Source organism: Kordiimonas gwangyangensis DSM 19435 = JCM 12864, assembly GCF_000375545.1.
Lineage (GTDB): Bacteria > Pseudomonadota > Alphaproteobacteria > Sphingomonadales > Kordiimonadaceae > Kordiimonas > Kordiimonas gwangyangensis.
Genome location: NZ_AQXF01000005.1, coordinates 287398 through 402740, shown reverse-complemented (window position 1 = coordinate 402740; position 115343 = coordinate 287398). Strand labels below are relative to the sequence as shown.

96 protein-coding genes, 1 tRNA gene and 2 riboswitches (2 of these 99 only partly in view) are annotated in these 115343 nt (G+C 58.7%); of the genes, 51 read left to right on the top strand and 46 right to left on the bottom strand.

Annotation, left to right across the window (positions count from 1 at the left end; genetic code table 11):
• Window positions 1-92 carry the 3' end of an Lrp/AsnC family transcriptional regulator gene (locus tag B150_RS0115870; protein ID WP_020400932.1) on the top strand. 385 nt of this gene lie to the left of the window's left edge, so the window shows 92 of its 477 coding nt (coding positions 386-477); its start codon lies beyond the left edge, outside the window; the stop codon is at window positions 90-92.
• Between the two features lie 29 nt (window positions 93-121).
• On the opposite strand, the gene B150_RS0115865 is transcribed toward B150_RS0115870, so the two are convergent.
• Window positions 122-742 (bottom strand): TetR/AcrR family transcriptional regulator, encoded by a 621-nt coding sequence (locus B150_RS0115865; protein ID WP_020400931.1) that lies wholly within the window; start codon window positions 740-742, stop codon window positions 122-124.
• A gap of 259 nt (window positions 743-1001) precedes the next feature.
• Between B150_RS0115865 and B150_RS0115860 the strand changes: the two genes are divergently transcribed.
• From B150_RS0115860 to B150_RS21485, 12 genes are all read left to right on the top strand, one after another.
• On the top strand, window positions 1002-1724 hold the full coding sequence (locus B150_RS0115860) for a sterol desaturase family protein (protein WP_020400930.1): 723 nt from the start codon (window positions 1002-1004) through the stop codon (window positions 1722-1724).
• A 71-nt stretch (window positions 1725-1795) separates the two neighbouring features.
• Window positions 1796-2683 (top strand): alpha/beta fold hydrolase, encoded by an 888-nt coding sequence (locus B150_RS21490; protein ID WP_020400929.1) that lies wholly within the window; start codon window positions 1796-1798, stop codon window positions 2681-2683.
• Between the two features lie 17 nt (window positions 2684-2700).
• Complete coding sequence (locus B150_RS0115850; RefSeq protein WP_020400928.1) at window positions 2701-3660, top strand: homocysteine S-methyltransferase family protein; 960 nt, start codon at window positions 2701-2703, stop codon at window positions 3658-3660.
• Window positions 3661-3817: 157 nt separating this feature from the next.
• A riboswitch (cobalamin riboswitch) is annotated at window positions 3818-4020 on the top strand.
• A 130-nt stretch (window positions 4021-4150) separates the two neighbouring features.
• On the top strand, window positions 4151-5011 hold the full coding sequence (locus B150_RS0115845; RefSeq protein ID WP_020400927.1) for an ABC transporter substrate-binding protein: 861 nt from the start codon (window positions 4151-4153) through the stop codon (window positions 5009-5011).
• Window positions 5008-6015: a FecCD family ABC transporter permease gene (locus B150_RS0115840; RefSeq protein WP_020400926.1), complete on the top strand. Its 1008-nt coding sequence runs from the start codon at window positions 5008-5010 to the stop codon at window positions 6013-6015. The genes B150_RS0115845 and B150_RS0115840 overlap by 4 nt, the downstream gene beginning before the upstream one ends.
• Window positions 6012-6809 carry an ABC transporter ATP-binding protein gene (locus B150_RS0115835; protein ID WP_020400925.1) on the top strand — a complete coding sequence of 266 codons (798 nt, stop codon included), beginning with the start codon at window positions 6012-6014 and terminating at the stop codon, window positions 6807-6809. Before B150_RS0115840 ends, B150_RS0115835 begins: the two co-directional genes overlap by 4 nt.
• The gene (locus B150_RS0115830) at window positions 6806-8248 is read left to right on the top strand and encodes a cobyric acid synthase (RefSeq protein WP_020400924.1); all 1443 of its coding nucleotides are present in this window, start codon (window positions 6806-6808) and stop codon (window positions 8246-8248) included. The genes B150_RS0115835 and B150_RS0115830 overlap by 4 nt, the downstream gene beginning before the upstream one ends.
• A 25-nt stretch (window positions 8249-8273) precedes the next feature.
• Window positions 8274-8885 (top strand): trimeric intracellular cation channel family protein, encoded by a 612-nt coding sequence (locus B150_RS0115825; protein WP_020400923.1) that lies wholly within the window; start codon window positions 8274-8276, stop codon window positions 8883-8885.
• A gap of 80 nt (window positions 8886-8965) precedes the next feature.
• Window positions 8966-9796 (top strand): mechanosensitive ion channel family protein, encoded by an 831-nt coding sequence (locus tag B150_RS0115820; RefSeq protein WP_020400922.1) that lies wholly within the window; start codon window positions 8966-8968, stop codon window positions 9794-9796.
• A gap of 179 nt (window positions 9797-9975) precedes the next feature.
• Entirely contained in the window at window positions 9976-12069 is a 2094-nt protein-coding gene (locus B150_RS0115815) for a M13 family metallopeptidase (protein ID WP_020400921.1), read from the top strand.
• A gap of 155 nt (window positions 12070-12224) precedes the next feature.
• Complete coding sequence (locus B150_RS0115810; protein ID WP_020400920.1) at window positions 12225-13052, top strand: MBL fold metallo-hydrolase; 828 nt, start codon at window positions 12225-12227, stop codon at window positions 13050-13052.
• Between the two features lie 77 nt (window positions 13053-13129).
• Window positions 13130-13606 (top strand): tetratricopeptide repeat protein, encoded by a 477-nt coding sequence (locus B150_RS21485; RefSeq protein WP_020400919.1) that lies wholly within the window; start codon window positions 13130-13132, stop codon window positions 13604-13606.
• Here the strand turns inward: B150_RS21485 and B150_RS0115800 are convergent.
• Together B150_RS0115800 and B150_RS0115795 are read right to left on the bottom strand one after the other, a co-directional pair.
• A complete protein-coding gene (locus B150_RS0115800) occupies window positions 13603-14370 on the bottom strand; it encodes a substrate-binding periplasmic protein (RefSeq protein ID WP_020400918.1) in 768 nt (255 codons plus the stop codon). The genes B150_RS21485 and B150_RS0115800 overlap by 4 nt on opposite strands.
• Window positions 14371-14571: 201 nt before the next feature.
• Window positions 14572-15435, bottom strand: coding sequence for a LysR substrate-binding domain-containing protein (locus B150_RS0115795; RefSeq protein ID WP_020400917.1), 864 nt, complete (start codon window positions 15433-15435; stop codon window positions 14572-14574).
• A gap of 117 nt (window positions 15436-15552) precedes the next feature.
• On the opposite strand from B150_RS0115795, the gene B150_RS0115790 reads away from it, so the two are divergent.
• Together B150_RS0115790 and B150_RS0115785 are read left to right on the top strand one after the other, a co-directional pair.
• Window positions 15553-16728 (top strand): acyl-CoA dehydrogenase, encoded by a 1176-nt coding sequence (locus B150_RS0115790; RefSeq protein ID WP_020400916.1) that lies wholly within the window; start codon window positions 15553-15555, stop codon window positions 16726-16728.
• Between the two features lie 10 nt (window positions 16729-16738).
• Complete coding sequence (locus B150_RS0115785; RefSeq protein ID WP_020400915.1) at window positions 16739-17962, top strand: CaiB/BaiF CoA transferase family protein; 1224 nt, start codon at window positions 16739-16741, stop codon at window positions 17960-17962.
• Window positions 17963-18008: 46 nt separating this feature from the next.
• On the opposite strand, the gene B150_RS0115780 is transcribed toward B150_RS0115785, so the two are convergent.
• The 3 genes from B150_RS0115780 to B150_RS0115770 all read right to left on the bottom strand — a co-directional run bounded on the left by B150_RS0115780 (window position 18009) and on the right by B150_RS0115770 (window position 23075).
• Window positions 18009-20162 carry a calcium-binding protein gene (locus tag B150_RS0115780; RefSeq protein ID WP_020400914.1) on the bottom strand — a complete coding sequence of 718 codons (2154 nt, stop codon included), beginning with the start codon at window positions 20160-20162 and terminating at the stop codon, window positions 18009-18011.
• 378 nt (window positions 20163-20540) lie between these two features.
• Window positions 20541-22001, bottom strand: coding sequence for a calcium-binding protein (locus tag B150_RS0115775; RefSeq protein WP_020400913.1), 1461 nt, complete (start codon window positions 21999-22001; stop codon window positions 20541-20543).
• 309 nt (window positions 22002-22310) lie between these two features.
• Window positions 22311-23075, bottom strand: coding sequence for a potassium channel family protein (locus tag B150_RS0115770; RefSeq protein WP_020400912.1), 765 nt, complete (start codon window positions 23073-23075; stop codon window positions 22311-22313).
• A gap of 101 nt (window positions 23076-23176) precedes the next feature.
• Between B150_RS0115770 and B150_RS0115765 the strand changes: the two genes are divergently transcribed.
• The gene (locus tag B150_RS0115765) at window positions 23177-23722 is read left to right on the top strand and encodes a PAS domain-containing protein (RefSeq protein ID WP_081611494.1); all 546 of its coding nucleotides are present in this window, start codon (window positions 23177-23179) and stop codon (window positions 23720-23722) included.
• Window positions 23723-23814: 92 nt separating this feature from the next.
• Window positions 23815-25563 carry a gamma-glutamyltransferase gene (gene ggt, locus B150_RS0115760; protein ID WP_020400910.1) on the top strand — a complete coding sequence of 583 codons (1749 nt, stop codon included), beginning with the start codon at window positions 23815-23817 and terminating at the stop codon, window positions 25561-25563.
• An 82-nt stretch (window positions 25564-25645) separates the two neighbouring features.
• Here ggt and B150_RS0115755 read toward each other — a convergent pair whose 3' ends face one another.
• Window positions 25646-28765 carry an efflux RND transporter permease subunit gene (locus B150_RS0115755; protein ID WP_020400909.1) on the bottom strand — a complete coding sequence of 1040 codons (3120 nt, stop codon included), beginning with the start codon at window positions 28763-28765 and terminating at the stop codon, window positions 25646-25648.
• Window positions 28766-28777: 12 nt separating this feature from the next.
• Entirely contained in the window at window positions 28778-29965 is a 1188-nt protein-coding gene (locus tag B150_RS21480; RefSeq protein ID WP_025895748.1) for an efflux RND transporter periplasmic adaptor subunit, read from the bottom strand.
• A gap of 436 nt (window positions 29966-30401) precedes the next feature.
• On the opposite strand from B150_RS21480, the gene B150_RS22630 reads away from it, so the two are divergent.
• A complete protein-coding gene (locus B150_RS22630; protein WP_020400907.1) occupies window positions 30402-31907 on the top strand; it encodes a PAS domain-containing sensor histidine kinase in 1506 nt (501 codons plus the stop codon).
• A gap of 96 nt (window positions 31908-32003) precedes the next feature.
• On the top strand, window positions 32004-33104 hold the full coding sequence (locus tag B150_RS0115740) for a DUF2855 family protein (protein WP_020400906.1): 1101 nt from the start codon (window positions 32004-32006) through the stop codon (window positions 33102-33104).
• Between the two features lie 59 nt (window positions 33105-33163).
• On the opposite strand, the gene purD is transcribed toward B150_RS0115740, so the two are convergent.
• Complete coding sequence (gene purD / locus B150_RS0115735) at window positions 33164-34444, bottom strand: phosphoribosylamine--glycine ligase (protein ID WP_025895752.1); 1281 nt, start codon at window positions 34442-34444, stop codon at window positions 33164-33166.
• A gap of 109 nt (window positions 34445-34553) precedes the next feature.
• Between purD and xseA the strand changes: the two genes are divergently transcribed.
• The 3 genes from xseA to B150_RS22625 are packed head-to-tail and all read left to right on the top strand — an operon-like array spanning window position 34554 to window position 37615.
• Window positions 34554-36035 carry an exodeoxyribonuclease VII large subunit gene (gene xseA, locus B150_RS0115730; RefSeq protein ID WP_155860096.1) on the top strand — a complete coding sequence of 494 codons (1482 nt, stop codon included), beginning with the start codon at window positions 34554-34556 and terminating at the stop codon, window positions 36033-36035.
• A gap of 53 nt (window positions 36036-36088) precedes the next feature.
• Window positions 36089-36925 (top strand): M23 family metallopeptidase, encoded by an 837-nt coding sequence (locus B150_RS0115725; protein ID WP_020400903.1) that lies wholly within the window; start codon window positions 36089-36091, stop codon window positions 36923-36925.
• A 9-nt stretch (window positions 36926-36934) separates the two neighbouring features.
• Window positions 36935-37615: a TorF family putative porin gene (locus tag B150_RS22625; RefSeq protein WP_020400902.1), complete on the top strand. Its 681-nt coding sequence runs from the start codon at window positions 36935-36937 to the stop codon at window positions 37613-37615.
• Here B150_RS22625 and B150_RS22620 read toward each other — a convergent pair.
• The 7 genes from B150_RS22620 to hutI all read right to left on the bottom strand — a co-directional run bounded on the left by B150_RS22620 (window position 37612) and on the right by hutI (window position 48355).
• Window positions 37612-39621, bottom strand: coding sequence for an ATP-binding protein (locus B150_RS22620; protein ID WP_162139715.1), 2010 nt, complete (start codon window positions 39619-39621; stop codon window positions 37612-37614). The two genes, B150_RS22625 and B150_RS22620, sit on opposite strands and share 4 nt — an antisense overlap.
• Window positions 39622-39865: 244 nt before the next feature.
• Window positions 39866-40720 carry a 3'(2'),5'-bisphosphate nucleotidase CysQ gene (locus tag B150_RS21460; RefSeq protein WP_020400900.1) on the bottom strand — a complete coding sequence of 285 codons (855 nt, stop codon included), beginning with the start codon at window positions 40718-40720 and terminating at the stop codon, window positions 39866-39868.
• Window positions 40721-40760: 40 nt separating this feature from the next.
• Entirely contained in the window at window positions 40761-42101 is a 1341-nt protein-coding gene (locus B150_RS0115705; RefSeq protein ID WP_020400899.1) for a TldD/PmbA family protein, read from the bottom strand.
• Between the two features lie 93 nt (window positions 42102-42194).
• On the bottom strand, window positions 42195-43085 hold the full coding sequence (locus B150_RS0115700) for a dienelactone hydrolase family protein (RefSeq protein ID WP_020400898.1): 891 nt from the start codon (window positions 43083-43085) through the stop codon (window positions 42195-42197).
• Window positions 43086-43202: 117 nt separating this feature from the next.
• Window positions 43203-45344, bottom strand: a complete 2142-nt coding sequence (locus B150_RS22615) for a toll/interleukin-1 receptor domain-containing protein (RefSeq protein ID WP_020400897.1) — start codon at window positions 45342-45344, stop codon at window positions 43203-43205.
• 229 nt (window positions 45345-45573) lie between these two features.
• Window positions 45574-47082 (bottom strand): UbiD family decarboxylase, encoded by a 1509-nt coding sequence (locus tag B150_RS0115690; RefSeq protein ID WP_020400896.1) that lies wholly within the window; start codon window positions 47080-47082, stop codon window positions 45574-45576.
• A 40-nt stretch (window positions 47083-47122) separates the two neighbouring features.
• Complete coding sequence (gene hutI, locus B150_RS21450) at window positions 47123-48355, bottom strand: imidazolonepropionase (RefSeq protein WP_202899257.1); 1233 nt, start codon at window positions 48353-48355, stop codon at window positions 47123-47125.
• A gap of 78 nt (window positions 48356-48433) precedes the next feature.
• Between hutI and B150_RS0115680 the strand changes: the two genes are divergently transcribed.
• From B150_RS0115680 to hutG, 5 genes are read left to right on the top strand one after another with little or no spacing between them, the layout of a single operon-like run.
• Complete coding sequence (locus B150_RS0115680) at window positions 48434-49807, top strand: formimidoylglutamate deiminase (RefSeq protein ID WP_020400894.1); 1374 nt, start codon at window positions 48434-48436, stop codon at window positions 49805-49807.
• Entirely contained in the window at window positions 49804-50532 is a 729-nt protein-coding gene (gene hutC / locus B150_RS21445; RefSeq protein WP_020400893.1) for a histidine utilization transcriptional repressor HutC, read from the top strand. The genes B150_RS0115680 and hutC overlap by 4 nt, the downstream gene beginning before the upstream one ends.
• 28 nt (window positions 50533-50560) lie before the next feature.
• A complete protein-coding gene (gene hutU, locus B150_RS0115670; protein ID WP_020400892.1) occupies window positions 50561-52219 on the top strand; it encodes a urocanate hydratase in 1659 nt (552 codons plus the stop codon).
• A 16-nt stretch (window positions 52220-52235) separates the two neighbouring features.
• A complete protein-coding gene (hutH, locus tag B150_RS0115665; protein ID WP_020400891.1) occupies window positions 52236-53789 on the top strand; it encodes a histidine ammonia-lyase in 1554 nt (517 codons plus the stop codon).
• Window positions 53783-54601, top strand: a complete 819-nt coding sequence (hutG, locus tag B150_RS0115660; RefSeq protein ID WP_025895757.1) for an N-formylglutamate deformylase — start codon at window positions 53783-53785, stop codon at window positions 54599-54601. The genes hutH and hutG overlap by 7 nt, the downstream gene beginning before the upstream one ends.
• Here hutG and B150_RS22610 read toward each other — a convergent pair.
• Genes B150_RS22610 through B150_RS0115645 form a run of 3 tightly spaced genes read right to left on the bottom strand, consistent with a single transcriptional unit; the run spans window position 54585 to window position 56793 of the window.
• The gene (locus B150_RS22610) at window positions 54585-55040 is read right to left on the bottom strand and encodes a methyltransferase family protein (RefSeq protein ID WP_020400889.1); all 456 of its coding nucleotides are present in this window, start codon (window positions 55038-55040) and stop codon (window positions 54585-54587) included. The two genes, hutG and B150_RS22610, sit on opposite strands and share 17 nt — an antisense overlap.
• A gap of 8 nt (window positions 55041-55048) precedes the next feature.
• Complete coding sequence (locus tag B150_RS0115650) at window positions 55049-55462, bottom strand: VOC family protein (protein ID WP_020400888.1); 414 nt, start codon at window positions 55460-55462, stop codon at window positions 55049-55051.
• An 11-nt stretch (window positions 55463-55473) separates the two neighbouring features.
• On the bottom strand, window positions 55474-56793 hold the full coding sequence (locus B150_RS0115645; protein WP_020400887.1) for an amidohydrolase: 1320 nt from the start codon (window positions 56791-56793) through the stop codon (window positions 55474-55476).
• 188 nt (window positions 56794-56981) lie between these two features.
• Here B150_RS0115645 and B150_RS0115640 point away from each other — a divergent pair.
• Window positions 56982-57071: transfer RNA gene (locus tag B150_RS0115640), tRNA-Ser, on the top strand.
• 56 nt (window positions 57072-57127) lie between these two features.
• On the opposite strand, the gene B150_RS0115635 is transcribed toward B150_RS0115640, so the two are convergent.
• The 3 genes from B150_RS0115635 to B150_RS0115625 form a co-directional block, all read right to left on the bottom strand.
• Entirely contained in the window at window positions 57128-57658 is a 531-nt protein-coding gene (locus B150_RS0115635; RefSeq protein WP_020400886.1) for a dihydrofolate reductase family protein, read from the bottom strand.
• Between the two features lie 57 nt (window positions 57659-57715).
• Window positions 57716-58870, bottom strand: coding sequence for a DmpA family aminopeptidase (locus B150_RS0115630; protein ID WP_211205948.1), 1155 nt, complete (start codon window positions 58868-58870; stop codon window positions 57716-57718).
• Window positions 58871-58981: 111 nt separating this feature from the next.
• A complete protein-coding gene (locus tag B150_RS0115625; protein ID WP_020400884.1) occupies window positions 58982-60694 on the bottom strand; it encodes a hypothetical protein in 1713 nt (570 codons plus the stop codon).
• 267 nt (window positions 60695-60961) lie between these two features.
• Between B150_RS0115625 and B150_RS0115620 the strand changes: the two genes are divergently transcribed.
• The 4 genes from B150_RS0115620 (at window position 60962) to B150_RS21435 (ending at window position 68929) form a co-directional block, all read left to right on the top strand.
• The gene (locus tag B150_RS0115620; RefSeq protein ID WP_155860095.1) at window positions 60962-62719 is read left to right on the top strand and encodes an autotransporter assembly complex protein TamA; all 1758 of its coding nucleotides are present in this window, start codon (window positions 60962-60964) and stop codon (window positions 62717-62719) included.
• Window positions 62716-67005 carry a translocation/assembly module TamB domain-containing protein gene (locus B150_RS0115615; RefSeq protein WP_020400882.1) on the top strand — a complete coding sequence of 1430 codons (4290 nt, stop codon included), beginning with the start codon at window positions 62716-62718 and terminating at the stop codon, window positions 67003-67005. The genes B150_RS0115620 and B150_RS0115615 overlap by 4 nt, the downstream gene beginning before the upstream one ends.
• 156 nt (window positions 67006-67161) lie before the next feature.
• Window positions 67162-67701, top strand: a complete 540-nt coding sequence (locus B150_RS0115610) for a PAS domain-containing protein (protein ID WP_020400881.1) — start codon at window positions 67162-67164, stop codon at window positions 67699-67701.
• On the top strand, window positions 67694-68929 hold the full coding sequence (locus tag B150_RS21435; RefSeq protein ID WP_020400880.1) for a methyl-accepting chemotaxis protein: 1236 nt from the start codon (window positions 67694-67696) through the stop codon (window positions 68927-68929). Before B150_RS0115610 ends, B150_RS21435 begins: the two co-directional genes overlap by 8 nt.
• A gap of 95 nt (window positions 68930-69024) precedes the next feature.
• On the opposite strand, the gene B150_RS0115600 is transcribed toward B150_RS21435, so the two are convergent.
• Both B150_RS0115600 and B150_RS0115595 read right to left on the bottom strand, forming a co-directional pair.
• Window positions 69025-70752, bottom strand: a complete 1728-nt coding sequence (locus tag B150_RS0115600) for a bifunctional helix-turn-helix transcriptional regulator/alpha/beta hydrolase (RefSeq protein ID WP_020400879.1) — start codon at window positions 70750-70752, stop codon at window positions 69025-69027.
• Between the two features lie 73 nt (window positions 70753-70825).
• Entirely contained in the window at window positions 70826-71770 is a 945-nt protein-coding gene (locus B150_RS0115595) for a hypothetical protein (RefSeq protein ID WP_020400878.1), read from the bottom strand.
• Window positions 71771-71902: 132 nt separating this feature from the next.
• A riboswitch (cobalamin riboswitch) is annotated at window positions 71903-72115 on the top strand.
• 134 nt (window positions 72116-72249) lie between these two features.
• Between B150_RS0115595 and B150_RS0115590 the strand changes: the two genes are divergently transcribed.
• Window positions 72250-74115, top strand: coding sequence for a TonB-dependent receptor plug domain-containing protein (locus B150_RS0115590; protein ID WP_020400877.1), 1866 nt, complete (start codon window positions 72250-72252; stop codon window positions 74113-74115).
• 51 nt (window positions 74116-74166) lie between these two features.
• On the opposite strand, the gene B150_RS21430 is transcribed toward B150_RS0115590, so the two are convergent.
• Together B150_RS21430 and B150_RS22605 are read right to left on the bottom strand one after the other, a co-directional pair.
• Window positions 74167-74697, bottom strand: a complete 531-nt coding sequence (locus B150_RS21430) for a protein tyrosine phosphatase family protein (RefSeq protein WP_081611489.1) — start codon at window positions 74695-74697, stop codon at window positions 74167-74169.
• A gap of 4 nt (window positions 74698-74701) precedes the next feature.
• Window positions 74702-75568: a thioredoxin family protein gene (locus tag B150_RS22605; protein ID WP_020400875.1), complete on the bottom strand. Its 867-nt coding sequence runs from the start codon at window positions 75566-75568 to the stop codon at window positions 74702-74704.
• A gap of 201 nt (window positions 75569-75769) precedes the next feature.
• Between B150_RS22605 and B150_RS0115575 the strand changes: the two genes are divergently transcribed.
• Window positions 75770-76858 (top strand): SMP-30/gluconolactonase/LRE family protein, encoded by a 1089-nt coding sequence (locus B150_RS0115575; RefSeq protein WP_020400874.1) that lies wholly within the window; start codon window positions 75770-75772, stop codon window positions 76856-76858.
• Between the two features lie 22 nt (window positions 76859-76880).
• Here B150_RS0115575 and B150_RS0115570 read toward each other — a convergent pair whose 3' ends face one another.
• Both B150_RS0115570 and B150_RS0115565 read right to left on the bottom strand, forming a co-directional pair.
• Complete coding sequence (locus B150_RS0115570) at window positions 76881-77249, bottom strand: DoxX family protein (protein WP_020400873.1); 369 nt, start codon at window positions 77247-77249, stop codon at window positions 76881-76883.
• A gap of 74 nt (window positions 77250-77323) precedes the next feature.
• The gene (locus B150_RS0115565) at window positions 77324-78232 is read right to left on the bottom strand and encodes a sigma-70 family RNA polymerase sigma factor (protein ID WP_020400872.1); all 909 of its coding nucleotides are present in this window, start codon (window positions 78230-78232) and stop codon (window positions 77324-77326) included.
• A gap of 249 nt (window positions 78233-78481) precedes the next feature.
• Between B150_RS0115565 and B150_RS0115560 the strand changes: the two genes are divergently transcribed.
• A complete protein-coding gene (locus B150_RS0115560; RefSeq protein WP_020400871.1) occupies window positions 78482-78838 on the top strand; it encodes a hypothetical protein in 357 nt (118 codons plus the stop codon).
• 3 nt (window positions 78839-78841) lie between these two features.
• Here the strand turns inward: B150_RS0115560 and B150_RS0115555 are convergent, their stop codons facing one another.
• The 10 genes from B150_RS0115555 to B150_RS0115510 form a co-directional block, all read right to left on the bottom strand.
• Window positions 78842-79420: a hypothetical protein gene (locus tag B150_RS0115555; protein WP_020400870.1), complete on the bottom strand. Its 579-nt coding sequence runs from the start codon at window positions 79418-79420 to the stop codon at window positions 78842-78844.
• Window positions 79421-79554: 134 nt separating this feature from the next.
• Window positions 79555-80298, bottom strand: coding sequence for a Crp/Fnr family transcriptional regulator (locus B150_RS0115550; protein WP_020400869.1), 744 nt, complete (start codon window positions 80296-80298; stop codon window positions 79555-79557).
• A gap of 112 nt (window positions 80299-80410) precedes the next feature.
• Complete coding sequence (locus B150_RS0115545; protein WP_020400868.1) at window positions 80411-82081, bottom strand: AMP-binding protein; 1671 nt, start codon at window positions 82079-82081, stop codon at window positions 80411-80413.
• A gap of 23 nt (window positions 82082-82104) precedes the next feature.
• Entirely contained in the window at window positions 82105-83289 is a 1185-nt protein-coding gene (locus B150_RS0115540) for an acyl-CoA dehydrogenase family protein (RefSeq protein ID WP_020400867.1), read from the bottom strand.
• An 11-nt stretch (window positions 83290-83300) separates the two neighbouring features.
• Window positions 83301-84170 (bottom strand): beta-keto acid cleavage family enzyme, encoded by an 870-nt coding sequence (locus B150_RS0115535; protein ID WP_020400866.1) that lies wholly within the window; start codon window positions 84168-84170, stop codon window positions 83301-83303.
• Entirely contained in the window at window positions 84163-86157 is a 1995-nt protein-coding gene (locus B150_RS0115530) for an ATP-binding protein (RefSeq protein ID WP_020400865.1), read from the bottom strand. Before B150_RS0115530 ends, B150_RS0115535 begins: the two co-directional genes overlap by 8 nt.
• Window positions 86154-86933 (bottom strand): enoyl-CoA hydratase/isomerase family protein, encoded by a 780-nt coding sequence (locus B150_RS0115525; RefSeq protein WP_020400864.1) that lies wholly within the window; start codon window positions 86931-86933, stop codon window positions 86154-86156. Before B150_RS0115525 ends, B150_RS0115530 begins: the two co-directional genes overlap by 4 nt.
• Window positions 86926-88074, bottom strand: coding sequence for an acyl-CoA dehydrogenase family protein (locus B150_RS0115520; RefSeq protein WP_020400863.1), 1149 nt, complete (start codon window positions 88072-88074; stop codon window positions 86926-86928). Before B150_RS0115520 ends, B150_RS0115525 begins: the two co-directional genes overlap by 8 nt.
• Window positions 88075-88092: 18 nt before the next feature.
• Window positions 88093-89697 (bottom strand): acyl-CoA carboxylase subunit beta, encoded by a 1605-nt coding sequence (locus tag B150_RS0115515; protein ID WP_020400862.1) that lies wholly within the window; start codon window positions 89695-89697, stop codon window positions 88093-88095.
• A 2-nt stretch (window positions 89698-89699) separates the two neighbouring features.
• Window positions 89700-90587: an SDR family oxidoreductase gene (locus B150_RS0115510; RefSeq protein ID WP_020400861.1), complete on the bottom strand. Its 888-nt coding sequence runs from the start codon at window positions 90585-90587 to the stop codon at window positions 89700-89702.
• Window positions 90588-90719: 132 nt separating this feature from the next.
• Between B150_RS0115510 and B150_RS0115505 the strand changes: the two genes are divergently transcribed.
• Window positions 90720-91313, top strand: a complete 594-nt coding sequence (locus B150_RS0115505; RefSeq protein WP_162139714.1) for a TetR/AcrR family transcriptional regulator — start codon at window positions 90720-90722, stop codon at window positions 91311-91313.
• On the opposite strand, the gene B150_RS0115500 is transcribed toward B150_RS0115505, so the two are convergent.
• The 3 genes from B150_RS0115500 to B150_RS21420 are packed head-to-tail and all read right to left on the bottom strand — an operon-like array spanning window position 91310 to window position 94763.
• Window positions 91310-92065 carry a sulfite exporter TauE/SafE family protein gene (locus B150_RS0115500; protein WP_020400859.1) on the bottom strand — a complete coding sequence of 252 codons (756 nt, stop codon included), beginning with the start codon at window positions 92063-92065 and terminating at the stop codon, window positions 91310-91312. The two genes, B150_RS0115505 and B150_RS0115500, sit on opposite strands and share 4 nt — an antisense overlap.
• A gap of 6 nt (window positions 92066-92071) precedes the next feature.
• Window positions 92072-93853, bottom strand: a complete 1782-nt coding sequence (locus tag B150_RS0115495; protein ID WP_020400858.1) for an N-acyl-D-amino-acid deacylase family protein — start codon at window positions 93851-93853, stop codon at window positions 92072-92074.
• Window positions 93843-94763 (bottom strand): bile acid:sodium symporter family protein, encoded by a 921-nt coding sequence (locus B150_RS21420; RefSeq protein WP_020400857.1) that lies wholly within the window; start codon window positions 94761-94763, stop codon window positions 93843-93845. Before B150_RS21420 ends, B150_RS0115495 begins: the two co-directional genes overlap by 11 nt.
• A 154-nt stretch (window positions 94764-94917) precedes the next feature.
• On the opposite strand from B150_RS21420, the gene B150_RS0115485 reads away from it, so the two are divergent.
• The 6 genes from B150_RS0115485 to fdhD all read left to right on the top strand — a co-directional run bounded on the left by B150_RS0115485 (window position 94918) and on the right by fdhD (window position 103235).
• The gene (locus tag B150_RS0115485; RefSeq protein WP_020400856.1) at window positions 94918-95910 is read left to right on the top strand and encodes an AraC family transcriptional regulator; all 993 of its coding nucleotides are present in this window, start codon (window positions 94918-94920) and stop codon (window positions 95908-95910) included.
• Between the two features lie 144 nt (window positions 95911-96054).
• Window positions 96055-97404 (top strand): amidohydrolase family protein, encoded by a 1350-nt coding sequence (locus B150_RS0115480; RefSeq protein WP_035920751.1) that lies wholly within the window; start codon window positions 96055-96057, stop codon window positions 97402-97404.
• 88 nt (window positions 97405-97492) lie between these two features.
• Window positions 97493-97972, top strand: coding sequence for an NADH-quinone oxidoreductase subunit NuoE family protein (locus B150_RS0115475; protein ID WP_202899262.1), 480 nt, complete (start codon window positions 97493-97495; stop codon window positions 97970-97972).
• Window positions 97969-99495 (top strand): formate dehydrogenase beta subunit, encoded by a 1527-nt coding sequence (locus tag B150_RS0115470; RefSeq protein ID WP_020400853.1) that lies wholly within the window; start codon window positions 97969-97971, stop codon window positions 99493-99495. The genes B150_RS0115475 and B150_RS0115470 overlap by 4 nt, the downstream gene beginning before the upstream one ends.
• Window positions 99492-102332, top strand: coding sequence for a formate dehydrogenase subunit alpha (gene fdhF / locus B150_RS0115465; protein WP_020400852.1), 2841 nt, complete (start codon window positions 99492-99494; stop codon window positions 102330-102332). The genes B150_RS0115470 and fdhF overlap by 4 nt, the downstream gene beginning before the upstream one ends.
• A gap of 102 nt (window positions 102333-102434) precedes the next feature.
• On the top strand, window positions 102435-103235 hold the full coding sequence (fdhD, locus tag B150_RS21415) for a formate dehydrogenase accessory sulfurtransferase FdhD (RefSeq protein WP_020400851.1): 801 nt from the start codon (window positions 102435-102437) through the stop codon (window positions 103233-103235).
• On the opposite strand, the gene B150_RS0115455 is transcribed toward fdhD, so the two are convergent.
• Entirely contained in the window at window positions 103232-103981 is a 750-nt protein-coding gene (locus B150_RS0115455; protein ID WP_020400850.1) for a nitroreductase, read from the bottom strand. The genes fdhD and B150_RS0115455 overlap by 4 nt on opposite strands.
• Before the next feature lie 263 nt (window positions 103982-104244).
• Here B150_RS0115455 and B150_RS0115450 point away from each other — a divergent pair, with 263 nt between their 5' ends.
• The 3 genes from B150_RS0115450 (at window position 104245) to B150_RS0115440 (ending at window position 106091) form a co-directional block, all read left to right on the top strand.
• Window positions 104245-104676 (top strand): nuclear transport factor 2 family protein, encoded by a 432-nt coding sequence (locus B150_RS0115450; protein ID WP_020400849.1) that lies wholly within the window; start codon window positions 104245-104247, stop codon window positions 104674-104676.
• Window positions 104660-105076 carry a MerR family transcriptional regulator gene (locus B150_RS0115445; RefSeq protein ID WP_020400848.1) on the top strand — a complete coding sequence of 139 codons (417 nt, stop codon included), beginning with the start codon at window positions 104660-104662 and terminating at the stop codon, window positions 105074-105076. The genes B150_RS0115450 and B150_RS0115445 overlap by 17 nt, the downstream gene beginning before the upstream one ends.
• A 139-nt stretch (window positions 105077-105215) precedes the next feature.
• Window positions 105216-106091 carry a hypothetical protein gene (locus B150_RS0115440; protein ID WP_020400847.1) on the top strand — a complete coding sequence of 292 codons (876 nt, stop codon included), beginning with the start codon at window positions 105216-105218 and terminating at the stop codon, window positions 106089-106091.
• A gap of 85 nt (window positions 106092-106176) precedes the next feature.
• On the opposite strand, the gene B150_RS0115435 is transcribed toward B150_RS0115440, so the two are convergent.
• The 4 genes from B150_RS0115435 to B150_RS21410 all read right to left on the bottom strand — a co-directional run bounded on the left by B150_RS0115435 (window position 106177) and on the right by B150_RS21410 (window position 108318).
• A complete protein-coding gene (locus B150_RS0115435) occupies window positions 106177-106461 on the bottom strand; it encodes a type II toxin-antitoxin system RelE family toxin (RefSeq protein WP_020400846.1) in 285 nt (94 codons plus the stop codon).
• On the bottom strand, window positions 106451-106705 hold the full coding sequence (locus B150_RS0115430) for a type II toxin-antitoxin system Phd/YefM family antitoxin (protein WP_020400845.1): 255 nt from the start codon (window positions 106703-106705) through the stop codon (window positions 106451-106453). Before B150_RS0115430 ends, B150_RS0115435 begins: the two co-directional genes overlap by 11 nt.
• A gap of 130 nt (window positions 106706-106835) precedes the next feature.
• Complete coding sequence (locus B150_RS0115425) at window positions 106836-107243, bottom strand: hypothetical protein (RefSeq protein ID WP_155860094.1); 408 nt, start codon at window positions 107241-107243, stop codon at window positions 106836-106838.
• Between the two features lie 28 nt (window positions 107244-107271).
• Window positions 107272-108318, bottom strand: a complete 1047-nt coding sequence (locus B150_RS21410) for a LysR family transcriptional regulator (protein WP_081611487.1) — start codon at window positions 108316-108318, stop codon at window positions 107272-107274.
• A 216-nt stretch (window positions 108319-108534) separates the two neighbouring features.
• On the opposite strand from B150_RS21410, the gene B150_RS0115415 reads away from it, so the two are divergent.
• From B150_RS0115415 to B150_RS21400, 6 genes are all read left to right on the top strand, one after another.
• Window positions 108535-110916 carry an efflux RND transporter permease subunit gene (locus tag B150_RS0115415; RefSeq protein WP_020400842.1) on the top strand — a complete coding sequence of 794 codons (2382 nt, stop codon included), beginning with the start codon at window positions 108535-108537 and terminating at the stop codon, window positions 110914-110916.
• Window positions 110888-111709, top strand: coding sequence for an outer membrane lipoprotein-sorting protein (locus B150_RS0115410; RefSeq protein WP_020400841.1), 822 nt, complete (start codon window positions 110888-110890; stop codon window positions 111707-111709). Before B150_RS0115415 ends, B150_RS0115410 begins: the two co-directional genes overlap by 29 nt.
• Window positions 111710-111724: 15 nt before the next feature.
• Window positions 111725-112951, top strand: coding sequence for a hypothetical protein (locus B150_RS0115405; RefSeq protein ID WP_081611486.1), 1227 nt, complete (start codon window positions 111725-111727; stop codon window positions 112949-112951).
• 229 nt (window positions 112952-113180) lie between these two features.
• Entirely contained in the window at window positions 113181-113780 is a 600-nt protein-coding gene (locus B150_RS21405; protein WP_020400839.1) for an RNA polymerase sigma factor, read from the top strand.
• A gap of 11 nt (window positions 113781-113791) precedes the next feature.
• The gene (locus tag B150_RS0115395) at window positions 113792-114907 is read left to right on the top strand and encodes a FecR family protein (protein WP_020400838.1); all 1116 of its coding nucleotides are present in this window, start codon (window positions 113792-113794) and stop codon (window positions 114905-114907) included.
• A gap of 99 nt (window positions 114908-115006) precedes the next feature.
• Window positions 115007-115343: the start of a TonB-dependent receptor gene (locus tag B150_RS21400; protein ID WP_020400837.1), read on the top strand. Its footprint extends 2498 nt past the window's final position; only the first 337 of its 2835 coding nucleotides appear in the window; the start codon lies at window positions 115007-115009; its stop codon lies off the right edge, out of view.

Here is a 115343-nt window from a genome sequence, read left to right as displayed (position 1 = left end):
CGCAGATCGAAGGGGTGCGGGAGATCAACTCCTCCATCGCGCTGACAGCGGTGAAGGACACCACACGCCTGAACATCAGCGCCCAGTCCTGATTTTTCCCTGTAGCGGCGATGCCCGGCCATCAGGCCGGGCTGAAAATCCTGCGCACATAATCCCGGTAAAGCAGCATCTGCTCAGGCAATAGTTCCTTTTTGCCCAAGGTTTTCGAGAGAATGATGCCGCCCTCAATGGTGGTCAGCGCCAGATCGGCGATGGCCCTGAGGTCCACATCTGGTGCGGGATATTTCTCGGCGATCCCTTCAAGTCGTCTGAGGAAAAAAGTTCGCCACGACAGCACACTTGCTTCGTTCAGTTCCCTGATATCGTCGTTGAACAACTGATGCTGGTAGCAGTATGACGCCACAAGGCAGCCGGGATGGGTTTCCGGTAGGTCGGCAAGCATGTCAGCCAGAAACTTCAAGAGTATCAGCGTGCTATGGAGCGGGTCGTCGCTCAGTTCGTCTGCGCGCCGCTCAAGGTCCGCGAAAATTTCATCCTCACGGTCCATGTACCGCTTGAACATGTGTTTCGCGAGGTCGCTCTTGTCCCGGAAGTGATAAAAAAATCCGCTTTTGGTAATGCCAGCCGCCGCAATCAGTTCGTCAATCGACGTTGCCGCAAAGCCTTTCTGAAGCACCGCATCTTCCGCTAGGTCAAGAATTCGGGCGCGCGTTTGTTCGCCTTTGGTAATCCGCTCTTCCATTTTTGTACCTTTAGTACAGTTTTGCCCCGGATCATGATGATGCGGGCACATATCTATATGGTTAAAATCTCGTATACCTTTGAAACGGCGGGAGTTTTTCAAAAGGTACCTTACTGGACCACGAGTTCACTAGATGCACTTGCGAGCGTTTCGCATAATGCGGCCAATGAAATCGATTGTAGGCCCGTGGTCGCATGATGGCGGGAACGAACGTCAAAATCAATGGCGTAGCGTTGTATGTGTAGGAAGGAGTGGCCCGATGCTGGGGCTTTTTGACTGGATTTTTATTGGCATGTTCGCAGCTTTCTGTCTGCTGGAACTCGTCGCGCCTGCCCGGCGTTTTCCCAATGTGCGCGGCTGGCGCGCAATGGGTCTCGTTGGCATCGTCCTCTATTTCTATCTTGCAGGCACTGTCCCCATTCTGTGGGACGAATGGCTTGGCGCGCATACCCTGTTCGATGCGTCCGGCCTTAGCGCCTGGGTCGCGATCCCGGCAGGTTTCCTTGTGCTTCAGTTTGGCATCTACTGGTGGCACCGCACCATGCATAATGTGGAACCGCTCTGGCGCGGCCTGCACCAGATGCACCATGCGGCAGAACGTGTGGATATCTACGGTGCCTTCTATTTCCATCCGCTCGACATGATTGGCTTTACCCTTGTCGGCAGCGTGATGCTGGTGGGTGTGTTTGGCTTGAACGGTGAGGCGGCAGCGGTCGTCAATATCCTCGCAGCCTTCTGCGGCATGTTCCAGCACGCCAATATCCGCACGCCACACTGGCTTGGCTATATCGTGACACGGCCCGAAAGCCACTCGGTTCACCACGAGCGAGGTCACCACGCAAACAACTACGGTGATATTCCGCTCTTTGACATGATCTTCGGCACATTTGTGAACCCGAAGACCTGGGAGGGCGAGGCTGGCTTCTTTGACGGCAGTACCAACCGCATCCCATCGCTTTTGTTCTGGCGCAAGGTCGCCTGAACGAAGAAGAAGGGCCTGTCTTTCTGGCGGGGGGCAGGCCCTTTCATTCTTACCGCTTCGCGAGGACTATCATGACAATCAAAAAAATCCGAATGACGGCACTGCTGTGCCTGATGGCAATTGTGGGTGCCGCGTCTGGCGCCGCGCACGCCGAGTTTGAGGTCAAATACACCGACCTGCCGACGGGCGTTACCATGGAGTATGTCGACAAGGGCCCCAAGGGCGCGTCTGCGGTTATCTTCATCCATGGCTACCCGGATTCCTGGCGCTCTTACGAGCAGGTGCTGGAACTGTGGCCGGATGACATGCGCGCTATTGCCATGTCGCTGCGCGGTTTTGGCGACTCATCGAAGCCCGCTGTCGGCTATAGTCTTAAGGGGCAGGCAGCGGACGTGCTGGCCCTCATGGACCATCTGGACATCGGCACGGCCGTTATCGTTGGTCACTCCATGGGCTCGCTTATTGCCAGCACATTCAGCTCATCATACCCGGACCGAACCCGTGCCGCGGTGCTTATCGCGACCATGCCAACCCTGATGAACACGCCTGATGTTCAGGCACTTTGGGACGATGCGGTTTCCACGCTTGAAGACCCGCTTGACCCGGCATTTGTGCGCGAGTTTCAGGAAAGCACAGTAGCCCGCCCGGTGCCAGTAGACTTTATGAACAAGATCATTACTGAAAGCCTGAAAGCGCCCGCGTGGGTGTGGCGCGACATGCTGGGCTCTTTTGTGCACGGCAATTTCGAAGCCGCCATTGTCGAAACCAAAGCGCCGATCCTGTTTATCTGGGGTAGCGAGGACTGGATGGTGACAGCAGATGCCCGCAATACGCTGAGTGCCATCGCGGCCAAGCCTGAGATGCTTGTGGTCGCAGGCGCGGGCCACAGCCTGCACTGGGAAGACCCGGCCTTCATGACCGGCGTCATCGCTGACTATGCCCGCCTGAGCGCGCAGTAATCCGGAAAGGCAGCATCATGAGTAAATACCGAGATGCACTCCCGCAGCTTGATGGTCGCCTGTTCCTGACGGACAGCGGCATGGAAACCACGCTGATTTTCCTTGAAGGGTGGGACCTGCCCGAATTCGCTTCCTGCGACCTGCTGAGAAGCGAGAAGGGCACCGAGGCGGTGGTGGACTATTACCTCCGTCACCTTGAGATCGCGCGTAAGGCTGGCACGGGCTTCATTCTGGAAAGCCCCACATGGCGCTCAAGCCCGGATTGGGGCTCCAAGATCGGCTACAGCAATGATGAACTTGAAGCCATCAACCTGAAGGCCGTGGGCCTGATGGCCAAAATCAGGGACGAGCACGACAGTGAGGACCTGCCGATTGTGGTGAGCGGGTGCATTGGACCGCGTGGCGACGGTTATGTGGTAGAGGAAATAATGACGGCAGATGAAGCCCGCACCTACCACCGGCCACAAATCAAGACCTACGCTGCGGCAGGCGCTGATATGGTCACCGCGATCACCATGACGCACACGGAAGAGGCGATCGGTGTTGCGATGGCCGCCCAAGACAACGGTTTGCCGGTTGCCATTTCCTTCACGGTGGAAACTGACGGGCGGTTGCCGAGTGGCGAAACGCTTGAAGCCGCGATTGAGCGCGTGGAATGGGCGACCGAGCTATACCCGGCCTATTATATGATTAACTGCGCGCACCCCACGCATTTTGACCATGTGCTTGATGCCAGTGCGCCTTGGGTCAGCCGCATCAAGGGCCTGCGTGCCAACGCGTCACGGTGCAGCCATGCGGAGCTTGAAGCCGCGACGGAGCTTGACGCGGGTGACCCGGTGGAGCTCGGACTGCAGTATGGCGAGCTTTATAAAACCTTCCCGCACATCACCGTCATGGGTGGTTGCTGCGGTACCGACCATCGGCACGTTGAGCAGATTTCAGTGGTGTGCGCACCTCTTGCACACGCCCACGCCTGACGCGCGGCGCGTAAGTAGAGATTGCCGGTAATTCAAGCTGCCGGCAGTTTGCGAGGCCTGTTCCCCGGCCTCATTGGGCTGGCGGTTTCCTCACTGCCAGCCCGCTTTTATGGTGCATGGGCCAGCAAGCGTGTTGTCCGCGCAAGATTGATGCAGTATAGCCAAGTCATGGGTTGGTGCTCAGCGGTTCACGCCGCGAGCTAAGAGGGAACACGGTCAGGCGGTAACGCCTAATCCGTGGCTGTGCCCGCAACTGTATTTGGGGACACCCGCACGCATATCCACTGGGCTTATGGCTTGGGAAGGGGCGACGGGTGGTTGATCCATAAGCCAGGAAACCTGCCAAGCCTGTCGCCTGTCTGCCGGTCGGGACAACCGTGCAGGGACGGTATCCCCGTATTGGCGACAATCCCGGCGACAGTGCCGGAGGTTGCTGCGCCTGCCGTATCATCCTCAGCCTGTCGCGCACCTGTGTGCGAAAGGATTGGCTGTGCCAAACTGGCAAAAATATCTATGTACCTTCGCCCTTGCGGCCATGAGCGGGGCTGCGGTGGCGGAGGGGCCAAGCGTGATGTCGCTTGATTTCTGCGCTGACCAATATGTGCTCGCCTTCTCCGAGCCTGAGGATATCGTCGCGGTTTCATATGAGGCTGCTGACGTAAACTCATTCTTCGCGAACCGCGCTGCGGGCCTTCCCATCACATCAGGCTCCCTTGAAGAAGTGCTTCTCAGGAAGCCGGAACTTGTGGTGCGCACATGGCGCGGCAGCATGGCGGGCGATGCCATGGCCGCGCGCCTCGGCACCGATACTTTCCAGCCCGCTTATGCCATGAGCCAGGCGGATAACCTGAAGAACCTCATCAGCGCCGCCAAAGTGCTCGGTGGTGGCGCCAAGGCCGAGGCCATGGTCGCAGACTACGAGGCACGCTGGGCCAAGCTCAAAGACGCCCCCAAAAGCAAACTGCGCGCGGTTTACATGACCCCCAGTGGCTTCACGGCCGGTGAGGGCACGTTTGTGGATGATATCATCCAGCTCGCAGGGTTCGAGACGGTTGCGAAAGACGCGGGCATGCGCGGATGGGTGCCGCTGCCGCTTGAGAAAATGATCATGGACCCGCCCGACGTGGTGATAGGCAGCTTCTTTAATGAAGGCACCGTGCATATCTCGCACTGGAGCGGGGGGCGGCACGGGGCCTACACCAAAATGATCGACGACCTGCCCACCATCATGGTGCCAAGCCGCTACCTGTCCTGCAGCGGCGCGTTCTTTGTTGATGCCGCAGAATATATCCGCGCTGAAGCTGCCAAGCTTGGCCTTTTGGGCGCAGACGTGCGGGAGACAGCGCGATGATCAAATCGTTCCAACGTCACCCGTGGGCGCTTAACACCATGCTTCTCGGGGTCATCCTCATCGCGGTACTTCTCTCGGCCAAATTCGGGCAAGTGGACCTTACGGTCGCGCAGGTGCTAGACGGTGCCTTTGGGGCCGCTGATAAGGCTGAAAGCATCATCGTGCGGGAGTTGCGGCTGCCGCGCATCATCCTCGCCATCATGGCGGGTGCATCGCTCGGTTACACCGGTGCCGCGCTTCAGGGCCTGCTGCGCAACCCGCTTGCCGACCCCGGTGTGATTGGCGTGTCGGCAACCGCAAGCCTTGGGGCGGTAATTGCCATTTATATGGGGCTGACTGCCTTGCATCCGCTTGCTCTGCCTGTCACCGCGATGGCGGGCGCACTGGTGGCGACTGTCATCCTGATGGTGCTGGCGTCGCGCGACGCCAGTGTGCTGACGCTTATCCTCGCGGGTATTGGTATATCAAGCCTTGCAACCGCTGCCATGTCGCTGGTGATGAACTTCACACCGAACGCCATCACCGTGCAGGAGATGGTGATGTGGATGCTGGGGTCGCTCGAGAACCGCACCTTCGGTGACCTGATGCTCGCCGGTCCCTTCATTGTCCTTGGTTGGCTGATGATGATCGGCGTGGGGCAGGGACTGAATGCGCTCAGCCTTGGTGAGGAAGCAGCCAGTACGCTCGGTATTGACCTCAAGGCACTGCGCTGGCGGGTGATCCTTGGCACAGCCTTCTCCGTGGGTGCCACGGTTTCCATCTGCGGTGCCGTTGGCTTTGTTGGCCTTGTGGTGCCGCATATCGTGCGCGCCTTTGTCGGCTTTGAGCCACGCCGCATTTTGCTGCCGAGTGCGCTTTGCGGTGCCGCGGTCATGGTACTGGCGGATATCCTCACGCGCCTCCCTATTGGGCACGGCCAGCTTCGGCTTGGTGTGGTGATGGCGATGATCGGTGCGCCGGTCTTCCTCTATATCGTCTTTAAAACGCGGGAGAGCATGCGATGAACGCCCAGAATAGTCGCAGCCTTGAGGTGCATGGCCTCAGTGTCTCCCTCGGTGGCAGTGAGATCCTTGACCGGGTATCGTTTGACGTGAGAGCAGGGCAAGTGGTTGGCCTCATTGGCCCCAACGGTGCCGGGAAAAGCACCGCCATCCGCGCCATCCTTGATATCGTTAAAGCACATAGCGGCGTGATCTCGGTGGACGGGCAGGATGTCGGTGTGCTGGCACCGCGGGAGCGCGCCAAACGCCTCGCATACGTGCCGCAGGGTGCGCCAGTGCACTGGCCGCTGACGGCGGAGCGCATCGTTGCCCTTGGTCGCACGCCGCACCTCAACCCCTGGCAGGAACTGGGTGCGCATGACCGCGCAGTGGTGCGTGAGGTGATGGAAACCACCGACTGCTGGTCGATGCGGGACCGGATTGTCACCACGCTTTCGGGCGGCGAACGCTCCCGCGTTTTGCTCGCCCGCGCCATGGCGGTGCAGGCACCTTATCTGCTGGCGGACGAACCAACCGCGTCGCTTGACCCATTGCACCAACTTCAGGTGATGGAGATCATGCGCAGCATCGCCGCGACGGGTGTGGGCGTGCTGATTGTGGTGCATGACCTTAGCCACGCACTTCGGTACTGCGACCAGTTGGTGCTGCTCACTGGCGGCAAGGTGCTGGCTTCCGGCACGCCCGATGATGTGTTGACGGACGGCAATCTTGAGGCCGCTTTTGGTGTGAAGGTCAGCCGCTGGTCCGAAGGGGGTGAACAGTTCCTCGCGCCCCACAAGGCAAAGGCTGCGTCATGACCGCCAAGGCCCTGATGCTGCAGGGCACAGGCTCGGACGTTGGCAAATCGGTGCTGGTGGCGGGCCTCGCGCGTGCTTTCACGCGCCGGGGGCTGCGCGTCATGCCGTTCAAGCCGCAGAATATGTCCAACAATGCTGCGGTGGCGGAGGACGGTGGGGAGATCGGCCGCGCGCAGTGGCTGCAGGCGATTGCGGCTGAGGTTCAGCCCAGTGTGCATATGAACCCGGTGCTCCTGAAACCAGAAAGCGATACGGGCGCACAGATCATCGTACACGGCAAATTCTATGGTCGCGCGGAAGCCAAGGTCTATCAGGAGCGCAAGGCGGAACTGCTGGGCAAAGTCATCAGCAGTTTTGAGCATCTCAAATCGCAGGCCGACCTTGTGCTGGTGGAAGGCGCGGGTAGCCCAGCGGAGGTGAACCTGCGGGCCACCGATATCGCCAACATGGGCTTCGCGCTGCCGACAAACACACCTGTTGCCTTGGTGGGTGACATCAACCGGGGCGGGGTGATCGCTGCGATTGCGGGCACATACCACCTGCTGCCACCTGAGGAGCAGGCGCTTATCAAAGGCGTGATCATCAACCAGTTCCGTGGCGACGTGCGCCTGTTTGACGGTGGTCTGACCGCGATCACCGAACAAACCGGCTGGCCCTGTTTTGGCGTGGTGCCTTTCCTGCGCGCGGTCCGCGATTTGCCAGCGGAGGACGCTGTGGTGCTAGAGCAGGATGCGAAGTCGCGCACGGGTAAACTCAAGGTCGCTGTGCCCATGCTGCCGCGCATCGCCAATTTTGATGACCTTGACCCGCTGGCGGCGGAAGAGGACGTTGAGGTGGTGATGGTGCCACCCGGCAAACCCCTGCCGCGCGATGCGGGGCTGATCATCCTGCCCGGCAGCAAGGCGACGATTGCCGACCTGCGGTTCCTTAAAGCCGAAGGCTGGCATCATGATCTCCACGCCCATGTGCGCGCGGGCGGCCATGTGCTGGGTATTTGCGGCGGTTACCAGATGCTGGGTGACGTGGTGCAGGACCCTGACAGGGTTGAAGGCGGTGGTGAGGAAGAGGGGCTTGGCCTCCTGCCACTCACCACGATCCTCACGCCGCACAAGGCAGTCAGGAATATCAGCGCCGAAGCTTTAGGGGTACTGCTCGGAGGTTATGAAATCCACGCAGGGGTCACGAAGGGTGATGCACGCGCTTTCATGACGAAGGCAGGTGAGGTGCTAGGGCACCAGTCAGCATCTGGCCGCGTCATGGGCACCTATGTGCATGGGCTCTTCCAAACCGGTGCGTTCCGGCAGCAGTTCCTTGACCAGCTTAACACTGCCTCAAGCGCGGAAGATTTTCATGCCCGCATTGATGTCGCGCTTGACGCGCTCGCCGATGCGCTTGAAAAGCATCTTGATCTTGATGCCCTCTATGCGGCAAGCAGGTAACAGACGCTTATCTAAAGGCTGGTCCATGGAAAATCTTCTCACCATTTTTGATGCAGTCGGCATTTTTGTGTTTGCAATCTCCGGTGCGCTTGCCGCTGTACGCGCGGGCATGGACCTTTTTGGCATCATGGCGCTGTCGCTGATGCCGGCGGTGGGCGGCGGTACGCTCCGTGACCTTGTACTTGACCAGCCGGTTTTCTGGATAGAAAGCCCGCAACCCATTTACATCGCGTTTGCGGGTGCGGCGCTCACCTTCTTCTTCTCGCGCCACTTGCAGGGCAAGCGCCTCACCTGGTTGACCTGGGCGGATGCTGTGGGCCTCGCGCTTTTCTGCGTGGTGGGCGCTGAGAAGGCGCTTGATGTCACGGGCAGCATGCTGATCGCCACCATGATGGGGGTGGTCACTGGTGCGGCGGGCGGTATCATCCGCGATATCATCTGCAATGAAATACCGCTCGTAATGAAAAAGGGCGAGATTTACGCAACGGCTGCGTTCCTTGGCGGAGGGTCTTTCTGCATCCTCATTCATTTTGGTGTGTCGGGCCCGATTGCGCTTTGGCTCGCCATGGGCGCCGCCTTCCTCGCGCGCGCAGGCGGAATCCTCAAAGGTTGGACCCTGCCTGAGGCTTTACACTAGCAACTACAAAAATCCCATTTTCAGGACGGGGTTTACCCTTCATAATACCCGTCACTCTCGGGCAAAAAGGATGATTGATTATGGAAATGTTCAACTCGGAAGAAATGCCGACACTGGACGTGCTTGTCGCCTACGGTATTGAAATTGGCCTTACGCTGCTGGGCGCGTTTTTTGTCCTCTTTATCGGTCTGTGGCTTGCTGGGTTTGTTGAGCGCCGCCTCGACAATGTGCTGGGCAAAAGCGAAAAAATCGACAAAACGGTTGCCAACTTCATCGCGAGCCTTGGTAAATATGCCGTGCTGGTGTTCACCGGTATCACGCTCCTCGGTCAGTTTGGGGTTGAGACAACCAGCCTTGTTGCCGTTCTCGGTGCCGCAGGCCTTGCCATTGGCCTCGCGCTGCAGGGCACGCTGTCGAACCTGGCGGCTGGTGTGATGCTGCTCATCTTCCGTCCGTTCCGTATTGGCCAGTTCGTGGAAGTGGGTGGCCAGTCCGGCACCGTGAAAGGCATTTCGCTTTTCATGACCAAGCTTGATACCGGGGACAACGTCCGCATCACCATCCCGAATAACTCGGTCTGGGGCAGTGCGATCCGCAACTTCAATTACCATGAAACCCGCCGCCTCGATCAGGCATATGGCATCAGCTACGATGACAATATCGACAAGGCGCTTGATATCATCAAGGCGGTACTGGCGGCGGACGAGCGTTGCCACAAGGACCCGGAACCGCTTGTGGCCGTGAAGGGCCTTGGCGATAGCTCGGTCGATATCGTGGTGCGGGTCTGGTGCAATGCCAGCGACTATTGGGCGCTCAATTGGCACCTCCTTAAAACCATCAAGGAACAGTTCGACGCGAACGATATCTCCATTCCTTACCCTTGCCGCACCATCTACAAGGGCGACGAGTAGCCGCGAGTTTCTCGCGTCTAACCAGAGAATTGAAAGCGGGGGCTGTGGCTCCCGCTTTTTGTTTCATTTGTTACGGGTTTGCATATTGACGGCACCGGCACGGCGCTGTTTTATGACCGCCATGCCCGCGCGAACGATCGCGGGAAGATATAAAAACACAATAATTCCTGGAGGGGGATATGCTTAAATCTGTTCTCAAATCTTCCGTCGCACTGACTGCCCTGCTTCTTGCCGCTTGTGGTGATACCACACCGGCTGACAACAAGGGCGAGGCAGAAAAAACGGAAATGGCAGCCATGGCTGCAAAACCCGAGCTTGGCACCTTTGGTGTGGACCTGACCGCGCAAAAGGAAAGCGTGAAGCCGGGTGACAATTTCTTTGAATATATGAACGGCCAGTGGCTCGACACCTTCGAGCTGCCCGCTGACAAAACCAACTATGGCGCCTTCACCGTGCTGTCTGAGCGTTCACGCGATCAGGTGAAAGCCATCATCGACGACGTGTCCACCGGGGAGTATCCGGACGGCTCGGTTGAGCAGAAGATCGGCGACTATTACGCCAGCTACATGGATGTCGACGCCGTGAACGCCAAGGGTATCGAGCCGCTGCGCCCGACCCTGGATGCCATCGCATCCATTGAAAACGTTGCTGATCTCACCCGCGCCTTTGGCCGTGAAGGGCTGGACGGCAGCGCGTCGCCTGTCACCGGTGGCCTTGGTATCGACCGTGAAAACCCTGACCGTTACATCCTCAATATCGGCCTTGGCGGCATGGGCCTGCCAGACCGCGACTATTATCTTGAGGATAACGAGCGGTTCGCTGCAATCCGTGATGCATACAAAGCGCACATTGCTGAGATGCTCTCGTTTGCCGGTGTTGAAGACGCAGCCGCCAAGGCTGATGCCATCCTCGCGCTTGAAACCAAGCTTGCTGAAAAGCAGTGGCCGCGTTCTGAGCGCCGCGACCGTGACAAGAACTTCAACCCGACCACCATGGATGAGTTGCGCACCAACTACACCGGTTTCGACTGGGACGCCTACTTTGACGCAGGCCATGTAAAGGGCGTGGAGAAGTTCAACGTGTCCGGCCCGCAGCCACTCAAGGACGCAATTGCACTTGTGAACGAAATCCCGATCGCGGACTGGAAAGCCTATCTCACCTACCACACCATCTCGAACCACGCGGCTGTGCTGTCGGCCGAGATTGATGAAGCCAACTTCAACTTCTACGGCAAGACCCTGCGCGGCCAGCCGGAGCAGGAAGCGCGCTGGAAACGCGGCGTATCGCGTGTTGGTTCGCTCGATGCGCTTGGCGAGGCCATTGGCCAGGTTTATGTGAAGCGTCACTTCCCGCCGGAAGCGAAGGCCGAGATGGAGAAGCTTGTTGCCAACCTGCGTTCGGCCCTTGGCCAGCGTATCGATGGCCTTGCGTGGATGGGCGAAGAAACCAAAGCCGAAGCACACAAGAAGCTTGATTCCTTCAATCCGAAAATCGGTTACCCGAACAAGTGGAAAGACCTTTCCGACATCAAGATCGTCAAAGGTGACCTGTTCGCGAACGCCAAAAGCGTGTCCGACTATAACTACAAGGACACCATCGACCGCCTGACCCGCAAGACGGACAAGGACGAATGGTTCATGACCCCGCAAACGGTCAATGCCTATTATAACCCGCAGTTCAACGAGATCGTGTTCCCGGCCGCTATCCTGCAGCCGCCGTTCTTCGATCTCGCGGCTGACCCGGCGGTAAACTACGGCGGTATCGGTGCGGTAATCGGACACGAAATGGGCCACGGCTTTGATGACCAGGGCTCAAAATCTGACGCTTCCGGTATCCAGCGCAACTGGTGGACCGAGGAAGACCGCGCAGCGTTCGAGAAGCTGACGTCGAAACTCGGTGCACAGTATAGCTCTTACGAGCCGGTACCGGGCCAGTTCGTTGATGGCACCTTCACCATGGGTGAAAATATCGGCGATCTTGGTGGCCTGCGCATGGCTTATGTGGCTTACAAGCTGTCGCTGAATGGCGAGGAAGCACCGGTGATTGACGGCCTTACCGGCGACCAGCGTTTCTTCATGGCGTGGGCGCAGGTTTGGAAGCGCAAATACCGTGAGGAGGAGTTGCTGTCCCGCCTCAAGTCCGACCCGCACAGCCCGAGCGAATACCGCACCAACGGCATCGTGCGTAACATGGACGAATGGTATGAGGCCTTTGGCGTGAAGGAAGGCGACGCGCTTTACCTCGCACCAGAAGACCGCGTACAGATCTGGTAAGTTTTTGCAGTCAGAATAACGATGAAGGGCCGGTCTTCCGGCCCTTCTTTTTTGTGCGGATGAGCGCGTGGCGGCAACAGTTCAGCGATTGTTTCTGGCCTTCCTTGCCCTCGCCGCACATCATCACGATGTCATGGCAATATTGGGGAGGTGACATGAAAAGCTTTATTTCAGGTTTGGCAGTGTCTGTCCTGCTAGGCAGCGCTGCCTTGGCAGAAGAGGGGGGTATCAGTCGTATTCGCGTGACCGAAACGGTCCACGTGCTTGATGGCAGCGGTGGGTACGGTGCGAATGTTGGGGTGCTCGAATATGAAGGTGGCGTTGCCCTCATCGACACGATGCTGCCCGCGCATGCGACGAGCCTGAAGGCCGCCGTGCGCCAGATAACCGACAAGCCGGTGACATATATTTTCAATACTCATGACCATTCAGATCATATGGGCAGTAACGATGTTTTCACGGCTGATGGGGCTACAGCCATACAGGTGGAAGGTACCAGTGAAAACGACGAGGTGGCTGACTTTTCCGCCACCTATGGCTCAGCGGAAGTGAGGATTTACGCAGTGGTGTCCCATACCAAAGCGGACCGGCTCGTCTTCCTTCCCGGGCCGAATGTGCTTTTCATGGGGGATACATTTACCACCGATTGGCACCCCACTTTTTATGCCGGCGGAGCGGAGGGGCAACTGGCGACCATTGCCGCCGCGCTTGAAATTGCAGATGATGACACTGTGATTGTGCCGGGGCATGGCCCGCTGTCGGACCGACAGGGCCTGATGGTGTACCAGAAGGCCTTCAAGGACTGGATTGACCGTATGGCGGCGTTGGACGCAGGCTCAAAATCCACGGATCAACTGCGGGCAGATGCAGGGTTGCGAAGCATTGCTGCGCGCTTCATGCAAGGGCAACGTCCAGCTGAATTGCCGGAGCAGGCCTACAGGCGATTTATTGAACGCACCGTCACGGTCGAATTTTCCAAGTAACCAGTGGTTTGCCCCCATTCTGCGCTGGAGGCGGAAGCACCACCCTGCTAATCTGGCGGCGATTGGGAGGACATTTTATGTATATCCGCGCTGTTCTGAAGGTGGCCGTTGTCGCTGCATTTTTACCGCTCACTGCTTGCACAGGGCTCGGTGATACATTTTGCAGCAGCAAACACCCTGATGCCCGTGTCTCCGCCCTTATGAAGCAAAGCTGTAACGGTGACCGGCTGGCCGCACTCCAACTCGGTCTTTGGTTTGAAGGACAGGAGGAATATACCTCCGCCGCTCATTATTATGAGATCGCTGCAACACCTTCGAGTGGCCGGAATTACACTTATGTGCCGCCCGCGGGTGACGTACCCGGTTTCACCATGCCGGTCGACGGCGGTATGCGCCATGACGGGCTATCGGAAGCGAAATACCGCTTGGCGGTTCTGTACCTTAGCGGGCGGGGCGTTGAAAAGAATGAGAAGAAGGCACGGAAATACCTGAAACAGGCAGCTGAACAGGGCCATGATTCCGCGAAAGAGGCACTCAAGGACTTGCCCAGTTAAGGGTGGGCGACCTTTTGCTCGTTGAGCGTATGGGAACATCCAATCATCAATTCGCAGGGTAGTTGTTCGTCAAAATACGACTGCTTGATGCGGTCTATCTCACCGCTGGTGCGCATGGTGGTGAGAATATCGCGCAGCTTCTCCACCACATCCTGCGGCACGCCGGGTGAGGCAACCAGATACTGCTCCGGTGTCGTCCAGCGTTTGATTTTGAATAGTTCGCTCGCATGGCCGCCAGACATGCTGTGTGCCCACCGGCCCGGCAGCCCGCGCTGCATCCACAAGGTCACACGCCCGGCTTTCAGCAGGCGGGCGGCGACCTCTTCGTCCTCCACAAGCGTAATAGACCGAAATCCGAGGTCACGCAGGGTGAATTCAGCAGGGCTTTCCATGCGCGCAGCAACTGGAAAGTCGCGGAGGTCATCAATGTTCTGTGCCGCAAGGTCCGGGTTGTTGGTGACAAGCTCGAGGTAGGAGATGTTGACGGGTGCAATCCACTGATAAAGCGTTTCACGGCTTTCGATACGGGTCAGCGGTGCCATGAAGGCATATTGTTGTTGCTGTACAGCGGCCTGTTCGCGCTTCCAGGGCGCATAGACAACTTCATAGTCAAGGCCTGCACGCTCGAATGCGGTTTCTACGATCCTGACCACAAAACCGTCGTGGGATGTGCTGTCGCCCCACGGTGCGATATCAGGGTGGAAAATGCGGTAGGGTTTGGCGTCACCATCACGCGCACTCGCGCTGATACTGCCAATCAGCACGGAGAAAATCGCAATAAGATATAGTGCGCCGGCGGGAATGGCTTCACCTCGTTTTTCAATTTTTGCGGTATCGCGACGGTGCAGCTTTTTTTAATTCGCACCTGACGCAGGACCGCGTGCCCTTCTCTGCCCACTGAAAATACTACAGAATTACAAATATGACATTAACGTTGCATACACATAAGTTGCGGTGATAACCGCCTAACGTGCGTTAAGCAACCAATCGAGGAAGAACTGAACTTTTTTCATAGGCGCTTTGCTATCCGCATACACGAGATAATAAGCGTTGCGGCTTTTGACTGGCTGCCCAAATGGCGCAATCAGACGGCCAGAGGCCAGATCACCCGCCACATACATCAGCGGCAATACCGCGACCCCAAGGCCTGAACGTACGGCCTCAATCATCATGGTGAAATTCTCGAACTGCGTGCCGCGCTGCGGCGTGCCCGCACCCGCACCCAACCATTCTTGCCATGCGCCCGGACGGGTCGTCATTTGCAGGCGGTCATAGTCCGCGAGGTCGATCCTTTCCTTGCCCTTCATCAGTGACGGGGCAATGACAGCGATAATCTCCTCATCCACAATTTTGTGGGCTGTCATACCTGCCCAGTCGCCGCCGCCATACTGAACGGCCACGTCTGTGCCTGCGGTCTGAAAGTCATCTGGCGTCAAGCCGGTGACAATATTGAGCTGGATGTCAGGGTGAGCTTGTGTGAAGCCGCCCAGCTTGGGGATAAGCCAACGTGAGCCGAAGGTGGGCAGCAGACCGAGGGTCAGCACCCTATCGTCTGCGCCCCAAGTCATGAGGCGTAGGGTTTCGGCTTCAAGCTGGGAAAGCAGGCTGGCGACACTTTCGTCATAACGTTTGGCAGCATCGGTCGGGATCAGGCGTTTACGTTCGCGCAAGAAAAGCGGCTGGCGTAGGAAATCCTCGAGGTTCTTGATCTGCCGGCTGACCGCACTTTGTGTCAGGTTCAGGCTTTCCGCAGCACGTGTCACGTGGCCGGTGCGCATGACAGCATCAAAACATTCAAGGGCGATCAGGCTGGGCAGTTTACGTTTCATTGGGTCTATTCATGAGTTTTTGTAATCATTTCAGTCCGAAATGTTACTTTATGCGCCGCTGAATTGCTATATACATGCAACAAAATCATTCAAACGCGTGAACGATAGGGAAGTTCAATGTCCAAGCCGCAATTCAATTGGGAAGACCCGCTGTTTCTTGACGACCAGCTGACGGAAGAAGAACGCATGGTGCGCGACAGTGCGCGCGACTATTGCCAGTCCAAGCTGATGACCCGCATCCTTGAAGCCAACCGCCACGAGAATTTTGACCGTGAGATCATGTCCGAGCTTGGCGAGATGGGCCTGCTTGGCGCCACGCTGCCAGAAGAATACGGCGGGGCAGGGGTAAGCCATGTTGCTTACGGCCTGATCGCCCGCGAGATCGAGCGTGTGGACAGCGGCTACCGTTCCGCCATGTCCGTGCAGTCTTCCCTCGTGATGCACCCGATTTATGCGTATGGCTCCGATGAGCAGCGCAAGAAATACCTGCCGAAACTGGCGTCCGGCGAGTGGGTTGGCTGTTTTGGCCTCACGGAGCCTGACCATGGGTCTGACCCGGGCGGCATGTTGACCCGCGCCGAGAAGGTTGACGGCGGCTACAAGCTGACCGGCAACAAGATGTGGATCACCAACAGCCCGATCGCTGACCTTGCGGTTGTGTGGGCGAAGCTCGATGGCAAAATCCGCGGTTTCATCGTTGAGCGCGGGACCAAAGGTTTCTCCACGCCGAAGATCGAAGGCAAGATGAGCCTGCGGGCGTCCATCACCGGTGAAATCGTGCTCGACGGTGCCGTGGTGCCGGAGGAGAACCTGCTGCCGAACGCCTCAGGCCTCGGTGGCCCCTTTGGCTGCCTAAACAAGGCACGCTTTGGTATTGCATGGGGCGCACTTGGTGCGGCGGAGTTCTGCTGGCACGCGGCACGCCAATACACACTCGACCGCAAGCAGTTTGGTCGCCCGCTCGCGCAGAATCAATTGGTGCAGAAAAAGCTTGCCGACATGCTGACGGAAATCACCCTCGGCCTGCAGGCTTGTTTGCGTGTTGGTCGCCTCCTGGATGAAGGCCGCTGTGCGCCGGAAAATATCTCGCTCATCAAGCGCAACAGCTGTGGCAAGGCGCTTGATATCGCGCGTATGGCGCGTGACATGCACGGCGGCAACGGCATTTCGGACGAGTTCCATGTCATCCGCCATATGGTGAACCTCGAGACGGTGAACACCTACGAGGGCACCTATGACATCCACACCCTGATCCTCGGTCGCGCGCAGACCGGCCTTCAGGCATTCATGTAAGGGTGATTTGATGGCGGGCCCCTTAAAAGGTATCCGCGTCCTTGACCTCAGCCGCATCCTTGCGGGGCCCTGGGCCTCGCAATGCCTTGCGGATTTGGGCGCGGACGTGATCAAGATCGAGAACCCGGACGGTGGGGACGATACCCGCACCTGGGGCCCCCCGTTTTTTGACGAGGGCGAAGCACCGCTCGCTGCTTACTTCATGTGCGCGAACCGGGGTAAACGCTCTGTCACCGTGGATATCGCTAAGCCTGAGGGGCAGGCGCTTATCCGCCGCCTTGCGGCTGAAAGCGATATTGTGCTTGAGAACTTCAAGGTTGGGGGCCTCAGGAAATACGGCCTCGATTACGCGAGCCTTGCGGAAGTGAACCCGCGCCTCATCTACTGCTCGATCACCGGTTTTGGCCAGACGGGACCGTATGCCAAACGCCCGGGCTATGACCTGCTCATTCAAGCGCTGGGTGGGCTGATGAGCATCACGGGCGAGCCGGACGGCATGCCGGGTGGCGGGCCGCAGCGTGCGGGTGTTGCCGTGGTGGACCTGTTCACCGGGCTTTATAGCACTATTGCCATTTTGGGGGCGCTTCATCACCGTACCGAAACCGGCGAGGGGCAGCATATCGATATGGCGCTTCTGGATACGCAGGTTGCGATGCTTGCCAACCAGGGTTCCTATTTCCTTGTGTCCGGAAAGGCGCCGGTACGGCAGGGCAATTCGCACCCCACCATCGTGCCGTACCAGAGTTTCGAGACCAAGGATGGTCATATGATTTTGGCGGTCGGCAATGACGGTCAGTTCGCGCGTTTCTGTAAGGCTGCGGGCATGCCTGCGCTCGCGGAGGACGCGCGTTTCAGCACCAACCCGAACCGTGTTGCACACCGTGCGGAACTTGTGCCGATTGTAGCGGGCATTATTGCGGGCCGCACGACGGACGAATGGGTGGCTGTCCTTGAGGAAGCTAATGTGCCCGGTGGCCCGATCAACACCATCGACCGGGTGTTCGCCAACGAGCAAGTGCAGGCGCGGGGGATAGAGCTCGCGCTCACCGCAAAAGACGGCAGCAAAATGCCGTCGGTCGCGAGCCCGATCCGCTATTCGAAATCGACCATCGAATTTGAAAAAGCGCCGCCTTACCTTGGGCAGGATACCGATGAGGTGCTCAGGGATGTGCTTGGCATAAGCCCTGAAGATATCGCAGCCATGCACGCAGCCGGCACTATCGGCAAGGCATGAAAAAAGGGCCCCGTGGGGCCCTTTCGCATCTCAAAAGCCGGTTGGCTTAGAGCGTCACGTCTGCGGTCAGCATGGTCGTGAGGTCAAGACCCGCGACAAAGACCGAAGAGCCTTCGCCCGTCTCAATCATCACGCCCGCTTCACCGTCAACGGTTGTCTCGGTGCTGGCCGCGACAACATCGTCAAGCGTGTCAAACGCGGCTGCAACGTTAGCGAGGTAGAGCGTGTCTTCAGTGACATCAAAGTCAGTGATGACATCATTGCCGTGACCTTCCGCGAAGAAGAATACATCAGCACCAGCGCCGCCGGTCAGCATGTCGTCACCGACACCGCCGAAGATCTGGTCGGCGCCGTCACCGCCATCAAGCACATCGCTGCCAACGCCGCCGAACAGACGGTCAGCACCGTCACCACCTTCGAGAAGGTCATCACCGCGGCCGGCAAAGAGCACGTCTGCGCCAGCACCGCCTTCAAGCGTGTCAGCTGCGATGTCAGCACCGCCATAGATGGTGTCGTCACCTTCTTCGCCGCTGATCATGTCATCGCCATCACCGCCACCAAGCACGTCGATACCGGCAGCACCATAGACAGAGTCGTTACCCGTGCCTGCCCAGGCAATGTTGCTGGCTTCGCCTTCGGTTTCGATTTCACCGTCGTCGAAGGAACCGTTGCCGTTAAGGTCAGTCCAGCTGCCTGCGACGAGGGTGTCGTCGCCGTCACCGCCGAACAGCAGGTCAAAGCCCAGGTTGCCATAGCCGTCAGCATCGAAGCTGTCACCAACTACGAGGTCATTACCGGCGCCCGCACCAACGACGTCATTGCCATAGCCGCCTGCGAACATGTCATTACCTGTGTCGCCTTCACCGGCATAGATGATGTCGTTACCAAGGCCGCCACCAACAGTGTCATCGCCGTCACCGCCTGTGATGAAGTCGTTACCGCCTTCACCGGTGAGGAAGTCGTCACCGTCGCCGCCGCGCAGGAACTGAGCCTTGTCGCCGCCGGATACGGTGTCGTCGTCATCGTCACCATCAAAGTCGTCATCGTCTTCGTCGATATCGACAAATTCGAAGTTGGAAGCCTTGAGGCTTGCCATCGTCGTGTTCTCAAGGGTGAGCGTGTTGTCGTCACCAAGGTCGATCACAACGTTACCGTCTACTTCGCTCGCGGCGTCCATCACGTCATCGAAGGAATCCAGATCGGCTTCATCGTCAATGCGAATGGTTTCGTTGCTCTCAAAATCAGCGATCACGTCAGACGATTTACCGTCGACCGCGAAGGTGTCAGCGGACTTGCCGCCAACCATGGTGTCGTCGCCTTCACCGCCGACAAAGAGATCAGCGCCGTTGCCGCCTTTGAGCAGGTCATTGCCTTCACCACCGATCAGCACGTCGGAGCCGTTGTCGGCTTCAATAGTGTCGTCACCTTCACCGCCCACAAGCATGTCTACGCCGTTACCGCCGGAGAGGAAGTCAGCACCAGCTTCGCCGTGCAGTTCGTCACCGCCATTGTCGCCGATGAGAGAGTCGTTGCCGTCGCCACCCACGAGGAGGTCGCCGCCAACGCTGCCGTCAAGCCTATCGTCGCCGTCGCCGCCAAAGAGCTCGTCAACGCCTTGCTCACCTTCGAGCACGTCGTCGCCAGCTTCACCGTAGAGGCTGTCGTTACCTTGTTCACCAACAATGGCATCGTCGTCGTCCGTGCCGATGATTTCATCGCCAAGGGCGCCGCCTTCGTCGTCATCATCGTCCATCGCAATTTCGATGCTTGAGGAAACGTCTGACCAGGTTTTGCCTTCGACAACGATTTTACCGCCGTCCGGCAGCTCGATCTCAAGGTTGCCGTCAACCTCTGAGGATGCGTTCATAACAGCGCTCAGGCTTTCAAAGCCGTCGATGTGGGAAAGATGCAGAACATCACCGTCTTCAGCGGAGAAGTCGGTGATGTAATAGGTGCCGCCCTCGGTTGCGACAAAGGTGTCGGCCTCGGTGCCACCGGTGATCTCATTGATGCCGGTGCCGCCTACAAGGATGTCAGCGCCAGCGCCACCATCAAGGGTGTCGTCGCCGGAGCCACCGAAAATCGTGTCGTTGCCTTCAAGACCAGATGCCGCATCGGCGCCCGCGAAAGCGGAAATCTTGTCTGCAAAGGATGTGCCCGTGAGCACCTCGCCAAGGAATGTGCCTTTAATGATACTCATGTTTCTTCTCCCTAAAGGATAGAGCCCTTCTGTTGGCGTTGAGCCTCGTCACCGTGGGTAAAACAAACCGAGTGAGGTTTCTGTTTGCTTCGGCGGAAAGATTATAAGAAGGCCGTAAGGGCAATGTGGCGGAGCTGGGGCAATATTAAGACCGGTGCAGCATGAGGGCCGATGCGCTGGGGTTTTGAGGGGCACCATAAAGTGCGTCTTTATGGAATTTTTATATTTTGGCCCAGTGCGCATAATGCGCTGCTACGGCTTATGGTGGTTTTCATATCGCAATGGTCGTGGGCGCGTCCTCGCAGGGCGTGAGTCAACTGACTCACACAATAAAAAAGGGCCCCGAAGGGCCCTTGGATTCGCGTTTGTCACGGTGCATTAGATCACAATGTCTGCGCTCTGCATGGATGCGATGGTCATACCAGCAAGGAACACACTGGTGTCGTCACCGGTTTCGATCATCACGCCCGTTGCGCCGTCGACCGACGTTGCATAGCTTGCGTTCAACACATCGTCCATATCCTGGAAGTCTGCGGCAACGTTGGCGAGGAACAGGGTGTCGGCATTCACATCGAAGTCCTTGATCTGGTCATCGCCGTGCGCGCCGGAGAAGAAGAAGGTATCAGCGTCAGCGCCGCCGCGCAGCTCATCGTCACCGGCACCGCCATAGAGACGGTCGCTACCGCTACCACCGATCAGTACGTCGGTCTCGTCACCACCGTAGAGGGTGTCATTGCCGTCATCGCCTTCAAGAAGGTCATCACCGTCGCCACCGAAGGCAAGGTCATTGCCGGCACCTGCAAAGATTTCGTCGTCGTGGTCGCTTGCACCGGAATACATGATATCGTCGCCAGCATAACCAAACAGACGGTCCTCGTCGTCACCGCCGCCGATAATATCAGCGCCAGCTGCGCCGTAGACGGAATCGCTACCCGTACCAGCCCAAGCTGTGTTGGTGGTGGTGCCGTGGGCGGTTACTTCGCCTTCGTCGAATTCGCCGTTTGCATTGTCGTCGACCCAGTTGTCCACTACGATAGTATCGCTACCCGAACCACCGAAGATAAGGTCAGCGCCCGCTTCGCCGGTTACTTCGTCATTCATGTTGTCGCCCACGACAAAGTCGTTACCGCCGCCAACACCAATGACATCGTTGCCCGTACCACCGGATACGGTGTCTTCACCGTCATCGCCTGCACCGGCATAAAGGGTATCATTACCAAACCCAAGCTGCGCTGTGTCGTCACCTTCGCCGGCGATCACATAGTCATTGCCATCGTTACCGATGATGAGGTCGTCATTCGCCTCGCCGTGGATGGTGTCATTACCGCTCAGGCCCGACAGCACGTCATCGTCGTCGGTACCCTGAATGTTCATGTCGTCCGCTTTGAGCGCATCAAACGTAAGGTTCGCGGATACTTCTGCCCAAGTCTGGTTCTCAAGCGTTACCGAGCCACCGTTCGGTAGTTCGATCTGGAGGTCGGCACCAACCTGCGTGGACGCCGCAAGTGCGGCATCAAGTGTGCCGAGGCCTGAGATACCAGCGAAATCGAGCGTGTCGCCTTCGCTTACATCAAAGTCGAGAATTACGTTCGTGCTGTTCGCACCAACAACATAGATGTCCGCGCCAGAGCCGCCGGACAGTTCGTTTGAGCCAGTGCCGCCTACAAGGACATCGGCGTCTGCACCGCCTTCAAGGGTATCATCGCCGGAGCCGCCATAAAGCGAATCCATACCCGACGTACCGGCGATTGCGTCTGCACCGCCAAAGCCATAAATCTCGTCGTTACCAGTTGTGCCAGCAAGGACTTCACCCGTGATCGTGCCGTTAATCGTACTCATGTAAATTCTCCCTAGTCTAACTGCGGGTTTCCCGCGCAATCAAAAATGTGGTCCCTCGCCCCATCTTGGTTACGCGTGCTGGCATGAAGTATCTGTAGGGAAGAGCGGGGCTGATCGTCAGGACAAGATCAACAGATCAACGCGCTCGAAGTGAGTAACGGCTATCAGCGTGGAATACGCCAGGGCAAAAACGCCCGCTGAACCGGCCTTTTGTCCATTCACCAAGCCGCACATCGATTTTATGGAAATTTTAGATTTTACCCATGCGCCAATGCGGGGGCCTTTTGTCAGGACCAGTTGCGACGCAGGTTACGTCCATTCGCCATCAGTAGGAATGTTGAGGAGATTGCCGCAGTGTTTGCAGTGCACCGCATCCGGGTCATGGCGCTTGAGGCCGCAATCTTCGCAAGGGTATTCCACCTTGGTCGGGCGGAAGATGGTTTGCACAAGGCGCAGGAACAGGGCGACGCCGAACACCATGATAACAACAGCGACCATGCGCCCGAGCGTGTCTTCCATGGTGATGTCGCCAAAGCCTGTCGTGGTTAGCGTGGCAACCGTGAAATAAAGCGCGTCGAGATAGTTGTTGATGTCGTCATTCCGGGGCGCCTCCAGCACATAGACAACCGCGGTGACCACAAAGATGAAAATCAGCAGGTTGAGGCTGGACTGGATGATCTGTTCATTGGCTTTGAACCATGGAAACTCCTGCCTCAGCGCCTTGAGCATATGGAACGACCGCAGCAGGCGAAGCATGCGCACCACGCGCAGGAAGCCAAGGTTGTCGAGGAATATGGGCGCAAGCAGTGAGAAGATCACCACAATGTCGGCGAAGGTATCAAACTTGAACAGAAACCTGAGTTTGGACTTGGTGACCATCAGGCGGGCCTGGAATTCGGCCAGCAGAACGACGGCAATCACATAGTCGATCACGCGTACCACAATGCCTGTGTCCATCATGGATGAGATGATGAAAAAGGCGATTGTCACCAGATCGAAGGCGAGGAGGGCGAGGCGGAACCTGTGCGCTTCTTTGCTGTCGCCAAAATAAAGCGCCCTGATTTTTTCCTTCACAAAGTCCTCCGTCTCCCGTGTGTCGGCGATGATGCCACAGCGTTAGCGATAAGTTAACGCCTGAACGACCATAATGAACGCATGGGAGAACAGGTGTTGCCATGTTCGCGTCATTTAAGCCGTTCATCGCCTATTGGCATGAATTAAGGGGGAATGAAATCCTACCGTCGAGGGAGGCCTTTCACCCTGCGAAAGTTATCAGCTTCATGGGGCGTATTGCCATCGTGGAACGCCACGACAGCACCCATTTCACCTCCCGCCTTGTTGGAACAGAGATTGTCTCCCGTTTGGGGCACGAACATACGGGCGAGGATTTCCTTACGCTGATGGATAGCCCGGAAGCACGCAGCAAGCAGCTTATCCTATACAACTCTGTGCTGGATCAGCCCTGCGGCGTCTGCGGCGCGCATGACATGATCACAAATCATGGCACTTACCATGCCCAATTCCTCATTCTTCCCATCAGGCACAAGGCCAGCCACGCCGGTGAGTTTTTTACCGTGTTTGATTTCGACAGTTCCCTTTTCGATGTCGCAGGCGTGACGTTCGAACGTTTTGGCGAACTGCGCGGTGAAACCATGCTGGATCTTGGGGCCGGTGTTCCCGCGCGTCTCGCACATCTGCCCGTTGAACAACTTCACCCGTGAATCTGTGTTTAGGGTGGACGGCCCTTAAACTCCCACTATGATTGCCGCATTCGTCTAATCTTTAGACCAAGTGGAAGAATAAGGGAGTGGACATGAGAGTGCTGCGTAACATCGCCATGATTTTGGCGGCGGCCTTCGCCTTCACGTCAGTGGCGGTAGCCGACAATAAAGACCCCATCATCATCTATGATAGCCAGTTCCATCCGACCCTCGCCAAAAATGGCATGGTCGTGAGCCAGGAATATTACGCGAGCGAAGCGGGGCTTGAGATTCTGCGCGCTGGTGGCAACGCAGTTGATGCCGCTGTTGCGACGGGTTTTGCGCTTGCTGTGACCCATCCGCAGGCGGGTAACCTTGGCGGTGGCGGCTTCATGATGGTCTACCTCAAGGCAGAGGACCGCGTGATCGCGCTGGATTACCGTGAGATGGCACCAGCGCGTGCGCACCGAGACATGTTCCTTGATGAGAAGGGCAATGTGGACAACAACCGCGCGCGGTTCAGCCTGAAGGCCAGCGGCGTACCGGGCACCGTCATGGGCCTCACCTCAGCACTTTCCAAATACGGCACCTTGCCGCTCAAGGACGTTATGGCACCTGCCATTCGCCTCGCTGGTGAAGGCTTCCCGATGACATGGTCGCTTTACGATAGCCTCGGCCGGTACCAGAAGCGCCTGCAGTCTGACCCTGTCAGCGCCGCGAACTATTTCAAGGCGGATGGTAGCCGCTACGAGCCGGGTGAGCTGTTCAAGCAGCCTGATCTCGCGGCGACGCTAACGGCGATCGCTGAAAACGGTGCGGCGGGCTTCTATGAAGGCCCGGTGGCAGACAAGCTGGTGGCCGCCATGACCGCTGAGGGTGGCCTTATCGACCACGAGGACCTCAAGAACTATAAAGCTGTTGAGCGGGAGCCGATTTTCGGTACCTACCGCGGCTATAAGGTTGCGACCATGCCGCCGCCCTCATCGGGCGGGGTGCATATCGTTGAGATGCTCAATGTGCTTGAGGGCTGGGACATGAAGTCCTTCGGTCACAACAGTGCGGCCTATATTCACCGCCTGACCGAGACGATGAAATACGCCTATGCCGACCGCTCCAAATACCTGGGCGATCCGGACTTTTTCCCGGTGCCTGTAAAAGCGCTCACGAGCAAGGATTATGCTGCCACCATCCGCGCTAAGATCAACCCGGACAAAGCCACGCCGTCTACCGAGATCGGCCCGGCGCCGGACCTTGACCGCGAAAGCCATGACACCACCCATTTCTCGGTGGCGGACAATCAGGGCAATATGGTCGCGAACACCTATACGCTCAATTTCACCTACGGCAATGGCAAGTCGGTCAAGGGCGCAGGTTTCCTGCTCAATAACGAGATGGATGATTTCTCCGCCAAGCCGGGTGTGCCGAATGCCTTCGGCCTTCTGGGCGGTGAAGCCAACGCGATTGAACCGGGCAAGCGTCCGCTCAGCTCCATGACACCGACGCTTCTGTTCAAGAACGGTGAGCCCTATATGGCGACCGGCAGCCCGGGTGGTTCCACCATCATCACGGTCGTGCTTCAGTCGGTGCTCAATGTGATGGAGTTTGACATGAACGTGGCTGCGGCCATCACCGTGCCGCGCATTCACCACCAGTGGTATCCGGACAAGCTGTTCCTTGAGCCAGGCCATTCGGTTGATACACGCCGCCTGCTGGGCCAGATGGGCCATCAGGTAAAAATGGGTGAGACCGAAGCCTGGGATAGCGTGCTGGGTTCTGCTCAGTCTGTGATGCGCGGTGAAAACGGACTGCTGATGGGGGCCGCCGACCCTCGCCGCCCTGGTTCACATGCTGCGGGTTACTAAGCCTTAAAGCATTCGCGCAAAAACAAAGGCCACCGGAAATCCGGTGGCCTTTTTTGTTTGGCTATCTTTGGCGTGCTGGCTTCTATTCAGCCTGCGCCGGTGCCTTGTTGGAGCGGCTGCCGAACATTCCCTTGATGCGACCCTTGGTGGTTGCGAAACCACGGTTGAAGTCGTCACCGATGGAGTAGAGGGCAGGGACCATCAAGAGCGTTACGAAGAAGGCGATGAGTACACCCGAAGCCAGCGCAACCACGATGGGCTGCAGGAAGGCTGCCTGGATCGACCGTTCCATCATCATTGGCATCAGGCCAACGAAGGTGGTGACAGATGTCAGCAGGATCGGGCGGAAACGGGCAACGCCGGCTTCCACAATCGCTTCCATTGGCGCCATGCCGCGTTCGCGCAGCTTGTTGCAGTAGTCGACAAGCACGAGGTTGTCGTTCACCACAACGCCCGCGGCCGCAGCCACACCGAAGTAGCTGAAGATGGCCATGGTCATATCAACGGTGAAGTGACCGAAGATGGCACCCACGAAGGCGTACGGCATTGCGATCATGATCGCGATCGGCTGCCAGTAGCTACGGAAGGCGATGGCCAGCATCATGTACATCACGAAGAGCGCCATGCCGTAGAGCTTGAGCACATCCGCGATGAAGCGGGCTTCACCCTCTGCCTGACCGATGGCACCACGCACGATGCCGGGGTACTTCTTCTCCCACTCGGGGAAGAAGTTGGCATTGAGGTCTTCCATCACCTGGCTGCGGATGTTTTCCTTCATGTCGGCGCTGACACGTGCCGCACGGTTACCGTTCCAGCGCTGGATGCGCTTGATACCCGGTGCGTATTCAAGCTCAGCCACAGCCATCAGCGGAACCTCACGACCATCAGCGGTGCGGACACGGAAGTCCTTCAGGCTTTCGATTGAGCGGCGGCTTTCACGGGGGTAGCGAACCATGACTTTAACGTCCTGGCCTTCCCGCGGGATACGCTGCACTTCTTCACCATAGTATGCCTGGCGCACTTGCTGTGACACATCCGCAAGCGTGAGGCCCAGCTTCTCGGTCCCCGGCTTCAGGGTGATGCGGATCTCTTCCGACGCACCTTCAAGGTTGTTGCGAACGTCATAGAGCGCTTCATAGGTGCGAAGCTTGTCCTCAAGGTCACCAACCGCTTCGCGGAGCACGTCAAGATCCGGGTGACGAACGGAAAGCTCGAAACCGGCATCGTTGTCGCTTGTGGTGTAACGAACAGATACTTCCTTGGCGTCCGGGATGTCCCCGATCAGCTCACGAAGGCGAATGGACGCATCCTTGGCGGACATGTCCCGCTCTTCCGGTGGCGACAGTTTCACGATCGCCAGTACGCTGTCACGGCGTGAGCGAGTGTACCAGTTCTCGATCAGTTTACCACCCGTGCGAGCTTCCACTTCTTCAACCAGCTTGCGCTCGCCTTCCTGCAGCTGGGCAAGAATATCGAGTGCACGGTTATAGGAAGCGCCTTCCGGCAGGGTCACGTTGACGGTGATCTCGTCGGACTCGATCTCTGGCATGAAGCTTTTCTTCACATAACCGGTGCTGAAAAGGCCAAAGCCGAGGATGAGAACAGAGACAAACACGCTGAACGTGATGTAGCGGTTACGGACAGCCCACTGCGCGATACCACGGTAGCGGCGCTGTGCGAAGTTGGTAATGCCGTCAGCGATTTTCTTCTGCAGACGACCAAAGCGGCCCAGTTTCTCACGCGGCTTGAGGTGCGCAAGGTGAGCCGGCAGGATCATCAGCGATTCAATGAGCGAGAAGACCAGCGCCATGATCACCACCCAGGTGATGTGACGCGTAAACTCGGACGTTGAGCCGTCGAGGAAAATCCAGGGCATGAACGCGATGATGGTGGTCAGAACCGCGAAGATAACCGGCTTGGCAACAAGCTGGGTACCAAACACGGCTGCGGTGATACCGCCACCGGTGCGTTGACTTTCTGTGTGAATACTCTCACCCACCACAATGGCGTCATCCACCACGATACCAAGCACCAAGAGGAATGCGAAGGTGGACAGCATGTTGATCGAGATGCCGAGGGCCGGCAGCAGCACGAAGGCACCTGCGTAGGCCGTAGCAATACCCATGGCTACCCAGAAGGCCACCTTCGGGCGCAGGGTCAGCATCAGGACCAGTACCACAAGCACAAGACCCTGGAAGGCCGAACCGCCAATGGTTTCCATCCGGCTTTGGAAAGCTTCGTTATTGTCAGTCCAGAGCGTGAGTTTTGCACCCGGCGGCAGGCTGTCCTGACGCTTGGTGATCCACTCGTTGATCGACTCTGACGCTTTCACGATATCCATGCGTTCAGTGGTCATAACCTGCAGCAGAACTGCTGGTTCGCCGTTGAGCGTGGCAAGGATTTCGTTGTCTTCAAAGCCGTCAACCACGGTTGCCACATCGCCTACGCGAATGGTGGCGCCGCCCTCGGTCTGACGTACGATGATGTTGTTGAAGTCGTGTTCGGTGTCGGCCATGTTGCGCGCGGTGATCTGGTATTCACCAGCTTCCGTGCGCACCGAGCCACCCGAGGTGTTGAGCGAGTTGGCGCGGATCGCCAGCGCAACATCACTGAAGCTCAGGTTATAGCGGCGCAGGCTCTCTTCCGATACCTCGATGGACACTTCTTCGCGGCGTACGCCAAAAAGCTCAACGATGGAAACGGACGGCAGCTGGGCTGCTTCGCGGCGCAGCTTTTCAGCCAAACGCTTCAGTTCGCGCTCGCTCAGGTTACCGTGCACGGCAACGCGGATGAACTCGTCACGGTTTACCCACTGGGAAACCCGCGGCGGTTCAATATCGCGCGGCAGGCTCGAGATCGAGTCTACGCGGATTTTCACGTCGTTCATGAACTGTGTGAAGTCAACGCTCTGTTCCGCGAGGATGTAAACCTCACCAAAGCCTTCACCGGAGGAGGAGCGAACCCACTCGATGTTGTCAAGGTCACGGACGGATTCTTCAATCCGTGCAACAACCTGTTCTTCTACTTCCTGAGGGCCGGCGCCGGGCCAGCTGACTGAGATCTCAAGGCCAGGGAAACGAACCTGAGGGTCCATTTCGCGCTCCATGGAGAAGAACCCCATGGTGCCTGCCAAAAAGATACCAACCATCAACAGGTTGGCCGCAACGCCGTTGCGTGCCCACCATTCGATCAGTTTATTCATGCTGGCCTCCCCTTAGCGCGAAGCGCTGTCGATGTCGTTTTTGGCGCTACGGGTGATCGGCACAGCCGCCATCCCGTCATGGGCACCACGTACAGGGGAGGTTACAACTTTTTCGCCCGGCTCAACACCTGCGGTGACAAAAACCTGCTCTGTCGAGGTGGAAAGAACGTCAACGGTACGGATCTCGAGCTTTTCGTCCTTGATCACGAATACCTTGTCTTCGCTCCTCAGCGCGTCACGCGGCATCACAAGTGCGTTCTGCGGCGTAACCCCTTCGATGGAAGCCGTTACAAACAGGCCAACAGCAAGCGGCATGCCACGTTCGTTGAGCTGGCCGTAGGGGTCTTCCACTTCGGCAACGGCGTACATCAGGCGGGTTTGTTGGTCGACAGACGCATGGGTGCGCACGATGCGACCTTCCCATACATTGTCACCACCACCAAGATTGGCGCGCAGGCTTACTTTCGGGCCCTTGCCAGCCGAGGCAACATAACCAATCGGCAGGTTTAGTTCAGTCAACTGACGGTCGGTCAGCGGCAGGCGAACTTCAACCTTGTCGGTCGCGAAGACACGGCCAAGCTTGGCGCCCACTGTTACATATTGGCCAACACCTGCGGTACGCTCCAGCACGCGGCCCTTGAAGGGAACCTTGATGCGGGTACGCGACAGGTTGAGCTTGGCGTTATCAAGGTCTGCTTCGGCAGCGCGCAATTTTGCTTGTGCCTCGGCAACCTGTGGCTGGTTGAGGGCAAGCGGTGTCGGTTCACCGTCCTTGACCCAGTCCTGCCACTGTTTGCGCTTGATGCGGGCGTCAGCCATTTCCTGCTCAAGCTTCACTTTGGCTTCAGCAAGGCGGGCTTCCGCGCTTGTTACGGCAAGCTGATAGTCTGCGTCTTCAATCTGGATCAGAACCTCACCGGGTTCGAAACCAGCACCTTCAGCAAACGAATCGGAAATTGAAATGATGCGACCGGCTACCTGTGGTACCAGATCGATCTCTGTTTTGGGGCGAACTTCACCCTGGGTCTGCACCGAAAGAACGACGCTCTCAGACCGGACCTCATCCACATAAAGGGAGATCGGGCGAGCCGCTTCTTCTTTTTTTTCGGGAGCTTCTTTTGCTGCAGCCAGTACCATAACGGAACCAACCCCAGCCGCCAGCACCAGCACGGGTGCGACAACTTTAAGTATCTTCCTCACTGTCATCCTCGCGTTTTGTTATGTGGCTTTGCCACTTTAGTTGAGCGGCTTGAGCCACTTTTGTTATCATTCACTCTATATATCAACCCTATATAGTTGTCACGGCCTTATTTTAAAGGGGTGACACGCCCTTAGCCTGCAATTCGAATGAGTTCACACATTACGGTAAACTTATGTAGAAATCCCTAATATCCGTGGAACAGGATTCTCCAACCGGGTTTGATACGTGCATGTTGGTTCGCAGGATTTCTACAATTGTAACCAATTCTTAAAGCGTGCCGGGGCATCAATAGGGGGAACAGTCTTTGTGCCCTCAGGAAACTTGCATGAGCAACATCGATGGGCATTGCAATTTAGTTCAATAAATCTATGATTTTAGCTCCAATGTATGAGCGTTCAGGGGGAACTGATTTTGGGGCGGGAGAACCTGTCATTGATGGCTGGCGAAGCTGGAAAAACCGGTACCGCGGCGCTGCTTGATGCGCTTGCCGAGGGCGTGATGGTGCGCTCGGGCGATCGGTTTATCTTCGTCAACGAGACAGTTCTCAAAATCGTCGGCTATGAGGGCACCACCGAGCAGTTTATGGCGGAAGGTGTCGAACGCTGGGTCCATCCCGATGATGTCGGCTTCGTGCAAAGCTACTACGACAAGCGCATCAAGGGTCATGATGTCCCAGAAAGCTACGAGCTTCGCCTGTTGCGTGCGGATGGTGAGACCTGTTGGGTTACCTGCCGCGCCAGTACCATTCAGTGGAACGGCGAAACCTGCGTTGCGGCCTGCGTTTACGACATCACCGAGCAGAAGATCAAAAATCGTCAGTTCGAGCGCGCGGAAAGCATTTTCCGCAGCATCTTCCGGCTCACGCCGGAGGTCATGCTGATCTCATCCTTGTCAGACGGCAAGATCATCGACGTGAACCCGGCGTTCCTCAATGTGTTTGGCCGCCGCCGCGATGAAGTGATTGGTCACACCACGCAGGAAATCAATATCTGGGCGGACCAGACCTTCCTTGGCCGGTTTGTCGAGGAACTCAAGATGACAGCCTCGATGACCGATGTGCCCACCACGGTGCGCACACGCGGCAACCTCATCCGCCATTTCCGCATTTTTGCCCAGAAGATCGAGATCGAGGGCGAACCCATGTTGCTGCTGATTGGCCGCGACGTGACGGAAGACCTTGTGCAAGCGCAGGAGTTGCAGCGGTCTCGCGATACTGCGGAACTTGCCAACCGGGCAAAGTCCGAATTCCTCGCGAACATGAGCCATGAGCTGAGGACGCCGCTCAATGCCATCCTCGGTTTTGCGGAAATTCTGCGCGAGGAGATGGTCGGCCCGCTTGGTAGCCCGCGCTACAAGGAATATGCGCACGACATTCACGAGAGCGGCACCCACCTCCTGTCGATCATCAATGATATCCTTGACCTCTCGAAGGTGGAGGCGGGACGGCTTGAGGCTTACCTCACCTGGATTGACCCGCTTGAAAGCCTTGAGATGTGCATGACACTGGTGCAGCAGCGCGCCTTTGAAGCCAGCCTGTCGCTTGAGCATCAGTTCGATCAGAATGTGCTCATTGAAGCTGATGAACGGCTGATCAAACAGATCGCGCTTAACCTGCTCTCGAACGCCATCAAGTTCACCGAGCCCGGCGGCAAGGTTGCGATGAACCTTGAGAAAACCGGCACCGGGGGCCTTTGCCTCAGCGTGACCGATACCGGCATCGGCATGACGGCTGAGGAAATCAAGATTGCCAAACGGCCTTTCGGGCAAGTGGACAGCAGCCTCAGCCGCCGTCACGAAGGCTCCGGTCTTGGGCTGCCGCTTGTGACCGCCTTTGCCGAGAAACTCAGCGCCACCATGACCATCGACAGCCGCCCAGGTGTCGGCACCCGCGTTAGTGTGGTGTTCCCGCCCTTCAAGGTGCGCGAAAAGGACGACGACTGAGGAAACGCCTCAGGCGGAACCGTGCTTGCGAATATATTCTGGCCTTTCCAAGCTTCAGCCCTATCGTCAATCAGACAAGGATAGGGGAACAAGGCCATGGCAAACCAGACAATCACACGCCTCCTGACGGACAAGGTAAACGTCGGCACCACCACCATCGATGTTTTGAACGACGACAAAGCGTTGGGGGACGGCGAAATTCTTGTGAAGGTCGACCAGTTTGGCCTGTCGTCGAACAATATCACCTACGCCGCCCTTGGCGACTTCATGAACTACTGGAAGTTTTTCCCCACGGGACAGGACGGCTGGGGCCATATGCCCGTGTGGGGCTTTGCCGATGTGGTTGCCTCCAATGTTGACGGCATTGCCGTGGGGGAACGCTTCTACGGCTATTTCCCGGTGGCGACCCGGTTCCGCATGGCGCCGATCCGCGTGACTGAGCGCGGCTTTTATGACGGCGCTGAACACAGGCTGGAGCTGGTGTCGGCCTATAATTTCTACACCCGCTGCAGCACTGACGCCGGATATTCGCCGGACATGGAAGAATATCAAATGCTGTTCCGGCCGCTGTTCATCACCTCCTTCATGCTGGCGGATTATCTGGAGGATAACGACTGCTTTGGCGCAAAACGCCTGCTTGTGTCTTCCGCTTCCAGTAAAACGGCCTACGGTACAGCCTACTGCCTTGAAGGGCGCGATGATCTTGAAGTGATTGCGCTCACATCAGCCAAAAACAAATCCTTTGTTGAAAAGCTTGGCTGTTATGACACCGTCATCAGCTATGAGGAGCTGGACACCTTGGAGCGCGAGACACCCATCACTTATGTGGATTTCTCCGGCGACTATGACCTGCGCACCCGCATCCATGACTATTTTGGGCCGAGCCTCGTGTTTGATTGTTTCGCAGGTACCGCGGCCAATACGGGCGAGCGGCAGGAGGTCAATGTCTCAGGCCCACGGCCGGTGTTCTTCTTTGCGCCCAACCAGATCAAGAAACGCAATGCCGACTGGACGCCGCAAGGCTTCAATGAGCGCTACGGCGCGGCGGAGAAAAGTTTTTATGCCCGGGTCAGCGATGCGGCCAACCCGTGGATGACGCTCTCCCGCCATGAAGGCATGGAGGCGCTGCAGGGGTTGATTGCTGACCTTTATGAGACTGGCGGCAAGCCGATTGAAGGCATGGTAGTGCGGCTTTAGGGCCGCACAGAAACCGCGCATTTTCCGCACAAATCCTGCACAGTGTGCGGGTGGGATATTTAGCTGTTCTTTTCGCGTGCCACAGCGCGCCAGCCAATGTCGCGGCGGCAAAAACCACCGGGCCAGCTGATGGCGTCAACCGCGGCGTAAGCACGTTGTTGCGCTTCCGTAACAGATTTCCCGGTCGCGGTTACGTTCAGCACGCGGCCACCGGTCGCGAGCAGCTTGTCGTCCTCACGTTTGGTGCCTGCATGGAAGACATGGGCGCCAGCTTCGGCCTCAGCCGCCGCAAGATCGCGGATTTCCGTGCCTTTTTCATAGGACCCCGGGTAGCCCTTCGCGGCCATCACAACTGTGAGCGCCGCATCGTCCGACCATTCTGCGGTCTTGCCGGCAAGCTCACCCTTCGCTGCGGCCATCAGAAGCGGTACGATGTCTGATGTCATGCGGGTCATGAGAACCTGACACTCAGGGTCACCGAAGCGGCAGTTATATTCAATCAGCTTGGGGCCTTCGGACGTGATCATCAGGCCCGCGAAGAACACACCCTTATAGGGGTGGCCCATGTCAGCCATGGCTTTCACTGTGGGCTCAATAATCTCGCGCGTCACACGCTCACAAAGCTCATCGGTCATCACAGGGGCGGGCGAATAGGCGCCCATGCCGCCGGTATTGGGGCCGGTGTCGCCTTCGCCAACCGCCTTGTGGTCCTGCGCGGTCGCGAGCGCCAGCGTGTTCACACCGTCAGAAAGCGCGAAGAAGCTGGCTTCCTCGCCGGTCATGAATTCCTCAATCACAACTTCCGCGCCGGCCGCGCCGAAGCTACCGCCGAACATCTCATCAATCGCCTCATGCGCTTCCGCGACCGTTTGCGCGATGATCACACCTTTACCTGCAGCAAGGCCGTCCGCCTTCACTACAATCGGGGCGCCTTGTTCGGTCGCATAAGCTTTCGCGGCCTCGGCACTATCAAAGCGGCCATAGGCGGCGGTGGGGATGCCGTATTTCGCGCAAACATCCTTGGTGAAACCTTTGGAACCCTCAAGCTGTGCGCCGCCTTTCGTGGGGCCGAATGCGAGGATGCCTTCGCGGGTCAGGTCGTCCACAAGGCCTGCAACCAGCGGTGCTTCGGGGCCGACGACCACAAAGTCGATTTCCATCTCGCGGCAGAAGTGGATAACCGCCGCATGATCGCTCGCATCCAGGTCCACACACGAGGCTACGTCCCCGATTCCGCCGTTTCCGGGCGCGCAATACAGCATGTCAACCAGCGGGCTTTGCGCAATTTTCCATGAAAGGGCGTGTTCACGGCCACCGGAGCCGAGGACGAGAATGTTCATATTTTTCACCTGTCACGTGGTGGGTTGCTTGAAGGCTGCCCCCTTGTATCATAGGTTCCCTGTCACTCAAGGAAGAAGTGCGGGCGATATGCCCGTGGTGGGAGAGAATATGTCAGACGGTTGGCCCGAATTGCCCGAAAGCGAGGCGACGCAAGGCAGCAATGCCTATGAATTCACGGTGTCGGAGCTTTCAGGCGCGCTCAAACGCTCGGTCGAGGACCGGTTTGGCCACGTGCGGGTGCGTGCCGAGCTTTCGGGCGTCAAGCGTGCATCATCTGGCCATATCTATTTCGCACTGAAGGACGACAGTGCGGTGCTGGACGGTGTGTGCTGGCGCGGCAGCGCCCAGCGCCTTGGCTTTGTGCCCGAGGATGGGCTTGAGGTTATCTGCACCGGCAAGCTGACCACATACCCGGCGCGGTCGAAGTACCAGATGGTGGTGGACCATATGGAACCGGCAGGCGCCGGTGCCCTGATGGCGCTGCTGGAGGAGCGCAAGAAAAAGCTGGCCGCCGAGGGGTTGTTTGACCCCGCGCGCAAACGGGAAATTCCGTTCCTGCCCAAGGTGATTGGCGTGGTGACATCACCCACTGGCGCTGTGATTCGTGATATCCTGCACCGCCTGAATGACCGTTTCCCGCGCCACGTGCTGGTGTGGCCCGTGCTGGTGCAGGGCGAGGGTGCTGCGGCGCAAGTGGCGGCAGCGATCAAGGGCTTCAACGCCATTGACGGCAGCGGCAGCATCCCGCGCCCGGACGTGCTGATTGTGGCGCGTGGTGGTGGCTCCATCGAGGACCTGTGGTCCTTCAACGAGGAAATTGTGGTGCGCGCTGCAGCCGAGAGCGATATCCCGCTTATCTCCGCCGTTGGGCACGAGACCGACACCACGCTGATCGATTATGCCTCCGACCTGCGCGCGCCCACCCCAACGGGTGCGGCGGAAAAGGCCGTGCCGGTGCGTGAGGAACTGCGGGTCTATATCGCGGATCTTGGCCGCAGGCTGGCGGGCCTTAAGGCCAATATGATCCGCGACCGGGCGGAACGCGTGCGTGGCCTTGCACGCGGCTTGCCGAGCCCACGGGATATCCTGGGCCTCGCCCAGCAGCGCTGGGATGACCTGTCTGAACGCCTGCCGCGCGGGCTGATGGCTGTGGCCAATATCAAATCCGCGCAACTGAACCGGTTGGTGGGCGGCCTGAGTGCGGGGCAGCTGAGGCGACTTGCGGTATACCGGGGCGAACAGCTTAGCTCAAGCGCGCGGCGGCTTGACCCAGCGTACGCGCGCCGCCTTGAGGACCTCGGCAAACGGCTTGAAGCATCTGGCCGCATGCTGGAGAGCCTCTCGTACGAACGTGTGCTTGACCGCGGGTATGCGCTTGTTGAAGACGCCAGCGGCACACCAGTCACCAAAGTGCGCCAGCTTGGGACAGGCGACCAGGTCAAGGTACGTTTCGCGGACGGTGTCAGCGATATGCAAGTGCTGGGTGAGGGCGAGACGCCACCACCCGTGCCGCCGAAGAAAGCGCCAGCAAAAGCAAAGCCAGCACCTGCGCCAAAGACGGGTGACGACAGGCAGGGGAGTTTGCTGTGATACGTGTGAGTGCCGCCGCAATTTTGCCGCCCTTGTGCGCGATCAGGAGTGTCATGAAATACGCAAAACTGAGCAATTTTATCGTCGCCACCTTAATGGCCGTGGCATCCACCAATTTAGCGCAAGCGGTGGACCTTTCCGGCACGGCGTCACAGGGTGGCATGCTATGGGGCAAGGTAGCAGCGGGGACCAAGGTTTCACTGGACGGTGAGCCGGTCAAAGTTGGTCTGGAAGGCAATTTTGTCATCGGCTTCGGCCGCGACGCAGGCCCCGAAGCCAAGCTCGCGCTCTTGCACGCGGATGGCACCGCTGAAGAACAGGTGATCGAGGTCAAGAAGCGCCACTTTGATGTTGAGCAGGTCGACGGCCTGCCGCCCAAAACCGTGACGCCGCCGCCGGAGTGGCACGAACGGCGCGTGAAGGAGACGGGCATGGTGCGAGAGGCCCGCAGCGTGGCGACCGACCAGCTTGATTGGCTGGCAGGGTTTGTGCGCCCGGCCGAAGGGCGGTTCTCCGGCTTCTACGGTAGCCAGCGCATTCTGAACGGCGTGCCCAGAAGCCCGCATTACGGCCTTGATATCGCAGGGCCCATCGGCAGGCCCATTGTAGCGCCTGCTGGCGGCATCGTACGCCTTGCGGTGCCGGATTTCCTGCTTGAAGGTGGTATCGTTATTATCGACCACGGTTTTGGCGTGACATCGACCCTTTTTCACATGAACAGTGTGGATGTGGAAAAGGGGCAGTCGGTAAAACAAGGTGAACAGATTGGCACCATCGGCAAAACCGGGCGCGCGAGCGGCCCGCATGTCGACTGGCGCGTGAATTGGGGAAATGTTCGGCTGGACCCGATCCTGCTGATTGAACCAGAGCCCATGAAAGGGCCGTTTTAGGATTTGCAGATGAAGACTATTTTTTCGGGTTTGATGGCAGCAGCTTGCTTCGCAGCACCGGCCTTTGCGCAAGATGAAAAGCCCTACAGCATTGACGGTTATGTTGGTGTGACAACCGACTACCGCGACCGCGGCCTCTCACTGTCTGACCGTGACCCAACGGTGCGCGGCTCGGTCGGGCTATACCATGACAGCGGCTTTTATGTGGGCGGTGGTTTAGCCGCCATCAGCGACAGCGCTGGCGGCGATGCGCAGGCCAATATTTTTGCTGGTTACAATTTTGAAACAGGCGGTTTCAGCTATGACTTTTCAGTCGAGCTGGACAGCATCCACGGCAGTGGCAGCAGCTTCTATCCTGAGATTACGGGCACCATCTCCCGCGACTTCGGCCTTGCCTATATCCGCACCGGTGTCACCTATTCGCCTGATGGCCGCTGGAGCACGCCGGACAGCAACAGCCTCTATCTGTTCACTGATCTAGAGGTACCTGTGCCCAACATGCCGGAGCTGACGATCATCTCTCGCCTTGGCTATGACATGCGCGAAGATCGCCGCAACCTTTGGGACTACGGCATTGGCCTTTCAGCTTTCATTGAAAGCTTTGAGTTGAGCGTGATGTATGAAAACAGTTCACTCGACGGTGGCCTTGGCAAAGGCGCGGTGATCGGTGGAGTGAAGTTCTACTTCTAAGCTGAGTTTTCCGGTTGCGCTGCCTCAGAAAGCACACGCGCAGCCGGGAATTTCAGGATCACGACAGTCCCCGCACCCTTGACGGAGCGCAGCGCCAAGGTGCCGCCATGAAGCTTCATCAAGCTTTCAACAAGGGGCAAGCCAAGGCCTGTGCCTTCGTGGCTGCGGGTGGCCGTGCTGCCCGCTTGTCCAAAGGGTGTGAGCGCGATCTCGAGCTCATCAGGGTTCATGCCGATGCCATTGTCTTCGACCTCCACCATCAAGGCGCCGTCATCCATGCGGTAGGCCCCGAGGGTGATTTTACCGCCCTCATCAGTGAATTTAACCGCATTGCCAACCACATTGAGAAGGATCTGTTTGCATAGACGATTGTCGGCGCGGAGGTGCGGTAGCCGTGGTGGGAGCGAGGTCTGAACAGTGATGCGCTTCTTGCTTGCGCGCGGGGAGGTGAGGCGCACAACATCGTCAAAGAGGGTCGGCACAGAAACCTCTTCCTCACGCACAATCAGGCGGCCGGATTCGACCTTGGACAGGTCAAGAATGTCGTTGATGATATCGAGGAGCAGCTTGCCGCTCTCGTGAATATGGTCGACATAATCAACATATTGTTTGGCGCCCACCTCGCCATATACCTTGTGCTGCATCATTTCCGAGAAACCGAGGATAGCATTGAGTGGCGTGCGCAGTTCGTGGCTCATGTTCGCGAGGAACTCGGACTTGCTCTTGTTCGCCATTTCGGCATGGTGTTTCGCTTCGGCCATGGCGCGGTTGTGCCTACGCTGCAAAACGAGAAGCACGGTCGTGCCGGCGGCGATGATGAACACAAGTGCAATCAAGAGGCGGCTATAGGCGTTCTCCGCATCCAGTAGTGCGTTTTCTGCCTTCTGTTTTTCGATCATCGTAACGATGCTGGAGCGCATGTCGGTGACGCTGTTCTGGAAGTCGGCGAACTGCGCGTTCAGGAGGCCGCGACGCGCTTTGTTCAGAACCTCAAATGCCTTTTCGTGTTTGCCTTCCGCTGCAAGAATATAGGCTTCCGTCAACTGGTCATTGGCGTCCGTGCCCTCGTAATTAAGGTCCGGGTAGGCCTCATACATGTCCATCACGATTTTGCGGTTCTTGTGTGCCTCATCAACGTTACCAAGCCGCGCATGACCCGCAGCCATCAGGTCATAAAATTCGATATCGAAGCCCGGATCACCGTCAAAATCGTCAATCGCTTCCTTCGCGAGGCGCACGGTCTCCTGATAGTTTTCTTCGTCATAGGCAAGCCATGCAAGACCATAGAGCGCATAGTAGCGACCCTCTGTGTGGCCGTTTTGCTCGATGATGATATCAAGGCCCTTGTAATAGTCCCGTGCGAGGTCCTTTTCACCCACATCGCTTAAAGTGCTTGCGAGGTTGAAAAGGATGGTTTCGCGGTCGAGCGGGATGTGGGCCGCGCTCGCGATCTCGAGTGCGCGTGTGTAGTTGGCCACCATCTCATCCACTTCCTCAACGCTGATATAGATATAGGCGAGGGTGAGATGCGCCAGCATGCGCATGCGCTGGCCGCGGGCGGTGTTCGGCAATTCGGATGTTGCCAAGGTCATGCTGAGGAGGCCTTGAAGCATATCACCAAGGTCCGGGCCAAGGACGGCCATGGCAGAATCTGTCAGGAAAATATTGAGCGGGTCGCCGCTAACCTTCGCGAGCTCACCTGCCTGGAGCACGAGCTTCTCGGCGCCCTTGATCTCACCGTTCAGTGACAGAAGTTCAGCCTGACCAAGAAGGCCGTATATCGCGAGTTCGGTATCTCCATTACGCTCGGCAAGTGCTATGGCTTGAGCGGAGACTGCATCGAGCCCGTCTCTGAGGCCGGTGTCGATATGATAGAAAATCAGGCTTTTCAGCAGGCGTGCCTTGGTGCTGTCCGATTTCGCTGCCGCCAATTGCGCGCGCAGGCTATCAAGCTCAAGGTAGGCATCAAGCCTTTGTTCCATCAGAATTTTAGGGAGAAGCGCCATGGCGCCCGCGCGACCTTCGTCACTGAGGCGTGCGGCAAAGGAGACGGTAGAAGCCAGGAAACAACAAAAACAGAGGGCGAGCAGGCGAAGCCATAGCCGCTGAGAACCGCCTGAATGCATATAGCGCTAACCCTTTCTGCCCCCGCAGGATCGTGCTGTTACTCTGATATTTCATATTTGCTACACTACTGCAAATAGTGCTGCAAATTTAAGCTATGCCCGGAGCGCAAAAGGCTATGAAGCCTTAAGCCGCCACGTGACACCACTCCGCGAGCGCCGGTTCCACCCTCTCCATAATGGACGGCACAAGTGCCGGGCAACTCGCAACGATATGGTCATGCAGTGGTTTTTTTCGGTTGAACATCAGGGCGCGTCCCGTGCCTGTGCTCAGGTGCCCGCCTGCTTCCGCGATGATCAGGTCTGCCGCCGCCACGTCCCAGTCATTCTTTGGCCTGAGGGTCACGCAGCAGTCAAATTGCCCATCCGCGATCTGGCAAATGCGCAGCGCGATGGAGTTTGCCTGTTCGGTGTGCATGGTATCGGGCCATGGTGTTGGCCAGAGCTTCTTGGATTTGAAGGCGCAAGGGTCCCCCATCATGCGGGCAGCAGTGAGATCAGTCTGTTCGGATACCCGGATGTTGAGGCCGTTTTTGGTGGCGCCGCGCCCGGCTTCGGCGAAATAGAAGGCATTTTTCACCGGTGCGTAGAAGGCCGCGATGATGGGTTTACGGTCTTGCACGAGCGCCACGGAAATACCCCAGTCGTCACCGCCACCAAGGAACGCGCGGGTCCCGTCAATGGGGTCCACGATCCAGAGTCGGCCACAGCGCAGCCGGTCGGAATGGTCCTCGGTTTCTTCCGACAGCCAGCCGTAACCAGTGCGGTTTTGCATCAAGGTCGTGCGCAGAAATTCGTCAACCGCCATATCGGCTTCCGATACGGGATTGTTGGGCGATTTGTCCCACTGGTGGATATCGCGGGCGAAATAGGAAAGCGCAATGCGCCCGGCTTCCTCGGTGACACGGCGCACAAGGCGGGCATCATCCGCTAGGTTCCACGGGCACGTGGTTTCGTCAAAAGGGTCGGCGCTACTTGTCACTACTGCCTCTGGTGTGTGGCTCAAGACGGTGCGGCGGCTCTCAGGCCCCCGCAATCATCATACCGTCAATCCGGATGGTTGGTGAATTAGTGCCATACCGGAACTCAAGGTCTGATGCTGGCACAAGATGCCTGAACATTTCCTTAAGGTTGCTTGCGATCGTAATTTCACTGACCGCGCCGTCAAGCCTGCCGTCCTTGATGCGGAAGCCTGCGGCTCCCCGGCTATAGTCGCCCGTGACGCCGTTCACACCCATGCCGATGAGCTCGGTCACATACACGCCGTCTTTGATGTCTGCCATCAGTTCTTCCGGGCTCATGGTGCCGGGCTCAAAATACAGGTTGCTTGTCGAGATGCCGGGCGGGGAGGATGTGCCGCGGCTCGCGTGCCCGGTAACCTCGAGCCCCAGTTGCTTGGCGGTGGCGGCATTCAAAAGCCACGTTTTGAGCACGCCGTCTTCAACCAGATGCTGTTTGCTGACAGCAACACCTTCGCCGTCGAACATCTTGCTCTGCAGGCCGCGAACGCGCAGCGGGTCATCGGTGATGGTAACGCCGGGCGCAAAAATCGCCTCACCCATCTTGTCCTTGAGGAAGCTGGACCCGCGCGCGACGCTTGAACCGTTGATCGCGCCCGAGAAGTGGCCCAGCATGGAGTTGGCAACACGTGGCGCAAACACCACCGGCAACTTGCCAGATGGCATGCGTGTTGGCGACAGGCGCTTGACCGCGCGTTCGCCCGCCTCCCTGCCCACCCACTCGGGGCTCATCAGGTCCTTGAAGTGGCGGGCGGAAGTGAATTCATAGTCCCGCTCCATCCCGGTGCCTTCACCCGCGATGGCGGATGAAGAGATGGAGAAGCTGCTGCCCTGATAGTGACCGGCAAAACCATGGCTGGTGGCCAGTGTGATCGCCCAGCTGGAGGCACTTGCGCCCGCGCCCGATGATTTGGTCACGCCCTTGACCGCGCGTGTAGCGTCCTCCGCCGCGCGGGCGAGGTCGGCCAGTTCTTCGGCGCTTACGTCGGTGCTGTCATATAGGTCGAGCTTGGCAAAGGCGCCCTTGTGCAGTCGGTCTTCTGGCGCGAGGCCGCAGTAGTCATCATCCGGTACTGCTTTGGCCATCGCGATGGTGCGTTCCACCAGCGCCTTCAGGCTGGCTTCCCGGCGGTCGCTTGTCGACACGCTGGCCTGCTTGTGGCCTATCATGACGCGCAGGCCAATATCCTCACCTTCCGAGCCTTCAACATCTTCAAGCTTGCCTTCGTGCCATGATACGCCGCGGGAGCGGGCGTCAACCGCCACAGCGTCCGCCGCATCGGCGCCAGCCTTGATCGCTTTTGAGACAAGGTCGGAAAGAAGGTCGAGGGTGCTGTCAGCCATAGAAAATCCTGAAGACTACTTGAGAAAAACCGTGCGCGCCAATAAGCCACAACTGGCGCGCAGGTTCAACGGCTACTTCCCTGAGCTCAGGGGTTAGCTCAGGTGTTTCTCGAAAAAGGCGAGGGTGCGGGCCCAGGCAAGTTCAGCCGCATGGGCGTCATAACGCGGAGTGGTGTCGTTATGGAAGCCATGGTTCGCGCCTTCATACATGTGCATCTCATAGTCCTTTCCGTTGGCCTTGAGCGCTTCTTCATAGGCGGGCCAGCCCGCGTTCACGCGTTCGTCCAATTCGCCAAGGTGGATAAGAAGCGGAGCCTGAATGGCGGGCACATCCTCTGCAGGGACGCCGCCACCGTAAAAAGGTACTGATGCCTTGAGGCTCGGGATTTTAGCCGCCAGCCGGTTCGAGACACTGCCGCCAAAACAGAAGCCCACACAGCCCACATTGCCGGTGGAGGCTTCATGGTTTTGCAGGAAAGTGACGGCGGCGGCGAAATCTTCCACCATTTCACCGGTATCGCGCTGGCGCTGCATGGTGCGGCCATCATCGTCATTGCCCGGATAACCACCAAGGGGGTAAAGCGCATCTGGCGCGAAAGCGATATAACCTGCAACGGCAACCCGACGGGCCACATCGCGGATATAGGGGTTGAGGCCGCGGTTTTCATGGATCACCACAACGCCCGGCTTCTTGTGCGCGGCTGAAGCGTCTTTTGGCATCACAAGATAGCCCATCATGTCACCGGCGCCCTTGGGCGACTGGTAGGGTACATCTTCCGCCATGATGCGTTCATCATCCGCCTTCACTTGTTCAGCGAGTGCGTAATTGGGCAGCACGCTTTCAGCGAGCGCCGCGACCGTCAGGCCGCCAACGGCATAGGCGCTCAGGCGTTCAAAAAACGTGCGGCGTGACATCAGCCCATGGGCATATTTGTCATAGAGGTCGAGGATTTCCTGTGACGGTTTGATTGGCGTGTGTTGCATGATGGCTTCCCTTGATGAGGCAATTCACTCGGAACACTGAACGTTTGCACAGTCCTAGCACAGCTTCCGCACACTCAGGGCATGACATTCTCGGGAGCTAGGGCGGTGGGCGCTGAACTAGCGACCGACGCCCTTGTTGCTGATGACAGCTTCCGCGCGCTCAAGATGGCCGAGTTTGCGGTAAGCATCCGCCACCACGAGGCGTAGGGCCGGTGTGCGGGTGATCGAGCTTGCTTCAAACATGTCCACTACATGTTGCCAGGCCTCGGTCGCAGCGTCATTGCTGCCAGACCGGGCCAGAAGGTCGCCTTTGAGCACATAAAGCTTGCTGGCAAACTCAAGTGCGCCGGGCACGAGGAGGTATCCGGGGTCTTCACCTTCGAAGTGCGCAGCGGCTTCTCGCATGTAAGTGGTGGCCAGCGCATTTTCCGATTTTGCGATCGCGAGCTCTGCCTTCAGCAGACGTGTCTTGTGCGCACTCAGGCGGCGGCTTGTGCGGCTCATGTCGGTCGACAGGGCCTGCATGATCTGTTCGTCTGCGACCGCAAGCATGTCGCCCGCGCCAAACAGGTCGCCCGCGCCCAGAAGGATTTCAGCGCTGTCGCGGTAGACGTCAGCGGAATCCGCGAGCCACATGATGTTAGAGGGGTCCTGCGCGGTCAGTCCGTCAAAGGTTTCGCGCGCCGATGCCAGCAGTTGCAATGCCTTGTCTGTGTTGCCTTGCCTCTGTTCAATGGAAGCCAAAACCTGCTGGTTCATGGCTGACCGGCGCAAAATGCGGTAGTTCCGCGGCTCTTTGCGCAACAGGCTAATGTATATCGTGTGCCGGCTCAGCAGAGCTTCCTTGGCTTCGATATTGCGGCCAAGCGCCAGATAACAGTTTGCGAGGAAATAATAGCTGCTGGCCAGATTGACCCAGTGTTCTTCCTCGTCCGGTTTCATCTCGACGACAAGGCGGCGCAGGGCGACGCTGGTGCGGCAACGCTCCAGCGCCTCAAACGGCTTGCCAAGCGGCACATACTGAAGGTCACAGAGGTGCGCCTCGGAATCGGCGACCTCTTCTTCCCAGTGACCAACAGGGGCAGGGGCGTTCTGGTCCTGCGAGGTGGGGTTGGTCTCTAGGGCGATGCGGGTCAAGCGCAGTCGTTCAAGGAAGTCCTTCTCTGCTGCGGCATAGTCGCCTTGGCGGCGGCTCAGGTAGCCGGTGAAGAAAAGGGACGTCTGCAGGCGCGAGATTGCGGTAGAATCGTTCGGGAAACGTTTGAACAGGTCCCACGCCCAGTTTTGCGCGGTGTCGAAATATTCGCGGGCGCGGGTGCTCTCGCCCTGCCGCTCAAGGGCTTGCCCGAGGCGAAGGTATGCTGCGATCAGCTGTCCGGTTTGCGACAGGCTCATGTTCTCGAGCCCCACGCGGTCCAACTGGCGCACGATCTTTTCCGACATGCTTTCAAGCACGGAAACGCTGCCTGCGGTGATCAGTTCGTCGTATACCGACGACATCACAAATACAGTCAGCTCTTCCAGTTGTGCCGCGGAGCGCTGCGCCTCTCGGCTCTTGGTTTCGGCGAGCTGTTGCGCAACTTCCGCACGCTTGCGCGCGGTGTGTGCGTCCAAAGCGAGCGCGCCCATGCAAGCCATGCCGACGGAGGCCGCAACAGCAAGTGTGGCAATGCGCCGATGCCGGAACTGGTTTTCGCGCCGCACAAGGTCATTGAGGCCAATCCGCAGCATACCTGCAACCAGCTTCAGCACCGCGTAGCGTTTGCCGTCGCCTTCCTCGCGTGCGTCGGCCGCCAGGTTTTCGGCCGATACTTTGGCAAAGACACCGTCGCCGGTGAACTGGAGACGGAGCGCGTCCGGGAAACATTCCTCGCTCGGGTTATCAGCAAACGGGGTGCCGCCCACGATCACACAGAGGATATTGCCTTCATTGCGGACGCGTTTGAACTCGGCAATCTCACGGTTGACGAGCTTGGAGCGCGTGGCATCGGGGGAGCAGATAACAATGAGAAACTCACTGTCCGCAAGTGCTTCAAAGATGCGGTCGGTCATGTGCCCGGTGGCGGGCAGGTCTTCGCGGTCGCGGAAAAAGTGGCCGAGACGCTTGGGCAAGGGCCCCAGCGGGTGTTTGGCACGAATGTGGTTGGGCAAGCGGTAACGCTCAAGCGACTTCAAAAGCCACGCAGCCCAGGCATCATCCTTGTGGCTGTAGCTTATGAACGCTTTATATTTAAACCCACTCTGCACCACGTCCGTCACAGTTGCCCCCTTACGCGAGCACACAAGCAGTACCCATCTGCTGGAGCGCCCTGATCCTTTATTTAGCACCGGACAGGGTTATTATTTCGTTACCATGACGTTTTGCGCAACAATTTTCGGAAAATTGAAAATATATTACACGGGAAAAGGAAAACTTGTGTGCACTTATGCACTTAGCGTGGAGAGAATTCGCTAATTCCGTGTTCAAATGCTCAGATTTGCAGTTGCGCTATTTCCAGATCGCTTTGCCGTCACCGGGGATGCCAAGGCTTTCCCACAGCGCATCCACCTTCGAGACCACGTTTTCTTCCATGTAAATCTCACGGCCCCATTCGCGGTGGGTCTCGTTGCCCACCTTGTTGGTGGCGTCAAGGCCCAGCTTGCCGCCAAGGCCGCTTTCGGGTGAGGCGAAGTCGAGATAGTCGATCGGCGTGTTCTCAACGGTCACGATATCGCGCACCGGGTCCATGCGGGTGCTGATCGCCCACATCACATCCTTCCAGTCGCGCGCGTTGATGTCATCATCCACCACAATGACAAATTTGGTGTAAACAAACTGCCGGAGGAAGGACCACACGCCTTGCATCACGCGTTTGGCGTGGCCGGCATAAGCCTTTTTCATGCTGACAACCGCAATGCGGTAGCTGCAACCCTCGGGCGGCAACCAGAAATCGGTGATCTCCGGGAACTGCTGCTGCAGGAGGGGAATGAACACCTCGTTGAGCGCCTCACCAAGGATGGCGGGCTCGTCTGGCGGGCGACCGGTGTAGGTGGACAGGTAAATCGGCTTCTCGCGCATGGTGATCGCGCTGATGGTGAAGACCGGGAATTTTTCCACGCTGTTATAATAGCCGGTATGGTCGCCGTAAGGCCCCTCATCGCGGTAGTCTTCAAGGCTTACATGGCCTTCAAGCACAATCTCTGCCGTGGCGGGCACCTGCAGCGGCACGGTCTTGCAGTCCACGAGCGGCACTTTTTTGCCGCGCAACAGGCCCGCGAACTGATATTCGCTCAGGGTATCCGGCACCGGTGTGACGGCGGCAAGGATGGTGCCCGGATCCGCACCGATGACGACAGCGGCCGGTATCGGCTCGCGCTTCACATCTTTCCAGCGCTGGTATTGCTGCGCGCCGCCACGGTGTTTGAGCCAGCGCATCAGCGTCTGGTTCTTCGACACCTTCTGCATGCGGTAGATGCCGAGGTTATAATTATCCTCAGCCTTGTCCGATGGGCCTTTTGTTACCACGAGCGGCCAGGTGATCAGCGGCGCGGGCTCACCCGGCCAGCAGGTCTGGATCGGGAGTTTATCGAGGTCGATATCATCGCCCGTCAGCACCACTTCCTGCACCGGGCCATGCTTCACCTTTTTCGGGCGCATCGACAGCACTTGTTTGGCCAGCGGCAGCAGTTCAAGCGCATCCTTGATACCGCGTGGTGGCTCGGGCTGACGCAGGAAGGCGAGGGTTTCACCCACTTCCCGAAGCTCATGCGGCTCGCGGTTCATGCCCCAGGCGACACGTTCAACGGTGCCAAACAGGTTGACCAGCACCGGCATGTCCGACTTCTCGCCGCGCTCGTTGACCACATTTTCAAAGAGGATCGCCGGGCCACCAGCATGCAACACGCGGGTCTGGATTTCCGTAATCTCAAGCTCGGTCGACACCTGCTCGCTTACACGAACAAGGCGGCCCTCACGCTCAAGCCGGTCAATAAAATCTCTGAGTGAATCGTAAGCCATGGAAGCCGTTATAGTGCGGCCCTTTGGCCCCGCCAAGCGGTTAGTCGCACCCTGCGGTAAAAATCCGCACCGGGAAGGCGCCGCCGACATAATAGGCGAGCTCAGCGGGTTCCGTAATGTCAAACAGCAGGATATCGGCGCGTTTACCTGCTTCCAAAGTGCCGCGGTCGTCACCAAGCCTCAGCGCACGCGCACCGCCGATGGTGATGGCGCGCAGCGCTTCCTCAGGTGTCAGGCCAAAAAAGGTGCAGCCCATATGCAGCATCAGCTGGAGCGAAAGCACGGGGCTTGAGCCCGGGTTGGCGTCGGTCGCCAGCGCGATGGTCACGCCGTGTTTGCGAAAGAGATCAATGGGCGGTTTTTTGGTGTCCTTCAGCACATAAAACGCACCCGGCAGCAGCACGGCGACCGTACCAGCTTCGGCCATCGCTTTTGCGCCGGCTTCATTTGTGTGTTCAAGATGGTCGGCCGACATGCCGCCAAACTTGGCGGACAGCGCAGCGCCAGAGAGGTCCGATAGTTGGTCGGCATGCAGCTTCACGCGCAAGCCGTGTTTGATCGCCGCCTCGAATACCCGTGTTGTTTGCTCGGGCGAAAAGGCGATACCTTCACAGAAGGCGTCCACACAGTCGGCCAGCTTCTCATGCGCGACCGCCGGGATCATTTCATTACACACAAGGTCGATATAACCGTCCGGGTTGCCCTTGTATTCGGGCGGTAGCGCGTGGGCGCCAAGGAAGGTGGTGTGGATGTCCATATCCGCCATCTCGCCCGCCTTTCTTGCAGCGCGTAGCATCTTCAGCTCATCGTCAAGCGTCAGGCCATAACCGGATTTGACCTCGACAGTCGTGACGCCTTCCATCTTGAGCCGCGCGAGGCGTTTGGCGGCCGACGCCGCAAGCTCATCCTCGCTCGCGTCCCGCGTGGCCGTCACGGTCGAGAGGATGCCGCCACCACGCTTGGCGATTTCCTCATAACTTACGCCGTTCAGGCGTTCCTCAAACTCGCGTGCGCGGTTGCCGCCATAAACGATATGGGTGTGGCAGTCGGTAAAGCCGGGCAGGGCCCAGTGGCCGTCAGCGTCAATCTCCTCCCGCGCGTCGCCGCCGGTGAAACCATCCGCGGGCCCCACGTACGCGAGTCGTCCATCCAATGTGGCAATCACCCCGCCCAAAACCGCACCATAAGGCGCGCGGCCCTCGACCATAGTGGCGATGTTCACATTGCGGATGATCAGGTCATACATGGGCTTGGCGTCCTTCCGGCTCATCATGGTGGCGGGTTTATCACATCTGCCGCTTGACAGAAAGCCTCACTTGTACAAACCTGTATATACAAGTTGGAGGCAGGCATGCAAAAACATTATTTCAAAGATGGGCTGATCGGGGCTAATTGGGCGTCGGACATTTGCCTGCATGTGGATGCTGACGGCCTGGTCACCAAGGTCGAAACTGGTGTTATTCCGCCCAGGGGTATTGTGGCACACGCCACCGTGCTGCCCGCGATGCCCAACCTACATAGCCATGCCTTCCAGCGCGCCTTTGCGGGCCTAGCCGAATTCAGGACGCCGGGACAGTCCGACTTCTGGAGCTGGCGCACCGCCATGTATCATTTCGCGGCGCACATGACGCCCGAGGCGGTGGAGGTGATCGCATCCGCGCTGTATATCGAGATGCTGAAGGCGGGTTATTCCGCGGTCGGTGAGTTTCACTATCTGCACAACAGCCATGTGGACCAAGCGCTTGCCATGTCAGACGCCATCATTACGGCAGCGGAACAAACGGGCATTGCGCTCACGCACCTGCCGGTTCTTTACCAGACAGCGGATTTTGGCGGTGTGCCCGCGAGCAAGGGCCAGGCGCCTTTCCTGCATGCGGACGGCGAGTATGACCGGCTGCTCAAGATTTTGAAGCCGCGCCTCAAGGGGCGCAACAAACTCGGCCTTTGTTTCCACAGCCTGCGTGCGGTGCCGGAAGAGGCGTTTGCGCCTGCCATCGCGACCATGGACAGCCTTGATGACAGTGCCCCCATCCATATCCATATCGCGGAGCAGATGCGCGAGGTGGAAGCCTGCGTGAAGTCCACCGGAAAGCGCCCTGTGGAGTGGCTGCTGGCAAACCAGAATGTGGACGCGCGCTGGTGCCTCATCCACGCAACCCATGTGAATGAGGCCGAATGGCGCGGTATAGCTGAGCGCGGCGCGGTTGTGGGCCTGTGCCCGGCGACGGAAGCCAATCTCGGTGACGGTATTTTTCCCGCCGCCGAATTCATGGCCGCGGGCGGGCGCTTCGGCATTGGCTCAGACAGCCATATCAGCATCGACCCGCGCGAGGAACTCAGGCTGCTTGAGTACGGCCAGCGCCTCACGCGTCAAGCCCGCACGGTGCTGACGGGCGAGGGCGGCGGCCATACGGGCGAATTTCTGTGGGCGCAGGCAGCAAAAGGGGGCGCGCAGGCGCTCGGCCAGCCCATCGGCGAAATCGCTGTTGGTAAACGCGCTGACCTCATCGTGCTGGACCGCACCTGCCCCACCTTTGCAGGCGCAAGTTATGCGCAGGTGGTGGACGCTTTTGTCTTTGCGGGCCAACCGAATCCGGTGAGCGACGTGATGGTCGCTGGCGAGTGGGTAGTGAGGGCGGGCAAACACGCCAAAGAGGATGAGGTGTTTGCGCGGTATGGCGAGCTTGTCGGCCGCATCGCCGCGAAGATGGAGGGCGTGGAATGACCCTGCCGCTGCCACGCTACGAACAGGTCAAACGCCATATTATGGACGGCATTGAGGCTGGTTCCTATGTGGCCGGTGACAAGCTGCCGAGCGAGAACGAGTTGGTGCGCGCCCTCGGTGTTTCCCGCATGACGGTAAACCGCGCACTCAGGGAGTTGACGGAAGAAGGCCATATTCTGCGCCGCGCGGGCATGGGCAGCTTTGTCGCTGATCGCCGCATGCGTGGGCACGCGGCGGATATCCTGAGCATCCGCGACGAGCTTGCCGCACGCGGTGAGGTCTGGTCCGCCGATGTGCTGGCGCTTGAGGCGCGGGCGCTGCCGAAAGACATCGCGGCCGAGTTTGGCTGGGCCGAGGGCACGGAGGCTTATTACCTGCTTGTGCTCCACAAGGGCGACAACACGCCGATGGAGCTGGAGGAACGCTGGGTGAACCCGAGCATCGCGCCAGAGCTGACCATGCAGGATTTCACCGCACAAACACCGACCGATTACCTACTGGCGGTCGCCCCGCTTCTGCGTGCCGAGCATGTGGTGCGCGCGGTGGGCGCGTCGGCGCGGGAAGTCAAATACCTTGAGATTGACCGCGGCAGCCCGTGCCTTGAAATCGGCCGCCGCACCTGGACCGGGGAACGGGTCGCCAGCTACGCGCGGCTCCTCTACCCCGGTGACAGATACGAACTGACGGCGCGCTTTTCGCCCGTCGGCGCTTCAAACAACACATAGAACACCCGTCAAGAAGGGACTGAATGCCATGAAAAACCGCCCCGATATCCACGCGCCGCATGGTGCGACGCTTACGTGCAAAAGCTGGGCAACCGAAGCGCCGATGCGCATGCTGATGAACAACCTTGATCCCATGGTGGCTGAAAACCCTGAGGAACTGGTGGTTTACGGCGGTATCGGCCGCGCTGCGCGGAACTGGGAGTGTTATGAGACCATCGTCTCCACACTCAAGGGTATGGAGGAGGATGAGACCCTTCTGGTGCAATCCGGCAAGCCGGTCGGCGTTTTCCGCACGCACACGGATGCGCCGCGGGTGCTGATCGCCAACTCCAACCTCGTGCCTGCGTGGGCGAACTGGGACCACTTCAATGAGCTCGATAAAAAAGGGCTGATGATGTACGGCCAGATGACCGCGGGTTCATGGATTTATATCGGCAGTCAGGGCATCGTGCAGGGCACCTATGAAACCTTTGTCGAGATGGGCCGCCAGCACTTCGGCGGCAGCCTCAAGGGTAAATGGATTTTGACCGCGGGCCTCGGCGGTATGGGCGGCGCGCAGCCGCTGGCGGCAACCATGGCGGGCGCAAGCTGCATGGCGATCGAATGTCAGGAAAGCCGAATCGAATACCGGCTCAAGACCGGTTATCTCGATACCCGCGCCGACACGGTTGAGGAAGCGCTGGAGATCATCGAACGCGCCCACAGCCAAGGTAAGGCTGTCTCCGTCGGTGTGCTGGGTAACGCCGCTGAAATCCTGCCGGAAATGGTGAAAAAAGGCATCCGCCCCGACGCGCTAACGGACCAGACCTCCGCCCACGACCCGGTGAACGGCTACCTGCCGATCGGCTGGACGGTGGAGGAATGGTTCACGAAGCGCGAGACCGACCCGAAAGCCGTCGCCGCGGTCTCCAAACCCTCGATGGCGGTGCACGTGCAGGCGATGCTTGACTATCACCGCATGGGCGTGCCGACGGTCGATTACGGCAACAATATCCGTCAGGTCGCCTTTGACGAGGGCGTGAAGGACGCCTTTGATTTCCCTGGTTTTGTGCCGGCTTATATCCGCCCGCTCTTCTGCCGTGGCATCGGCCCGTTCCGCTGGGCGGCGCTTTCGGGCGACCCGGAGGATATCTACAAGACCGACCAGAAGGTGAAGGAACTGATCCCCGATAACCCGCACCTGCATAACTGGCTTGATATGGCGCGCGAGCGTATCCAGTTCCAGGGCCTGCCCGCGCGCATCTGCTGGGTGGGGCTTGGCGACCGACACCGCCTTGGCCTGGCCTTCAACGAGATGGTCAAAAACGGGGAGTTGAAGGCGCCGGTCGTGATTGGCCGTGACCACCTTGATAGTGGCTCGGTCGCGAGCCCGAACCGGGAAACCGAAGCGATGAAAGACGGCTCTGACGCTGTATCCGACTGGCCGCTTCTGAACGCGCTTCTCAATACCGCATCAGGCGCCACATGGGTCAGTCTGCACCACGGTGGCGGCGTTGGCATGGGCTACAGCCAGCACTCGGGCGTTGTGATCCTGTGTGACGGCACCGAAGCTGCCGCGAAACGCGTGGGCCGTGTGCTGTGGAACGACCCGGCGACGGGCGTGATGCGCCACGCCGACGCGGGGTACGAGATCGCGCAGGAGTGCGCGCGGGAAAAAGGCCTCAACCTGCCAATGCTGGCAAAGTAAGAGAGTAGGGCAGTTTATGAGCAAACATCAGATGGTCCGCAAAGCGGGTGAGTTCAGCCTTCAGGACCTGAGGCATATATACGAGAAACCGACAGAACTGGCGCTTGACCGGTCCGACCAGGGCCGGATCGAGGAAGCCCGCAAAACGGTGACCGACCTCATCAGTCGCGGCGAGACCGCTTACGGCATCAACACAGGCTTCGGCCTGATGGCGAACACGCGCATCAAATCGGCCGATGTGGAACGCCTGCAGGAAAACCTTGTGCTCTCGCACGCGACCGGCACGGGCGAACCGCTCAAAGACGGCGTCGTGCGGCTTGTGCTGGCGCTCAAGTCCACCTCACTCGCGCAGGGGCATTCGGGCGTGCGGCCCAAACTGATTGATGCACTTCTGGCGCTGCTTGCCCATGAGGTATACCCGGTCATCCCGGCGAAGGGTTCGGTTGGTGCATCGGGCGATTTGGCACCACTCGCGCATATGTCCGCGGTGCTGCTGGGTTACGGCGAGGTGCGCCATGCGGGCAAGGTGATGCCGGCCAAGGACGGCCTCAAGCTCGCGGGGCTTGAGCCCATGGCGCTTGAAGCCAAGGAAGGCCTCGCGCTTCTCAATGGCACGCAGGTTTCAACCGCGCTGTCGCTCTCGGGTCTGTTCGAGATCGAGAATGTGTTTGCTTCCGCCATGGTCGCGGGCGCGATGAGTGTCGACGCGATGAAAGGCAGCGATGTGCCCTTTGATGCACGCATCCATGCCGTGCGTCGCCAGCAGGGGCAGATCGATACCGCGGCCACCTACCGCGCGCTGCTTGAGGGGTCCGAGATCCGCCACAGTCATGACGACTGCGAAAAAGTGCAGGACCCTTATAGCCTCCGCTGTCAGCCACAGGTGATGGGCGCCGCGCTTGGTGTGATGCGGCAGGCGGCAGAAACCCTGCTCACCGAAGCCAACGCGGTGACCGACAACCCGCTTATCTTCCCCGATGAGGGTGACATCCTTTCCGGCGGTAACTTCCACGCCGAACCGGTGGCGATGGCCGCTGACATGCTGGCAATCGCGGTGTCCGAGATCGCATCGATTTCTGAACGTCGCACCAGTCTGCTGGTGGACCCCAAGATGTCTGGCCTGCCGGCGTTCCTCGTCAAGGACGGTGGCCTCAACTCCGGCTTCATGATCGCGCAGGTTACGACCGCTGCGCTGGTGAGCGAGAACAAGACCTACGCCCACCCCGCGAGTGTCGATTCGATCCCCACGTCCGCGGGGCAGGAGGACCATGTATCGATGGCGACCTTCGCCGGACGCCGCCTGCATGACATGGCCGAGAACGCGGGCGCGGTGATCGCCATCGAACTTCTCGCGGCGGCGCAAGGGGTTGACTTCCACAGGCCGCTCCGGTCCAGCGAGACGCTTGAGAGCGTGCATGCCCTCATTCGGGAATTGGTGGATTTTTACGAGGAAGACAGGTATTTTGCGCCGGATATAGAAGCCGTGCGTCGCTTGGTAGCGGCAGGCACCCTCAACCGATTTGTGGATACGCTGCTGCCCTCGACCCACCTCGGGAGCATTAGATTTTGAGTGCCAAGTATAATCTGAGCCGGGGCGATAGTCCCCTCGTTGTTTCCATGCCGCATTGCGGTGAAGCGCTCGGCCCGTTCGCCGGGCGCATGACAGCTGCTGCTTGCCAGATCGCGGATACCGACTGGCATTTGCCGCGCCTTTACGGCTTCCTCACTGACCTTGATGCCACGGTGCTGTCGGCTGAATTTTCACGCTATGTGATCGACCTCAACCGCGACCCGTCGGGCAAAAGCCTGTACCCCGGCCAGAACGTCACTGAACTGTGCCCCACCAGCACTTTCGCTGAAGAGCCGATCTACAAGCCGGGTGAGGAACCAAACAGTGTGGAAGTGCGGGAACGCGCTGAGACCTATTGGCACCCGTACCATACCGCCCTGATGGCGGAGCTTGAGCGCGTGAAGGCCATGCACGGCTATGCGCTTCTGTGGGACGCACACTCCATCCGCTCCCACGTGCCGCGTTTCTTTGATGGCCGCCTGCCGGACCTCAACCTTGGCACCAATGACGGCGCGTCCTGTGACCTTGTCCTTGCCGAACAGGTTTATGCCGCCGCGCGGGAAGCCGCAGGTTTCACCAGTGTGCTCAACGGTCGCTTCAAGGGTGGTTACATCACCCGCCGTTATGGCAGCCCGCTGGATGACGTCCACGCCATCCAGCTTGAGCTGGCGCAGGTGACATACATGGACGAGAGCCATCCGTTCGCGTACCGGGAGGAGCTCGCGAACAAAGTCGCCGCACCCATCCGCCGCATGATGGAAGCCATGCTTGCGTGGCGGCCAGAGGTCGCGAAGCTTAAATCCAGCGCCTGACGCTTGCCTTATAGGCCAGGTATTCCTCACCGAAAGCTTCGGTGAGCATACGTTCCTCCCGGCGGATGAAATAATGCTGGATGAGTGCAATGAAGGCGATGATCGGGATCACCGGCGACCACCCGCCGGTGAGGGGCCACAGGCCCACTAGCAAAAGCACCATCGCCAGATACATCGGGTTGCGCGTGTATCTGTAAGCGCCACCCGTCACGAGCTTTTCTGATCGCTCGCCCGGGAAGAATGTGGTGCCGGATGCGATGAACCGGTTCTTCTCCCGGAACGCCATCCACACCGCAAAAGCGCAGAGCGGCAGGCCGTAAAAATGCGCGAACGACTGCCCGGTCTCCATCCGCCCCAGAATATGCATCGCGATGGCCGCAAGGATCATCAGGTGCGGCGGGAAAATACGGTAGGGATTGTCTTTCGATAGCCTGCCCATCTTTCACCTCACTTCGCGAACAGTTGGCTTGGGTCCTTGAAGGCCTTGAATTCAAGCGCATTGCCGGCGGGGTCGAGGAAGAACATGGTGGCCTGTTCACCCACCTCTCCCTCGAACCGGATGCCGGGCTCGATGATGAATTCAACCTCAGCCGCCGCTAGCCGCGTTGCGAGGCTGTGCCAGTCTTCCCAGTCGAGCACCACACCATAGTGGAAGCTGGGCACCGCCTTGCCGTCCACATCGTTATGGTCCGGCTGACCGACGGGGGTGCCGAGATGCACTACAAACTGGTGGCCGAAGAAATCGAAATCCACCCACCGGTCGGACGACCGCCCCTCGGGGCAGCCCATCATATCACCATAGAAGGCCCGCGCGGCCGCAAGGTCATCAACGGGTACGGCAAGATGGAAGGGCTGCACCATGATGGCTCTCCTTACTTTTTCATCAGGTCCATGACCGCGATGGTCATGGCCTCAACACCGGCCTTGATCGAAGGCTCAGGCGCGATCTTGAAGAAGGGCGAGTGGTGGCCAGCAACCGCAGGGCCGCCGTTTTTCGCTTCCTCGAACCACTCGGGCAGGGTGCCGCCCACATAGAAATAGAAGCCCGGCACGTCTTCTTCGGTCATGGTGAACTCGGAGAAATCCTCCGCGCCCATGCCGCGCTGCACGTATGGCAGCAGCTTGTCTTCGCCCAGCTTTTCCTTGAGTGCTGCATCAACACGCGCGGTCAGTGCGTCGTCGTTCACCGTCGTCGGTGCGCTTGTCACTGAAAGCTCGACGGTCGGCAGCATGTCTTCCGGCAGGCCAGCGACACGACCAGTGTTCTCGGCAATGCGCTTGATGCCTTGAAGCAGCTGCGCGCGCACTTCTTCGTCGTTCGAGCGCACAGTCAGGGTCAGCTTGGCCTCGTCCGAGATGATGTTGTTCTTGGTGCCCGCGTGGAAGGTGCCCACGGTCACAACACCCGGCGACAGTGGCGAAATCTCGCGCGAGACCAGCGTCTGCAGCGCGTTCACGATCTGCGCGCCAATCACGATCGGGTCCTTGCCTTGGTGCGGGGACGCGCCGTGGGTGCCCACGCCGTGCACGGTGATGTGCACGCTGTCAGACGACGAGAACATGATGCCCGGCTTATAGACAACCTTGCCCGCAGGCACACCTGCCGCCACATGAAGCGCCAGCGCATAATCCGGCACACCGAAGCGGCCATAGATATCGTCCTTGATCATCGCCTTCGCGCCCGAGATCACTTCTTCCGCCGGTTGGCCCACCAGCATCAGGGTGCCGGACCATTTGTCCTTGTGCGCCACAAGGCGGCGCGCGGTGCCAATGAGGCTCGTGATGTGCATGTCGTGGCCGCAGGCATGCATCACCGGCATCTCAACGCCGTTCATGTCCGTTTGGGTAACCGTGGATTGGTATTCAAGGCCGGTGTTTTCCTTGACTGGCAGGCCGTCCATGTCGGCGCGCACCATCACGAGGGGGCCGTCACCATTTTTCATCATGGCAACCACGCCTGTGCCAGCCACGCCAGTGGTGACATCAAAACCAAGGCCCTTCAGCTCATCCGCAATCTTGGCCGACGTGCGGGTCTCGCGGAAGGAAAGTTCCGGGTTTTTGTGGAAGTCCAGGAACAGGCTCTCAAGGTAGCCGTAATCGTCGGCAACTTCTTTGTTCAGGTCGCTTGCCATGCCCGGCGCGCTGATAGCTGTCGCCAGCATGAAGGCGGCGGTGTGTTTCAGGTATTTCATGTGTCTACTCCCCGTGAGCTGATTTTGTGATGGTCGCTTTTGGCGGATATTTGTGCACATCAGACGGGGGCTTGGCAATGGAAGCTTGCTGTCGAATTTTTGCGGATTGGGAACGGCGCCAAATTTTTTTTATGCCGCGCGAGATTGTGTCGTTGACTCGGGGGAGGGCCTTGGGTATTCACGGCGGCGGAGAGGTGGCCGAGTGGCTTAAGGCGCTCGCCTGCTAAGCGAGTTGGGGCTAACGCCCCTCGCGGGTTCGAATCCCGTCCTCTCCGCCACTTAAAAAGCCACCTGCCACGGTGGCTTTTTTTATGTCTCCTGCACAAGCGTCACATCATGCAGGCACGTAGGTGAGCCTGATCACCTCATTGCCGATACGGTCCTGAGCCACAAGGCGCAGGCGCGGGCCGGGGCCGGGGAACAGGGGTGCGCCGCTGCCGAGGATGACGGGGTGCGTATAGAGCCGGTATTCGTCAATGAGGCCGAGGTCCATGAAGCTTTTGGCAAGCTTGGGGCCGGAGACTGAAATCTCGCCCGTGTGTTCCGCCCTCAATGTGCGGGCAAAGCTTTCAATGTCTTGCTTGATGAGGGTCGTGTTTGGCCCTGTGGCCGCAAGCGAGTTGGAGATGACCCATTTCGGTAGTTGCCGCCACGCGGTGGCGAACGCGCGGTGATCGTCGTCCCACGCCGCGTCGTCGGTGTCCCAGTAGCTCATGATCTCATACATGCCGGTGCCGTAGATGCTGCCGCTGAGGCCTTTCACATGTTCGGTCCAGTGCCGGAACAGCACCTCATCCGGCGCGAACCTGTCGTGGTCGACATAACCGTCGAGCGAGACATTCATGCCAAAGATTATTTTTGCCATCGTCTGTTATCCGTTCGTTGTTTTCTTTTTTATTCAGGTGCTTGCGTGGGGCCTGTCTTATGGGTGATATTTTTTCACCAGCTTCCGTACTTCCTCAACCGGCAGCACTGCCACGCCGCTGTCGCCCGGTCTATAACCTTTGCCGTCATGGTTTGCCCCGGCCATCAGGAGCGAGTTGTAAATGGCTTCCTCCGTTGCTTCGATCGTGGCTTCAAAAAGCGGTGACATATTGCCGTTCGGCACGTCGGCAATCTGGCTCGTCTCGCTCCGGCGCGCTGGGGTGCGGCGCACGGCCTCACTCGTTGAGAACGCAATTACATAGTCGCCACTGCCATTGGTGAGCGATGCGCCGGTGCGCGCAAGGCCGCCCATGGCGCGGCGGGCAACACGCTCAAGGTTGCGGTCAGAGAGCGGGGCGTCGGTCGCGACGATGATCATGATCGAGCCATCTGCCCGGTCGTCTGCCACATGGTCTTGCAGGTAAAACTGATTAAGCTCTTCCCCAACAGGAATGCCGTCCATCTGCAGGATGCCGCCGTAGTTCGACTGCACCAGCACACCCACCGTGTGACTACCGAGCGAGGCGGGCAGCTTGCGCGACGAGGTGCCGATGCCGCCTTTCCAGCCGAAAGCCACTGTGCCGGTACCCGCACCCACGGCGCCTTCAGCGACTGGGCCAGCTTTGGCGCTCTCAATAGCCTCAACCACCATTTCAGGGGTGACGTGGCGGCCACGAATGTCATTCAGATGCCCATCATTGGTTTCGCCCACAATGGCGTTGACGGAGCCTACATCTTCATTGCCTGGCTGGCTGAGAGTCCAACCGATGATGGCGTTTGCAGCTTCGGGCACATTCAAGGTGTTGGTGAGCACAATGGGCGTTTCAATTTCACCCAGCTCAAGGATCTGGCTAATGCCCATCATCTTGCCAAATCCGTTGCCGATAACGACAGCCGCAGGCACCTTGTTCTGATAAAGATTATCACCATGCGGCAGGATTGCGGTCGCGCCCGTGCGAATGTGATCGCCCTCCATCAGCGTGACATGCCCGACCCGGACGCCGTCCACATCAGTGATCGCGTTGTGGGCGCCCGGTGACAGCACGCCGGGCGCAATGCCAAGCTCGCGGGCCCTTACGACCAGGTCTTTGGCGGCCAGCGTGCCTGTCAGCAGTATACCGGCCAAAAAGGCCGAGACCATATTCCGTATCATTATTGCAACTCCCCAATCTTCTGTGCGGTGTGCCAACGCCACCGCCTTTTGCCATTAAAGACGGTGGCGACAAGGATGTCCATGGGGGGCAGGAGGCGTCGGTACGGATCGTCAGTCGGTACTCTCAGTGCCACTCGTGGGGGGGAGGGTGCCTTGCGCTTCTGCCGCAGCGATAACCGGGGCTTTTGCGCTATGATCGCGCGAGGCCTTGTTCATGCCAGCCAGTGCGCCGATGTTGGCAAGGTCCTCTTCCGAGGTGACAGACGCCAGCTTCTGCGCAGATTGGCCAAACCGGTGCATTTCTGTGTTCAGCTCGTCACACAGGGCTTCGTCCTTGGTAAAGCCCAATAGCCAGCGTGTCTGTTCAAGGTTCTGCCGTCCTGATGCAGCGAAGGTCGAGGTCGCGGCTTCACAGGTCCACAGATAATAGGACAGCCGGGATTGGATGACCGTGTTTTCGCTGAGCGTCGAATCGTAAATCGACTTGCCGGTTGCGATCTTGGCTTCGGTAAAAGTGCCTTCCATGCGCAGGTAGGTAAGCTTGGATGAGAAGCAGACTTCAGCCCAGAAAACATGGACGGCCTGCGCGAGGAATTTTGCATAAACGGCAAGAGTCAGCGGCACCAAAAGGCCCTCGTACCAATCTCCCGTATTGGTGAATGGAGCCGAGGAGATATAAGAGAATGTCCAGATCGCGGAAATGAGCAACAGCACGTGCGCGGCGACGCCGGAGATGTTCTGGATCAGCTTGTGTTGGGGTGGGAGTTCAAGTGTTACGGGTTTTGGCTGGATTTCGGTAATCTGAATGCCAGCAAACTTGCCGCGATTTGTACCTTGTTCCCACGTCAGTTCGGGGCGGACCCGCAAATATTCCCGGTTGGGAATTTCGAGATAGCGATGTTTGGTCAGTTGCACTTCAACCGCCCTTGTCAGGTCACTCGGATGAACGCCGACCTCAAGGTGTTCGATCCGCTCAGCGACCTCGGTTTTTGGGTTGGCGACCGACGCCCTGAGTGTGCACAGCATAACCACCGCAACCGAGACGATAACAGAAAGCAGTGTCGCACCTACAAGCCATCCGGTACCGGAAAGGGGAGCAGGGGGCAGGCGCAGCCCTTCGTTATGCTCAAGATAGGAGAGGCCAACTGGTGCGAGCACGGCAACGATCACGAAGAAAGCCAGCGTGCCGATGTTGCCCCGATGCAGGTCGGTGTCCGTCAGCACTGACGCGCGCGGGAAGTTATTGAGCCCGATAAAGAGGATCGAGATCGCGCCCATGAGGTAAAGCCACCCAGTCGCGGCCTCAGACAGAAGAATGACTCCCACGCCGCCCGAAATTTTCGCGAGCATGATCAGCGCCAAAGTGAACAGTGTAAGAATCATATTGTGGGATGCGCGCACTGCCAGTTGGCGGACCGGAACCGGCACAAACAGAAGCCGTGGCAGCAGGCTGTGAACCGCGCGGGCTGCGAGGCCGACAGGCTCCGCAAAATGAATATTAACGCGCTCCTCGATCATTTTTGCGATGTCGAGAGCATCTTTGGCGCGAGGCAGGTCAGATGGTACATTCCGCCCGACATAAAAACGGAACAGCTTAAAGAGGCCACCCACTGTGCCCGCGAGGCCGACGATGACAAAAATCACCCCGGCCAATAGGGCCACGATCTCTGTCGCGGAAGGTTCGCCCGCCACTTGCGCTTTTGTGGTCAGCAGGAGCAGGACACCAAGGGCAAGGGATACAAGGCCCCGACCGCAGGTAAGTGCGCCTTCCAGTTTGAACGGATTACGGATGGAAAGCTCGGACGAGCCAAAATCGAACGCCATACAGACCCCCAGATGCGGTACAATTTCTGCGATCCATTTTTGATATTATTGCGCGAGGGTCAATTTGAATCTGCATGGATAAGGGTTCTCGCCGCTGGAACCCACGGTGGTACTGATGCGGGAGGTGCGTGCAATGGTCCCCCGCTCATCGTTGTACAATCTTGTAACTGCCACATTTGCGGGGTAATCATGACGTTCACACTATGGTAAAACTCAATAAATCCGGGGGTTAACTCGGTGCGGGCCAGCATTGCCGCAATTTTTTTCATGAGCATGATGTCCCTGCCTGCGGCGGCGCAACCCGCGTGCGGGAAAAGTGGCTTTGCGGTCGATTTCTCGCTCGACGCGCCTGAGAAGGCAAAAACGCTCAGGGAGATGCTTCTCGAAGTGTCGCGCCTTGAGGAAAGCGATGGGGAGTGTATCTCCTCCCTCGCGCGGCTTGACGCTAACCTGGACGCTGACCTTGAAACCTTCCGCCGTGTGCTGAAGTCCGAAGGTTATTATAACGCCGTGCTCGACAGCCGGGTGGAGAATACGGGCGGGCGCGTGACCCTTGTGGTTTTTGTGCGCCCCGGCCCCCGCTACGGCATTGAGAAAATCACCACAACCTTTGTTGAAGAAGGCCAGGAAGTCACGGTTGAGGATGCGCAGCCATCGCTTATCGAGGGCCAGATGGCGCGGTCTGAGGATATCGTTGCGGCCGAACAGCAGTTGCTGTCCTTCCTTGGTGACAAGGGCTACCCCTTCGCGCTTGCAGATGACCGGCAGGTGATCGTGGACCACGCCACCCGCGGGGTGACGGTGCACTACCGTGTGGATACAGGTCCGCGTGTGCGCTTCGGTGACGTGCGCTATGAGGGGCTGGACCGCACCGAGGGCAGCTACCTTGACCGCATGATCCCATGGTCGAGTGATGAATATGTCGAGCAGTCCGAGGTGAATGAGTTTCGCAAGCGACTGATGGGCTCCGGCCTTTTCCGCTCCACCTCCGTTGAGGTGGCGGAGCCGGATGAGGCAGCGACCGAGGAGGACTCTCGCGCACCCATCCTTGTGAAAGTGGATGAGGCGCCGCCACGGCGTATCGAGCTTGGTGCTGGTTATTCCACCGGCGAAGGCTTCGAGACCGAAGCCTCATGGGCGAACCGTAACGCTTGGGGGCGGGGTGAAAACCTCAAATTCTCCGCCAAGCTGGGGGAGAGTGAACAGACAGTCTCCGGCGATCTCAGGAAGCCGCATTTCCGTCGCTACGGCCAGACGCTTATCCTCAACTCCCGCCTCGGGCGCGAGAGTACACCGGCCTACAAGGAGCTGCTGTTTGAGAGCTTCGCGGGGGTCGAACGCAAGCTGAGCGACGAATTTGTCGGCTCGCTCGGGCTCACGCTCAAGGCCAATCAGGTGCGCGAGAATGACGCGCGGAACGAATATGTGCTGTTTGGCGTGCCCGCAGGCATCGGCTTTGACAACACACGTTCGCTTCTCGATCCCAAAAACGGTATCCGCGCGCACTTGCGGGTGCAGCCCAATGTGTCACTCATCCGCGATAATTTCTTTTTCCTGACCAACGAGTTTCGCGCTTCCGCCTATTTCACGTCGGAAGCGATGAGCCGCATTACCTTAGCGGCGCGTGTGCGTGCGGGCGCCACCTTCGGTGTGGGCGAGAACACGCTGCCGCTCAGCGAACGTTTCTTCGCGGGCGGCGGTGGGTCCGTGCGCGGCTTTTCCTATCAGGAACTTGGCCCCAAAGACGCGGACGGTGACCCGCTCGGTGGCCGGTCCGTGGCCGAAGTCGCTTTTGAGACCCGCGTGCGTATCACCAATACCATCAGTCTTGTGCCGTTCATTGATGGCGGTGCGGTCTATTCCAGCACCACACCCGATTTTGGCGGCTTCCGCTGGGGCACTGGCATGGGCGTGCGCTACCATACTTCCATCGCGCCGGTACGGCTTGATGTGGCCTTCCCCATCAACCGGCAGGAAGGCGAGAGCGCGGTGGCCATCTATCTCAGTGTGGGGCAGGCGTTTTGAGCGGGGCGGCTGAACATAAAACCACAGCCCTCGCGTGGCTGAAGCGTATTGCGCTGGGCATCACCTTGACCGCGCTGCTGCTCGTTGCAGGGGCGACAAGTTTCCTGTGGTGGCTCAATAGCGACAGCGGCCACGAATGGCTTGCCGGCACATTGAGTGCCGACCTCGATAGTGAGACATTTGGCATCGATATCACCGCTATTGAGGGTGATATATACGGTGACTTTACCGCGCGGGGCCTGCGCATATCAGACGCTGAGGGCGTGTGGCTCGACGCGCTGGAGCTGCGCATTGCGTGGTCGCCCAGTGCGCTTCTGTCACGGGAAGTCCATGTAAACACACTTTCCGGGCAACCAGTGACGGTTTCGCGCCTGCCGAAAGGTGGCGAGGAGAGTGAAGGCGGCTCGCTTCCGGTTGCTGTGCGCGCGGATGACGTGGACCTCGCGGTGAACTTTGAAGGCGATAGCTACCGACTGGACCTCACCCGCGCGTCCTACGCTGCAGGCCGGGTGCGCGGCAATCTTGTGCTTGAGAATGCGGACAGGACCGACAGTGTCACAGCAACCGTTGAAGCGGCGGATGATGGCAGCGCCTTCGACCTCAAGCTCGACGTGTCCGCCCGCAAGGGTGGGCTGGTGACCGGCCTTCTTGGCCTCGCGCCAGGTGATAGCGTCAGCGCTAATGCAGCGGCGAGCGGCAGCTTTAAGGCCTGGCAGGGCACGCTTCGGGCCGAAGTGCCGGGCAAGCTTGCCGTGACCGGCGAAGGTGGTGCCACAGGCGGCATCTGGAAGATCAAGCTGCGGCAACGCGAGAACGCGTTTGTACCGGATGTGTTGGCCCGGTCGCTCGGCGGCGCGGTGACTGCGGACGTTACCGTAAACCCGCATGCGCTTGATAACCTTGAGGTGATGGTTGACCTTGGCGGCACTGGGTTGCAGGCCAGCCTGTTTGGCATCGTGTCGCTTGAGGGCGGCGTGACGATTGATGAAGGCAAGCTGAGCGCGGAGCTGGACCGCTTCGAGACATCCACGGTCGAGATTACCGATATTGCCGCTGAAGGGCATGTGACCCTTGAGGGCGGCCATCTGACCCTGACGGACTATAGCGCCAAAGCGGGCCAGCTTGTCACCAGGGGCATGACCTTCAAGATGCTGGAGGCGACGGGTGACCTGCGGGTGGCAGAGGGTACTGTGTCAGGCGGTGTTGAAACAGCTACGGTTACGCTCACGCCGCCGGGCCTTGAGGAAATGCGGGTGCGGGCCGAGGAAGGCGACTGGTCCTATGACATCGCAAGCGAGGGCTGGAAAGTCGCGATGTCGCGCCTTGAAGGTAGTGATTTGCAAGCGTCGACCGTCGCAGCAGAAGGCGGGCCCAAGGGCCTCAAGTCCGCGTCCGGCAAGGCGGTGGTGCCGAGTGCTTTTCTCGCGCGCTGGCATGGCGGTGCGCTAACAGCCGGGCAGCTTGACCTTGATATCACCTCAAGTGGGGTGACTGCATCGGGCGCGCGGCTGAACGGTACGATCAAGGGCAACAAGCTCGCTTATGAAAGCGCGGCGATTGCCGAGCTTCTAGGTCCTGCGCCCACAATCAATGCACGGGTGCTGATTGCAGACGGCGGCACGCTCACGCTAGAAAACGCCGCGCTTGATGGCGCAAATCTGGACATTGACGCACAGGGCAAGGTTGGCGGCAGCCAGCTTGACCTCAAATTCGAGGGCAAGGTCGGCGAAACCGAGAAGCTTCTGGGTGAGGGTGCTGTGCTTACCGGTGAAACCGCTTTCAAGGGCAGCGTGCAGGGCGATGCGGCTGCGCCTACCGTCAAGGTGGAAACGGCACTCGCGTCCCTTGATGCTTACGGCGTGCTATTGAGTGAGCCCGCATTCTCCCTCTCTCTCACCCCGCAGCAGGGTGAAGGTGGCGGTGTTGCAGGTGATATGAAAATCACCGCCCTCAGCCCGCTGGGTGACACCGAGGTCACGAGCCCCGTCAGTATCGCGGGTGGCGTGGTTGCGCTGAATGCCATCAAGATTTCATCCCCGGGCGCAGACGCGACAGGCGCGCTGACATGGCGCGGTGATGAGGGCATGGACGCGAATTTGAAGCTGGTGCTTGCGCCGGGCAGGGAAGAGACTTTCAACCTGCGCGGCGAAGGCTCGGCGGATGTCAGTTTCAGCATGCGCGGTGAGCGCATGTCTGCAGGTCTTGTGCTTGATGTGCAGGACCTGAGGGTGGCACGCCCTGGCCATTTCCCGGTCAGGATCGAGATGGCACAAGGCACTGTGACGTTCGACAAGGACGGCAAGGTCATCAGCTATCAGGCTGACCTAGCTGCAAGCAATATCGCAAGCGGCGCTGAAAAGATCGATACCCTTACGGTGAAGGGCGACTCCGCCGACAGCGACCCGCTGCGGGCAGAACTCACAGGCTATTTGGGCAACCGCTTTGACCTCAAACTCGCCGCCAAACCACGGCAGGGCGGTTTGGATGTAACCTTTGATGCCGCTTATGGCGACACCTTGGCCTCGACGCGGGAAGCTGTGGTCGTGCGCTGGGGCGGGGAAGAGGACCTGCTTGTCGACATCCCGGGGCTTGATCTCGCCGGTGGTGCCCTGAGCGCCAAGGGTACGCTTTCGGGTGAAGACATGAAGCTGACGCTTGATGCGCGTGGTCTGAGCATGACCATGGTTAATCTGGCGCGGCCCGGCTCGGTCGAGGCAGGTACGGTTGATGCCATAATAGACTTTGACCGCAGCGGCGGCACCGAGGTGGGTAACGCCAAAGTCTCCTTCACCGGCCTTACCTTGCCACGCTGGCGTCTTGCTGCGGCGCCAGATACTTATGATGGCGGTATAACGGCCACGATGCAGGAAGGCACGATCAGCTTTGACGGCACGATTGTGGAAGCCGGAGCCGAATTCGGCAAACTTACCGGTAACCTCCCTTATGAACGGCTTCAGGGACGGCAGGGCTATGCGATCCGCGACGGTGCGCCGCTTGAGATGGCGCTTACATGGAAAGGTGACGTGGCGCCCATCTGGCTGCTCGCACGCCGGCCCGAGCACATGCTCACAGGCCAACTTGACGGCAAGCTGACGCTGTCGGGCGAACTGTCGGACCCGCACTTCGCGGGCGACCTGAACCTCCGGGACGGGCACTATGAATATGACCCCCTTGGGCTGGTCGCTGAAATTGAAGTGCTGCACGTCACTGGCACGCAAGATCATATCGAACTGTCTGAACTGCGCGCCAATGACGGCGAGGACGGCAAGCTGACGGGCGAGGGCCGGTTTGAGCTTTCGTCCAAGCTGGCGTTCCCTGGCAGGTTGACAGCCGAGATGGAAGATTTCCGTGTCGCGCGGCTTGATGAATTCCGCGGTGATGCCTCTGCGTCCCTTGTGTATGAACGCACGGAGACCGATGCCACTTTGTCGGGCTCTGTCAAGACCGGGCCAATGCGCGTGAAAATGCCTAAGGAACTGCCGCGCAGCGTGGTCGAGATTGATGTGATTGAGATCAATGGTGCGGAAGAACTGGCGGGCCTGACTACACAGAACCAGCCGGTGAAAAATCGACCGACAAACCTGTCGATTGCGGTTGAAGTGCCTGGGCGCTTCTTCTTTGAAGGTCGCGGCTTGAAAAGCGAGTGGCAGGGCGACCTGTTGATAGCAGGCACAAGCGACGACCCTGAAATTACCGGCAGCATGAATGTGCGCGACGGGTCTTTCACCTTTGGCAGCAAAGCATTTGAACTGACAGAAGGCCTGCTTACGTTCCGGGGGGGCAAGACCATTGACCCTGATATTGCCGTGACTGCCGTGCACACGACGCCGAATCTTGAAGCGCAGCTGCGGATCAGTGGTCCGTCATCCGCACCTGAATTTGCGCTGACATCGACCCCTGTGTTGCCGGAGGATGAAATTCTTGCGCGCATTCTACTGGGTAAGTCTGTGTCAGACCTTTCGGCCTTCCAACTGGCGGAACTTGTGGTTGCGATGGATACCTTGCGTGGGGGTGGCAGCTTCGATGTTGTTGGTAAGCTTCGGCGTGGGCTTGGTCTCGATACACTTTCCTTCGGTCGTACGGAAGGCGAGGACGAGAACGCCACGACCGTTACCGGCGGTAAATACTTGAGGAAAAACATCTATCTGGAAGTTGAGACCTCTACTGCATCTAGCGAGACGGCAACCAGGTTGAAGATAGATCTTACCAAGAACTTACTAGTCGAAACCGAGGTCGGCCCACGTCAGGGTAGTAGTCTCAAGCTTAAATGGTTCTGGGATTATTAGGGTATTACTTAATGATTAAGGTCAGTGATTCTGACAGATTATTCGTTTACAACTATTAAGGTTAATAAATTATTCGATAAACTGCTTATTAACTTTAAAGGTGTATTCAGAACTCTACCGTGAATGAGACTCATGGGTTGCTAATAGGTGGGGTTTATGTCGAAACAAAAGATTACTCCTGTAGATCAGGAGCTTACCTTCAGTCCTGACGAGATCATCGTCTCCAAAACAGATCCAACCGGAAAAATCCTATATGCGAATGATGTGTTCTGCCGATTGGCGGAAATGAATACATCTGATGTTGTAGGCCAACCACATAGCATCATCCGCCATCCGGATATGCCGCGCGCAGTATTCAAGCTGCTGTGGGACAGTATTGGTTCGGGCCGCGAAATATTCGCGCTGATCAAGAATATGTCTGCCACGGGCAAATATTACTGGGTGGTTGCGCATGTCACACCGTCGCGAGATGGGGCAGGCAAAGTGCTTGGCTATCATTCGAACCGGCGGGCGCCAAACCGCGCTTCGGTACAGGAAATCATTCCGCTGTACCAGGAACTGAAAGCCGAAGAGGCAAAGCACACCGACCGGCGTGCGGGTCTTGAGGCTAGTTTCGCGTTGCTGCAGTCAAAGTTGAAAGCGACGGGCAAATCATATGATGAATTCATCTGGGGTGTGGGAGGTTCGAATGTTTGAGAATTTCGGTGGTCGCGCGGAGATGCGTGACCGCGCAACCAACCTTGAACGTGAAGTGGCCTGCAAGGCCGAAGAGCTGGCGCTCTATCAACGCGCGTTTGCCAAGATCATGACCGTGTTGGACCGCGCACGCGCGGGTGACCTTGAAGCCCGCGTGGAAGACTGGGACGAATATGGCCACCTGTCGGACGGCATGTCGAACCTCAACCGCGTGCTCGACCTTTCCGATGCCTTTGTGCGCGAGGCCACAGGCTCCCTTGATGCTGCGTCCAGTAGCCAATTTTACCGCAAGTTCCTGCCAACAGGCATGACCGGCAGCTTCGGCTCTGGCGCTGAAACCATCAACAAGACCATTTCCTCCATGGAAGCGGCCATCGCCCGCGAGGAAGCCAACCTCAAACGTATCACCGATGCCTTTGCCAGCAGCGTGGGCGGCCTGATCACCGGCCTTCTGGAAGCTGCTGACAAGGTGGATGTTGTGGCAGGCACCATGAAAACGGTGGCGCGCGAGAACCAGTCGCTGGCCGGTGCAGTGGCCGCAGCGGCTGAGCAGGCGAGCGCGAACGTGCAAACCGTGGCGTCAGCGGCGGAAGAGTTGACGGCGTCCGTGGAGGAGATCGCACGGCAAGTGCAGGCATCGTCCGAGCAGGCCGGAGCAGCTTCAAGCGAGGCAGACGGCGCGTCCCATACCATTGAGACATTGCAGGAAGCGTCTGACACCATCGGCAAGGTCGTCGGCCTCATCAACGAGATTGCGGACCAGACTAACCTTCTTGCGCTTAACGCCACGATTGAGGCGGCACGCGCGGGTGACGCGGGCAAAGGCTTTGCCGTGGTGGCGAGTGAGGTGAAAAGCCTCGCGAAACAGACCGCCACAGCGACGGAGGATATCAGCCATCAGGTTGACGCCATCCAGGGCAACACCAGCTCCACCGTGAAGGCGGTGTCGGGTATCGCCACCACCATTCGCTCCCTCAATGAGATTGCGGCGGCAATTGCGTCCGCGACGGAGGAGCAGTCTGCTGCGACCAATGAGATCAGCCGCAATATTCAGGAAGCATCTGCGGGTACCAAGGATGTGTCGCTCAATATCGGCAAGGTCAATGCGGCGGCGACGCAAACGCTTGAAAGCGCTGACCAGTTGAGCGATGCCGCGACCGAACTTGGTCGTCTATCGCGTGACCTCAAGAAGCGGTCTGACAGCTTCCTGAACGAACTGCGCAATTAAAGCGCCCGCAAAAGGGGTGCCCCCAAGGTGGGAACCTTGGGGGCCTTAGGGGCCTTACCGGGGCAGGTAAGGCTCTACAGGGGCGTCGTCATGGATCACGGGGTCTGAGAGCGATGAATGAACCCGCTTATATCTTCCATGATGTCACCCCAGTATTTGAACATCACCGTGTGTCCGATATCGTCTTTGATGCGAATATGCGCCTCGGGCGCGGTTTCCGCATAAGCAACGATCTCGTCCGCCGAGAAATGTGTATCTTCAATCCCGTGCCAGACAATGAGCGGGCACTGTAGTTCTGAAATATCGATGGGCGGCTTGCCGGCACGGAAAATCATTTCCGTGGCGACCCCCTCGCTCGTACGGACGAGGCTTTCCCGCGTATTGTGAATAAGCTGTTCTTCAATAAGGGGGACTTCAGCGAAATGCCTGTCGGACGAGCCGGGCGGATAAAATTCCGTAATCAGGCTTCGGCCCATCTTGTAGTTATATCCATTCCTGAAAATGCGCCAGAAACCTTTGAGCATCCATGGGTTTTGGTTGATGCGGTGGTAGAAAAACTGGAAGAAGTTTGCGTTGCGCTCCCGCGGGCCGCGCGGCATGGCTGGCACACCCGCCGTGATGGTGACCGAGCATACCTTGCCGTTCAGGCGAAGCGCGGCCGCCAGCGCAAACGCGGTGCCGGAGGCCTCCGCCATGATGGATACTTTTTTGAAGCCCTTGCCCTCAACAAAGTCCGCCACGTCTTGAGACACACTCTCGAAACTATGGTTCTTGCAGCTGTCTGACATGCCAAAACCGGGGCGCTCAAGCACATAAAGTGCAAGCCCAGCACTGGCCGACTGTTCGGACTGCGAGAGCAGCGGAATAATGGACGCGAGGCCTGAGTGGAACGCGAGCACCGGGTGACCGTCCAGCTTGCCATACAGGCGGTAGGCCATCTTGCGTCCGTCTGGCAGCATATAATATTTGCGTGGCTCAATCGCGACAGCGTCACGCTGGCCGTTCGGGCCCACCCAGGTGTGGCGTTGGTCGATCAGGATCCGGCTGAGAAGGCCAAGCTCAATGAGTAGTTTGATCAGTTCCGATTGCCGGTTCAGACCGGTTTTGGCGTAAATAGCCTTGAGCTGATTGCGTGCGGTGTGGATGCTGATGTTCAGCTCCTCCGCCGCTTCCGCAACAGTCGACCCTGTGCCCAGGTGAAGCGCGAGCCGCGCTTCGGAGTGCGTGAGGCCAAGCTCGGTGCGCAATATCTCGCCATTGTCGGTCGTGAACGAGATGGGCGAGAAAATAAGCCGCAACCGTTTCGCTTTTGAACTGGCTTTCCTCGGGTCGTCGCTCTCCACCTCCGGGTTGCGCATCAGTACCGCGAGAAGGGTGGTTTTCTCCTTCTTGAGGTCAAAGCGCATCAGGGTTGAATGCGCATCGCCCTTCGCAAGCCTTTCACGCGCATCCAGGAAAATCTGCTGGTGAGCATCGTCCTTGAAGACCAGATCGTCTTCATTCAGCGTGGATTCAAGATAGTTATAAAGCAAGGTCCGTGCGGTGCGGTTTGAGGCGCAGATGATGTTGAAGGTGTCAATCTCGACAATGCCATAGTCGGTATCGTGCAGTTCATTGTCCTGAAAGCCGTTGAAAATCTTCTGGCTCAGTTCCGCCGCCTGATCGAGGTGACCCTTCAGGATCTCTAGCGCCTCTTCATCTGCCTTGCCGATGATGTCGAGAACCTGATCCCAATTCTCCGGCTCGGAGGCGAAGTTGTAGAAGGCCATGACAATGGCCGCCTCGTTCTGGCGCGCGGATTTGTTTGCTTCACCTGTTTGCATGGCTGTGCCTGACTAGCTGAGTGATGTTGGCGTCTTGAAAACTCATAACAGCATGGCGTGAGAGGAAGGGGCGTTAAAGCCCCTTATTAACCTCAAGCTCAAGCAAGCGTTGTCTGTTCGCAGTTTCCTGAACTTGGTCGTTAAGCTCAAGATATTTCTGGCTCGACTGCGCCAAGGCTTCAAGCCCGGCATGGTTGGCAGTTTTTACTTCAGCCGGTGCACCCACAGTCGCATTCGCGCTTGCAATATTCGCGAGACCCGAGAGCGTACCGAAGTGGGAGGCACCGGCAAAAGCTTTTGCAGACCCGGTCTTGAGCGCGGCTTGCTGAAGTAGCGCGTGGCCCTGCGTGACCGGTGCGGCCTGCACGGCGCTTGCCGCCATATACTGCTGCTCACCCGCCAGGGCTTCATCATAGGAACTCAGGTTCTTGTTCAGCCGGTCGATGGCAAGGATCAGCACGTCGCCGGATGCTCGAACGCCGCTTTGAATTTCCTTCACCTGCTTTTTTGCCTTGCTGGCTTTCAGTTCGCCACTGTCCACTTGTGCCTTCAGCCCAGCAAAAGCCTCGCTATAGCATTGCTGCGATGCGTTCACCGCGATGGTTACGCTCTCAAGGTCCCGCGCTTCGCTGCTCATCTGGTCGCCGTAGGCGGCGAAACGGTCGTTGGGGTCCGGATGTTCGGTGCGCATCTGGGCGCTGTAGCCCGCTACATTCTCGGCAATGCTGCTGTATTTCTCGATCTTGTTCGCGGTATTGAGCGCTTTCATCGCCGTCCCGCCCGAGCCGCCAAGCCCTGCGAGGCTACCGACCGAACTGAAAAGCCCACCGAGCTTGCTGGCCTTCTCTTTCATGCTTTCCTTTGGTGTCACAAGCGGCGCCACGTCTTTCACGCCCTGATAACACTCCTTGTAATATTTCGCCTTGAAGGATTTTGCTTCGGCAGCCTCAGGCGCATAAAGCGTGGTGGCGGTCACAAATGCAAAAGCGGCACCGCAGGTGATGGTTCGCATGGTCATGATATTTACCCCGTAAAGTCACTGTTTCCTCATCTGTCCGCGACCCTACGCTGCCATGAAAGCGTCGGCATGACCCAAATGGGCTAAATCGCATTCTGACGATGTGCCGCTTGCCAAGGGCAGATGGATCAAGTATCAGCACAGCCAGACGGTTTCCCCGTGCCACCAGCATGGGGACTAAGAGGGAACGCGGTGAGGCTTGACGCCAAATCCGTGGCTGTACCCGCAACTGTAAGTGACGAGCGACCGCCTCATTATCCACTGGTTGGCCCCAAGCTGGCCGGGAAGGAGAGGGGGGAGCGATGACCCACAAGCCAGGAGACCTGCCGTCGTGTCGCCCATCTCGCGGTCGGGTCAACCGGTGAGAGCGGACAAACCGTACAGGCGACAAGCTCGTTGCTGTGTACGGGGCTTGTCCGGATTTCACGACAAACTCCAGCGCAGTTTTTGCCCTTTTGGGCTCAGATGGAGTGATAATCGTGTTGAAGAATTCTCTTAAAGTCTCGCTCGCGCTTACGACAGCGCTTGCCGGTGTTTCCGGTGCAGCAATCGCTGAAGAAGCCATGTTTGATGGTGTTGAAGAAGTGGTGGTAACGGCGTCCCGCCGCGAGCAACCCATCACGGAAGTTGCGAAAAGCATTGATGTGATCGGTGAAGATGACCTGCGCATCAAGCAGTATAGCTTCGTGCTGGATGCCTTGCAGTCCGTGCCGGGTGTGACCATCAATCAGAACGGTTCCTTCGGCGGTGTTGCGACCGTCAGCATTCGCGGCGCCAGCAGCGACCAGACCGTGGTGCTGATTGACGGCGTACAGGTGAACGACCCATCCGCCACGGGTGGTGGCTATAACTTCGCCGGTCTCGATCCGAACGGTATCGAGCGCATTGAAGTGCTGCGCGGCCCACAGGCTGTGCTCTATGGCTCGGACGCCATGGGCGGCGTGATCAACATCATCACCAAATCCGGTGGTGACGCGCTGGGTGACAGTGCCTTTGCGGAATACGGCTCTTATAATTCGCTGCGCACCGGTGCCAATATATCGGGTGGGACCGAGCGCATCAGCTTCAACCTCGCGGGCACCTATGTGGACACTGACGGCATCTCTTCCGCCGCGCGTGAGAATGGCAACACGGAACGGGACGGTTTTGAAAGCCTTACCCTGCGCGGCAAAATGGGCATCAAGCTTTCGGAAGCAGCCCGCCTTGAACTGAATGCAAACTATATCGACTCTGACAAGGAGATCGACGGTTTCGCCCTTCAGGGTGACGGCTCCTACGCGCTGGGTGATACCAATGAAGTCAGCAAGTCGGAAGAATATGCGCTCGCAGCGCGCGGCTTCCTTGACCTGTTCGATGGCATGCTCAGCAACACGGTGTCCATTGAGTATTCCGAGATTGACCGCAAAAGCTTCATCGGTGACGCGGAAACTTACGGTGCCAACGGCGAACGGCTGAACCTGGACTATCTCGGCACACTGACAGTGTCTGAGGATGTCTCGCTCACCGCTGGTCTGCAGCATGAGGAAGTGAAAGCTGCCAGCCAGGACCCGGAAGCCATCAGCACCGATAGCATCTTCGGGTCTGTCACCTACACGGGCATCGAAGGCCTTACGCTCACGGGCGGTGTGCGTCATGACGACCACGAAACATTTGGCGGCAACACCAGTTTTGAAGCTGCTGCAGCTTACCTTGTGGAAGAAACCGGCACCCGCATTCACGCGACCTGGGGTGAAGGCTTCAAAGCGCCGACCATCTTCCAGCTCACTTACTTCTGCTGTGGTTTTGACCCGAACCCGAACCTGAAGCCGGAACAGACCGAAGCATGGGAAGTGGGCGTTGAACAAAGCGTGGCGGATGACCGTATCACGCTTGGCGCAACCTACTTTGACCGCAAAACGCAAGACCTGATCATCTTCACCTTCACTGGTGGCTATCAGAACGTGTCGCGCGCCCGCGCCAAAGGTGTTGAACTGACCCTCGCGGCTGATATCTCCGAAACACTCAGCTTCAACGCCAACTATACCTATACGGACGCGAAGGACCGCGACACGGACAGCCTGCTTGCCCGCCGGCCGAAGCATCAGGCCTATGCCGCACTTGTATGGGCCCCGACCGAGAAGCTCTCAGGCGCGGTATCGGTAACTCATAACGGGCGCGAACTCGATAGCGGCACCACATTTGTGGATGACTGGACCCGTGTTGATCTGCGCGCCGCCTACAAGCTGAATGACACGATTGAGCTTTATGGCCGTGTTGAAAACCTGTTCGATGCTGACTACCAGCAAGTGCTGGGGTACGGCACGCCGGGCGCGTCAGCCTTTGGCGGCATTCGCGCACGTTTCTAACGCTGTAAGATAAAGATTTCGGGCGGCCTGCGGGTCGCCCGTGCTTGAAAGCTAGTTGCCTTTGGCGGCTTCGGCTTCTTCAATCACGCTGCTGACCGTGCCGATAAGCGAGGTGAGGCCCGCGCGCTTGCCTTCATCAATGGCAGCGGCTGGGCTCATATTCTGTACAAAATAGGCCCGCAGCGCCATCAAGGCACCAGCGCGGTTGCCGCTGGCGCAGTGCACAAACACCGGCGTGCCGGAAAGTTTGAGCGCATCATCAAGCCGGATGGCGTTTTCGCGTGTGATATCGGCAGATGTCACCGGAATGGCAATGTACTTGAGACCAAGTTCATCGGCAGCCGCAGCTTCTGCGAGGCTATGGGCGTCAAGCCCTTCAAGGTTGATGACACTCTTGTAACCCGCGTTCTTCAGGCGTTCGAGATCCTCATTGCTTGGGCGTCCACCGGTCAAAAGGCCCGGCTCAATTTCCCGTGCATTCGGAATAGTGCCATAGTCAGCGGTAGGTTGCTCGTCAGCATATAGTGCGGACGGCATGGCCATAAGGCTCATAAACAGTCCGAGGCGACATAGCGTTTTCATGCACTCACTCCCACGAGAAGGCCGGATACTGGGGCAAGTCTACCTGTATTTCGTCTTCAGTGTAAGCGGCTTTGCGCTTTGCAATGGCACGCAGGCGGGCAAGGTCGTCCGTCAGCTTGTAGCGCAGCACACGAACCTGTTCCCACATGTCATAGAAATTGTCCGGGCGTTCGTCACGCGGCAAGGCCACAAGGGGCCCGAGGATTTCATAGGCGTGCGCAATGCGCTCAGCCTGCTTTTCTTCAAATACGTCGATATCGTGCAGTGCTGCCTTCAGGTTGGCTTTCGCGAGCTCTTCCGCAGCGCTTTCAAGGCTGTTGGCCTGGTGCTCAAAATAGTCGACCGTGTCCTTAAGGCTGATGCTCGCGGCAGCGCGCCACTGGTGCATGCTCTTGCGGTTCACAACCGCTTCGCCGTTCGGGTCGACCACAAAGACGGTCGGCGTGCCGTACACCACCGGCTGGCCGAAACGCTGTACGATGTCGTTGCCGTGTTCAAGGTAGCCAACGTCCACCAACAACACTTCATATTTGCGTGCGATCACGTCCTGCATCTCGGCGCTATTGAGATGGGCGACAAAGCCCTGGCTGTCATGGCACCAGTTGGCACCCAGCACAATCATCGCCAGCTTGCCGGATGCGCGTGCTTTTGTGAGCGTTGTGTCCACGTCAGCCATGGCGTTTTCACTGGGCTCAAACGGCATTGCTTCGCCATCTTCGGCGCTCAGCGGATCGACCATCTGTTGGCCGAATTCCGACAGCGCGCTGAGGGTCGTGCTAAGGCAATCTGCCGGCGTGCTGACAAGCGTGAGCATTGCGCCCCCAAAAGTGGCCCAAAGAAGCACTGCCAGCGATGTTTGTTCCAGTTTCATAAACCCCTTCCCCCGAAGCGGCGGTTTTGTGCAACAAATTGCCGTAGCATGCCAGCCAAAAAAGCAACTTATGGCATAGGGCGCAGAATTCGGCCCATTTTGGTATCATAATACACCTTTTAGGCGTGTTTGGCCTTATGGATTCTGGACCATTCTGTTCGTGCGGCCTAGAATCAGGTGGAGTCGGGGGAGGAAAATATCATGCGTCGTCGTTCTAAAATTCTGATTGGTGCCGGTGTGGTTGTGGCGGGAGTGAGCATTTTTGTGCTCGATCTGCTGCGCGACGGCGGCATGTTCCGCGAAATCGAGCCACATTTTGCGGGAAGTTGTGAAAAGATCGGCGGTGTCGTGGGGGTGGAAGACATCACCTATGACGCGGAGGGTGGCTTTGCCTACCTCTCCAGCCACGACCGGCGTGCGTGGCGGCAAACAGGTAGTGCGGAAGGCGGTATCTACCGTTACCGCGCAGGGTCACACGCCAGCCCGCTTGTGCTCAGTCACGACTACGAAGGGGAATTGCACCCACACGGCATCGGCCTTTGGAAAAACCCTGAAGGCGCAGACCGGCTTTTTGTTGTGAATCATCCGAACCGTGCGGATGGTGGCGCCAATATGGACGACAGCGCGTCAGAAGTGCTGGTGTTCGAGATTGGCGAAGCATCGCTCCATCTGGTGCGCACCGTGCGCTCTGAGGCTGACCTCAGCCTCAATGATGTTATCCCCGATAGCGCTGATACTTTCTATGCCTCTATCGACAAGGGGGCCAAAAGCCGTTTCGGCCGCATGGCGGAGACCTTCGTTCGCCTGCCGCTTGGCGGTATCGCGCGCGGCAACGAGTTCAATATCTGGAAAATTGAAGGTGGCCTTACGTACCCGAACGGCGTTGCGCTGAGCGCGGACGGTGACTATCTGTTCGTGGCGGAGACCACCGGCCAGCACTTGTTTGCCTATAAGCGTGACGCGTCGGATGGCAGCAAGCTGACCCGCGCCGCCGAAACAGACACCCGCACAGGCGCCGACAATATTGAAATCGCGCCCGATGGCAGCCTGTGGATTGGCGCGCATCCGGTCGCGCTCGCATTCCCCGGGCACGCGAAAGACAGTGCCAAACGTTCACCATCGCAGGTTATCCGCGCCACGTTTGACGGTAAGGGGTTCGACGTTGAGGAGATTTACCTCAACGACGGTGACCCGCTCTCGGGCTCCAGTGTCGCGGCACCTGTGGGTGACCATATCCTGATCGGTGCGGTGTTTGACCCCTTCTTCCTTGACTGCAAGCGAACGGAATAGGGGCCGTCACCATTGGGCAAGCTCAGGCGACTGGGCTCAGTACCAAGCGGCCATAAGCGACAAACGCACAAATAGCAGCCACCACAAGCCAATAAACCATCTGGCCGTGTTCCGTGGTGCCTGAGTTCAGGTGTACCGCGGAAAAAGCCAGCATTTCGAGCGCGATGACGATGGCCGCCGCGGGGGCAAGCATCGCTGCAGGCCGGTACAGAAGGGGTGCAACAAGCCCAATTACACAGGCAAGCTCCACGGCTGCGATGGCAAGCCATGCGCTGTGCGGGATCGCGCTCAGGGACGGGACCGTCTGTTCGGAATTGCTGAATTTCCACACTGCGCCCGCCGCTGTGTGCAGCGCGAGCAATATTTGAATGATCCACAAGGCAATGTTCATGGGTGTTCTCCTTGAAAAATATGAAGGGGGTGCGCCCGCGTGGCTTGCGGGCGCGCAGGGGTGTTCAGCGTCACCTAAGGCGCGGGTGTGTCGCTGATGCGGATATCCATCTCGCGAAGGGTGGTCTGGTCCATCACCACGTCGATGGCGGTGATCCGACCGTCCGTGAGGGTGAAACACCAAACAAAGGCGGGTTTGCCGCCGGGGGGTGCCCATGTCATGGCGGCGAGGCCGTCAACATGCGCCAGTTGCGCGCCAAGGGCCTTGCCCTTGAACATATCGGCCACCTGCGCCGCACCGGTGAGGCGGTCCGCGAACTGCGGCGCGCCCTTGCCCTTGTTGGCGCTGGTGATCTTGATGGCAACCTCGTCCGCGCGCAGCACCACATCCGGGTGCAGGAGGCGGATGAGCGCGTCAAAATTGCCCTCACGCGATGCGGTCATGAAGGCAGTCACAACAGCCTCCTGCCGGTCGCGGTCCTCGCCTATGGCATCTGCGCCGCGCACACGCCGTCTGGCCCGGCTCGCGAGCTGGCGTGTCGCCATTTCGTTACGGTCGATGATGGGCGCGATGTCCCTGAAGGGAATATCGAAAAAGTCATGCAGCACGAAGGCTGTGCGCTCAGCCGGGGTTAGGTGGTCAAGGACCGCCAGCAATGCGGGGCCGACTGCGTCCGCAACACCAAGGCCCGCGTCCGGCAGCGGGTTTGTATCCTCAAGCCCGCTCATGTCATGCACATCCAGCGCATCTTCACGCCGGGCTTTGCGGGCACGCAGCATATCAAGGCAGATGCGGGCCACGACGGTGGTCAGCCAGCCTTTGAGGTTATCGACCGCGTCGCCATCGTTGCGGGATAGCCTGATCCAGGCTTCCTGCACCGCGTCCTCCGCTTCACCCTGTGAGCCCAACATGCGGTAGGCCACCGCCTGCAAATGGCTGCGGCTCTCCTCAAAGCGTGTTGTCAGGCGGTCAGTCGTGTCCATCGTTCCCTCATCTTCGTCATGTCATTTTGCGCAGCCGTCCTGGCGTGCGCTCTCATGGTCATGACGAAACCAGACAATGCAAACGTGACAGTATTGGCGAATTTATTCGAATAAAAATGATAACCATCTGAATTTGTTAGAATATTTATAGGTGTTATAGAGCCGGATGTTTCCTCCCCTGTGTTTGACAGAAATCAACTACAGCGTACCCGGTCCGCGGTAAAAGGGATGAAATCGCGGAGAGTGGCATTGGCAGAAGCACCTGAAAAATCGGAAGAACAGGCCCGACTGGAGCAGTATCTGGAAGTCTGCAACCAGGTGCTGGAGGCAAACCGCAACCGGTTCCCCTTCAACCGCATCTGGGAAGCGGCGGAGGCATCACTCGCCGGTCGCTCGGTTGCTTTTGCGGTGGTGGATGACGAGCCGAAGGCAAGCTGTGTTGTGCGCCTCTGTGGTCAGCATATCGAGACCGCAGACGCGGGCGACGAGAACCCACCCGCCACGCGGCTCAGCAAACAATATATCGATGATGTGGTCGCCCACCCCGATAAATATATCGAAGACCCAAGCCTGATCGACTGGCGTTGGCTATCTGGAAAGACCTGACGCTCAGCGTTCGCGCAGGCTGTCGGTTATCTTGTCGATTGTCCGGTCATAGATCTCGAACAAATATTTCCTCAGCGAATTGGTTTTGTCGCGCACGTCTGACGTTTCCTTGAGGAACGGCCAGGCGACAAAATTGATCGACAGGATCACATGGGTCACATTCACGCCGTCGTCCGCTGCGGGCAAGCCGAGCGCGCTGACATGCGACCAGTCGGCTGACGGCCCCACATAGGGCACCACACTGATGGACGGCTGGCGTTGGCGCGCGATATCGCACACAAATTGCCAGATCAGGCTGCCCGGTCCCTTACCCGGCATATCCGCCAGTTTCTGGCCGGTATAGTCACCATAGGTGTTCGCGAGCACGGTTTTGCCCATGTGGATATAGCGAAAATCCAGCTCGCCCGGTGTGAGCGAGAACACGATATTGTTTTGCTGCGCCTCAAGCGGCATGCGGCATTCAAGCTCGGCATAGGTCGGCAGGCGGTTGCCCTCACGCAGGCTGGCTTGTACCCATGTCTTGAGTTCGGATTCCTGAGCGTCTGAAAGGCGGTCAAGCGAGGGGGTAAAACGGTCGGGCATATAACACCAATAAGCTCACTTATCTTTCCCTTGCCAAGGAAAAGCAGAAATACACAAGGCCGGAGGCCATGCCCCGGCCCTCCAATCCTGACAGTAAGGAATTCCGATTAAGGATCGGTAAACGGTGACGCCACTTAATGCATGTCGTCGCAGGGAAACTCGTTCGAGCAGGCGCTGCAGGCGAACGAGGACATCACATCAATCGTCGGGATGATGACCGTGGCACCCTTGACGGTAATGCCAGTCTCTTCCCTCAGCTTGTTGAGCGCGCGGGAGAAAGTTTCCGACTTCATGCCAAGACGAGCGGCAATAAGTGATTTGTCATACGGCAGTTTGAGCTCAATCGGGCCCATGTCGTCCCGGTGACAGAGGCGCAAGAGGAAACAGCCGATACGCTGCGACGCGTTCTGGAGCGTGAGGCTCTCGATCTCGCGGGTTTGCCGCTTGCGGTGGCGCGACAGCGAGGTCAACATCGAGAGCGCCATGGCATTATCTTCGGTGATCGCTTTCCTCAGCAGCGCACTTGGCAGCCTCAGCACCCGCACATCTTCAATCGCGCTCGCGCCAAAGGAATGCACGCTGTCTTCAAGGATGGCGGTCTCGGCAAAAATATGGCCGTTGGTGACCATGTCGATCACAGCTTCGTTGCCGTCCAGGGTTTCGCGGAACAGCTTCACCCAGCCGGAGAGCACAATATAAAAGGCATCCGCGTCGTCATCTTGCAGGAAAAGCGTATCACCTTTCTTGAGGCTGACCACCTGAGCGGCCTGCGCAAAGCTATCGATCAGCGCCTCACTCGCACGCGAAAAAATGCTCTGACGCGCAAGCACAGGCTTGGGGTCAAAACGCATGACAAAAGGTGCTGTATCAGGGGCCATGAGCCGATCTCGCTTTAGAAGTATGCAGGGGCGGGCGCGTGCCCGGCCATGAGTTGCCACAAAATAGCGTAGAAATGGTTAACAAGGCAACGGTTCCCGCACCTTTTGGTGTCTATTTTTCGCGTACAAGCTCGATACTGCCGTGCGCAATGCGGCTTGCCACATCCTCCACGATGCCGCTGTAGCGCGCCAATATACGCTCCCGGCGGATTTTCATCGTGTGGGTCAGTATCGCGTTTTCAATGGTCCAGGGCTCGCTTGAAAGCACGATGCCGCCAATCTGGGCGTGGCGCTCCAGCCCCGCGTTGATCTCGGCGGTCAGGGCCAGCAGCGCTGCCTCACAGGCCTCCGCCGTCTTGGTGAGGGCGAGTTCACTGGGGACCAGCATGATCACTGGTTGCGGCAGGCCATGGCCAACGATACACGCCTGTTCCACCAGCTCAGATTGCTGGAACTGGGTTTCAATCGGGCCCGGCGCGACATATTTGCCCTTGGCGGTTTTGAAGGTCTCCTTCACCCGCCCGCGCAGGTACACATAACCTTCTTCGTCGATATGCGCGCGGTCACCGGTATGCACCCAGCCGTCGCGGAAGGTCTCAGCGTTTTTATCCGGCGCATTATAGTATCCAAGGCTGATACCACGCGCGCGCACCACCAGTTCGCCCTCATCTGTGACCCTGAGTTCCACACCCTTGACCGGTTTGCCGACGGAGCCGTGCCGCGGCTCGTGGCCGCTTGTTGTGGTGATCGGCAAAATCTCGGTCTGGCCGTAGCCGTCCAGCAGGCTGAGGCCAAAGAGATCGAACCACTCTTTGGTGGCTGGCGGCACCGGCGCGGTGGTCGACAGCATGGATTTCACACTGGCGAGGCCCAGTTTTTCGCGAATGCCGGCGGATACAGCCGCCGCGTTCGGCCCCGTCAGCGCAGCCTTGAGGGCACCAGCGTCGCCACCCATGGCCGCAAGCACACCCTGCACCAATTTTTCCCATATACGCGGCACCCCAAAGAAATAATCGGGTTTGGCGTAGCCAAGGTCGGATGTGAAAGTCTCAAGCCCTTCATTGAAATGAATCACCCCGCCAACCCTGATGGCATGCAGTTCAATCACCAGCCGTTCGGCCAGATGCGCCAGCGGCAGGTAGGAGAAAAAGCGCCAGCCGGGGGTGGAGCCGGTTTCTTCCACCAGTCCATCTGTCGCGCGTTTCAGGCTATTCAGCGAATGCATCACGCCCTTGGGTTTGCCTGTGGTGCCAGAGGTGAAGATGATGGTGGCCACCTCATCACCATCTGGCATCGCGGGCAGGGGCAGGCCGTCACCGCGCTTGAGGAAATCTTCCCATGTGATGTCACCAAGGCTTGGGTTCACACCCGGCAGGGTGACGACGGTGATGCCTTCGGGCAGATGCTCCCGCACCTCGGCCCAGTTGGCGCTTTCGCCAAGGAACAAAAGCTCAACCTCGGCAAAATCCAGCACATAGTGGAAGGTCTCGGGCCGCATGGTGGTGAAGACGGGTACGGTGATGCAGCCCGCGCGCAGGATGGCCATGTCTGCCATGATCCAGTGCGCGCGGTTTTTTGACAGCACGGCAGCCTTTTTACGCTCACCGCCAAAGTGCGCGCTGATAGCGGTGGCCGCGCGGTCGATTGTCGCCTTGGCAACGGCCCATGTGTAGACCGTTGGCTCTCCGCCCGCGAGGGCTACCAGCCAAGGCTCGCTCCCCTGTACGGTGGCCCAGTGGGCGATGTTGTCAAGCGCGTGACCTGGTGCCGTATTGTCTGTCATGTCCCGTCCCCCGTTCGTCGGCATTAGCCTTTAAGCAGTTCCTTTGCGATGATCGATTGCCGCACCTGATTGGTGCCCGCGCCGATCTCGATCACCTTGCCTGACCGGTACAGCCGGTTCACCTCTGTCTCCCGCATGAAACCCATGCCGCCGTGGATCTGCACGGCGCTATCCAGCACGCGCATCAGTGCGCGGCCAGTGTGCAGCGCGGTCATCGCCGTGCGCATGTGCACCACGCCGCGTCCGCCGCCGCCTTGCTCCAGCTCGTTCACTTCTTTCAGGATCTGGTAGGCGGTGGCGCGCATGGTCTCCACGTCCGTGTACATGTCTGCCAGCATGCCCTGCACCAGTTGGAAATGGCCGATGGGCTTGCCAAACTGCATGCGCTCCTTGGCGTAAGCGAGGGAGAGGTCAAGCGCGCGCTGCGCCACCCCGATGGTGGAAACACAGAGGAGCACCCGTTCGATATTCAGCCCGCTCATCACCACGGCAACGCCGCCGTTCTCTGCGCCCACAAGGTTCTCGGCGGGCACACGGCAGTTGTCGAACACCAGTTCGCCTGTTGGGCTGCCGCGCCAGCCCATTTTATCGAGCTTCTGCGCAACTGAGAAACCGGGGAAATCCTTTTCTACAATGAAGGCGGAAATGCCGTGCGCACCCGCGCCCACGTTGGTTTTGGCATACACCAGCAGCACATCCGCCACAGGCCCGTTGGTGATGAACATCTTGCGGCCATTCAGCACATATTCATCGCCGTCCCGCGTCGCGGTAGTGGCCATGGAACCCAGCGCATCAGATCCCGCGCCGGGTTCGGTCAGCCCCAGCGCGCCGATGGCTTCGCCTTTCACAAAACGCGGCAGGTATTTGGCCTTTTGCGCCTCGTTGGCGTTCCTGACGATGTTATTCACACACAGGTTTTCGCTAGAGCCCCAACTGGCGGACAGGCAGTGGTTCCAGTAGGAAAAAGCCTCAGCCACCAAAGCTTGCGAGATGAAATCAAGCCCCGCGCCGCCCAGTTCCTCGGGCACGGTGGTGCCCAGCATGCCCGCACTCGCCATGGCGCGGTATTCAGTGTCCGGGAACCAGTCCTCGTCATCCATACGCGCGAGCAGGGGGTGCATCTCCTTCTCGGCATATTTCCACGCGCTGTCGTAAAGCGCCTGATGCTCTTCAGTGAAACCGAACTCAGCAAGGTTGGGCTGCATCATGGCTCTCCCCCCTAGTGCCAGGCTTGGGATTTGATGATGGCGCGGGTTTCTTCCGCGCTCGTGATCTCACGTCCCGCGTTCCTTGCGCAATTTGCCAGCGCCTCGATCATTTCGCCGTTTGAGCGCGCCTTGTCTCCGTTTGGCAGGTAGAAACAGTCCTCAAGCCCGGTGCGCAGGTTACCGCCAAGCTCTGCTACCCTCTGGTGCACAGGCCACACGTCTGCACGGCCAATAAGTGTGGCCTGCCAAGGGCTATCCGGGTGTTTGTATTTCACCAGCAAGGGCAGCAGGTCAGCGTCGCACGGCATGCCGGACGCCACACCCATCACGAAGTTATAGTCCGCGTGGCTTACCATGCCGTTCTCAAGGTACAGCCCCACGCTCCTGACAATACCAACATCAAAACACTCGAACTCCGGCACGATGTTATGGTCCTTCATCACCGCCAGCATTTCAGTGATTTTGTCCACCGGGTTCAGGAACACCATCGGCGGCCATGCCCATGAGCCGTCCTTGCGGGTCTTGAGATAATTCAGGCTGCCGGCGTTCAGCGCCGCCATCTCGGGCTTGTTGTGCGCGAGGTATTTGAGCACTTCGCCCTGTTCGCGGCCCACAACACCTGTGGTCATGTTGATCACCACGCCGGGGCAAGCCGCGCGGATCGCATCGTTGATTTCTTTTGCCAGTGCGCCGTCCCAACTCGGCAGGTGGCCCTTGCCGTCCGCCTGCTGGCGGTAGTGGCAGTGCATGATGGTGGCGCCTTGGTCATAGGCCGCCTTGGCTTCCGCCGCCATCTGCTCGGGCGTTACCGGCACATTATGCTGGTTCGGGTCGGTCAGCACACCGGTCAGCGCGCAGGTAAGGGTTATTTTATCAGCCATTCTCTGTTTCCTTTTCCGGTGTGGTGTCTGTCTCAGTTGCGGTGATGGTCGCCACGCTCGCGCGGGCCTTGACCTGATCGCCGATTTTTACATTGACCGTCGTTACCTTGCCCGCCACGTCAGCGCGGATGTGGTGTTCCATCTTCATGGCCTCGACCACACAAATCAGTTCGCCTGCCTCAACCGTGTCGCCCACGCTGGCGGCTACGGCGACCACTTGGCCGTCCATCGGTGCGGTCAGCATGCCGCTGCCGGTCCTTGTTGCCCCCGCTGCGACGCGGTGGGTGATATTGGTGGCGGTGATGTGGATGGGGCCGAGGTCGATGAAGTGGGTGTCGCCGTCCTGCGCGCTCGCAAACTGGTACCGTTTGCCACTCGTGCGGCAGACATCGCCTGAAATACTGAACGATTGTTCGGTATCGTCGTATTTTACCGTCACCTGCCATGCGCCACCAGCACGGTTTGCCCGCACTTCAAGCGGGAAGCTCTCGCCTTCCACCTCCAGGGTGACACGCTGGTAGGTGTCATGGTTGGTGCGCCAGTTGGCGAGGGTCGGGATGGTGAATTTGGCGCAGGCTTCGGCCACCAGAATGGCACCCGCACACATGCTCATTTCTTCCGCACACATGATTGGCGCTGTTTTAACGGTGTCGAGCGTGTGGGTGCGGGTCAGCCCGCGGGTGAAATGTTCGCTTGTCAGAATGCCGGACAGGTAGGCCTTGTTGGTCACCAAACCCGCGATACGCATGGCTTTCAGTGCTTCAGCAAGGGTCTGGATGGCCTCATCTCTGGTGCTGCCATGGGCGATGATCTTGGCCAGCATGGGGTCATAAAAGGGGCTGACTGTATCGCCCTCCATCACGCCAAAATCGCCGCGCACATCCCGCACACTTTCCGCACACATTTTGCGCAATGTACCGGTTTGCGGCAGGAAGCCGCGTTCGGCATCTTCGGCATAAAGGCGCACTTCAACAGCATGGCCGTCGGCCGTGATATCTTCTTGATTATACGCTAGTTTTTCACCGCGCGCGACGCGTATCTGCTGTTCCACAAGATCAATGCCGGTGATCATTTCTGTCACCGGGTGCTCCACCTGCAGCCGCGTGTTCATTTCAAGGAAATAGACCGCGCCCTCCTCGTCCACCAGAAATTCGACTGTACCAGCCCCAGTGTAGCCAACGGCGGTCGCCAGCTTCACGGCAGCATCTGTTAAAGCCTTGCGGGTGCTCGCATTTATCGTGCTGCACGGCGCTTCCTCCACCACCTTCTGATGCCGTCTTTGCGCCGAACAGTCGCGCTCCAGCAGGTGCAAAACCTTGCCATGGCTGTCCGCCAGAACCTGCACTTCCACGTGCCGGGCGCTTTCAATCATACGCTCCAGCATCACCGCACAGTTGCCGAAAGCGGCCTGCGCCTCACGCTGCGCACTCATAAGTGCATGATGGAACTCGCTTATTTCATCAATGCGCCTCAGGCCACGCCCGCCGCCGCCCGCTGTCGCCTTGATCATCAGCGGCGTGCCAATGCGGTTGGCTTCCACCAGAAGCTGGTCCTCGTTGGCATCTTCACCATCATAACCCGGTACCACAGGAACCCCGGCATCCTGCGCGATCCAGCGTGCCTGCCGCTTGTCACCCATCTTGGCGATCACCTCGGCCGATGGCCCAATGAAGATGATGCCAGCAGCCTCAACCGCCGCTGCAAATTCTGCGTTTTCCGACAGGAAACCATAGCCGGGATGGATCGCATCCGCGCCGCTAAGTCTCGCTGCTTCAACGATTTTGTCTACCGAAAGGTAGCTTTCGCTCGCGGGCGAGGGGCCGATGTGAACACTGTCATCTGCCAGCTTCACATGTTGGGCGTGGGCGTCAGCGTCGGAATAAACCGCGACCGCCTCGAGCCCCAGTTTGTGCGCGGCGCGAATGACCCGCACGGCGATCTCGCCCCGGTTCGCGATCAGGATACGCTTGATGTCCCGCACGCTCATGCCTCCATCCATGATGGTTTGCGTTTCTCTATAAACGCTTTGGTCCCTTCGCGCCCTTCGTGGCACAGCAGGGCTTCAGCAAAACTTTCCGCTGCTTTATCAAGGGTTTGGGCGGGTACGGCGCTCATGCTGGTCAGCAGTTTTTTGGTCGCCGCAACAGCGCCCGGTGCAGCCTTGAGGGCCTGTTTCAGCACGATCTGAAGCCGCCCCTCGACTGCCTCCGTGCCGCTTTCATGGTGGTGCACAATGCCCAGCCGCTGGGCGTCAAACCCATCAATAATCAGCCCCGTCAGCGCTAGCCGCCGTGTCTCGGTCAGGCCAATGCGGGCCAGCACAAAGGGCGCAATCTGGGCGGGCAGGATGCCCAAGGTGACCTCCGGCATGCCGAAGCGGCAGCCGTCCTCGGCAATGGCGATATCAGACACACAGACAAGGCCAAAACCGCCGCCCATGGCCGCTTTTTCCGCAACCGTAACGATCAGTTTCGGGAAGGCTTGCGCGACCTCGAGAAGCTCGCCAAAGCGGCGGTTACCCTTGGCGACAGCCTCCGGCGACTGGCCCGCGGAGCCCATGTCCTTCAGGTCGCCACCCGCGCAGAACACCCCGTCCGCGCCGCGCAGCACCACCACCCGCACCGCGTCATCCCCCGCCGCCTGCTCAAACGCGTCAATCAGCGCGTCGACCATGGCGAAATTCATCGCGTTTTTCACCTCCGGGCGGTTAAGGGTGACTGTCATCACCCCGCCCCTGGTGGCTGTCAGGACCGTATCAGCCATTGCCCATGCCCATCATGCGGGTGAGGATCCTGAGCATCGTCTCGTCCGAGCCGCCGCCAATGCTGGTCAAGCGCCCGTCGCGGTAGGAACGCGAGACCGGGTTGTCCCACATGAAGCCCATGCCGCCCCAGTATTGCAGGCAGGCATCCGGCACTTCGCGCGCTAGCTTGCCCGCTTTCAGCTTGGCCATGGTGGCCAGTTTCGTCACATCTTCCCCGTTCACATAGGCTTCGGTCGCTTGCCAGATAAGGGCGCGCAGGGCTTCGACCTCGGTCTGCAGTTCCGCAAGGCGGTATTGCACCACCTGGTTATCGAGCACACTGCCGCCAAAAATCTTGCGGTCGCGGGCGTAATCGATGGTCGCCTGAATGGTGTTTGTCATGCCCTTCGGCCCCAGCATGGCGGCGCACAGCCGCTCCTCCTGGAACTGGATCATCTGCATGCGGAAACCGTCACCTTCGCGGCCAATGAGGTGGCGCTGCGGTACGCGCACGTCATCAAGGAAGATCTGCGCGGTGTCCGAGGAGCGCATGCCAAGCTTGTTGAGGCGCTCAGAGAAGCTGACGCCGTTGGTCTTCGTCGGCACCACGATCAGCGACTTGTTCTTGTGCGCGGGGCCGTCGCCGGTGTTGGCGAGCAGGCAAAGGAAATCGGCTTGTGTGGAGTTGGTGATCCACATCTTGGTGCCGTTGATGACATAGTCGTCACCATCCTTGACCGCGTTGGTGGTTATCGCCGCCACGTCAGAGCCCGCGTGGGGTTCCGACACCGCGATCGAGCACACCATGTCACCCGAAATGGCGGGGGCGAGGAACTCGCGCTTGAGCTCGTCCGAGCCGAAGCGGGCGAGGGCGGGTGTGGCCATATTGGTCTGCACGCTGATGCCCATGGGCACGCCGCCGCAGTTGATGCCGCCCAGCTCTTCGGCGAGGACCATCTCATAGGAATAATCAAGACCAAGCCCGCCGTATTCCTCGGGTTTCGAGATGCCCAAGAGGCCAAGATCGCCCATTTTCTTGAAGAGCTCATGCGCGGGGAAAATGCCCGCTTCTTCCCACGCGTCCACATGGGGGTTGATCTCTTCATCCACAAACCGTGCGACGGTGCGCCGTAGTTCCTTGTGTTCATTCGTGAATAGCATGTGTCTTCCCCGTGTGTGTTAAAAGCGTGCGACGCCGAAGGTGTTGGGCCGGAGGTCGCGGCTGTCCGCGTCCCGACAGATATCGAGTAGGTATATGAGCAGCTTGCGCGTATCGCGCGGGTCGATGATGCCGTCATCCCACAGCCGTGCGGTGCCATAAAGGGCAGTGGAGCAGGCGTCCATCTGTTTGGCTGTGGCGGCTTCCATGGCTTCAAGCTGGTCCATGTCCGGCTCAAGCCCCATGCGTTTGGCTTTCTCAAGCCCTACGATCTTGAGCACCATGCCGGCCTGCGCGCCGCCCATGACCGCCGTTTTCACATTGGGCCATGAGAAGACGAAGCGTGGGTCGACCCCGCGCCCGCACATGGCATAGTTGCCCGCACCATAACTGCCGCCGATGTGGATGGAGATGCGCGGCACCCGCGCATTGGTGACCGCCTGAATAAGCTTCGACCCGTGTTTGACGATGCCGCCCGCCTCCGCATCCTTGCCCACCATGAAACCCGTGGTGTTGTGGAGAAACAGGATCGGCACCCCGGCCTGATCACAAAGCTGCACAAAATGCGCGGCCTTGGTGGCACCCTTTGGTGTGATCGGGCCATTGTTGCCAATGATGCCAACGGTCTCGCCTGCGATGCTCACGTGCCCGCACACAGTCTGGCTGTCATAGTCATTCTTGAAATCAAGGAAATCCGAGCCGTCGGCGAGCCGCGCGATCACCTCCCGCACATCATAGGGTGTCTTGGAATCCGCTGGCACGATGCCGATCAGGTCGTCTGATGGGTATTTGGGTTCTTTAACCGAACAATCGTTCTGGTATTTTTTCCACGGCAGGCGCGCCATGATGTCCCGCGCGATGCGAATGCCGTCTGCGTCATCTTCGGCCAGATATTCCGCCGTGCCGGTGACCTCGGCGTGCAGTTCCGCGCCGCCCAGTTCTTCATCGTTGGCGATCTCGCCCGTCGCGGCCTTCAGAAGCGGCGGCCCGGCGAGGAACACCTTGGAGCGCCCGCGCACCATCACCACATAGTCAGAGAGGCCCGGTTGGTAGGCACCACCCGCAGTCGAGCTGCCATGCACCACCGAGATTTGCGGGATACCAGCGGCCGACAAACGCGCCTGGTTGGCGAAGCTTCGGGCGCCCTCGACAAACATGTCAGAGACATGCTGGAGGTTCGCGCCGCCACCTTCCATCAGGCCGACAATGGGCAGCTTGTTCTCAAGCGCGATATCCTGAAGGCGCAGCGATTTATTGAGCCCCGCCGGAGTGACCGTGCCGCCCTTCACCGCGCTATTGGATACAATCACCATGCAGCGCTTGCCGGAGACATAACCAATGCCCGCGATTGAGCCGCCAGCGCCGGAGCCGTCCCGGTCGTCATACATCAGGTAGCCTGCGAGGGCGGAGAGCTCAAGGAACGGCGTGCCGGGGTCGAGCAGCAGCGCAAGCCGCTCTTTGGGCAAGAGCTTGCCGCGTTTGTCAAAGAGCGGACGCGCCTTTTCCTGCGCGGCGGATTTCAGTTCTTCAATCCGCGCGATTTCATCAAGCTGCGCCTGCATGGCGGCCGCATTTTCACGGAAGGTGTCTGATGCCGTATCGATCCGGCTTTCAATGACCGGCATGGTCAGTCCTTTTTCCTGAGCGCGCGTGGCGGCACATAACGATGGAAACCTTGGTAGCTTTCGCTGTTTTTGGCCCCCTGCGGCGGGAACAGGGGGCTGAAGAGGCTGCCGCCGCCGTCCACCCGGATGCTGGCACCCGAGATGAAGTTCGCGCCGTCCGACAGCAGGAACACGATCACGGATGCGATTTCGGCTTCCGTGGCGATACGGCCCAGCGGCACCATGTTCTTGAGCTGCGGCAGCATGGCCTGCACACCGGGGTCCTCATAGGTATCGAAGCCCGATGACGCGACCCAGCCGGGCGCAACCGCATTGGTACGGATGCCGAAGCGGCCCCATTCAACTGCGGCGGTCTTCGCGAGGTTGTCGCATGCTGCGCGGGCAGCGCCCGAATGCCCCATCGTGGGCATGCCGCCCCAGAAATCAGCGGTGATATTCACAATCGCGCCGCCAGTGTTTTTCATGCTTTGTGTCACCAGTTCGCGGGAGACGTTGAAAGCCCCCACCACATTGGTGCGCAGCACGGTCTCGAACCCTTTGGTCGAAATGGCTTCAAGCGGGGAGGGGTATTGGCCACCTGCGTTGTTCACAAGACCGGTGACCGGACCACCTTCGGCCACGATCTCAACGATGGCTTTGCGAACGGCGTCTTCGTCACGAATGTCGAAGGCCTTGTAGGTGCACTTGCCGCCGTCCTCAGTGATCTCCGCGACGACCGCCTTTAGCTTGTCTTCTCCGCGCCCGGTAATGATGACCTCGGCGCCAAGGTGCGCGAGTTCATGCGCGGTACAGCGGCCAATGCCGCTGCCGCCGCCGGTGACGATGATGCGTTTGCCGGTGAACAGCCCCGGTCTGAACACCGAGAGATATCCCGCTGCCGCGTCCTTCATACCCTGTCCACTCCCTTCCCAAAGTGTGGTTGGTCTATTGCAATCAAATTAATCAATGCGATTATCATAAAAACAAGCAAGCGCTTGGTTGTCAAATAAATCAGAAAGGTTTATCGTCAAGCCATGGACGATATGATGAACAGACAGGCGCTGGAGGACGTGGGCATAAGCCCCGCGAAAGCGCGCATTGTGGCGAAAGCCGTTGATCTCTTTTACGAAAAAGGGTTCGAGCGGACGACTGTGCGTGATATCGCGGCGGCCACCGGCATTCTGTCTGGTAGCCTGTTTCATCATTTCAAAAACAAACAGGAAATCCTTTATACCGCGATGGCGATGACGACTCGCGGCATGGGGGAGCGTGCGGAAGCGGCTGTTGCGGGCATCAGTGATCCGGTCGAACAGCTCAAGGCGCTGATCATCTGCGAGCTAAGCTCCATCCACCGGGAAGACGGCCACGCGGCCTATGTGCTGGTGGATGAATGGCGCAGCCTTGATGAAGCCTCACGCGAGAAGGTGCTGGCGCTCCGCGACGGGTCTTACGAGAAGTGTTGGATGGATGCGCTGGATGGCTGCGCGGAAAAAGGCCTCTTGAAGTCCCCACCCAAGATCGCACGGCAGCTTATCCGCGGGGCGCTGGCCTGGACCCGTAACTGGTACCGCACAGACGGTGACCTCACACTCGCGGGTCTCGCGGATGAGGTCACGAACAGTTTCCTGAAAATCTAGGGCAGCAACGCCGCAGCGGCGACGCTCATGCCAATCGCAAACAGGGCAGCGATTGCCACCTTGCGGTAGGCGGCGGTGCCGTGTTTCTCAAACAGCCATGCGCCCGTTTTATCCCCTACCAGCATGGCGGGGAAGGCGATGGCGGTCAGGATGAGCTCCCGCGTTGTGATGATGCCCTCAAGGGAATAGGTGATGGTGGCAAAGGTGGCGGAAAGCAGGAAAAATCCCATCAGGAAAGCGCGGGCGATGCGTGGGTTCTCATAGACCGCGACCGAATAGATGATCACCGGTGGGCCGGGGATGGCGAGCGCGCCGTTCATCAGACCCGATGCCAGGCCCGCGGCCGCGCCGGTTATACCGCCTTCGCGGTGGGGTACCGGTTTGAACTTGACAAGCAGCAGGCAAGCGGCCATCACGGTCACACCGATCAGCAGCCGGAAGGTATCGGGGCTGAACAAGAGCAGCAGGTAGGTGCCCAAGAGGGTGCCGATGGCGGAAAGCGCAATCATCGGCCCCATGCTGCGGTAGGGAATATCGCGCCGGTATGAATTGAAGGTCTGCAGCGAGATCACCAGCGTCAGCATCACAATCATGCTGGCGGCTGTGGTGGGCGCGAGGAAAAGGCTCAAAACCGGCAAGGCGGCAAGCGCAAAGCCGAAGCCGGTGAAGGAGCGCAAGGCTGCCGCCACCATGATGGCAGCGGCCATGCCAAAGATGGCCCAGCCGCTGATGCCTGCAAGAATGCTTTCCATAAAAGCCTAAGCTGCCTTTTGTGCTGTGTGTCGCCCAAGCCGGACAAGACGGCCCGGTTTTGCCCCCGTTAGCTGGTCGTTTTCAAGCACAATCTCGCCGCCGACGATGGTAGCGATATAGCCGGTGGCCTCCTGTAGCAGGCGCTGGCCGCCCGCCGGCAGATCCTTGACCATATGGGGCGGATGCAAGCGCAGGTTCTTGTGGTCGATCACATTGATGTTGGCTTTCATGCCAACCGCCAGCCGCCCGCGGTCGCTGAAACCCACATAGTCCGCAATATCGGCGGTCAGCATTTTGACTGCGCGCTTGAGCTCGATCCGCTCGCCTTTCACGCGGTCCCGCGTCCAGTAGGACAGCAGATAGGTGGGGAAGCTTGCGTCACACACCGTGCCCACATGCGCGCCGCCGTCCGACAGGCCCATGATCGCCTGCGGGTGGCTCATCATCGTGTGCACCGCCTCATAATTTAGGTTGGTATAGTTATAGATCGGGAAATAGAGGAACTCGTGCCCGTCTTTCTCCAAGAGGATGTCATAGATTTTGGCGAGCGGCTTGACACCGTCCGCTTCCGCCATCTTGTAGACTGACTGCTCCACCCCCTGTTCATAGTCCGGGTTTTCACCCAGCTTGAACATCTTGCAGGAGATGAAGTCGATTTGCTGCAATAGGATATCCGCGAGCGGCGGGATCGCCGTGCCGTCGCCTGCTACCTTTTCGGAGCTTTCAGACAGTAGCTGTTCCTTGAACGCCGGGTCCTTCATCTTTGCCACACGTTCTTCCAAAGGCAGGTGGCTTATTTTCTTGTAGCTCGGGAAGCCGATGAAGGGGTGGAAGGTGCACTGCAGGCCGAGGATCACGCCAATGCCGCGCGGCGCGACCTGCAGGCGCATGTTGATGCCCTTGTCTTTCGCGGCCTCGGCGCGGGCCATGATGTCTTTCCATTGCTTGGGCGCAAAATCCCGCTGCATGAGCGAAAGCGAGAAAGGACGCCCGCCTGCGGCGCTGGCGAAGTCTTCAAGAAGGCCAAATTCGCGGTCAAAGGCTGTTGGGTCGCCGCGCTCAAGGTCAAAGTCGTTCACGGCTTGCAAAACGCCATGCTCAAGTCCCTTGAAGGCTTCGGCAATACCCACGAGTTCTTCCCGCGTGGCCTCACTTGCCGGTGTCCATTCGCCGTCCGCGGTGCGGTGCACGTCCGACCGTCCGGTGGAGAAACCAACCGCGCCTGCCTCAAGCGCCGCGCGGGTCAGCTCGCGCATTCTTGCGATATCGTCTGCGGTCGCCGGTTCGCCCGAGACCGCGCGTTCGCCCATCACATAGACGCGCAGTGGGTCATGCATCACCTGCGCGGCAAAATCGATGGTGTGGGGGAAGTCGATGGCGTCCATATAGTCGCCAAAGCTCTCCCAGTTCCAGGTCAGGCCTTCCGCCAGCGCGGTGCCGGGGATGTCCTCCACCCCCTCCATCAGGCGCACAAGGCGGGTGTGGTCTTTCTCGTGCACTGGCGCGAAACCGACACCGCAGCTGCCCATCACCGCGGTGGTGACACCGTGGTTGACGCTGGGCTGCAGATCTGCGTCCCACGAGACCTGGCCGTCATAGTGGGTATGCAGGTCAAGGAAACCGGGGGTGACGATGGCGCCAGACGCGTCGATGATGCGTTCGGCGTCCATGCCGAGGTCGCCGATGGCGGCAATCACGCCGTCTTTCACGGCCACGTCAGTGACCTTGCCGTCCGCGCCGGTGCCGTCATAAACGGTGCCACCCTTGATGATGAGATCATAGGCCATGAGTATCCTCCTGAAGGCTGAGAGTATCCGGGGTGCGGGCGACGCCCAATAGGCGGTAAAGGCCGGTAACGGCAAAGCCGCCGACAAAGTGCCACACACCCCATGTTGCGATGATAAGAAGGCCGGAGCCGAGCCCGCCAAACTGGCTGAGCATGATAAGAAGGCCGAGGCCGGAATTCTGAATGCCGATTTCAAACACCAGCGCACGGCGTGTGGAGGGCCGCTTGAGGCCGAAGCGTCCAACAAGCGCACCGAGTGCGAAGGCGAGCGCGTTATGCAAAATCACGTAGGGCAAGATCACGCTGCCAAAGTCCGTGAGCAAGGACGCATTGGTTGCGATGCCAAAAATCACAATCACCGCGATGATGGCAACGGCGATGGGCAGGCAGATTTTCTGAGCCCTTGTCGCAAGGTCTGGCTTCGAGTGCGCGAGCCAGATACCAAGCGTGAGCGGAATAAGAAGCGTGATGCTGGTGTTGATGATGAAGGCGACGCGGTCCAGCTCGATCTCGTTCACCAGTTCCCGTGTCGGCGCATAAAGCGCGGTCCAGAACAGGATCATGAACGGCAGGAAAGCGGCGGAGAAGATGCTCGAACAGGTGGTGAGTGTGACCGAATAAGCGGTGTCGCCCCGGCTGAGGCGCGTGAACAGGTTCGATACATTGCCGCCCGGGCAACAGGCAACGATGAGCATGCCGAGCGCAATGCCGGGCATGGGGTTGAAGAGTATGAGAACGGCGAGTGTCAGCAGCGGCAGGCCGATCACTTGCGCTGCAAGCCCCACGGCTACACTGCGCTTGTGTGACTTGAGGAACGCAAAATCGTCAGTCTTCAGCCCGAGCGCGACGGCAAACATCGTGAAGGCGAGCGAGATGGCAAGCCCCAGTTGCGCGCCCGCGTCCAAAGTCACGACGGCTTCATTGATATCGGCGAGAGTGGCGATAAAGCCCTCCTTCCCTCTAATTCCTTCCCACAGGTGAACCAAATCTACTTGACGAGAGGGCGCTTTGGAATGACAGTCGGCGTCTAAAAATTGATATTTTACGCCAAAACGACAGCGGCCAATGACTGAAACCGTATTAGCCCGATATCTCGCGAGCCTTGCCCAGACCATGGAGCGGGACTATGCCGTGCCGCGCGAAACGCTATTCAGGGAAGCTGGTGTCAGCTTTGCGGACGGTGCTGACCGCATCCCGGAGCAGGACGCCGAAGCGTTATGGGCGGCGGCGGACCGGCTGGCATGCGACGGCCTCTTGGGTATTCGCGCTGGCAAAAGTGTGCGCTACGGCACGTATGCAACGCTCGGTCATATGCTGGTTACGAGCGAAACGGTAGGCGAAGCGCTTCGGGAAGCGTGCGACTATGCACTTTATGTCGGTGCTGCCGGGCGGTTCGAACTCCGCGAGGAAGGTGATGAATGCCGCCTGACATATACGCCTGTGAGACCTGACTGGCGCGCTGCTGAAGTGAGATCCGAGGCTGTGCTGCTGCCGTTTGCGCGGTTCGCGCGCTGGGCCTCCCCCGGTGTTGCGCCCATCCGGGTTGAACTGATGCGGCAAGCGCCCGTGAATGCTGCCGCCTTCGAGGAAGCCTTCGAGGCTCCTGTCATCTTCAGTGCAGGCGAGCATGCCATGGTCTGGCCGCTTGAGGCGATGGCGCGCCCCATGAATGATGCGAACCCGGCGCTGCACGCCATGCTGAAGCAACATGTAGAAGCGGAGATGCCGACACATGACAGCGCGGCCGCGCTCACCCGTGCCTATATTGCCCGCAAGCTGGACGCGGAGGTACCCACCGGCCTGACAGCGGGCGAGGCGGCGGCGGCGCTGTCGGTCTCCTTGCGTACGTTCCAGCGCGAACTGGCTGGCGAGGGGGCCAGTTTCCGTGATCTATTGTCAGCTGTCAGGCGCGAGAAAGCCCGTTTCCTGCTGCTGGCTGACGGCCTCAGCGTGCAGGATACTGCCGCGCGCCTCGGCTACTCGGAACCCGCCGCTTTTGTGCGCGCTTTCCGCAAGTGGTATGGCCGCGCACCGGCAGAATATGCCCGCAATCAATAAAGCCACTAGCCTCACCCCCACGATGGGTTTTATGGTCAAAGAAACATACCGAATGAAAACGGAAGGGACGTCACAGTGACGCTGAAACAAATCTGGAAAGCTGCCATGCTATGTGCGGCTATGGTGTCAACTGAAGGATATGCGATGGCTGAAGATAAAACGGCAGTCGATATGGTGGTGCATGGCCGCTATGTGGTGACGATGGACGACACGAACGACGTGATCGAGAACGGCGCGGTTGCAGTGAAGGACGGCGCGATCGTTGCTGTCGGCACGGACGCCGAAATCGCCGCTGCCTATGACGCGAAGCAAAGCGTGAGCGGCGACAACCGCGTTTTGATGCCGGGTTTTGTGAACGGCCACACCCACACGGCGATGGTGCTGTTTCGCGGCATGGCGGACGACCTCGCGCTCATGACATGGCTGCAGGAATATATCTTCCCGATGGAAGGGCGTTATGTGGACCCGGCCTTCATCGAAGTCGGCTCCGAGCTCGCTTGCTGGGAGATGATCCAGGGTGGTACCACAAGCTTTGTGGACATGTATTTCTACCCCGAAGTGATCGCCGGCGTGGTGGACCGCTGCGGCCTGCGTGCCGTGATCGCGGCTCCGATGATCGATTTCCCGAGCCCGGGTTTCAAAGGCTGGGACGACAGCTATGCAGCGGGCGTGAAGTTCGTTGAAGACTGGCAGGGCAAACACAGCCGCATTACGCCAGCGCTTGCGCCCCACGCGCCCTATACGGTTTCAAAGGAACATTTGGCGCAGGTGACAGCCAAGGCGAAAGAGCTTGGCGCGCCGATCTCGATCCACATCGCTGAGGACAAGGCAGAGCTGAAAACCGTGGGCGATAAATACGGCATCACCTCCATTGAGTTGATGCAGGAAGTCGGCATGACGGATGTGACCACCGTGGCCGCCCACGTTGTGTGGCCAACGGAAAGCGACATGAAAACGCTCGCAGCCTCCAAAGTTGGCGCGATCCATAACCCGACCTCCAACCTCAAGACAGCTGCGGGCATTGCACCCATTCCGGCCATGCTGGCCGCTGGTGTGAAGGTTGGCCTTGGTACGGACGGTGCGGCGTCGAACAACGACCTTGATATGTGGGAAGAACTGCGCCTTGCGGCCCTCTTGCACAAAGGTGCGGGTGGCGACCCGACCGTGGTGCCTGCGCGTGCGGCACTCAATATGGCAACCGCAGGTGGCGCCGAAGCCGTTGGCCTTGGTGACGTGACCGGCAGCCTTGAAGCCGGTAAACGCGCAGATATGATCCAGGTTTCGCTCGACAGCCTGCGCCTCAGCCCCTTGTATGACGTCATGTCCCAGCTTGTGTATGCCGCGGGTGCGCGTGATGTGGTCACCACTATTGTGGACGGCAAAATACTGATGGCGGACGGCAAGGTACTGACGGTGGACGAGGACGCCCTGCGCGCCAAGGTGAAGGCGGTGGCAGACAAGATCCGCGCTGACCTCGCTGCCAAAAAACAATAATACCGGATGGTGGGCCCATGCGGCCCGCCACCTGCCACAAGAACAAGCATAATTGACGCCCGGATCACGGGTGCGGGAGGGGCTTGAAGTGACTGACGCCAAGGCGCAGACTATAGGCGCTATGGATGCGCTTATCGCAAAATATGTGGACGCACAGGGCGGCCTGATGCGTGCGCTGATCGCGCTCAATGACGCGTATGGCTATATCGATGCCAGCGCGCTGCCGAGGCTCGCGACCGCCTTCAATATCACCAAGGCCGAGGTCAAGGGTGTCATCAGCTTTTATGATGACTTCGCCCGCGCGCCCAAGGGTGAGCATGTGCTGCGCCTGTGCCAAGCCGAAGCCTGCCAGGCCGTTGGTAGCCGCGAACTGACGGCGCATGCCTGCAAAAAGGCTGATGTGGAGATGGGCGAAACCCGCGCTGACGGCCGCATCACCATTGAACCTGTTTATTGCCTTGGCCTGTGCGCAAACGGCCCCGCCGCCATGGTGGACGGCAAGCTGAGAGCCCGTGTGAGCGAGGCTGACATCGATGCCCTATTGCAAGCGTGGGAGCATGAAGCATGACCCGCGTTTTCATTCCGCTTGATAGTGTTGCCGTTGCGCTTGGTGCCGATGAGGTCGCTGCAAAGCTGGCGGCGATTGAGGGTGTGGAAGTTGTCAGGAACGGCAGCCGAGGTCTGCTGTGGCTTGAACCGCTTGTAGAGGTGGAAACACCGAAAGGTCGCGTCGCTTATGGTCCGGTCAGTGAAGCCGATGTCGACAGCCTGCTGGCCGCCGGTCTCCTTGACGGCGGCGACCATGCGCTATGCCTTGGCCTGACGGAAGAAATCGAGTTCCTGAAAAATCAGGAACGCCTGACGTTTGCGCGCTGCGGCGTGACCGATCCGCTTTGCCTCAAGGACTATAAGGCCCATGGTGGCCTCTCTGGCCTCAGGAAAGCGCTTGCCATGGAACCGCAGGATATCGCGGAAGAGGTGATGACCTCCGGCCTCAGGGGGCGCGGCGGTGCGGCTTTCCCGGCGGGCATTAAATGGAAAACCGTGCTGGGGGCTGAGGCCGCCCAGAAATACGTCGTGTGTAATGCTGATGAAGGCGACAGCGGCACCTTCGCTGACCGCATGATCATGGAAGGTGACCCCTACCTGCTGATCGAAGGCATGATCATCGCGGGACTGGGCACGGGCGCGAGCAAAGGCTTTGTTTACTTGCGCAGCGAATATCCAGTCGCGAAGGCCGTATTCTCTGAGGCGCTTGAGCGCGCTTATGTCGAGGGGTTACTGGGCGAGAGTGTCCTTGGCACTGGAAAGGCGTTTGACCTGGAACTTTTCATCGGCGCGGGCGCTTATATCTGCGGCGAGGAGACCTCGCTGCTTGACAGTCTTGAGGGCAAACGCGGGCAGGTGCGTGCCAAGCCGCCGCTACCGGCGCTTGAAGGCCTCAACGGCAAACCGACACTTGTGCATAACGTGATCTCGCTTTGTGCCGTGCCCACCATCCTTGCAGAAGGTGGCGCGTTCTATAAGGATTACGGTATGGGTCGGTCGACCGGCACCATGCCATTCCAGCTTGCCGGGAACGTGAGGCGCGGCGGGCTGGTGGAAAAAGCCTTCGGTGTCACACTTCGTGAACTGGTGGAAGGTTTCGGCGGTGGCACCCGCACGGGACGCGCGGTCAAGGCCGCGCAGGTGGGTGGGCCGCTTGGTGCCTATATCCCACCCGCGCTCATGGATACGCCGATGGACTATGAAAGTTTCCTGAAAATTGGCGCTGGTGTGGGTCATGGTGGTATAGTGCTTTATGACGACACGGCTGACATGGCGGCGCAGGCCAAATATGCCTTTGATTTTTGTGCCCATGAAAGCTGCGGCAAATGCACACCGTGCCGCATTGGTGCGGTGCGTGGCGCGGAAGTGATGGCAAAGGTCATTGCGGGCAATGATGTGCACGGGAACCTTGCGCTGATTGACGACCTCTGTGAGGTGATGACAGACGGTTCCCTCTGCGCCATGGGCGGCATGACCCCGATCCCGGTGTTGAGTGCGATCAGGCACTTTCCGGACGACTTCCTGAAGGGAGACAAGGAATGACCCTTCTCAAAGAAACAGATTACGGCACGCCTCAGGTAACCTCAGGCGAGGCTGTCACCCTTGAGATTGACGGCAAAACGGTGACCGTGCCCAAAGGCACCAGCATCATGCGCGCGGCCAAGGAAGCCGGTATCGGCATCCCCAAGCTGTGCGCGACCGATATGGTCGATGCTTTCGGCTCCTGCCGCTTGTGCCTTGTGGAAATCGAAGGCCGCAAAGGCACGCCGTCCTCGTGCACCGCGCTCGCGGAAGAGGGGCTGGTGGTGCGCACACAAACCGACCGCCTCGCGCGGCTCAGGCGCGGTGTGATGGAGCTTTATATCTCCGACCACCCGCTGGATTGCCTCACGTGCCCCACAAACGGGGACTGTGAGTTGCAGGACATGGCGGGCGCGGTGGGCCTCCGGGACGTGCGGTACGGCTATGCGGGGGAGAACCATCTTGACCTCGCGAAGGATGAAAGCACGCCCTATTTCACCTATGATCCGTCCAAATGCATTGTCTGCTCCCGCTGTGTGCGGGCCTGTGACGAAGTGCAGGGCACCTTGGCGCTGACGATTGAAGGCCGGGGCTTCGGCTCCCGCGTAGCAACCGGCACGGAAGACTTTTTCTCAAGCGAATGTGTATCGTGCGGGGCCTGCGTGCAGGCCTGCCCAACAGCGACACTCTCTGAAACGTCGCTGATTGAACACGGCGTGCCCGACCGCACGGTGCTGACCACCTGCGCCTATTGCGGTGTGGGCTGTGAGTTCAAGGCGGAACTGAAGGGCGACCAGGTTGTTCGCATGGTGCCGCACAAAGGTGGCAAGGCCAATCACGGGCATTCCTGCGTGAAAGGCCGTTTTGCCTGGGGCTACGCGAGCCATAAGGACCGCGTGACCACACCGATGATCCGCGATCATATTGATGAGCCGTGGCGCGAGGTGAGCTGGGATGAGGCGATTGGCTTCGCAGCCAACAGGCTCAAGGCAACACAGGCTAAATATGGCCGCAAATCCATCGGCGGTATCACGTCCTCGCGCTGCACGATCGAGGAAGTCTGGCTGGTGCAGAAGCTCATCCGCACCGCGTTCGGCAACAACAATGTGGATACCTGCGCGCGGGTCTGCCATTCGCCCACCGGCTATGGGCTCAAACAAACCTTCGGCACCAGCGCCGGTACGCAGGATTTTGATTCCGTCGAGGACGCTGATGTCATCATGGTCATCGGCGCGAACCCCACGGATGCGCACCCGGTGTTCGCCTCCCAGATGAAGCGCCGCTTGCGTGAGGGCGCCAAGCTCATCATCCTTGACCCACGCCAGATCGATCTGGTGAAAAGCCCGCATATCAAGGCGGATTATCACCTGCCGCTTTTGCCTGGCACTAATGTGGCGATGATCAATGCGCTCGCGCATGTGGTGGTATCTGAAGGCTTGGTGGATGAAACCTTCGTGCGCGAACGCTGCGAAATGGATGCGTTTGAGGAATGGAAAAACTTCATCCTCGACCCCGTCAATTCACCAGAGAATGTCGCCAAAATCGCAGGAGTGAGCGCGGAGGATATCCGCGGTGCGGCCCGGCTTTACGCCACTGGCGGCAATGCGGCGATTTACTATGGCCTTGGGGTGACCGAACACAGCCAGGGCTCCACCATGGTGATGGGCATGGCCAACCTTGTGATGGCCACCGGCAACATCGGCCGCCGCGGTGTGGGGCTTAACCCGCTCAGGGGCCAGAACAACGTTCAGGGCTCGTGCGACATGGGCTCCTTCCCGCATGAATTCTCAGGCTACCGGCCGGTTTCAGACGACGCAGTACGCGCGGAGTTTGAAGCGGCGTGGGGTGTGGACCTCGACGGTGAACCCGGTTTCCGCATCCCCAATATGTTCGATGAAGCGGTGGCGGGCACGTTCAAGGCGATCTATGTGCAGGGTGAGGATATCGCGCAGTCGGACCCTAATACCCAGCATGTGGAAGCCGCGCTCCGGTCCATGGAATGCGTGATCGTGCAGGACCTGTTCCTGAATGAGACCGCGCGGTTCGCGCATGTGTTCCTGCCGGGCACCAGTTTCCTTGAAAAAGACGGCACTTTCATCAATGCCGAGCGCCGTTTGGGCCGTGTGCGGCCAGCGATGAAGTCCAAAACTGGGCTGGATGAATGGCAGGTGACGGCGAAACTTTCGGAAGCGCTGGGGTACCCAATGCCTTACCGAAACGCGAGCGAAATCATGGATGAAATCGCCGCGCTGACGCCCACTTTCAAGGGTGTTTCTTTCGACCGCCTTGACCGCGAGGGCAGCGTGCAGTGGCCGTGTAACGACAGCGCACCTTCGGGCACGCCCATCATGCATGTGGACGGCTTCGTGCGTGGTAAAGGCTTGTTTATATTGACGGAATATGTCCCGACGACGGAGAAGGCGAACCGTAAATTTCCGCTCATTCTCACCACCGGCCGTATCCTCAGTCAGTATAATGTGGGCGCGCAAACACGGCGGACCGACAACAACCGCTGGATGGAAGAAGACGTTCTGGAAATTCACGAAAGCGACGCAGAAATGCGCGGCATTCGGGATGGTGACTGGGTCGCCGTGCGCTCCCGCAAGGGCGAGACGACTTTGCACGCCAAAATCTCCGGCCGTATGGCGCCGGGCGTGGTTTACACCACCTTCCACCACCCGGAAACCGGCGCAAATGTCATCACGACCGAAAACTCGGATTGGGCCACCAACTGCCCGGAATATAAGGTGACTGCGGTCGAAGTAAGCCCCGCGAACCACCGGTCTGAGTGGCAGGAAAGCTATGAGCGCGAGACGCCGAAAATGCGACAGGTGAAGGCAACCCATGCGGCGGAATAGGGTGTGCGGCACTGTGCAAAAAGTGTGCGGGATGTGTGCGGGAAATGCGCGGATTCTGTGCGGGATTTGTGCGGATAGTGCGCGGCATGTGAGCATAGCGCCATGACCGCGCCGGAGGGGCCTAAAAACGCCTCCCTCTGGCAGGCGGATCTTGTCACCGCCGGGCAGCAGGAGGGCAGCACCGTTCAGTGGCACGTGCCCGAGGAAGCGCCCGTCGCCCTCATCTACAATGGCCTCACCTTCGCGGTGATGCTGGCGAGCCCCACAGACCTCCATGATTTTATCACCGGCTTCTCGCTGACGGAAGGCATTGTTGATGGCCTAGCGGATATTTCCAAGGTGGAGCTGCATGAACGCCGGCAGGGCATCGACATCCATGTCACCATCAGCGCCAAGTGTTTTGAGCGGCTGAGCCTCAGGCAAAGCAGGCGGTCGATGGAGGGGCGCACAAGCTGTGGGCTTTGCGGTATCGACAGCGCGGAACGGCTGTTCGAAAGCTTGGAGCCCGTGGCGGCGCACCCGAAGGCGCTGGACGCCAGTGTGGTCACTAGGGCAGCTGAAGCGCTTGAGAAGATGCAGCCCCTTAGGGCGCTCAACAAGTCAGTGCACGGCGCGGCGTTTGTGAACGGTGACGGCGTGGTGATGCTGGTGCGCGAGGATGTGGGGCGGCACAATGCGCTTGATAAGCTTATTGGCGCCATAGTGCGCGAGGGGTTGGGCGCGAGCGACGGCTTCGTGTTGATGACCAGCCGGGCGTCGTTCGAGATTGTCGAGAAAGCCGCAAGGTCTGGCGTCACCGCACTGGTGGCGCTGTCTGCCCCTACGGGTTTCGCCATCCGGCGGGCGGGTGAGGCGAACATGACCCTCGCCAATTTCTCCCGTGGTGTGCTGACGGTTTTCTAAGACTTCAGCGAAAGCTTCACATTCTCGGCCGTGCGGCGCACCGGCGCGAAGCTGTTGATTGGCGCGTCCGAGGCGTAGCCAAGCGCCATACCGCAAATGAGCTTGTAACCCGAAGGCACCTCAAACCGCGAACGCACCGGGCTGGCCCAGGTGGCAAGCGCGGCTTGGGCACAGGTGCCAAGGCCGCGGGCGTGGGCGGCCAGCGCGATGGATTGGATGAACGCGCCAGCGTCCAGGGGGCCATAGGCGCCAAGCTCTTCACTGGCAAAGATAAACAGCGCGGTCGGCGCGCCGAAAAATTCAAAATTCCGCGCCATCTGGCGCACGCGGGCGGCTTTATCCTCGCGCCCGATACCGAGCACACCATAGATGCCCTTGCCGGTCTCCCGGTAGCGTTCGTTCAGCTCATCAGGGTAGGTCATGATGGTGGTGTGGTCGCCGTCCGGCCCGCGAAAACCCGATAGCCACATCTTGAGCTTGCCCATCGCCGACGCCTTTTGGAACCGCCCACCCTCCGTGAAGTGGTGCATATAGTCAGCCGAGATCGCCTTCGCCACATCACCGCTTGCCACAGCAACCCTGTAGGGCTGCACATTGCCCCATGAGGGGGCGTTGAGGGCGTCGCTGAGGATATCGTCAATCAGCGCTTCCGGCACCCTATCGGGCCTGAAATCCCGCACGCTGCGCCTTGTGGCAAGTGCCGTGCACACGTCCATGCTGTTCGCTGGTGTATCACCGTCTTTCATCGCGTCCCCCGCTTGTGGCTTATGTCCCTAACATAGGGCAGGCGGAAGCAGCGGCAAAGGATAGCGCTTATGCGCTGGTGAATAGGGCGCACACATCGGTGAATGGGTGTGTAATTTGAGCGAAAAACATGCAGCGATGATGAGTGCTTTCATGAAAAGCGCAATTTTTCCAATGACCTGTGCATTTGAAACTTTTCGCTTGATCTAGAGTTTACTCGAGGTTGGATACTCGCCTCTCCCAGATAACAAGGAGACCCGGGATCATGACAGCAGAGTATACTACAGAGCAGAACAAGGCGCTTATCACTGGCATTATGGACGAGCTTTCGCGCGGCAACGGCAAACCGTTTGTGGATGCGATGGCCGATGATTTTGCATGGACCCTGCCGGGCCGGAACGCATGGTCCGGCACCTATGAGGGCAAGAAGGAAGTGCGGGAGAAGCTGCTGGCACCGCTCTTTGCCCAGTTTGCCACACAGTACTGCAACACAGCGCACCGCATCCTTGCGGACGGCGATTTTGTGGTGGTGGAATGCCAGGGCGCGGTGACGACAAAAACCGGCAAGGCCTATGACAACAGCCATTGTTATGTGGTCCGGCTTGCGGGGGGTAAGATGAAACACCTCAATGAATATATGGACACCAGCCTTGTCGAAGAAGCCCTTGAAGCCCCGAACCATGCGCAAAGCGCCTGAGCTTTATATTGGCGGACTGTCGGAAGCATCAGGCCACAGCGTGCATACCATTCGCTGGTATGAAACGCAGGGCCTGATGCCCGGCGTTAGGCGCGACGCGGGCGGCAGGCGCGTGTATGAGGCGGTGCATATCGGCTGGCTTGAGTTTATCGACCAGCTGAAGCGCACCGGCATGTCAGTGGCCGAGATGCAGGTGTACGCCGCCCTTGTGATGCGGGGTCGCAAAAGCCTGCCCGACCGGCTGGAACTCCTCAAGGCGCACCGTACGCGGGTGAAGGCAGAGCTCGCCAAAACCCGCGCCGCGCTCAAGCTTGTGGAACAGAAGATCGACTATTACGACACATGGCTCACCACCGGCGAGCGCCCGGCCGAAGTGCCGAGGCTCGGGCGGAAGAGGTGATGACGCGCCTTCTGCGCTGGTAAATGGACCGTTGGCGATACTGTATGGTAGATGGAAGTATTGATTGGGCTACTATTAGAGTGATCCTTGAGCAGTTGGTATATGCATCTGCGGGTGAGCCACATAGATTGGGGGGGTGATGAAAAAACAGCGGGCAATAATTTTGTGTTTTTTTGCGGGAGCTTTTTTTGGCGTATTGACGTTGCGTGTGTTCAACTTTGTCGGTGCAGAGGACAGGTTGCCCACCGAAGCGAACACTGCACCGAATGGTATTGAGGTTCATTCGAATTTGGGGCCATCCGAATTTCGGATCAATGATCGTAGCGAAGTTACCCATTTTGCGGGCCCGATAATCTATAAGACACATGCTGCTTACAGCAGCGACTTCGCGAACGGGTATGGGTTTCCTGAGAGCTATGTATCTGAGGAATTGCCAAAATTTGTCGATTATTTTGCCATCAACATCAAATATGCAGGTGAGTTTTCCTCCTGTTCTATCAAGATGTTGATTGATAAGGATGGGCCGATAGCGTTGCCGGATTTCGATATCTACGAGGTATATAGTGGCGGCAATCTGAATATGATCCGTAGCGGCTTGCCCAAGCGAAACCCTGGCCCACAGGAAAAACTCTATCAGCAGCAATATCGCATGCAGGAAAGTGAGTACGACGGCAAAAAAGGCTTGGCCGATATCGTCCATTCCACCTTTTCCTTGGCAGGACTGGCAGACATGTCAAAGCCTGATGGGACACATACCTTTTACACTCTGAATATTGAGGTGCTCAAACACCGTTTGTTCAGCGAATGGGTATATGTTGAACTGGCAACCTATTGCTCGCCAATGATGAAGAAGACCTTTGCACATGATTGGGTTGTGCTGCTGGCCAAGCCTGCCACTGAAAAGGGAAGTTTCCTGCCTAGCCCTCGCTCGATGAATCGTTCAGTTCAGATACCCGTGCCTTCGGTGGTGAAAGAAGCCGTTAGGGCTGACCTTTCGATGATCAGGTTTGAGTAACGGGCGGTAAACAAAATACACCGTTCGTCGTAAGGCTAAGCTAGGAAAAGCTACACTACCCGTTAGACATCCGCACTCCGCCCGCTCAAATCCGCTTTACTGCCTGTTTGTAGACAAAATTGCGCTCGCGTTTGCCAACAGCTATGACGGAGACGACAAGCTCGCCGTCCCGCACTTGGTAGACGAGCCGGAAGCCCGCGCGGCGGAGTTTGATTTTATAGCAGTCGGTCATGCCGCTCAGCCGTGCGGCTTCAATGCGCGGAGTTATGAGCCTTTCCCTTAGTTTGGCGGCGAACTGCTTGCGCACGGTGGCGTCCAGCTTGTCCCATTCCTTTTTGGCTTGTTCCTTGAAAACAAGCCTATAGGTCATCGATATTCACCTCAATCTCGGGCTGGCCTTCCCGTTCACGAACGAGGGCGGCGAGTTCCATATCTTCAAGCTTGTCCATCAAGGCTTCAAACGCGGCGGCAGGCACGGCATAAAAAGCCGGTTCGCTGCGGTTCATGATGGCAACGGGCGCGCCGTCGCCTTGTTCCACCACCGCCATGGGGTTTTTCTTGAGCTCCGAAATGCCAGCGCAAACGTCGGCCAATATAAGATGTGTGGCAGCCATGACCATTCCTTGGGTTTTCTAATAGGTCTTATAATAGGTCATTTGGGTTTGATAAGCAAGGTTGGTGTCATTATTAGCAGGCCTTTTAAAAGGCGTTTGCGGTGAATGCAGTTCAGGGAAGTATTTCGCCCTAGGTATTGAGCCGGACAAGCCCTTGGATTGCTGTCATCATTGAAAAATAGTCTCTGAAACGCCCATCGCCGCCGCGAATGGGTAAGGTCATGAGCTTGCCCTCTGTCAGCTGGATATCAATCTCTGAAGTTTGGGAGGCTGTTTTACCTGTGGGAGAGGTAACGCCTGTGATTGCCGTGTAGGGAATGTGCTGCGCCTCTCGAGGGCCAAGATGCCAGATACCGTTTGTCGCGAAAATCAGGGCGTCTTCAAGCGTGCCGGGGTTGTTGAAATAGACCGCCCGGACCTCACCAATCGCTTTGGGGAGGTTATGCCCGGGCAGGCTACCTTCCAGCTTCTGGAAGTTTGTGCAGACGAACATGCTCTTACGGAAGAGGTTTGATGCCTTTATCCCGTAGCTTGTCATATTAGCATGGCCTTCCGGCACATAGCCCTCACTCCGCTGGCCGTTTATTCACCGCCGCTTGTGCCGCCACTTCGCGCACGCTCATGCTTGTGCCTTTTGGCAGGCCTTCGGCCATGCACTGGCGACCGTGCAGCAGGTTGTCGGGGCGTTTGAGGCCGTGTTCGTCAAGGTCGCGGCTCGCGCGCAGGATCTGGTCGCGGAACCATGTGTGTGCCGGGTGGTTGGTCAGCCGTTTGTGCCACACAAGCACCGCGCCGACCATGCCGGGCGGTGGGCTGATGGGGCTTGGTACCACATGAAGGTCGAAAAATTCGGTGCATTTGTCCGCCATGCGCGAGGGCACGGTGACGATAAGGTCTGATGAGCTGATGATCATCGGCGCGGAACCGAAGTGGTTGACCACCATCACCAGACGGCGGCTCATGCCCATGGCTTCGAGCTGTTCGTCGACAAAGCCGCGTGGGTCCCCGCGGGGCGAGACAAGCATATGGCGCGCGGCGGCATATTCTTCCAAGGGGATTTCATCATATTGCGCCAGCGGATGGTCCGTGCGCATGAGGCAGACAAAATGGTCCGTGCCCACTTCCATGCGGCCGAAACGTTCCGGCACATCATCGCCCATGGGCGCGAGGCCATAGTCGGCCTCCTGCGCATCGAGCTTCTCGAACAGGCGCCCTTGCACGGGGGTGGTGTGAATGTTCACGCCCGGTGCCTCATTCACCAGATAGCTGGACAGGTATGGCAGCAGGGTCATGGCCATATAGTCGTCGGTCGCGATGGTGAAGGTACGCTCCGCATTCCTCGGGTCGAAGGAGACGGGGTCGAGCGCCTCTTCAAGCTCCGACAGCGCGCGGCGGACCGGAATCTCAAGCTCAAGCGCGCGGGCGGTCGGGCGCATGCCGTCCGGCCCGCGTACGAACAGGTCGTCCTTCATCAGGTAACGCAGCCGGTTGAGCGCGTTGGAGACAGCCGGTTGCGACATGCCGATCTTGCGGCCCGCGCGTGTGGCGTTCCGCTCATCCATTACGGCATTAAAAACAACCAGAAGATTTAAATCTATACCCGCTAAATTCATGGTATGAATTTCCGATGTCAGAAATATCAATTTCAAAAATTATAATCACCATCCCATATAGGGGCAAGCTTGAGGCGTTTAAAGAGACCAAAGTTTCGGTCCGGGGGAGCAGCTTACTGACATTTTTTGTCAGCACCCCCTTCGTATGATCACCAGGCAGCAAGACCCGAGGCACGACAACCCGCACATGCGGGGCACAATAGCGAGGAGCAGATCATGCCGAAGACAATGACTGCGATTGATGAATTTGCCGTCAAACTGGCAAATTTCGTGATCGCAAAGCGGTGGCTTATCATTCTGGCCACTTTGATGATTACAGTGGGGGTCGCATCCGGCGCCCGTTTCCTGACTTTTTCAAACAACTACCGTGACTTTTTCTCGGAATTCAATCCTGAGCTTCAGGCCTTTGAAGATTTCCAGAATACCTACACCAAAAACGACAATTTCTTTTTCACCATCGTACCCAAGGAAGGCGACGTATTTAACGCCGACACCCTGGCACTGGTGGAAGAGCTGACCAATGAAGCGTGGCAAATCCCGTTCTCGATCCGGGTCGATTCACCGTCCAACTTCCAGCATACCTATGCGGAGGAGGATGACCTCATTGTTGAGGATCTGGTGAAAGGCGCGGAAAGCCTGAACGCGGATGAGTTGGCGGAAAAGAGCCAGATCGCGCTCACCGAACCGCTGATGCGCAACCAGCTTGTGACAGCAGATGCCCGCGCGATTGCCGTGAACGTGGTGGTGCAATACCCGCAGGCGGACCCCTTTGAGGTGCCGCAGGCGGTGGCTTTTGCCCGAGACCTTCGTGACCGCATGATTGAAGCGCACCCGGACCATGAGATCCGCATGACCGGGGTTTCCATGCTCAATAACGCGTTCCAGGAAGCCGGTTTTGCCGACACGACGGAAATGATCCCGCTCATGTACCTGCTGCTACTCGTGCTGATGGCGGTGACGGTGCGGTCCATCTCCGGCACGGTGGTGACGCTCTTGATGATTGCCTTTGCAAGCGTAATTGGCATGGGGGCCGCGGGCTTTGCCGGGATTGGCCTCACGCCGATTGCGCTGTCGGCACCCACCATCATCCTCACCCTCGCCATTGCGGACGCGGTGCATATCCTCATTACCATGCGCAACTCCATGGCGGCGGGTATGACGAAGCGTGAAGCGCTGGTGGAAGCGGTGCGGGTGAACTTCCTTGCCGTGATGGTGACATCGCTGACGACCGCGATCGGTTTCCTCGCGCTCAACTTCTCTGACGCGCCGCCCTTCTGGCACCTTGGCAATATCGCGGCTGTCGGCATTGTGGTGGCATGGGCCATGTCCGTCACCTTCCTGCCTGCGATGATGAGCATCCTGCCGGTTCGTGCGCCAAAGCCGCGCATTGAAACGGGCGAGAGCTTCATGGGCAAGTTGGCGGATTTTGTGGTGAAATATAACAAGCCGCTGTTTTACGGCCTTGGGGGTGCGGCGCTGCTGCTCATCGCCGCGATGCCGCGCATTGAGTTCAATGACCAGTGGACCGAATATTTCGACCCGTCGATCCAGTTCCGGCAGGACGCGGACTATTCGAACCAGTATTTCGGCTTTTATCCCATCGAGTTTTCCGTGCAGTCGCCGGGCCCCGGTGGTGTGAGCGAGCCGGAGTTCCTTGAAAAGCTGGACGAGTTCACCGCCTTCCTGCGTGAGCAACCGAACGTGACCCACGTTTATTCGCTGACCGACATCATGAAGCGGCTGAACCGCAACATGCACGCGGACGAGGCAAGCTGGTACAAACTGCCGGATGACCGTGAGCTTTCGGCGCAGTATCTGCTCCTTTATGAACTCTCACTCCCCTACGGGCTTGACCTCAATGACCGGGTGAATATCGACAAATCTGCCACGCGGGTGACGGTAACGCTTTCGAACATCTCGACGACCGAGACGAAAACCTTCCTCAACGCCGCGCGCGGCTGGATCGCCGATAACGCGCCCGACTATATGAAGACAACGGTGCCGACCAGCGCGCAGGTGATGTTCACCTATGTGGCGGAACGCAACGTGGCCAGCATGATCACCGGCAATATCGTGGCGATTGTCGCCATCGGTATCGTGATGATGATCGCGCTCAAGTCCTTCAAGATTGGCGCGCTCTCGATGGTGCCAAACACCTTGCCGATCCTCTCCGCCTTTGGCGCGTGGGCGCTTCTTGTGGGCACGGTCGGTTTCTCGGTCGCGGCGGTGGCCAGTGTGTCCCTCGGCATCGTGGTGGATGACACCGTGCATTTCCTCGCGAAATATGTGCGGGGTATCCGGGAGAAGGGCTATGACCGTGCGGGCGCCATCAAATACGCGTTCGAGACGGTGGGCTATGCGCTTGTGGTCAATACCGTGGTGCTGGTGATCGGTTTCGCCTATCTCGCCACGTCGCACTTCAAGATGAATGCTGACCTGGGGCTTTTGACCGCGCTCGCGATCACCTTTGCCCTTATTTTTGACTTTCTTTTCCTGCCTGCTCTCATGCTCAGAGGGTCGGGCAAATGGATTGCTGACACAAAAAATGACCATACGACAGGAGACAAGAATGATGCACAAACGCAAGCCGCGCAGTAGTCGTCTCGCTGCCATTCTGGCGGTGCTGACACTCGGTTACTCCCTCATCAGCCCGGTGACCTGGGCTGGTGAGGCGGAAGACAAGGGCCTTGAGATTGCCGCCCGGTCCGACCGTTCGGACACCGGTTTTGGCGACAGCGAAGTGACGGCCGTTATGACGCTCACCAACGCTGCGGGCGCAACCTCGACGCGGGAGATGTATTTCAAGACGCTCGAACGCGCGAGTGAACAAGTGGGCGACAAGTCGCTCACCGTGTTTGTCACCCCGCGGGACGTGCAGGGCACGGCGCTTCTATCCCACGCCAAAATTCTTGAGCCGGATGACCAGTGGCTGTTCCTGCCCGCGCTCAAGCGTGTGAAGCGTATTTCAAGCGCCAACAAGTCCGGCCCGTTTGTGGGTTCCGAGTTTGCGTTTGAGGATTTCACGTCCACGGAGCTCAATAAATACAGCTACAAATTCATCGGCGAAGAAGAGTTTGACGGCATGAAGGTGGACGTGGTTGAGCGTTTCCCGCTTTATGAAAACTCCGGCTACACCCGTCAGGTCGCCTATATCGACCAGGAGGTCTACCAGACCCGTAAGATCGACTTCTATGACCGCAAGGACACGCTGCTCAAGACCCTCACGCTCTCGGATTACCGCGAGTATGACGGCGTGTGGCGCGCGCATACGCTGACGATGCAGAACCACCAGACGAACAAGTCCACCACACTTTCCTATGGTGACTACACCTTCAAGACCGGCCTGTCGGACAATGATTTCGACAAGGGCGTTCTGAAGACCATCCGCTAAGGAATTGGGGGCTTTATGGCTTTAGCGTTACGGAATTCACTCCCGTGTCTGGTGACCGCCCTTGCGAGCCTTGCCAGTGCGCCGGAGACGGCACACGCGGGTGAATGGGAGGTGTCAGGCTCGGCGGGTCTGGAGATGCGCACATTTCTCGAGAGGGGCGCATATCCCCGCCAGCTTGACACCTTCCAACCGTCGCTTCAACTGGAGGGCGACATTCGCTGGACTGACGCCGAGAACCGCTGGGACTTTGTTTTTGTGCCCTATGCGCGCCTTGATGCAAAAGACGGCGACCGCACCCACGTAGACGCCCGCGAGGCCTATGTGCGCTGGAACGGCGATGGCTGGACCGTGCGGGCAGGCCTCGCCAAAGTCTATTGGGGCGTGGCGGAAAGCCGCCACCTTGTGGATATCATCAACCAGTTCGACACGGTTGAGGATATCGATAACGAGGACAAGCTTGGCCAGCCGATGGTGGAAATCTCCACGCTTCAGGATTTGGGGCAGCTCACGGCCTATGTGATGCCCGCCTTCCGCAAGCGCACCTTCCCGGGTGAAGAGGGCCGCTTCCGCACGCCTCTCCTCGTTGATAACGACCTCGCGCGTTTTGATGGCGGGCGGGACGACAATGCAGACGTGGATTTTGCACTGCGCTACAGCCACTATTTTGGTGACTGGGATGTGGGGCTTTCCTTCTTCCACGGCACCGACCGTGACCCGCGGCTGATCCTTGATCCCGCACGTGGCCTGTTCGCACCCTATTATGATGATATGACACAGGTGGGTGTGGACATTCAGTACACACACGAGGCATGGCTTTGGAAGTTCGAGGGGATCGTGAAAGACACCCCGTTCGAGACCTTCGCGGCAGCCGTTGGCGGCTTTGAATACAGCTTCTACGGCATCACGGAATCCGGTGCCGACCTCGGCGTGCTGATGGAATATCAGTATGACGGCCGGTCGGACGACCCGGCGATTGCGCCCATTACAACGGCGGACAATGACCTTTTTGGTGGCTTGCGCCTCGCGCTCAACGATGCGGAGGATACAAGCATCCTCGGCGGTGTGATCGTGGATTTGAATGACGGTTCCATGTCCGGGCTTGTCGAGGCATCGCGCCGTTTCGGCGACTACTGGGTGGTGGAACTTGAAAGCCGCTTTTTCGCCAATGTGGACAACACGAATATTCTCTACGGCTTACGGAAAGACAGTCAGGTGACGCTTCGGCTCACCCGCTATTTCTAGGGCATTGGACTATCAGGATTTGGGTATTTCTCGCGTTACCCAAAACTGGGGGCGGATTGGCCTTGGGCCTTCCGTCCCCCTTTTTTATTGAGTGCCGCCGCGCACTGATGTAACCGGTTACGAGGGAAGGGAACAGGATTCCAGAAAAAGCGCCGGGGGCTGAAATTTTTTCACAATTTCATTCCCAACGCCGCTATGTTGTTCGTCCTTGAATGCGAGGAGGATGGGTATGGAGCGCGCACGCGAGCCACTTTTGAATGGGGACGAAAACCCGGCACGGGAAGGTGCCGCGGCTGACAGTCCGCTATCGAAAGATGACATCAAGGCGCTGTTTCAGAACCATAACGAGGAGCTGGTGCGTTATCTGACAAGCCGGCTCAAGTCGCATGAGGAGGCAGTTGAGGTAGCACAGGAGGCTTATGTTCGGCTTCTGCGCCTTGACGATAGCAGCACCATCGGGTTCCTGCGGGCATTCCTCTTCCGGACGGCGACCAATATCGCCATAGACCGGGTGCGACGTCGCGGCTTGGCGCAGGCTTATGTGGAAGAAGCCACGCCGGAGCAGCAGGTGAACGAGATGTTCGGCTTTACGCCGGAACGCTCGCTCGCCGCCAAGCAGTCACTTGAGAAGGTGCTGGACTGCGTGGGCGCACTACCGCCCAAATGCCGTCATGCATTCATCGAGTATAAATTCAGGCACCGAAGCTATGAGGACATAGCGGAGGACATGGGGCTGACGTCCTCCATGGTGCGAAAATACGTTTTACGTGCCCTTGTTCATTGTGCTGACAAGCTGAGCGATGAACTGGACGCGTGGAGTATTCAATAGGGGCTGGGCACATGCCAGTGAGTGAATGTAAAATCAGTGAAGCAGTGCTGGAACAGGCCGCCGATTATTATCTCGGCCTGCAGGACGGTACGATCTCCGGGTCGGAGCTTCACGAGTGGCAGGAATGGCTGCAGGCGGATGAAGGTCACCGCCGTGCATTCAGCCGCCTCGAGGCGCTTTGGGGCGTGCTTGAGACCGCCACGAAAGCCGAAATCAACAGCCTTGCGAAAGCTGGCCCGTCCGTCAAAGTGGCGAAGCCGAAAGTGGCCGCCGGTGGCTCCGTGCTGTCCATGGTGTCCTCGCAGGAGGTCGAAAGCCGCCGCCCCCGCCTGAACATGGGCTGGATGGGCGCGATGGCCGCCAGTGTCGCAGCCGCGCTTCTGGCGGTTTACATCCTGCTTGCAGGCGCCGAACAGCCAGCACCGCAGCCAACCACACATGTTTATGAGACCGCAGCCGGCGAACAGCGCGTGGTCAAGCTTACCGATGGTTCCATCGTTGAGATGAACGCGGGCAGCGCCATCTCCGTGACTTATACGGCGAACGAACGCCGCCTGACCCTCAATGAAGGCCAAGCCATCTTCACCGTGGCTAAAAATCCGAAGCGCCCGTTTGTGGTGCGCGCGGGCCTTGGTAGCGTGACAGCTATTGGTACGGTGTTCAACGTGCGCAAGACCGAAGGTGACGTGGAAGTGCATGTGCTTGAGGGCACCGTTGCGGTGCGCCCGGTGGCGGATGCGCAATCTGGCGCGGACACCGAGAACACGCCGCCTGTCGCGCTGGTGACAGCGGGTAAACAAACCAGCTATTCGCTGAGCGGTATGTCGCTTGAGCCGATCATGCCTGCCGCTGCGGTCACGGACCTCGGCTGGCGCGTGGGTGTACTGACGATGGTGGACCTGCCGATCCGCGATGTGATTGGCGAGTTGAACCGCTATCTGGCGACTGAAATCAAAATCGGTGACGAGGCGGTAGGGCGCCTGCGGTTTACCGGCACGGTCTATCCTGATCAGGTTCAGGCGTGGCTTGAAGGCCTGCAGGAGGGCTATCCCATTGAAGTTGTGCGGCTTGAGGGCAACACAATTTTGATGATGGCGGACGAAAGTTCCGATACTGTAGTCAGATAAGCTACCCATAAGAGGTAGTCGCTGATTACAATAAACACTCAAGGAGCGGGTGTTTATGGCATCGCCTGATGGCGGTGCCGTCCGGGAGGAAAGTATATTATGGACTTGTCCGCACGGGCCTGGAGGAGAAGGCTTGCCGGCGCGGTCGCAACCACCCTTGTGGTCGCGGCGCCTGCTGTCGCACTCCCGCTCGCAGTTGCGGCCTTCCAGATCAATGACCGCTCGGTCCAGTTCGATATCAAACCCCAATCGCTCAGGCAGGCCTTGCTCGTTTTTTCGGAACAGGCTGGCGTGCAGCTTATCCTTACCGATGAAGCCAAGGACCTTGCGCTCAGGAAAGCGCTGAAGGGCGAACGCACGGTCACCCAAGCGCTTGAAACCTTGATTGGCGGTACCCGGCTTGAATACCGCTTCACCGGACCCAATACCGTGATTG

What these genes read in the sequence shown, in the direction of transcription:
- B150_RS0115765 (WP_081611494.1), top strand. Translation starts at nt 23,177, where the DNA reads ATGTTCGCGTCATTTAAGCCGTTCATCGCCTATTGGCATGAATTAAGG.
- B150_RS0115515 (WP_020400862.1), bottom strand. Translation starts at nt 89,697, where the DNA reads ATGCCGGTCATTGAAAGCCGGATCGATACGGCATCAGACACCTTCCGT.
- B150_RS21410 (WP_081611487.1), bottom strand. Translation starts at nt 108,318, where the DNA reads ATGAATTTAGCGGGTATAGATTTAAATCTTCTGGTTGTTTTTAATGCC.
- B150_RS0115785 (WP_020400915.1), top strand. Translation starts at nt 16,739, where the DNA reads ATGGCGGGCCCCTTAAAAGGTATCCGCGTCCTTGACCTCAGCCGCATC.
- B150_RS0115780 (WP_020400914.1), bottom strand. Translation starts at nt 20,162, where the DNA reads ATGAGTATCATTAAAGGCACATTCCTTGGCGAGGTGCTCACGGGCACA.
- B150_RS0115505 (WP_162139714.1), top strand. Translation starts at nt 90,720, where the DNA reads ATGATGAACAGACAGGCGCTGGAGGACGTGGGCATAAGCCCCGCGAAA.
- B150_RS0115440 (WP_020400847.1), top strand. Translation starts at nt 105,216, where the DNA reads ATGAAAAAACAGCGGGCAATAATTTTGTGTTTTTTTGCGGGAGCTTTT.
- B150_RS0115575 (WP_020400874.1), top strand. Translation starts at nt 75,770, where the DNA reads ATGCGTCGTCGTTCTAAAATTCTGATTGGTGCCGGTGTGGTTGTGGCG.
- B150_RS0115570 (WP_020400873.1), bottom strand. Translation starts at nt 77,249, where the DNA reads ATGAACATTGCCTTGTGGATCATTCAAATATTGCTCGCGCTGCACACA.
- B150_RS0115495 (WP_020400858.1), bottom strand. Translation starts at nt 93,853, where the DNA reads ATGGCCTATGATCTCATCATCAAGGGTGGCACCGTTTATGACGGCACC.
- B150_RS22605 (WP_020400875.1), bottom strand. Translation starts at nt 75,568, where the DNA reads ATGAAACTGGAACAAACATCGCTGGCAGTGCTTCTTTGGGCCACTTTT.
- B150_RS0115815 (WP_020400921.1), top strand. Translation starts at nt 9,976, where the DNA reads ATGCTTAAATCTGTTCTCAAATCTTCCGTCGCACTGACTGCCCTGCTT.
- B150_RS0115630 (WP_211205948.1), bottom strand. Translation starts at nt 58,870, where the DNA reads ATGATACGGAATATGGTCTCGGCCTTTTTGGCCGGTATACTGCTGACA.
- B150_RS0115535 (WP_020400866.1), bottom strand. Translation starts at nt 84,170, where the DNA reads ATGGCTGATAAAATAACCCTTACCTGCGCGCTGACCGGTGTGCTGACC.
- B150_RS0115480 (WP_035920751.1), top strand. Translation starts at nt 96,055, where the DNA reads ATGGCTGAAGATAAAACGGCAGTCGATATGGTGGTGCATGGCCGCTAT.
- B150_RS22620 (WP_162139715.1), bottom strand. Translation starts at nt 39,621, where the DNA reads ATGGCGCTTCTCCCTAAAATTCTGATGGAACAAAGGCTTGATGCCTAC.
- B150_RS22610 (WP_020400889.1), bottom strand. Translation starts at nt 55,040, where the DNA reads ATGGGCAGGCTATCGAAAGACAATCCCTACCGTATTTTCCCGCCGCAC.
- B150_RS21490 (WP_020400929.1), top strand. Translation starts at nt 1,796, where the DNA reads ATGACAATCAAAAAAATCCGAATGACGGCACTGCTGTGCCTGATGGCA.
- B150_RS0115555 (WP_020400870.1), bottom strand. Translation starts at nt 79,420, where the DNA reads ATGCCCGACCGTTTTACCCCCTCGCTTGACCGCCTTTCAGACGCTCAG.
- B150_RS21430 (WP_081611489.1), bottom strand. Translation starts at nt 74,697, where the DNA reads ATGAAAACGCTATGTCGCCTCGGACTGTTTATGAGCCTTATGGCCATG.
- fdhF (WP_020400852.1), top strand. Translation starts at nt 99,492, where the DNA reads ATGACCCTTCTCAAAGAAACAGATTACGGCACGCCTCAGGTAACCTCA.
- B150_RS0115775 (WP_020400913.1), bottom strand. Translation starts at nt 22,001, where the DNA reads ATGAGTACGATTAACGGCACGATCACGGGTGAAGTCCTTGCTGGCACA.
- B150_RS0115485 (WP_020400856.1), top strand. Translation starts at nt 94,918, where the DNA reads ATGACTGAAACCGTATTAGCCCGATATCTCGCGAGCCTTGCCCAGACC.
- B150_RS0115430 (WP_020400845.1), bottom strand. Translation starts at nt 106,705, where the DNA reads ATGGCTGCCACACATCTTATATTGGCCGACGTTTGCGCTGGCATTTCG.
- purD (WP_025895752.1), bottom strand. Translation starts at nt 34,444, where the DNA reads ATGAACATTCTCGTCCTCGGCTCCGGTGGCCGTGAACACGCCCTTTCA.
- B150_RS0115395 (WP_020400838.1), top strand. Translation starts at nt 113,792, where the DNA reads ATGCCAGTGAGTGAATGTAAAATCAGTGAAGCAGTGCTGGAACAGGCC.
- B150_RS0115725 (WP_020400903.1), top strand. Translation starts at nt 36,089, where the DNA reads ATGAAATACGCAAAACTGAGCAATTTTATCGTCGCCACCTTAATGGCC.
- ggt (WP_020400910.1), top strand. Translation starts at nt 23,815, where the DNA reads ATGAGAGTGCTGCGTAACATCGCCATGATTTTGGCGGCGGCCTTCGCC.
- B150_RS0115690 (WP_020400896.1), bottom strand. Translation starts at nt 47,082, where the DNA reads ATGGCTTACGATTCACTCAGAGATTTTATTGACCGGCTTGAGCGTGAG.
- B150_RS0115470 (WP_020400853.1), top strand. Translation starts at nt 97,969, where the DNA reads ATGACCCGCGTTTTCATTCCGCTTGATAGTGTTGCCGTTGCGCTTGGT.
- B150_RS21405 (WP_020400839.1), top strand. Translation starts at nt 113,181, where the DNA reads ATGGAGCGCGCACGCGAGCCACTTTTGAATGGGGACGAAAACCCGGCA.
- B150_RS0115810 (WP_020400920.1), top strand. Translation starts at nt 12,225, where the DNA reads ATGAAAAGCTTTATTTCAGGTTTGGCAGTGTCTGTCCTGCTAGGCAGC.
- B150_RS0115510 (WP_020400861.1), bottom strand. Translation starts at nt 90,587, where the DNA reads ATGAAGGACGCGGCAGCGGGATATCTCTCGGTGTTCAGACCGGGGCTG.
- B150_RS0115840 (WP_020400926.1), top strand. Translation starts at nt 5,008, where the DNA reads ATGATCAAATCGTTCCAACGTCACCCGTGGGCGCTTAACACCATGCTT.
- B150_RS0115530 (WP_020400865.1), bottom strand. Translation starts at nt 86,157, where the DNA reads ATGAGCGTGCGGGACATCAAGCGTATCCTGATCGCGAACCGGGGCGAG.
- B150_RS21485 (WP_020400919.1), top strand. Translation starts at nt 13,130, where the DNA reads ATGTATATCCGCGCTGTTCTGAAGGTGGCCGTTGTCGCTGCATTTTTA.
- B150_RS0115650 (WP_020400888.1), bottom strand. Translation starts at nt 55,462, where the DNA reads ATGGTGCAGCCCTTCCATCTTGCCGTACCCGTTGATGACCTTGCGGCC.
- B150_RS21435 (WP_020400880.1), top strand. Translation starts at nt 67,694, where the DNA reads ATGTTTGAGAATTTCGGTGGTCGCGCGGAGATGCGTGACCGCGCAACC.
- B150_RS0115795 (WP_020400917.1), bottom strand. Translation starts at nt 15,435, where the DNA reads ATGAAACGTAAACTGCCCAGCCTGATCGCCCTTGAATGTTTTGATGCT.
- B150_RS0115680 (WP_020400894.1), top strand. Translation starts at nt 48,434, where the DNA reads ATGCAAAAACATTATTTCAAAGATGGGCTGATCGGGGCTAATTGGGCG.
- B150_RS0115610 (WP_020400881.1), top strand. Translation starts at nt 67,162, where the DNA reads ATGTCGAAACAAAAGATTACTCCTGTAGATCAGGAGCTTACCTTCAGT.
- hutI (WP_202899257.1), bottom strand. Translation starts at nt 48,355, where the DNA reads ATGATGAGCCGGAAGGACGCCAAGCCCATGTATGACCTGATCATCCGC.
- B150_RS0115435 (WP_020400846.1), bottom strand. Translation starts at nt 106,461, where the DNA reads ATGACCTATAGGCTTGTTTTCAAGGAACAAGCCAAAAAGGAATGGGAC.
- hutU (WP_020400892.1), top strand. Translation starts at nt 50,561, where the DNA reads ATGAAAAACCGCCCCGATATCCACGCGCCGCATGGTGCGACGCTTACG.
- B150_RS0115820 (WP_020400922.1), top strand. Translation starts at nt 8,966, where the DNA reads ATGGAAATGTTCAACTCGGAAGAAATGCCGACACTGGACGTGCTTGTC.
- B150_RS0115595 (WP_020400878.1), bottom strand. Translation starts at nt 71,770, where the DNA reads ATGACCATGCGAACCATCACCTGCGGTGCCGCTTTTGCATTTGTGACC.
- B150_RS0115620 (WP_155860095.1), top strand. Translation starts at nt 60,962, where the DNA reads ATGAGCATGATGTCCCTGCCTGCGGCGGCGCAACCCGCGTGCGGGAAA.
- B150_RS0115405 (WP_081611486.1), top strand. Translation starts at nt 111,725, where the DNA reads ATGGCTTTAGCGTTACGGAATTCACTCCCGTGTCTGGTGACCGCCCTT.
- B150_RS0115865 (WP_020400931.1), bottom strand. Translation starts at nt 742, where the DNA reads ATGGAAGAGCGGATTACCAAAGGCGAACAAACGCGCGCCCGAATTCTT.
- B150_RS0115625 (WP_020400884.1), bottom strand. Translation starts at nt 60,694, where the DNA reads ATGGCGTTCGATTTTGGCTCGTCCGAGCTTTCCATCCGTAATCCGTTC.
- B150_RS0115550 (WP_020400869.1), bottom strand. Translation starts at nt 80,298, where the DNA reads ATGGCCCCTGATACAGCACCTTTTGTCATGCGTTTTGACCCCAAGCCT.
- B150_RS0115500 (WP_020400859.1), bottom strand. Translation starts at nt 92,065, where the DNA reads ATGGAAAGCATTCTTGCAGGCATCAGCGGCTGGGCCATCTTTGGCATG.
- B150_RS0115850 (WP_020400928.1), top strand. Translation starts at nt 2,701, where the DNA reads ATGAGTAAATACCGAGATGCACTCCCGCAGCTTGATGGTCGCCTGTTC.
- B150_RS0115445 (WP_020400848.1), top strand. Translation starts at nt 104,660, where the DNA reads ATGCGCAAAGCGCCTGAGCTTTATATTGGCGGACTGTCGGAAGCATCA.
- B150_RS0115600 (WP_020400879.1), bottom strand. Translation starts at nt 70,752, where the DNA reads ATGCAAACAGGTGAAGCAAACAAATCCGCGCGCCAGAACGAGGCGGCC.
- B150_RS0115830 (WP_020400924.1), top strand. Translation starts at nt 6,806, where the DNA reads ATGACCGCCAAGGCCCTGATGCTGCAGGGCACAGGCTCGGACGTTGGC.
- B150_RS0115705 (WP_020400899.1), bottom strand. Translation starts at nt 42,101, where the DNA reads ATGGCTGACAGCACCCTCGACCTTCTTTCCGACCTTGTCTCAAAAGCG.
- fdhD (WP_020400851.1), top strand. Translation starts at nt 102,435, where the DNA reads ATGACCGCGCCGGAGGGGCCTAAAAACGCCTCCCTCTGGCAGGCGGAT.
- B150_RS0115450 (WP_020400849.1), top strand. Translation starts at nt 104,245, where the DNA reads ATGACAGCAGAGTATACTACAGAGCAGAACAAGGCGCTTATCACTGGC.
- B150_RS0115415 (WP_020400842.1), top strand. Translation starts at nt 108,535, where the DNA reads ATGCCGAAGACAATGACTGCGATTGATGAATTTGCCGTCAAACTGGCA.
- B150_RS0115520 (WP_020400863.1), bottom strand. Translation starts at nt 88,074, where the DNA reads ATGCTATTCACGAATGAACACAAGGAACTACGGCGCACCGTCGCACGG.
- B150_RS0115455 (WP_020400850.1), bottom strand. Translation starts at nt 103,981, where the DNA reads ATGAAAGACGGTGATACACCAGCGAACAGCATGGACGTGTGCACGGCA.
- B150_RS0115835 (WP_020400925.1), top strand. Translation starts at nt 6,012, where the DNA reads ATGAACGCCCAGAATAGTCGCAGCCTTGAGGTGCATGGCCTCAGTGTC.
- B150_RS0115860 (WP_020400930.1), top strand. Translation starts at nt 1,002, where the DNA reads ATGCTGGGGCTTTTTGACTGGATTTTTATTGGCATGTTCGCAGCTTTC.
- B150_RS22625 (WP_020400902.1), top strand. Translation starts at nt 36,935, where the DNA reads ATGAAGACTATTTTTTCGGGTTTGATGGCAGCAGCTTGCTTCGCAGCA.
- B150_RS0115545 (WP_020400868.1), bottom strand. Translation starts at nt 82,081, where the DNA reads ATGACAGACAATACGGCACCAGGTCACGCGCTTGACAACATCGCCCAC.
- B150_RS0115790 (WP_020400916.1), top strand. Translation starts at nt 15,553, where the DNA reads ATGTCCAAGCCGCAATTCAATTGGGAAGACCCGCTGTTTCTTGACGAC.
- B150_RS0115525 (WP_020400864.1), bottom strand. Translation starts at nt 86,933, where the DNA reads ATGGCTGATACGGTCCTGACAGCCACCAGGGGCGGGGTGATGACAGTC.
- B150_RS22630 (WP_020400907.1), top strand. Translation starts at nt 30,402, where the DNA reads ATGGCTGGCGAAGCTGGAAAAACCGGTACCGCGGCGCTGCTTGATGCG.
- B150_RS0115410 (WP_020400841.1), top strand. Translation starts at nt 110,888, where the DNA reads ATGATGCACAAACGCAAGCCGCGCAGTAGTCGTCTCGCTGCCATTCTG.
- B150_RS0115700 (WP_020400898.1), bottom strand. Translation starts at nt 43,085, where the DNA reads ATGCAACACACGCCAATCAAACCGTCACAGGAAATCCTCGACCTCTAT.
- xseA (WP_155860096.1), top strand. Translation starts at nt 34,554, where the DNA reads ATGTCAGACGGTTGGCCCGAATTGCCCGAAAGCGAGGCGACGCAAGGC.
- B150_RS0115825 (WP_020400923.1), top strand. Translation starts at nt 8,274, where the DNA reads ATGGAAAATCTTCTCACCATTTTTGATGCAGTCGGCATTTTTGTGTTT.
- hutC (WP_020400893.1), top strand. Translation starts at nt 49,804, where the DNA reads ATGACCCTGCCGCTGCCACGCTACGAACAGGTCAAACGCCATATTATG.
- B150_RS0115425 (WP_155860094.1), bottom strand. Translation starts at nt 107,243, where the DNA reads ATGACAAGCTACGGGATAAAGGCATCAAACCTCTTCCGTAAGAGCATG.
- B150_RS0115755 (WP_020400909.1), bottom strand. Translation starts at nt 28,765, where the DNA reads ATGAATAAACTGATCGAATGGTGGGCACGCAACGGCGTTGCGGCCAAC.
- B150_RS0115565 (WP_020400872.1), bottom strand. Translation starts at nt 78,232, where the DNA reads ATGGACACGACTGACCGCCTGACAACACGCTTTGAGGAGAGCCGCAGC.
- B150_RS0115645 (WP_020400887.1), bottom strand. Translation starts at nt 56,793, where the DNA reads ATGAAATACCTGAAACACACCGCCGCCTTCATGCTGGCGACAGCTATC.
- B150_RS0115740 (WP_020400906.1), top strand. Translation starts at nt 32,004, where the DNA reads ATGGCAAACCAGACAATCACACGCCTCCTGACGGACAAGGTAAACGTC.
- B150_RS0115540 (WP_020400867.1), bottom strand. Translation starts at nt 83,289, where the DNA reads ATGATGCAGCCCAACCTTGCTGAGTTCGGTTTCACTGAAGAGCATCAG.
- B150_RS0115635 (WP_020400886.1), bottom strand. Translation starts at nt 57,658, where the DNA reads ATGGCAAAAATAATCTTTGGCATGAATGTCTCGCTCGACGGTTATGTC.
- hutH (WP_020400891.1), top strand. Translation starts at nt 52,236, where the DNA reads ATGAGCAAACATCAGATGGTCCGCAAAGCGGGTGAGTTCAGCCTTCAG.